Consider the following 115,343-nt stretch of genomic DNA (forward strand, 5'->3'; position numbering starts at 1 on the left):
GCGCCGTAACTTGCAGCGCGCCCCGCCTCGAATACCTCAGAATTTCTCCGCTACGTAAACTTCCTTCGCCTCTCAGCTCCGTCCGTCCCGGCTAGCGCTCCGTGTCTGCATCTCTGCGTCTCCGGTAAGGGGCGTTCTAAGGTTTGTTCCAAATACCCGCAACCCCTTTTTTTGCACCTGCAGCACCTTTTTTCGTCTCGGTCAGCTTTTTAAGGTTTTGCGTGGTGATTTTTCAGGCAGGAAGACGCCTGCATGTCATTGCAATAGTGACCGACAGACGCCTCCGGCCACAGATCACGCTATACAGCAGACTAATATATACATCAGACGCGCAGATTCGATGCCAGCGATTCCCCCGACAGGCGGAATCAAAACCGGCTGCCGGACATATCCACCCTGCGCGCCGCGTGGCTTGGCCGCCATAAAGGCATTTCGCCGTTTGCTGCCGCCTCGGAAAGCGCGCCCGCATCCGCTTGGGGCGCGTGGAACCACCTGTCAGATGGCCGACGGGCCCGGGGCCTCTTATCCAACGTCACCCAATACACCCATGGCGATTTCTTAACCGTTTCTATACCAACCTCCCTCAGGGTTCCGGCCAGTCAAAGCAGTCAGGGTATGACGTGACCCAATGCACCATATGGAGTTTCAACCGATTGCGCGTAAGTCATCCAAATCGGGCCTTCGTTGGCCAGCTGCATTCAGCCCGCACATCCTTGGAAACAACAAGATACTTAAATAGAATCATTATACCTGCTATAGTGCTTTCACATAGCGTTTATCTGGTGGTGAGGTGACACTAATGACCACTTTAGCTTCAAGCCGGCGCGATCGAGGTCTGCGGGCCCTTCTGGTCGACGACAATCTGGAATTTCGCACAACCCTGACGCGGCAGCTTGAGAAGATGGGGTGTTGTGTTGACAGCTCATCGGAGGCGGTGGGTTTTCTGTCAAATCTGGTGACGTCAGCGTTGACCTATGACTTTGCTGTGGTTGACCTTCATCTGCCGGACCTCCACGGCGACAAGATCATAAGCTGGCTGCGCGAGAGTGAATTGCGAGAAGTGCAATCCTTGCCCGTGCTTATTGTCACTGGGTTTCCCAATGACCTGTCAGATACATTTTTCATTGATGACGTAAAGATCGCCCTTCTGACCAAGCCCTATCGATATAACCAGCTTGTCGAAGCGGTATCCCGGCTACTTGTGCGCGGCGAAGGGATCAACTGAAGACAATCCGTTGTTCAGTTCATCTGCATGATGCCGACCATGTTCCATGCGGTATCCCCCCTGCCCCCGAAATCCCGCCACTTCACCTATGTGACCCCCCCAAGCTTCAGCACCTCCTGGATCGACTGGACCAAATCTGCCCGGCTCACCGGTTTGCTCAGCTTGATGTCGTCAGGCCGAAGGCCGTTTCCGTGAACCATCGCTTCATCGGCATATCCGGACATGAAAATAACCGGAAGGTCTCTCCGAATATCCCGCAGGGCTTTTGCCAGATGCGTTCCCATCAGCTCTCCCGGCATGACGATATCCGTGAGCAAGAGACTGAAATCAGGATCAGTCTGGAAAATCTTTAGCGCTTCATCCCCGTTTGCAGCCAAGGTGACCGAACTGCCCAGCCGTTCGAGGATCATTGCGATGACCTTTGCCACTTGGATATCATCTTCGGCGAGCAGGATCTTAACCCCGGTCAGGGCATCTTTTGTTTCGGGTTGGGCCTTTAGCAGATTGGGCGCGGGTTCATGCTTTGAGGCCCTGAAGTAGATCTTGAAGGTCGTGCCGATATCCTGCTCTGAGTAGACATGAACGGTGCCGCCCGATTGCTTGATAAACCCACGGATCATCGCCAGCCCCAGGCCCGTTCCCCGGCCTGTCGCTTTGGTCGTGAAAAACGGCTCGAAAATGCGGTCCAGAATATCTCTTGGAATGCCATGCCCCGTATCGCTTACGGACAGAACCACATAATCCCCGTGCAACAGGGTTTCATTGGGGGCCTCAATGATGTCGGCGTCTATCGTTTTGTTGGCGGTTTCTATCGTCAGATCCCCACCTTGGGGCATCGCATCCCGCGCGTTCAGAATAAGGTTCAGGATAAGGCTTTCGGTAGAACTGTGGTCGACCATGATCTCCCACAGGTCGGGGGAAAGCTTTGTCCGGATCGAGATGTTTTGCGGAAGGGTGCGATTGATCCAGCTTTGAACACCAAGGATATTCTCGTTCAGGTCAAGCGCCGCCGGCTCTAGCCGGGCTTGTTGCGCAAAGTTCAACATCTTTTTGGTCAGGTCTGACCCGCGCAGGGTCGCTGTAATTGCCGTATCGACAAAATCGGTATGAAGCGGATCATGCAATTCGTCCCTCAACAGCTCCAAATTCCCCAAAACGACGGCCAGAAGGTTGTTGAAATCATGCGCAATGCCGCCTGTCAGCTGGCCCACGGCGTCCATCCGCTGGCTTTGAATAAGCGCCTCTTGGGCCGCGTGCTTTTCGGTGACGTCAATCAAGACGCCTTCCAGCTCGTATTCTCCGTCCGCGTTCAAAATGGGGCGACCGCGCTCGAACAGCCAGACCGGTTCAGTAGCACCCTCACGGAAAACGGGGTATTCGAACTCGTAGGGGCTCCCGTTCTTGATGGCTTGGGCGACCTTTTCCTTCACGTTCTCCATGTCGGCATCACGCAACACATTTTGATATTCCAGTCGCGCGGCTGCGGGGCCTTCATCGCCCGGCGATTTAAACCCAAAGAGTTCGTCAAACCCCGCACTTTTGTAGATCGGCGTCCAGTTTTCGTCGTTTTTCACACGATAAAGAGCGCCTGGAATGTTATCCATGAGGTTGGCAAGCTGTTCGCGGCTTCGCTTGAGCTCATTCTTTCGGGTTTCGGTATCCGTCATATCGATCAAGACACCGGTGGTCGCCACGAAACGCCCATCATCACTGAATACAGGCTCGGCCAGTTCGTGTAGAACTCGGATCGACCCGTCATCGCGCACGATACGGGTTACCGTCTCGTACCCCGTCGCCATTTGGTGGGCACGTTCAACCACCTTCCGGTAATGCTCTCGGTCATCGGGGTGGACCCAACTCAGGTCTTTTTCATAAGGCGGCACCCCTGGGTCTCGGACCGTATCCTCCGGCAGGTTAAAGGCGACGGTCCGCTCGATCAGTTCTTCGGGTGTGATGCCGTAAATATCGGCCAATTCGGGAGAACAATAGGTAATCCGCCCTTTGACTTCGTCCCAGACCCACGACCCCACTTTGGCAAGCCTCGCGGCGTTACTGTGGATCTTCAGGATGGATTGCAGTTCGTTCTCGCGTTGCAGCTTTTCCGTGATGTTCTTTGCAACGCCCCAATATCCCGAAAATTTATCATTCTCGTCAAAAATAGGACGGCCCGAAAGCTCGCTGTAGATGATTTCACCGCCGCCCAGCTTCATGGAGATAATGATGCTGTCCAGTTTCTGCCGTTTGTCGAAATTCGACTTCAGATCGTCCCACGTCGTATCGACTGGCGTGATCCAGTCGAGTTCCCAGATGGGTCTGTTCCAAACCTCTTGGTAATCGCGCCCGATATCCAGATCATGCCCCAAGACCTCAATGACGTCATGGTTTACATCGGTTTGCCACTGCCAGTCAGACACAAGGTTTCTGTAGAACTGGAGCCGCTTCGTCTGGCGGCTCGTCTCTGCTTCCGCCTTGATCCGCTCGCGGTTTTCGAAAGCCAGAGCAATCAGGCTCGCGATCGAACCGGCAAAATTCTGCTCTTCTTTTGTCCAGCTTCGTTTCGGACCCACATGTTCAATGCACAAAACACCGATCATCCGGTTGATATCGTTGATAGGACAATCAAGCATCGACGTGATGCCATACTTCGGAATATAGGACTGCGCGAGTTCCGAACATCTCGGGTCGTTCATGGCATCGTCAAAGCTAAGCTGGATATTGCCTTTGATGGACTGAAGATATTTGTCGGCCTGCCCCGCGCCCAAAACAAATTTCGACTGCGCCACACCATCTGACGCGCTCCATTGCACGACCGCCTTCAGTTCAGTCTCTGTCGCGTTGAGTTCCCAAATGCCAACTCTTTCGACACCCAGTGCTTCAGTGATTGTATTGCAGAAGAATTCGAGCGCTTCGTCAAACTTGAGGTAGGAAAACCGGCGTTCAGCGATCAACTTCCGTAACAGCTCATCATAACGTGCGTTATAGGGTTCCAAAAGATAGTCCAATCATACGGAGTTTCTGGCGACGTGTACGGTTTGGCCCGGTCGATAGCTTTGAACTATCTTTGATCCATCATAACAGATCAAGATAAGTCACACCAATACTTCTGTTAACCCTTTGTGATTACAGGGGATGCTTACTTTTTCAACATGCACAATACTGATGTTTTTTTGTTGCAGATGACCGCCGGGCACGCCGTATCGAAGTTGTAATTCATGCAGGCAAAGCGAACACCGTATCTGGCGTGCTTTGATCCGCCGTCTTAAAACAAGAGGCCCCATAGAATTGGGACAAGCAAAGCTGTGGCCACCGCATTCAAGCCCATTGCGAGACCGGAAAATGCCCCGGCTGTTTCATTGACCTGCAACGCCCGAGCCGTTCCAATACCGTGGCTTGCGGTGCCGATGGCCAGACCGCGCGCGCTCCAATCCGTTACGCCGATCAGGTTCAACAGGATCGGTCCAAACATCGCCCCCAAGATACCCGACACAATGACCAGCACAGCCGTCAACGACGGCACGCCGCCCAATTCTTGTGAAATGGCCATTGCGACGGGGGCTGTGGCCGATTTTGGGGCGATGGACGCCAGCAATATTTCTGACCCGCCCAACAGCCATGCCGTTCCGACAGCCGTCACAATTGCAACGACCGACCCCGTCAAAAGGCTGATGCCGATTGCCAGCACCGACCCGCTGACCCGGCCCCACTGGCGATACAGCGGGATGGCCAAAGACACCGTCGCCGGACCCAGCAGGAAATGGACGAACTGCGCGCCCTGAAAATATGTGCCGTAATCGGTCTTGGTGAAATACAGGACCGAAACCACCAGAATAACCGCGACCAGAACCGGGTTCAGCAGCGGGTTCCGCCCGCCCTTTTCAAACAGCCAGTTTGCCGCCTGAAACGCAACCAAGGTCAGCGTCAGGTGAAAAAGCGGCGAGGCGTTCAGATAGACCCATGTTTCCTGAAGGTTACTCATCCGCTTCTGCCTTTTTCAGCCACCGCATCATCAGGGCGGTCACGGTTATCGTCATCGCCGTACTTACCACAAGCGCCGCGCCAAGCGGCAGCAAGGCTTCTCCCAGCAGTTTGAAATGCATCATGACACCCGTCCCTGCTGGTACAAAAAGCAGCGACATTGCACGGAGCAGACCATCTGCCGTTTGCCCCAAACCGGCTGGCAGGTCCCCGCGTATCAAAAGCAGAAGAAACAGAATTAACATGCCAAGGACGGGCCCCGGTATCGAGATAGACAGGGTGCCGACGATCAGTTCTCCGACCAGTTGGCAGACCAATATGATTGTCAGATATCCGATCATTACTTCCTCGGGGGCGCTATGGGATTTGGGCTTTTCCCCGCCACGATAACGTTCAACTGCACAATTACGACAGTTATTTCGAAACCGGCCCCTTCCCCTGAAGGCCAGAGGACCGTTTCCGCCCAAAGCCCCCCCGTTCATGCCCATTTCGCACCGCCCGCAATGAGCGATGGACGAAGCACCCGAAATAGCGGTTAAGCTAAGGGTAGCGCGTCAGATCAAAACCGCTTTTGCCCAAGACCGGCAAAGGCGTAAGACCGCAGCCAAGCCCCTGCCATTCCGGCTCCGGATCGCTGCATATTGGAAGGACATCCCATGGCTAAAGGCAAAAATAGTAAAAAAGAGGTCAAAAAACCAAAGCAGGAAAAGCCCAAAGTTCTCGCAACGGCGAATTCTTTGACAGGCAGGCCTGCGATGGCGATTGGCGGCAAAAAAGTGAAGTAACAGCCGATGGCGCATATTGGAATAACACGCTAATCATGCGCTCTGGTTGAGCCGTCAGTTCAACCGGGGCGTATTCCGACCGGGGCGACAGGCCGCATTCATCACCCCCGCGAAACGCAGTGCAAGCGTCCCATTATTCAGATCAGGAGACTGACATGAGCCAAGAAAACGAAAACGGCCCCAAGGTGCATTACATCTGCCAGACCTACATCGAAAAAAAGACCGGCCGCGACGGGCAGGTCAGCCTGAGCATTGATAAACAAATCAAGTATTCCACGTCTCACGAGGCGCAATTACGCGCGGAACGTGAACACCTCTCTGACAGCTGCGTGGGTGTCGATGCCTATTCGGTGACCGAAGATCCAGATTCCGGTGAGGTCAGCGACCCCAGTTTCATCGTCAGGCTCGGGTCCGTGCCTGAAGTAGAGCCGTCTTAAAACCTGCGACAGATCGGGGCCGTTCGGGCATTGCGCATACCATCTAGCCGCGAAAGTTCAGAGCCCTATTTCTTCTCAAGGAAGTCGTAAGCCTCGAGAATTGTTGCAGTCAGCCCGTCAAAAAAGCCCGGCACCGCGATTTCGATCAGGCTTTCGGACGTCTCCGCGTCTTCCGCGATGATGTCTTCGGCTGGCTTCACACGAAACTGGGCGCTTGGGGTATTCAGCAACTCGCGATAGCTCGCGCCTTTGCCGTGTTTCAGCACGTTGATGGCAAGATAATATTGGTGGATGCTGTCGGCGAGATCGGCCTGCGCTGCCTCTTTGAGCAACGCTTCCAACTTGCGCGAAAACGGGCCGCGGCGAAAATGGTGCTGCATCCGTGCCTCGAAGACGGTAAAAATATCGACGGCCTCCGCCTCAAGCGCAGCCGTCGCAATGCGAAGCTCTTCAAGTTGGGCGTCAGACGGGGTCTGTCCGTCCGCATGCTTGAGAATTTCGGAAACCTGGTCTTCGTACTTCTTTGCATTGGCTTTCGCGACAGCAACCAGTTCAGGTACGCTCTGTGAAGCTTCCATCATTCATTCTCCAAAAGGTGTCACCTTCCTTTAAGCTATGCTGCCAGGAATGATAGTGCCGGGATTGCCAAACTCGGGTCGCAGCCACGGGGGGCGGATATGCAAAGCCGGTTCGCCTATGTCGCCCGCCCCGAAACCTATCCGTAGATAGATCTCAGGGACAGCGCATTGAGGCCGGGTTTCACGCGCAGTCATTGCCCGATCCCGCTAGGCTTTGGGATCAAGCTGGCGTCTTAACGCTTCGGCAAGCGCCGAACCGAGCGCCCCGTCAGTGCTGGCCGCGGGCTTTGGGGCTGCCTTGGGCTGGTTTCTGACCTGGGGTTTCGGCGTTGCGGCGGGGCGCGGCCCCTTCGACGGCTCTGCGCTATTGTCCTTGCGCATCGTCAGGCCGATCCGTTTGCGGGGCACGTCGACTTCGGTCACACGCACGCGCACGACGTCACCCGCTTTGACAACCTCATGCGGGTCTTTGATAAACCGATCGGCAAGCTGGCTCACATGCACCAAACCATCCTGATGCACCCCGATATCGACAAATGCACCAAAGGCCGCGACATTCGTCACCGTCCCTTCCAGCGACATCCCCGGTTTGAGGTCGGTAATACTGTCGATGCCTTCGGCAAAGCTTGCCGTTTTGAACGCAGGACGCGGGTCGCGGCCGGGTTTCTCAAGCTCCTGCAAGATGTCGCGCACGGTGGGCAGCCCGAAATTGTCATCGACGAATTGCTCGGCGCGCAAACCGGCAAGTGCGGTTTTGTCGCCCATGATCTCCCGAACATCGCGCCCGCAGGCCTGCACGATCTTGCGCGCAATACCGTAGGCTTCGGGGTGAACAGAGGACGCATCAAGCGGTTCGGTCCCTTGGGTGATGCGCAGGAAACCCGCGCATTGCTCAAAGGCTTTCGGCCCCAGTCCTGCGACCTTCAACAGGTCTTTGCGGCGGGCAAAAGCCCCGTTCGCGTCACGGTGCGCGACGATGTTTTGCGCCAGTGACGGCCCTAGCCCCGCAATATGCGCCAGCAACGGCCCCGACGCCATGTTCAGATCAACACCGACCGCGTTCACCGCGTCTTCGACAACGGCGGCCAAAGACTGGGCAAGCTGCCGCTGGTCAACGTCGTGCTGATATTGCCCCACGCCAATGGCTTGCGGTTCAATTTTCACCAGTTCGGCAAGCGGGTCCTGCAGCCGCCGGGCGATGGATACGGCCCCGCGGATCGACACATCGACATCCGGGAATTCCTGAGATGCCAGCTCCGAAGCGGAATAGACCGACGCCCCCGCTTCGGACACGATCACCGGGGTTGGACGGGCAACGCCATTGGGCAGACGTTTCAGGATATCCGCGATCAACCGTTCGGATTCACGGCTGGCCGTTCCGTTGCCAACCGCGATCAAGGCGACCTGATGCTTTTTGATCAGATGAAGCAGCGTTTCTTCTGCGCCGCGCAGATCGTTGCGGGGCTGGAACGGATAGATCGTTGCGGTGTCCAGTAACTTGCCCGTCTCGTCCACGACCGCGATCTTGCAACCAGTCCGGATCCCCGGATCAAGGCCCAGCGTCGCACGCGCCCCAGCCGGAGCGGCAAGCAAAAGATCCCGCAGGTTGCGGGCGAATACGTCGATTGCCGTCGCATGGGACCGCCGCCGCAAATCGGTCAGCAGGTCCGTGAACATCGACAGGCTCAGCTTGATCCGCCATGTCCAGACGGCGACATCGCGCAGCCACAGATCGCCCGGCGCGGTGCCCCGTATGCCGATTTCTGCGGCAATGATCCCGATCACCCGCGCAAGCGCATCGTCGTCGGCAGGGCCGATATCAACGGTAACGATGTCTTCTTTCGACGCGCGCAGAATCGCAAGGGCGCGGTGTGACGGGATCGTGGCCCATTTTTCGCTATGGGCAAAATAATCCGAGAACTTGGCCCCCACCTCTTCTTTGCCCTTGATGACACTGGCCGTCACATGGGCTTCTTGTTGCATCACCTGCCGCAGGCGGCCCAACAATGCTGCGTTTTCACCCAGTTCTTCGGTCAGAATATCGCGGGCACCGTTCAATGCGTCTTTTTCGGTTGCCACTGCCTCTGACAGATAGCCCCGCGCCAGTTCAACGGGCTCAGCGGCACGCTGGTCCAGAATGGCGCGCAGCAAGGGTTCCAGCCCGTTTTCGCGGGCAATCATCGCCTTTGTGCGGCGCTTTGGTTTGAACGGCAAATACAGGTCTTCAAGCACGGCTTTGGTGTCGGCATTCGCGATGGCACGGGCCAGCGTATCTGTCAGTTTGCCTTGCTCGGTGATTTCACCAAGGATGCTGGCACGGCGTTTTTCCAGTTCACGCAGATAGCCCAGCCGTTCGGCCAGACGGCGCAGTTGCGTGTCATCCAAACCACCGGTCACTTCTTTGCGGTAACGGGCGACGAATGGAACGGTGTCACCGCCATCCAGCAGGGCGACCGTGGCCGTGACCTGTTCGGGGCGTGCATCAATATCGGTGGCGATTATACGGGCAATGCGATCTGCGACGGCGTTCATGACTGGCTCCCCAAACTATCCGGATCGCCGTGATAGCGCCGGAACCCCTGCGCGCCAAGCCCCGGACTTCAATTGACACACCAACATGCGCAGCATTGGGGGTTTCGCCTGACGGCCCAAGGCCGCCCTGAGCTGGGGTATTCACGGCAGAACATGTCGACCTTGGCGCCGTCAACGCCAGCAACCGCCGTGATTTCTTCTTGCTAACCCTGCCTCAGAAACGCCTCGACCGCATCTTTTCGCGGCATTGGGGCGACGGCACCATAACCCTGAGTGGATAATGCCGCTGCCGCATTGGCGTATCTTGCCGCGTCAAAGGCGGTGTCGCCCGCCACCAGTCGCGCAAGAAATGCCCCGTCAAACGTATCGCCGGCTGCGGTTGCATCAACGGCTTCGACCTCGCGGCCCTTGATGCGCTGGCGGTCCTGATGTGTGGCAACCAGCGTGCCTTCGTGGCCCAAGGTCAGCGCCACAACTTCTGCCCCGAGGCCAAGGTAAAAATCCGCGATGGCATCGGGGGCGGTCAGTCCGGTCAGTTGCGTTGCGTCCTCCAACCCGGGAAGGGCGATCGTGCACCGCGCCATTGCGGCATGTGTGATGGCGCGGGCGCGGTCCAATGGCCAGAGTTTAAGGCGCAGGTTGGTGTCGTAAGACACTTGCCCGCCAGCATCCCTGACCAGGTCGATGGCAGCAAACACCGCGTCCGTCGCGCTATCGGATATGGCCTGACTTATACCCGAAACATGCAGTATGTTTGCCGAACAAAGCGCTTTGCATGGCAGGTCATCCGCTGTCATCCGGCTGGCTGCCGATCCTGCCCGAAAATAGCTGAATTGATGGCCGTCAGCGCCGTGGGTCACAAAGTAGACCCCCGTGGGGGCGTCTGTCACCTGCTTCACGGTGGAGGTGTCTATCCCTTCGGCCTGCCAAAGATCCATGAACGATTGGCCGAAGGGATCAGCGCCGACATGGGTGACATAGCCGACGGCTGCGCCCTGCCGCGCGGCAGCGACTGCGCAATTTGACGTATCGCCGCCATGTCCGGGAAGGTAATTGCCGTCAACCTGCTGGTTGAATTCCAGCATCGGTTCGCCAAGGCAAAGAATGTCAGGTGTCATGTTTTCTCGCATTTTTAAAAGCGGCCGCACCCGCAGGTGCAGCCAGTCAGGAGATTGTTATTGCGTTGTGTAGCTGCGACCGACACCGGGAATTTTCCAGATGCGGAAGTTCGGAATTTCCGGGTCTTTGAAATTCATATCGCCATCCACCCAAAGATGCAGGTGGTTCGACACGACATAAAGCGCCTCGTCCGGCCCCCACGCCAGGGTGTCCGGCCAGTTCATTTCAGGGTTATGGGCAAATCGCGTCACACGACCCGTCGCTTCCTCAAAGCGCATCACACCATCAAGCGAAAGCGCGGTCATATAGATATTGCCGGCATTGTCGGCGGTCATCCCGTCGGTGTTTGAGGGCAGCACGGCCTCAACTTTCACAGCGTTTTCGATATCAGTACCCGTGGCTTGCGCATCGCGCATCACAACCGTCGGAAGGCTGTACAGGTGGTTGCCCGTCAGGTTCGTCCAATACAGCGTTTCCTTGTCGCCCGACAATGCGATGCCGTCCGCGCCGGTCTGCATACCACCGTTCTTGAGCACGCTCCGGTTGTCGATGTTGAAAAAGAAGTTCGGCTCGTTGTTGGTGAACTTGCTTTGGTCAAGAATGCGACGGACGGTGTTGGTGTTTGAATCATAGACGATCAGCCCGCCGTGCAGCGGATTACAGAAAATGCCGCTATCTGCGATATAGGCAAAACCGGTGTCATTATCGACGGCCAGATCGTTCAGGAACGAACATTTCTGATCAGCTTCTTCGTTGGTGAAAACATAACGCTGGAGCTCTTTGTCCGCCTCTATGTCCCACAACACCAGCTTGGCGTCGCCCGCTTCCATGCTGCCCCCGACATGCCCCTGATCAAGGATCCACATAACGTCGTTGCGGTCGATCTCGAAACCCAAGACCGCTTTGAGACCTGCCTTGTTTGCGATGTTGTTCATTTCTTCGGACGGGTATGCCGCCAATTCCCAGTTGTCTCCGGCTTTGACAAGCTTTGACAGCGTGGACGGGATTTCCTTGCCACCCCAACGGGCGGTCGACACATAGATGTTGCCTGCGCTGTCGATCTTGGCACCCTGCATCAGCGCCGTGCCAAAGATGTCGCTTTGTTCCCAAGCGGTGCGTGTCGCCGCGTCGGTGACCGAGTATGGGATCGCGTTCCATTCCGCGACGATTTCGATCTTGTCCTGTGCGGCGGCTGGCAGGCCGAACGCGAAAGTTATCGCGCTGAGGTGAAGCAATTTCTTTATCATTATCTTGACCTTTCTATTGGTAGTTTGCGCCGCTGGCCGATGACCCAGCCAACGACAGATGGTTTTTTTGATTTTCGTTCAGATACGACCGTATTTCGCCAATCCCTCGCGCAGGGATCCGCTGGCAATGATCAGCTTGGCCTGTTCGGCCTCACGCTCGTCTATTTCCTTGGCCATCGCCAAAATCTCGGGCGCATGATCGCGCGGGATGCAAACAATGCCGTCGATATCGCCAACGATGATGTCGCCGGGGCGCACGATGACATCGCCCATGGCCACTTCGACATTCGACGCCAGGGTCTTGATCCGCCCCAATGTGGTGCCCGGTGACACGCAGCGCGAAAACACCGGAAAATCGAAATCGCGCTTGATCTCGACAAGGTCACGCAGGCCGCCATCCAGAACCGCAGCTTCGTGTTTGTTGGCAATGGCACCCGCCGTCATCAACCCGCCCCACAAGGCCACATCGGTGGTGCCGTTGGTCGAGATCACGATGACCGATCCTGCATCCGCCTCGTCAATGGCATCCAATGCATGTTGTGGCGGCAGGAATTCTTCGGTCGGGCCTTCCAACACGGTAACGGCCGGGCCCACGATCTTGGCCTCGTTGATGCGCGGCTTGAAGGCTGCGGGCAGAAATCCGGTGCGGCCCGCGACCTTGTCCACAGCGTCGGCTACCGATGCGGTCGCAACCGTGCGAAAGCCTGCGATAAGTTGTTCTAATGTCATGTGACTGTCCTTTATTGGTTTGTTTGACGGTTGTTGTGCAGATGGCTCACCAACAGTTGACCCAGTTTTCAGGCACGGCCCCGCGCAGCACCCGCTGCACCTCGAGGGCGGCGTTGCGTTGTAGAACCTTGACTGTCCGCTCGGAATACCAGGCGGTGTGATCCGAAATGATTGTGTTCGGTGATGAAAAAAGCGGGTTCGTGGCAGCGATGGGTTCCTGCTCGAAGACGTCGATCCCGGCTCCGAAAATGCGCCCTTCGTGCAAGGCCCGGGCCAGCGCCCCCTCGTCAAGCAGCCCGCCGCGTGCGACATTCACCAGAATTGTCGTCGGTTTCATCAGGGCGATATGCGCGCTGTCGATGATGTGATGTGTCTGCTCTGTCAAAGGCGCATGAAGGCTGATGACATCGGCGCTGCGGCAAATATCTGCCAGGCCGGCCAGTTCCAAACCCGAAGCTTGGGCCGCCGCTTGCGAGAGGAAGGGATCGGTGACCATTACCTTGGCAAATCCCAAAGCGCGGAACTTGCGGGCGGTTTCCAATCCGATGCGCCCGCCGCCAACCAGCCCCAGAATGGCATCGGTCCGGTCAGGAATGATCGCGGCCTGCCCCATGCCCCAAAGCCCGCTGCGCACTTCAAAATCGCGCGTCACCAACCGGCGCTGAACGGCCAGATACAGCGCGACAGCGTGCTCGCTTACTTCGATCTCGGCCCCGTAATCGGGCACATTGGCGACGTAGATGCCGTGTTTTGTTGCATGGGCAAGGTCGATGTTATCGACCCCCACCCCATAACGGACGACGACCCTCAGGTTCGGGCAGGCTTCCATCAGGGGGGCGGTCACGGCGCGTTCGCGGACCATAAGGGCAACCGGGTCAAGCGCCGTGACCTCTTGGACCGCATCAACATCTTCGCCAACAGGAACGAGGTGAACATTGTCATCCGCCAATACGTCTTGTTCCGTCACATAGGCGGCATAGCCCGGTTCAAGAACGGCGATGGTCGATGGTTTCATGATGCGGTCCGTTGTCATCGGTTTATTCCGACCGGTAAGCGGCAACAGCCGCGTCAAGCTTGTCGGGCCACTCTTCGCCGATCTCGCTTACGATGAATGCGCGAACAGCGGGTTGGGCCGCTTCGCGGAACATGGCTTTTTGCTCAGGGCTGACCTGAACGACTTCCATGCCCTTTTCCGACAGGATCGCCGTTGCATTGGCGTCTTGTGCGGCGGTCATCCCACGGTGGATCGTTTTGGCGATCTCGGTGCATTGCAGCAGTGATTTCTGCTCGTCTGCGGTCAGCCCTTGGTAAAAGGAATCTGAAATCAGATAGGCGTGCCAGCTGAAAACATGCCCGTCCAAAGACACATATTTCTGGTTTTGATAAAGCGAGGCATCCACGATATTCGTGACACCGTTTTCCTGACCGTCAACAACACCTTGTTGCAGAGCGCCGGGCAGTTCCGGCCATGGCACGGGTGTCGCCGATGCCCCAAGGCTTTCGACCAGCGCAACCCAAACCGGCGAGGTCATGACCCGCATCTTGAGGCCCTTCATGTCAGCAGGTTCCGCGACGGGGCGCACGTTATTGGTAAAATTGCGCACGCCGTTGTCGGCAACACCCAACATCCGGATACCGGTCTGGGCCAGCATATCCTCGGCCAAGGCCTGCCCGAATTCCCCATCCATCACGGACCAGGCCATTGCCTGATCGTCGAAAAGATAGGGCATCGCGAGAACAGAAAACGGTTTGTAAGCCGCCGAGATCGGGCCGTCATGGATAACCGCCATCTGAACGGTGCCCAGCTCCAGCCCCTCCATAATGTCGGAGCCGCCGCCCAGTTGCGACGCTGGGAACACCTGCACGTCAATGGCAGCTGAAGTCTTCCCCTCAAGGCAGCTTTCAAACGCCAAGCCAGCGGCATGTTTCGGCGCGCTCAGATCAGCGGCTTGGAAATGCGCATATTTCAGGTCCTTTGCCATCGCGCCCCCGGCGGCGGCGATCAACGCGAATGACGCGGTTGTCACAAGAGCATTTGATACGATTGTCATGTGGTTCCTCCCATACATGTCAGTTTGCAAACCCAAAGAAATTGGGCACGAAAGTGCTGATGCCGGGGATGGTAATCACCAGCAGCAGCACAATGAGCTCCGCCAGAAGCAGCGGGATAATGGCGCGGGACAGCGCTTCGATGCGCAGTTGGCCGACCGTGGCTATGACAAACAAAACCGGACCGATCGGCGGCGTGACCATGCCGATGGTCAGGTTCAGCACCAGCATCATGCCGAATTGCAGCGGGTCTATGCCGGCCGAATAGGCAATAGGGCCAAGGATTGGCGTCAGAACGATCAGGGCGGGCAGCGTGTCGATGAACAGGCCGCACACCAGCGCAAATCCGGCCAGAATAAAAAGGATCACCAGCTTGTTGTCGGACATCTGGGTGATCGTCTGTGCCAGCGCCTGCGGGATTTGCAGATATGTCAGCAACCACGCAAAGATCGATGCCATGGCGATAATCAGAAAGACCGAAGACGTCACAATGGCGGCGCGTGCAAATGCGTCGTAAAGCCCGCGCAAGGTGAACGCCCGCAAGACAGCACCCAGAAAAAGCGCATAGGCAGACGCGACGGCACCCGCTTCGGTCGGGGTGAAGATACCGAACAGGATGCCGCCCAGAATGATGCCCGGCATCACAAGGGCAGGCAGCGCCGCAAAACCCGCGCTGCGCAGTTCACTGAAACTGGCCCGTGTGTCGCGACCGCGATAGCCGTTGCGGGTGGATACGATGTGGTTTGCGACCGCCAGCGAGGCCCCCAACAGCAACCCCGGCACAATGCCCGCCAGAAAAAGCCCGGCAACCGTGACGCCCTTGGTCGAAATCGCAAAAATCACAGCGAGAATGGATGGCGGTATGATCGGCCCGATGGTTGCAGTCGCCGCTGACAATGCACCGGCATAGTTTTTCTCGTAACCCGCCTCTCGCATCATGCGCATCACGATGGCAGACGGCCCCGCCGCATCGGCCAGCGCCGACCCGCTGATCCCCGCAAACATGATCGAGACAAGAATATTCACATGGCCAAGGCCGCCGCGCAGATGACCGACCAGCGCATTTGCAAAACGCAGCAAGGCGGTCGTGAGACCACAGGCCGTCATCAGCTCTGAGGTCAGGATAAAGAATGGCACGGCCATCAATGGAAAGCTGTCGATACCGGCAAACATCCGTTGCGCGGCGATCAACGGGTTCAGGCTGCCATCCACATAGATCGCGACAAGACCGGCAAGCCCCATCGTAAAGGCAACGGGCACGCTTAGGATAAGGCAGCCGAAAAACAGCAGGATCAGGGTTTTCGCCATGATTATTGCCCGTCCGTATCGGCCATATGGCCGGCATCGAATTCAAAGTCTTGCGCAACAAAACGCCGGGCAAAAAAGCAAAGCTGGATCAGGAACAAGGCGCAACCGACGGGAATTGCCAGATACGGAATGCCGCGCGAAATGCCGGTCGCCATTGTCTCTTTGTTCCAGCCGAACTGGACGAATTGAATGCCCAGCCAGCAGACCAGGGCCATGAACAAAAACATAACCACGACGACAGCCCAACGCAGGATCAGGGCCAATCGCGGGGGAAGCAAATCAGGAAGGGTGCCGATGGCAACAAGCCGGCCCTCGCGCAACGCAAGGCCTGCACCGCTGAACGCCGCAAGGATCATCAGGTGGCGGGCCGCCTCCTCTACCCAAGCAAAGGAAGATCCAAAGCCGTAGCGCCCGATGACGTTGACGAAAACCATTGCAAAGGTGACCGCCAAAAGCCCGGCAACCAAGGCGCGGTTAATCGCAACGATGTATGATTCTATCTGGCGCAAGAACGCTCCTCCCAAAGCTTTTTCCATCTAGTTTTCGCAAACTGGCATACGGTATGCCAGCTGTAAAGTGCCATATTGTATGCCAGTATTTTTGCAGCTAAAGTTAAGTCAGGGAGAGCAGCATGAAATCATTTGACCGGCCCAAGTCGTTAACCGAACTGGTGACTGAAACCCTGCGCGAGTGGATCATTTCGGGGGAGTTGGACTTAGGCAGCCAATTGTCAGAGGCGCGCGTCGCCAAGGAGCTGGACGTGAGCCGGACCCCCGTCCGCGAGGCCATCAACCGGTTGGAGATGGAGGGAATGCTGGTCGTCGAGCCGCAGCGCGGCACCTATGTATTCAACCTCGAAGCGGATGAATTGGTCAAGCTGTGTGATGCACGTGTGTGCCTTGAGACAAATGCGTTAACCACTGCCATCCACGCAAAGCCCGAGGCGCTACATGCGCGTTTGTCGGACTGTGTGAACCGGATGAAAGCCGCGCGCGACAAGGGCGATGACAGCGCATATCTCGCGCTTGATACGGAATTCCATCAACATTTCTTTGACTGCTCGGACAACCGGTTCCTTGATGAAGCATACCAGACAATCGCGCAAAAAATGGCCGCTGTTCGCAACAGGTTGGGACGCCATCCAGAGCATATGGCCAAGTCCTTTAGGGAGCATGGCGTGTTGGTCCAAGCCGTTGCAGACCGTGACCTTGATACTGCGATCGCGACGCTTCGGTCCCATATCGACCGCAAAGAAGGGTCATACTGGGAAATCGTGACAAAGCCCGCAGCAGAGCAGACATAAGCTGACCATCAGTGGATAGCCGAGCAGACAGCGGAGCCCATCGGTGGTGGTGGCTCCGGACACGGATATTTACGTCTCTACCGCCAAGGGACCGCCCTTTGGCAAGTCATTGCAATTGTTAATTCTAAGCATAATACTGGCCAGGCTTTACAACTCAAAGTGGCGCAGCAGGTTAAGATCGATGGGAACAAAATGTCTTCCTCAGATGAAAACAGACTTGGTATCGTTAAACATCGTGACATCTATGATCTAGTTCAGGGGTTTATAGGTCTGCTTTCGCCCGACGGCACTGTCCTGGATGCGAATAAAAGCGCGCTTGATTTGATCGGTGTGCAGCTTGATGACGTTGTGGGCCTTAAATTTTGGACCACTCCATGGTGGCGCGTCTGTCAAAAATCACGCCTCGCGCTCAAGGATGCCATCCGGCGGGGCGCTTCCGGTCAACCGTCGCACTTCGAAGCGCGGGTTGGTGACAAAAATGGCGAAATTGTCGACATCAACTTTTCACTCACCCCCATCATCAACAAAGCCGGCGTTGTGGTTTCCCTGGTACCTGAAGGGCATGATATTACAGCAAGAAAACAGGCGAAAACTGCGCTTCAGGAAAGCGAAGCCCGTCTGCACCTGGCCTATGACGCTGCCGAAATGGGAACATGGGACTGGGATTTCGCGGAGGACTACCTGCACTGGAGCGACCGGCAATTTGAACTGTTTGGAATGCCAAAAAAAAGCAGGCATTTGCGTCTCGAAGATGCGCTGACAACCGTCCACCCCGACGATCGTGAACGTGTAAAGACCGCAGTTGCGATGTCGGCTGAAAACGACCTGCCGTTTCGCGAAGAGTTCCGCGTGGTTCACAACACCGGAGAGGTTCGCTGGCTTGTCGGTCAGGGGAACATCCTGCACCATAGTGAAAGCGGCAGACCTAAATCATTGATCGGGGTGAACTACGACATCACCGAACGAAAGCGTCTGGAGATAAAGCTCGCCCAATCCAATTCAGAGCTGGAGGCACGCGTTGCCGACCGCAGCCGCGCATTGGAAGAGGAAATGCGCGAGCGTCAAAAGGTTGAAGGGGCGCTTGCCCACTCGCAGCGCTTTGAATTGATCGGGCAACTCGCGGGCGGTGTGGCGCATGACTTTAACAACTTTCTAGCCGTTATCGGTGGCAATCTCGAGCTTGCGGCGATGCGCACGGCAGACAAAAGGATCGTTGAGCTGATCAATGAGGCGATGGAAGCCGTCGAGGCCGGCGCAAGTCTCAACCGGCGTTTGCTGTCCTTTGCGCGAGAGCACGTTCTTGAGCCTGTGGCACTGGCCGTCAATGACCGGATCACAAAGACCAGACCGCTATTGGAACGAACCCTTGGCGCAAATATCGAGTTGGTCACGGAGCTTGAACCAGACCTGTGGCAGACAACGGCCGATTCCGGAGAGTTTGACAGCGCAATTTTGAACCTTGCCCTTTAACGCGCGCGATGCAATGGCGTCTGGGGGCAAGCTGCGCATCTCTACGCGTAATCTGACCCTGAGCGACCAAGATGCAAAGTTCATCCCAGATGCACACACCCACGAGTATATCGAGATTTCGGTTTCCGACACCGGCGTGGGCATGTCAGCAGATGTGAAAGAAAAAGCAATCACGCCCTATTTTACCACCAAAGAAGAGGGCAAAGGCAGCGGCTTGGGGCTCAGCTCGGTGTACGGTTTTGCCGCGCAGTCCAGTGGTTTTGTCAGGATCGACAGCAGCCAGGGGATCGGCACCACAGTTGCGATCTGGCTGCCGCGCGCGTCTTCCCCCGCAACGGCGAGCAAGGTGGAGACGTCGGTAAACAATCTGCCGCTGGGGCAGCGTGAATTGATCCTGTTGGTCGAAGATGACGACCGGCTCCGCAGAATTACGCATAAACGTTTGGTCGAACTGGGCTATGAGGTGATCGAGGCATCGACAGCCACACAAGCAATCGGGCACCTCGAGGGCAACGCCCCCGTGACCTTGGTGTTTAGTGACATCAAGATGCCCGGGGGCATGTCGGGCTATGATTTGGCAAGATGGGTGCTTGAGAACCGCGCCGGTACGGGGGTTTTGCTCACCTCCGGCTACAATGATTTCGCCAAAGAAGGCCTGCAAGATGTCGAACTGCTGGCCAAGCCTTATACCTTGCCAAAACTGGCCGACGCGCTGCGTGACGCAGTGGCGCAGGTCAACGCCCCCTAGCGCGTGGAATAGCCCCAGATCTGCTCGTGAGGCGAAGCAGACCTGGGGCGTCGTTTTGTCAGCCGGGCTGGTAGGCTTCGCGCAGATCCTTTTTCAGGACCTTGCCGATTTCGCTGCGCGGCAGATCGTCCAGCAAAACGATGTTCGACAAGCGCTGCGTTTTCCCCAGCTTGGCGTTGGCGAATTCAAGCACCTGTTGGGCATCCGCAGTGGCCCCCGCACGCAGCACGACAAAACCAAGCGGCGTCTCGCCCCAGGCATCGCTGGGGATGGCGATGACAGCCGCATCGGCGACATCCCCATGCTGGCGCAAGACGGCCTCAAGATCGGCAGCATAGATGTTGAAGCCCCCCGAGATGATCATGTCTTTCTTGCGGTCCATCAGATGCACAAACCCGTCTTCATCAATCCGGCCCATATCGCCAGACCGGATAAAGTGATTGCCGTGCGCGTCGGTCCAAAGCAGTTCTCGGGTTTTCTCCGGCGCGTTATGATAGTTCCGCATCATCGACGCAGACCGGCCGATCAATTCGCCAAAGGACCCTTTGGGCAATTCCTTGCCCTGATCGTCGATCACCCGCATGTCGACGCCTTCGCCCAAGCGCCCGACCGTGTCCCATTTGTCGGGGAATGCTTCGCAATTCAGCGCGGTGGAAATACCGCCTTCGGTCATGCCGTACACTTCGATCAGGTTGCCGGGCCAGCGTTCCATCACCTGTGCGATCAAGGTGCTGGGCAACGGGGCCGAGGTCGAGAATTTGCACCGATAGCTGGTGAGGTCATAGTCGTTGAACGTGGGCTCTGCCATCAGACGCATCAGTTGTACCGGCACCAGAACCGCGTGGGTCGGCTTTAGATCAGCGCTGAGTTTCAGAAACCCTGCGGCGTTGAACTTTGGCATCACGATCAAAGTCGCGCCCAAAGACAGGGTCGGCAGCATCCCGAACAGCGTGGTGTTGGAATAGATCGGCGTCGAGATCACCAGACGGTCGGCCCCGGTCAGGCCGAAGTTGGTAATTCTGTTCAACTGGCGCGACCGAAAGCGGTGGTCGTGAATGATGCCTTTGGGTGTTCCCGTGGTGCCCGACGAATAGATGATGTTGAACAGATCATCGGGATTCACTTGCGCTGGCTTAGCAGGGGCCGCATCCGCCGCCCATGCCATCAACCCGTCCAGATCGACACTCTGTTTCACAGGCAGACCGCGCCCGATATCGGCCTGCGTCGATGACACAAACAGCAGGTCCGCGTTGCTGTCGGCCATCATCAGCGCCAGCGCGTCGGGTGTGGCGGAAAACGGCAGCGGCACGATACAGGCACCGCTGGCCACCACCGCGCAATACAGCACAACATGCTCGACCGAATTTTCAGACAGCGACGCAACCGTATCGCCCTGCCCCACACCCTGGGCCACAAGCTGCCCCGTGACCTGCGCCACCATCGCCCCGAATTCGGCCCAGCTAATGGTCCGGTCCCCGACGATCAAAGCGGGTTTTTCACCGTGTTTTGCCGCATTTTCCTGAAGCGCGGCCCCGAAATTCAGGAGCTTTTCACCATCAACGACGGGTGGATTGAAATGCATCATACGGTCCTCAATTCATCGACATGGGAAGGATAAGCGAGATGGCCGGGATCATCACCAAAAGCGCCAGAACAACGATATCGATTGCCAGAAAACGCCACAGACCTGCGAAAATCTCGCCGATCTCGACCTTTCCTTCCAGCACGCTTGCCAGAACAAAGACGTTCAGCCCGACCGGAGGGGTGATCAACCCGATCTCGAGCAGTTTGACGATCACCACCCCGAACCAGATCAGGTTCATGTCAAAGCTTTCGACCATCGGGATCATCAAAGGCAAGGTCAGAACCATGATCCCTACCGGGTCAAGGAACATCCCCAGCACCAGATAGATCAGGCAAACAAGAGCGATGAACATCCAGGGCCCGATGCTTGAATCCCCCAAAGCCGAGACAAGGCTGTTGGACAATCCGGTCAAGGCGATCAGCGACACAAAGATCTTCGCACAAGCCGCGATAAAGAAGATCGCGCCCGTGGTGGCCATCGTCTCGCGCAGCATCGGTATGATGTCCTTTACCTTGATAAAGCCCCGCACCATCCCAAGAAGCGTGGCAAACAGCAGCGACAGGGCCGCGGCTTCGGTTGCGGTAAAGATGCCACCATAGATACCGCCGATAACGACAGTGAAAAGCAGCACAGCCGGCCATGACCGCAATGCCGCCCGGACTTTCTCTTTCATCGAAAAGACCTGATCGGGCACGGGTGCAATTTCGGGCGAACGACGCACCCAAAGCACAATCACCAAAGCATAGCCAAGCATCGACAAAACGCCCGGCAGGAAGCCCGCCATAAACAATTCGCTGATCGAGCTTTCTGTGAAAATGCCGTAGATGATAAACAAGACCGACGGCGGGATAAGCGACCCCAGCGTGCCGCCCGCCGCCACACATGCAGTGGCAAGACGCGGGTCATAATTGAGCTTCAGCATTTCGGGGGTGCAGATCCGCCCCATGGTGGACGCGCAGGCAATGGACGACCCCGAAATCGCTGAAAATCCGCCGCAGCCTGCGACAGACGCGATCGCGACCCCGCCGGGCAAACGCACCAGCCAGACACGCGCGGCCTCGTAAATCTCGGTGGTGATGCCCGCTTTGTACGCCACGTGACCCAATGCGATGAACAAGGGGATCATCGACAGGTCATAGCTGTGGACCAGATCGAAACTGGACGAAAACGCGAGCGACAAGGTTGTCCACATCGCGCGCTCTGGCATGAATGTGCCGGTGCGCGTTGCGAATACGATAAAGATTGCCACGACGGCGACGCCGCCAATGGCATAGGCAATCGGAATGCGTATTGCCAAAAGGAGAAGCACAATCGCACATGCGATATAGCCGATGGTTGCCGGATCCATAATGGTAATTCCTTAAAGTTCTGCCGGTGCCGGCGTACCCGTCACTGCGGCTTTCAGATCGACCCAAAGCACGTGGATCAATCGCAACCAGAATGCGCCAATCGCCAGCACGAACAGGGCGCGGCTTGGCCATTTCGGAAGCAAAAGCTCTCCGCCGTAATGCGCACCGCTTGCGAAATTCTTGGCCAGTTCGAACCAGCCGGCGGACAGAAGGATTGTCACGATGGTCAGACCGATGACGGTGGCCAGCACGGCAATCCAGCGGTTGACCCCGTCGGGGAAGTGATTGGCGATGAATTCTACGGCGACATGCGCGCGTTTCGCCGTGGCTGCGGCCAGCGGAAACAGGATCGCAGGTACCATCAGCTCGCGGACCATGATGATGCTGTCGGGGATGCCGACCATCAGGAATTCGCGGGCGATGATGTTGGCTGTAATAAGCAAGCAAAGCAGCACCACGGCCACCGCTGCAAGCGTATCGAGCGTAAACTCAAGACGTTTCAACATGATGTTCTCCAGTGGAGTATGGATAAACGCTGCCCTGCCCCCCAAAGGGACAGGGCAATCGTCACGCGACCGTGCAGACGATCATTAACGCTTCCAAGGCAGACCTTCGGTCTCCATGACCAGCGTCCACTTGTCCATCAGCCCGTAAAGTTCGGCCAAAAGCGCCTTACCATCGGTGCCAACTGCTTCGGCGTCAGCGTACCAGTTGTCAAACATCGGCGCACCGGCCACGTCCATCGCATCATAGTCGGCATCCGACAGTTTCACGAAATCAACAGCATCGTCGCCCGTCGAAAGGGTCACAAGCGCCTTTGCATCGGCTTCTTCCAGCTTTTCGCCGTAGAAATCCATCATGTCCGGACCGATCCCCAGGATCGCTTCTTGCTGTTCGGGCGTCAGGCGCTCGAAAGTGTCCTTGTTGATGACCGTACCCAGGCTGGTAATCGTCGAATAGCGCAGTTCGGTCATCGTATCGATTTCTTCGTTCAGCTTCGATGCGACAGCGTAATACGCATAGGTAACCGAGCAATCGACAAGGCCGGTTTCCATGGATTGGTAAACATCATAAATCGGCATGCTCACCATATTGCCACCCAATGCGGCAAGCACGTCACCGGACGAACCGGTATGGGCAATCTTGGCCCCCTTGATATCCTCGATCGACCGGATGCCATCGCCGCGACAGGCCAGAATGGCCGGCGACAAGGAAAACGGCGCAAGATAGACAAGGTTCATCTCGTCAAGGCGCTCTTGAATGCGTTCATTGGTCGTGAACAATTCATAGACGGCCTGCATCATCACCCAAGGGTGACCGGGCTTGTTCAAAAGCAGACCCGCCATTTGCAGTTCGGGGAATTCCGAGGCGACATAGGCCCCGATCAGCACGCCCATGTCGGCAACACCAACCGAAATCGACTGAAGCGCGGCATTCGTCTTGAACAGGGCTCCGCCCCAGTTCTGCTCGACCTTCACTTCGCCATTTGTGCGCTCGGCGATCTGATCTGCGATGTAGTTCACGGCCTCGGCGCGCACGCCGCGGTTCGGGCCAGGTTCGTTTGCGATCAGCGTCGTTTCCGCGTGGGCCGCCATGGCCAAAACCGAAACTGATGCAGCCATTACGGCCCCTAGAATAGATTTCTTCATAGTCTCTCCTCCCTTATGTTGCGGGTATGATGTCACCCGACTTGTATTAAATATTAAATAGCATGGTAACTATTATCTAGCAATCTATTTATTCGGACGCCTCCCAGCAAAGCCCGCTAAATAGTGTCAGTAGGTGCTAAGCGTTTTGTCCAGTCGCTGGCGTGCCGCATCAAATTCACGCTTGAGCCGGGCGACCATTTCCGACGTTGGTACCACATCCGAAACCGCGCCAATGCCCTGACCCGACCCCCAGATCTCTTTCCAGCTTTTGGGTTTTTCGCGATCTTCGGCAAAGTTCATTTTGGACGGGTCGGACTGTTCCAACGCATCCGGATTCATCCCCGCTGCCGCGATTGACGGTTTCAGATAGTTGCCCCAAACGCCGGTAAACAGGTTTGAATAAACGATGTCGTCGGCACCGCTCTCGGCGATCATCCGTTTGTAGCCCTCAGCCGCATTCGCCTCATCCGTGGCGATAAAGGCCGAACCTGCATAGCCGCCGTCCGCCCCCATCGCGAGCGCTGCCAGAATGGAATCACCCCGTGCAATCGCACCGGACAGAAACAAGGGGCCATCGAACCAGCTGCGGATTTCTTGAACCAACGCAAAAGGCGACAGCGCACCGGCATGGCCACCGGCACCGGCAGCCACAGCGACCAGACCGTCGGCCCCTTTTTCGATGGCTTTACGGGCAAAGCGGTTGTTGATCACATCGTGCAACACGACACCACCGGCGGAATGTGCGGCCTCGTTGACCTCGACCCGCGCCCCAAGCGAGGTGATCCAAACCGGCACTTCGTGCTTTACGCAAATCTCGATGTCGCGATCGAGCCTGCTGTTGGACTTATGAACGATCTGGTTCACGGCATAAGGTGCGGCAGGGGAATCCGGGTTCTCCTGGTTGTGGCGGTCCAGCGCCTCTTTGATCTGCGTCAGCCAGGCATCCAGACTGTGCCCGTCTTTTTCGCGCGCATTCAGCGCAGGAAAAGACCCGACAATGCCCGCCTTGCATTGCGCGATGACAAGATCGGGGTTCGAGATGATGAACAAGGGGCTCGCAATCAGCGGCAGCCGCAGGTTTTGTAGAATTGCAGGCAAGGTCATGAGGTTTCTCCCTTAAGTGATTTACGTCACCGCGCCGCCACTAAAGAGCGCGTCGATTTCATCGGCAGCCAATCCCAAATCCGTCAGGATGGCGCGGCTGTCGGCACCGGGGGCGGGCGGCGTTGTGGGCAACGGGGTGTTGGCATCGGTGAAACGCGGCGCAGGCATCGGCTGCACCACCCCTTCCGAGAATATCCCGCGGGCTTGGTTGTGCGGATGGCTGGGGGCTTCGGCGGGGCTAAGCACCGGGGCGAAACACGCATCGGTATCTTGCAACAGGGCAACCCAATGATCGCGGGGCTGGCTTTTGAAAACCTCGGTCAGCCGGGCACGCATCGCAGGCCAGGTGCCCCGATCCGCGCGGTCGCCCATTTCCTGCGCCGTCAGGCCAAGCCGGTCCAGCAACACCGCCCAGAACTGCGGCTCAAGGGCACCGATGGTCACCCATCCGCCATCCGCACATTCATAGACGCCATACCAAGGCACGCCGCCATCCAACGCATTGGACGCACGTTCATCACGCCACAGCCCCATGGCGCGGCGGCTGTAAATCATGCTCATCAGCGCGGCGGTGCCGTCAACAATCGCCGCATCAACAACGTCGCCCGAACCGGTTCTTGCGGCCTTAAGCAGCCCCGTCACCATACCAAAGGCCAGAAACATGCCACCGCCGCCGAAATCACCCAAAAGGTTCAACGGAAAGCTCGGCGCACGGCCGGCTTCGCCAGAGGCCCAAAGCGCACCAGACAGGGCGATGTAATTCAGATCGTGACCAGCAGTTTTGGAGACCGGCCCCTCCTGCCCCCAGCCAGTCATCCGACCATAGACCAGACGCGGATTGCGGGCGCGGCAAACGTCAGGGCCAAGGCCCAAACGTTCCATCACGCCGGGCCGGAACCCTTCGATCAACCCGTCTGCCGTTTCGACCAGACGCAAGGCCAGATCGACAGCACCGGGTGTCTTCATGTTCAGCGCGATGGACTTGCGCCCACGGGCAAGGAAATCCAGCTCGTGCGCGCCTTGCCCCGTCGGGGATCCGGCATTGGGGCGTTCAATCCTGATCACTTCGGCCCCCATGTCAGCAAGCATCATGCCCGCAAAGGGACCGGGACCGATGCCGGCGAATTCAATAATGCGCAGCCCCGCCAGCGGGGGTGCGGATGCCTCTTGCTGCATCTCACGGGTCCTTTCAGGAATATTTAACCAAGCGCGGGAAACCCGCTGCTTGTTTTTATCGCTTGCTCAAGCCGCGCCGCAGATTGTTGCGCATCTTGCGCAGCACCTTGAGGGTCGTCTCAAGCTCGGCTTCCGAGATGCCTTCGTTTGCGATCTCGTCCACCTCAAAAATGGTGCGGGTCATAATCTTGACCAGCGACTTTGCTTGGGGCGTTGCGTAGACACGGTTGGACCTGCGATCTTCGGGGTCTGCACGGCGCTCGACATAGCCGCGCGCCTCGAGCCGGTCGATCAGCTTGGAGGTGGTAACCGTTGCCACCTCGAGCCGTTCGGCCAGTTCAGACTGACGCAAGCCGTTCTCGCGCACCAGATGCACCATAACCCAGCCTTGCGACATGGTCATGTCATGGGGCTTCAACATCGAGTCGAACAAGATCGCACGAAAGCGCGCGATATCCTGATAAATAGGATTGTTATCCTCGCTCAACGAAGTCTGTTTGTGCACTGGTGTCGCAACTTCTTCCAAGCTCAGCATACCCTTCTGTCTATCGGCGTCCAAAGTCCGTACGCCAGTCTAGTGCTTTTGACCGCTCTCGCCAACCAAATCAAATCGGATCCCACGTAAACACATCGCTGGACCGGTCAAGATCGTAAAAATCGGCCTTCATCGCTGGCAAGGCATGATCACGCACTGTCTCTGGTGTCCAGCCCTCTGACCGGTGCACCGACCGGATCGGACGTGGCTGGGACATCAGGAAAATCTCGTTGTTGCGGATGCAAAAGATCTGACCTGTCGTGTCACAGGTCGGGTCGGCCAATGCCACACAAAGCGGTGCGATCTTGGCTGGTGTCATTTCCTTGATGCGCTCGACACGGGCTTTTTCAGCGTCGGTCTTGGCCTGAATGGTGCCAATCAGGCGCGACCATGCAAAGGGCGCGATACAGTTGGACCGCACGTTAAAGCGCGACATGTCCAGCGCCAGTGATTTCGACAGCCCGACGATCCCCATCTTGGCGGCGGAATAATTGGCCTGCCCAAAGTTCCCGATCAAACCGGAGGTCGAGGTAAAGTTGATAAAACATCCCGACGCCTGCATCTTGAACTGCGCAGCCACGGCATGGGCCATGTTAAAGCTGCCCTTGAGGTGAACCGAGATCACCGAATCCCAATCGTCTTCGGTCATCTTGTGAAAGATCACGTCGCGCAGGATGCCTGCGTTGTTGACGATCACATCGATCCCGCCAAACACATCCATCGACTGTTCAACCATGGCTTTTGCATCTTCGGGCTTTGCCACGTTGCCAAAGTTGGTCACCGCTTCGCCGCCTGCCGCGATGATTTCATTCACGACCTCTTGCGCCGGGGTCGCATCCGCGCCCGCACCGTCCGATGCCGCACCCAAATCGTTTACGACAACTTTTGCACCATGGCTGGCCATCATAAGCGCAATATCACGGCCGATGCCACGACCTGCCCCGGTTACGATGACTGACTTACCTTCCAACATACCTGTCTCCTCCAGATGATTTATGGCAGTTATAATTAGCTTGATTATAATATGCAAGCTAATTAGACTTTCCTCATACCGTCAAAGTTTTTGACCCACGACATGAGGGAGGAACCACACGATGTTCAAGCGCACCGTATTCAATGAAGACCACGAGATGTTCCGCGACCAGGTCCGGCGCTTCGTCGCCGAGGAAATCACACCGCACCACGCACAGTGGGAAAAAGATGGCCATGTCAGCCGCGACGCCTGGCGCAAGGCCGGGGAAAACGGTCTTTTGTGCGCGGCGATGCCCGAAGAATATGGCGGTGCCGGTGCCGATTTCCTTTTCTCGATGGTGGTGATGGAAGAACTGGCCGCCGCTGGTGCGATGGGGCCGGGATTTTCCCTGCACTCCGATATCGTGGCCCCCTATATCCTGCATTACGGCAGCCACGCGGTGAAGCACGAATGGCTCCCCAAGATGGCCGCAGGCGAGGCGATCGGTGCCATCGCCATGACCGAACCGGCTGCCGGATCGGATGTGCAAGGCATCAAAACCACCGCGATCCGTGACGGCGATGATTACATCATCAACGGCCAAAAGGTGTTCATTACCAACGGCGGCAATTGCGATATTCTGGTCCTTGCCTGCAAGACCGATCCGACACTTGGCGCAAAAGGCACGTCGCTGCTGCTGGTTCCCGCTGATACGCCGGGCTTTCGCAAGGGCAGCCAACTGTTGGAAAAAATCGGCTGGAAGGCGCAGGACACCGCTGAATTGTTCTTTGACAACGTCCGCGTCCCCGCGACCAATCTGCTGGGTGCCGAAGGACGTGGCTTTTACCAACTGATGGAACAGCTTCCCCAGGAACGTCTGTTGCAATGCGTCCGCGCCACCGCAGCACTTGAGGCCGCGCTGCAATGGACCATCGACCACGTCACCGAACGCAAGGCCTTCGGCAAGACCATCGCCGATTTCCAGAACACGCGGTTCAAACTGGCCGAGATCAAGGCCCAATCGGTCTTGATGCGCGTGTTCACCGATAAATGCCTTGAACTGCATGTGGCGGGGGAACTGGACGCCGTTGATGCCGCGATGGGCAAGATGCTGACCTCGGAAACCCTGTGCCGCTGTCTTGACGACTTGCTGCAAATGTTCGGCGGCTATGGCTATATGTGGGAATATCCGATTGCCCGCGCATGGGCCGATGCCCGCGTTGGCCGCATCGCCGGTGGGACCGGCGAAGTGATGCGCGAGATCATCGGGCGTTCGGTACTTGGAGGGCGGAAATGATCCGTTACCCCGATTTCATACGCAAATACGCGTATCAACGCCCCGACTGGCGCGCCACCCATTTCGAGGGCCGCGATTACAGTTGGGCACAGATGAACCGCCGCGTGCATGCCATTGCCTGGCAGTTGGAAAAGCTGGGCGTCAGGCCGGGTGACCGTGTTGCCTATCTGGGTCTGAACTCGCATTGGATCGTCGAGATGTACGTGGTTCCGTCGATGATCGGCGCGATTTCGGTGCCGATCAATCACCGTCTGTCGGTCGAGGAAATGGTCGGCGTGATCGGCGATGCGAGCCCCGCCATCTTGATCTTCGACCGTCATTTCCGTGAACAAGCCGCTGACCTGTTGGCGCTATGCCCGTCGCTGCACACGCTGATCCTTGCCGACTGGGACCAACCGGCCGACGATCTGCCCGACGGCACGCTGCACTATGACACGCTGATCGACGAAGCCCCCGCAGTCGCCGACGATGCCTTTGATGATCGTGCCAGCCGGTCTGACGACACGATGATCCTGTTCTATACGTCAGGCACCACGGGTCAGCCCAAAGGCGTCATGCTCAGCCATTCGAACTTTCTCGTGAATGCCACCGGATCGGGCCATCTGTATGGCTACCGGCAGGATGATGTTTTGCTGCTGTCGGGGCCGTTGTTCCACCTTGGCACGGGCAGCCGTGTGTTCACGGCGCTGGCTTACGGCACCACGATGGTCGTGCAACCGAAATTCGAAGTCGTCGATACCCTGCGCATGATCGAAGCGCAAAAGATCACCACGATGACCATGGTCCCGACCATGCTGAACATGGTGATGAACCATCCGCGCTTCCCCGAGTTTGATTTTTCGTCGATCCGCGTGCTGACATATGGGGCGTCCCCGATGCCCGTCACCCTGATGGAGCGCGCGATTGCAGCCATTCCGGGCATCACCTTTTGTCAGGGCTATGGGCTGACCGAAACATCGCCAGTCCTGTCGGTTCTTGAACCGGCGGATCATATTCCGGGCAATCCGATGCTGGACAAGCTCAGCACCGTGGGCCGCCCGATTCTCTATTCGGATTTGCGCATTGTGGATGCCGACGACACCCCCGTGCCTGTCGGAATGCCCGGCGAAATTGTGGTGCGCGGGCCGCAGGTGATGAACGGCTATTGGAACCGCCCCGAAGAAACCGCCCATGCCATGCGCGGCGGGTTTTTCCACACGGGCGATGCGGGCGTGATGGACGCAGACGGCTATCTGACCATCGCAGGCCGCACCAAGGAAATGATCATCTCGGGCGGTGAAAACGTCTATCCGATCGAGACTGAAAACGCCCTGAGCAAACACCCCGCAGTCGCGCAGGCCGCCGTTTTCGGTGTGCCGCATGCGAAATGGGGGGAAATGGTCTATGCCGCCGTCGCCCTGCACGATGGCAAGACCGCAACCGAAGCCGAGCTGATCGCCTTTTGTCGCGACCGCATCGCCCATTACAAGGCCCCGCGCGGCATGACCATCTGGCAAGGGCAACTGCCCCTGTCCGCGACCAACAAGTTCGATAAAATGACGATCAAGGCACAGGTTCTGCAAAGCCTGGGGTCCGAAGACACAAAGGAAGCTACGACATGACCGACGCTTTGCAAATCACCCGCGATGGCGGCGTCGTGACGCTGACTATGAACGAACCCGCCTCTCGGAACGCCTTGTCTGACGCAATGCGCGAAGGTCTGTCCAGCGCCGTGCAGGACCTGTCGGTCGATGCCGATCTTCAGGCCGTCATTCTGACCGGAACAGGCGGCGTATTCTGCGCCGGCGGTGACCTGAAAAAGATGCTGGCCAACCACAAGGCCGGGCTGGTGACAGGGGCCGAAGACATCCTGCCCCGGATGAAATATCTGCATCGCTGGATCACGCTGCTGCGCGACTTGCAGGTGCCTGTCATCGTCGCGGTCGATGGCCCTGCCTATGGCGCGGGTCTGGGTCTGGCGCTGACCGGCGACATTATTCTGGCGTCCGAGAGGGCGAGCTTCAATGCGTCCTTCTGCAAGGTCGGGGCGGTGCCGGATGGCAACCTGTTCTATTCGTTGCCGCGGATGATCGGCCTGCAACGGGCGCGTGAATTGTTCTACACGGGCCGCACCGTTCACGCAGAAGAAGCCCAACGTCTGGGCATCTGCATGGAAGTGCTTGCCGCAGATGACCTTTTGCCCCGTGCCCAAGCGATTGCGCGGATGATGTGCGACACCTCGCGCACCGCCTTTGCGATGACCAAGGCGATTTCGGCACGGTCGATGGAACTGGACAGCAACGCGTTGCTTGAGCTTGAAGCACAGGCGCAAGCCATTTGCCTGTCGAGCAGCTATCACAAAGACGCAATCGACCGCTTTACCAAGAAGCAGGCCCCACGCTTTGACTTCCGCTAAGCGGTGCATGTGAGACGCTTTAGGGCCACGGATTTCCCCGTGGCCCTAAAGCAGAAGTTGTTTATCGGTTCGCAAAGGTTCCTGTTCGGGTCAGCCGTTCAGGTCAGAACCCCGTCCCGTTCCAGCGCATCAATCTGCGCTGCATCCAGCCCCAGATAGTCTGCCAAAATCTGACGGTTATCCCGCCCGTATTCCGGTGCCGCGCGCCCTGTCTTGGCGGGCGTCAGACCCAGTTGAAAACGGCAGGCCTCGTGATGGGCCGGCGTGCCATCGGTTCTCGGCAAGGTCTGGAAATGCCCCCAAGCGCCAAGCTGTGCATCGGCTGCCAAATCCGCAGGCGACGCGACAACATGCGCCGCCACACCCCGCCCTTGGAGGCGCAACTCCACCGCCTCGGGGGGTTGACCCCGACACCAATCGGCAAGGATCGTGTCAATCTCCGCCTCGACCGCGCGGCGGCCTTCCAGCGTCTCGAACGCCGGATCAGCCAGCGCCGCCAGCCCGGTTTCGTCACGCAGGGCGATCCATGCGGCGTCTGATGTGGCAGATACGGCAACCCATGCAGTTTCGCCCTCGGGCGCGATGCAGGGGTAGACTTCGTTCGGGACGCAGTGCGGATCGCGGTTGCCATCCGCAACCGGCACCCGTCCGGTCGCGGCATAATCGGCAAAGGCTTCGGCAATGAACTGCATCCCCGCCTCGGCCTGGCTGACATCCAACTGCCTGCCCCTGCCTGTCAGGCGCTTCACTTCCAAGGCCGCCAGCAGCACGGGAAAGGCCAGACGCGGGGCCACGAAATCGGTGTAGGGTCCGTAGGGGCCAATCGGGGCCAATACATCGCGACCGGCAAGCATCTGAAGCCCCGACATTGCGGCACCGATATTGCCGAAACCCGCCAAGGCAGACCAAGGCCCCGACTGCCCCATCAGCGATGTCGACAGCATGACCAAGCCCGGATTGTCCCGGGACAAGGTGGCGTAATCCAACCCCCATTTGTCCATCTGACCGGGGGCAAAGCTTTCGACCAACACGTCGACTTTTCCCGCCAGTCCCTTGACCAACGCCCGCCCTGCATCCTGGGACAGGTCAAGCGTCAGACCCGACTTTCCTGCATTGCAGTTTTCATACAACCCCGACCGGTTCAGATCGCGCACCCCTTCGGGATAAGGGCCGGTCAAACGCGCAACTTCGGGTTTGCGGGCGCTTTCGACACGGATCACCTGCGCGCCGAAATCAGCCAGATTGCGCCCAATCATCGGGCCTGCGACCACCCAGGACAAATCCAGGACGGTGATATTTTCAAGGGGCCGCACGACTTTGGTCACCGTGCGGGCCACGGCAAAGGGTCTGACGGCATCACGATTGGCAAGCCAATCTGCCTCGGCCTCTGCACCGCCCTCGCCCAGACCAGGTGCGGGGCGCAGCGGGGCAAACCCTTCGTCAAAGCCAAGCGCAAGTTTTCCCGGCAAGGACAACGCGCCGACCTGTTGCAAAAAGCCGCGCGCCTTGCCGTGGGGGCTGCTGGCCAGATCCGCGACGGTCATGATGGGGGCCAGCATCAGACGGTGCTGCAACGCCATCTCGACGGCTTCAAGCTTGGTCATGGTGGCAAGGAAATCGGCGACCTCCGTGCGGGCCTGCTCCATTTCCTCGTCCGTGATTTCATCGTTTTCGATCTTGGGAGGAAGCGTGACCCAATCCCACGCGGCGAATTTGGGCGAACAGGCCCCGCGCGCGGCCATCAGCGTAAACAGCGCATTGGTGAACCGCCCCGCCGCCGGACCAAGGGCAAGGTGCATCTCAACGAGCCCGTCCTTGACCGGCCATTTCGACCGCTGCGTTCGTGACCCCGACCCTGACAGGTCAAGCTCGCGCTTCTTCTTTGATTTCACCTCGGCGCGGAAGACGTAATTGGGGTGACCGATCACCGACGCCATCGACAAACTCAGGGTGCATTGCGTGGCCGACGCCTGTGCGCTGGTCACGACCCGCTGGCCCTGCCCGCCGCGCCTGCGCGCCTCAAGGGCGACCATGATCCCGCAAAGCGCATCTGCCGCCGCATGATGATAGGCTTGCGGCAGACTCACGCGGGTCGGGATACCGGCCTGACTTTCGGTTGGCTTAAGCGGCCCGCCCGCAGCCCAAAGCGTGAGATCGCTATCGGCATAGCCCGCTTTCGGCCCGTCCAGACCAAAGGGCGTCACGATGGAATGCACCACACCGGCGTTGGCCTGCAAAAGCGCATCCGTGTCCAAGAATACGTCCCGCCCGGGCACTCCGCTTTCCAGAACCACATCGGCAACAGCCGCAAGCGCCATCAGCCGCGCGGGGTCGCTGTCACGGTCCAACACCAGCGACCGCCGCCCTGCGCCATAGGCGGCCCAGAACAAGGACGCCCCGTCCGTGTCAAATGGGGCCATGGCGCGGGCAGTCGACCCTGTGGCGGGTTCAACCTGAAGCACATCCGCGCCCATGCACGCCAGCATCCGCCCCGTCAAAACGCCGCGCTGGTCGGTCAGATCCAGAACCCGCAGGCCCGCAAGCACCCCTTTATCCATCAATAAACGCCTCCATCCGTGTAGGCATGGGGTTCAGGATAGCACCGCCATCCACAGGGATCACAGTGCCGGTAATATATCCCGCCCTGTCCGAGCATAGAAAATCACACAGATCAGCCACGTCTTGCGTTGCCCCCATGCGGCGCAGCGGAATGGACTGTATCTTGGCCTCCAGCGACGCGGCATCGGGCATCAATCGTTTGACGCCTTCGGTGTCGCCAATCGGCCCCGGCACGATGGAATTCACCCGCACACCATGAGGGCCCCATTCCAGCGCAAGGGTTCGTGTGAGCATGTCCACGCCTGCCTTGGCCGCGCAAACATGGGCCTGCCCGATCATCGCGACACTGGCCTGACCGGCAGACAGGTTGATCACCGCCGCCCCCGGTTTGCGCAGATGAGGCCACGCGGCGTGCATGACGTGATGGGTGCCCAGAACGTCAATCTCCAGCACCGCGCGAAACCCGTTCGACGAAATATCCGCCGCCCTTGCGACAAAGTTTCCGGCAGCACCGGACACCAGAATGTCGATCAGTCCAAAGGCATCAACACATTGGCCAACCGCATCCGATACCGCGTCAGCGCTGCGCACATCAGCCGAACAGCCCTGCGCCTCTGCCCCCAAGCCACGCAACTCGGCAACCGCCGCGTCGACCTTGGCCGGATCGCGCGAAAAGACAAAGACCTTGGCCCCTGCCCGCGCGAAATGCCTCGCGATGCCCAGATTGATGCCACTGGTGCCGCCCGATACGCAAACCGTCTTTCCGGCAAAGCTCACCACTGGTCCTCCGTCGTCAGAACCGCCGTTGACGCCGCCGAGAACATCCCCCCGACCCCGTGTACCAAAGACAACTTTGCGTCTTTGACCTGCGCTGGCGACACGCCGCGCATCTGCCGCACGCTTTCTTGCAAGGCGAACATCCCGTACATGCCAGAGTGCATATAAGACAACCCGCCGCCATTGGTGTTCAACGGCAATGCGCCACCCGGGCGGGTATGACCCTCGGCGATGAAAGCCCCGCCTTCGCCCGGTTTGACAAAGCCAAGATCCTCAAGCCCGTAGATCGGGAGATGCGCAAAGGCGTCATAGATCATCAGGTGATCGACATCCGAATGGGTGATGCCCGCACTCTCGAACGCCATCTTGCCAGAGACGCGGAAGGCCTTGGAGGACGAAAAGCTTTCCATCTGCGAGATCATCGGCCCTTCGGCGCTTTCGCCGCCCATGCCGCGTAGGTAAACCGGTTTGGTCGGGAAATCCTTGGCCCGTTCCGCGCTGGTCAGGATCAACGCGCCGCCGCCATCGCTGACCAGACAACACATCAGTTTGCGGAACGGATATGCGATCATTTTAGAGTTCAGAACATCATCGACCGTAAGCGGGTCATGTGCCGTTGCGCGCGGGTGAAGTGCGGCCCATTCGCGTTGCACCACGGCGACCATGGCGATCTGTTCCACGGTCAGGCCATCGTCTTTCATCTTGCGCATCACCGGAAGCGTGAAGCGTGATGGCGGGAACAGCGGGCCGTAGATCGATTCAAATTCCTGCTGCTGCATCGACGGGAACAGCGGGCGATGGCTGCGATTGTTAGACCGCCCGCTTTCGCCGTGGGTGATCAGAACCGTCTTGCACAGCCCCGTTTCAATCGCCGCCGCCGCATGGCGCACCAGCGTGATAAAGGAACAGCCCCCCACCGATGTGCCATCATACCACGTGGGCGTGATGCCAAGGTATTGAATGATCTCGGCCACGTCATGACCAGCGGTCGCAACGCCGTCGATATCCGCAAGGGTCAAACCACAATCGGCCAGGGCATTCAGCGCAGCATCGGCATGCAGGCCGGTCTGGCTAAGTTCGGGGACCTTGCCCATGCGCGTGGTTTCGGCGGCACCGACGATGGCTATGGATGCACGGGTCATGCGACACCTCCTGCGGGCTTGAACTGGGGAATGGCAACATCGCCGCGCTGCTCGAAGGTGACCTCAAGCGGCATATCAAGAACCAGCGCCTCGGGGTCGGCGGGGCAGTCCAGAACATTCGCGACCATTTTCACGCCTTCGTCCAGCATGACGACAGCGACGGTAAAGGGGGGCTCGTAGCCGGGGGCAGGCAGGTGGTTGATGATATAGGAATACAGCCGGCCCTTGCCGCTGGCCTGCTTGATTTCAACATCGCGATTGCCGCAAACCGGGCAAAACGGGCGCGGCGGAAAATACGCCTTGTCACAGGACGGGCAGCTGTTCAGCAACAGCCTGCCCTCTTTTGCACCGTTCCAGTAGAATTCCGTTTCTGGATAAATGGTCGGCAGGGGCCGGTCAGCCATCATCTCTCTCCTTGATTTCAAACGATTTTCGGATCAGCCAAGCCGCGCCAGGCCGTTATTCAGAACAACGATATCCCGCTCCACCACACGGGCGCGGAAACTGACGGCATTGCCGTCGCGCCACATCTCGGTGCGGATGGTTTCGCCGGGATAAACGGGGGACGAGAACCGCAATTGCAGATGCGTTAGCGCTGCAAAATCACCGTCCGCCAAGGCTTCGGTGATCGACCATGATGCAACGCCAAGCGTACAAAGCCCGTGCAGGATCGGGCGGTCGAACCCGGCTTGCCGTGCAATTTCAGGGTCCGCGTGCAGCGGGTTCATGTCCCCCGACAAGCGGTACACCAGCGCTGCATTTTCGGGCGTCCGGAAATCAAAGGTGGCATCCGGCGCGGTTTCGGGCATGGGATGGACCGGACGAACGGTATCGTCTGACCCGCCAAACCCGCCATCGCCCCGCGCAAAGGAGGTGCTGACGATCCTTGCGATCTTGGCACCTGTGGCCTTGTCGCTGACGATACGTTCGGAATAGATCAGCGCACCCTTGCCCGCCCCTTTGTCCACAATTCCGGTGATCCGCGTTTCCCCCAGCAGCACACCGGACGCAGGCAGCGGCGCGTATAATGTCAGGCTTTGCTCTCCGTGAAGGATTTTCTGCCACGTCAGGCCGGTGCTGGGGTCCATCGCCCAGAAACCGGGGTAGGCCAAGACGTTGACCATGGCAGGCAAAGCGCCGAACCCCGGCGCGTTTTCATAGGTCGCACGCAGATGCGACGCGGACAGCGGATCGGTTCCAAGGCCCAGACCCAGCGCATAAAGGATCGTATCCTTTTGCGTATAGGCATGTTCGGTAACAGGGAACGTGCGCCCCATAAGAGCGTCATAGTCAATCATTACAAGTCCTCCTCTTGCATTGTGATTTTATGTAGCTTGATAATGATTTGCAAGCTAATTAATTCACGCAAAAGGATTGCTTGGCACTGGCTTCGGTTACACCACCCCCCGGTGGCCTAGCCTAGCGGCATTGCTCAGACATCAATAACCGGCGTCTTTCCATTTGGTCGGAGTCACGTAAACGATGCTGTCATCAACGCTGACCATCACTTCGCTGTCCTGAATATTGACCTGCAACTTCATCGACCGGCTTGCCAGTTTAGCCAGATCACCTGTGTCTTTCTCTGAGAAGTTCATCACCTGAAGATTGTCAAAACGGGTGGTGCTGTTTTTGATCTTGTCCCACCACGTCTCGGCCGTCCTGCCGCCATAGCTATAGACAATCACCTTGCCGGATTTGCCGCTGGATTGACGCACGACCTTTTCGCTCGGAAGCCCTAGCGCCACCCACAGCTCCAGCTCGTCACTCAGGCTTTTCTGCCAGATATCGGGCTCGTCATCCGTGGAAAGACCCTTGGTCATCTCCAGATGCTCGTGCGCATTCAGCGCAAAAGCCAGAAGCCGCACCATCAGCCGTTCGTCAGTTTCAGACGGATGTTTGGCCACCGTCAGTTTGTGGGTCTCGTAATAGTGACGATCCATATCGGAAACGGAAAGTTCGACTTTATAAATGGTGGCTTTTTGCGCCATGACAGGTCCTGGAGTTGGGAAGATAGGGTTGCCTAGTGTGTCTGGCCCCCTTGTGAAAGCAGATAAGGAAAGCCCGTCGCATTAAAGCGGCCCTGAAGGCGATGGCTGCACCTGCTGGCTCGGACATCCATGAAAACCCGCGGATGTGATTCCACGCTACCTAGGGGTCTGAACGATCCAACAGTTGCGCATCCCATACCCCCGACAGGACGGCATCGCGCACGTGGTCGATCAAGAGTTGCCGGATGGCTTCGGATGCAAAGGTCGGCGGCCGGGAGGCCAGACGACACAGGTATAGGGTTCGTGACAATTCTGGCGCGATGATCGGACGGGCGCGCACGGTGCCGCGTTCAAGCTGGTCGTGCATGAAAAGCCGCGTACCGATGACGCACCCAAGGCCCGCCTCGATCGACCCTGCGATGGCCTGAACGGAATTCATCTGAAGGATCGCCTTTGCCTCGATCTTTTTCAACAATGCCACATCATCCATGATCGCGCGGGCGGAAACACCCTGCCGTAGCAGGATGATCGGCAGGTCCAGCAGTTCGGCAAAGGTGATCGGATCATCGGTATCCCCGATGATATCAGTGCGCCCCACGCAGAACATCTTTTCCTCAAGCACCGGTTCTGACTCAAAGGTCGGATCGGCAGGCGGGTTATAGATCAGCGCAAGATCAACGTCAGAGGCCAGAAGATGCGGAAGCGCCGCGCCGGACAGGCTCTCGGTCAGGGCCAGTTGAACATTGGGGAAATCGCGCACGACCTGCGTGATGAAAGCCACCCCGATCGCCTTGACTGCGGAAAAGGACATGCCCACCGATACCGGCCCCGAAATCTTGTTTACCGCATCGGTCAGATCAGTCTCGGCTGCGGCCATGGCGCGCAAGATCGAGCGGGCGTGCCCGTAAAGCCGGTGCCCGGCGGCCGTTGGCTCCATACCTCTTGGCTTGCGCCGAAAGAGCGGCTTTCCGAATCGCGCCTCCATCTGGGCAAGATGATGACTAAGGGCTGATGCCGCGATCCGCAGATGGGTCGAGGCGCGCGCCAATGACCCGTGTTCGTAAATCGCGTTGAAATATTGAAGCTGGCGCGTATCGAGCATTCTGTTTTCCAGAAGGGTTTATTCGAAACATTATAATATTCCGTTCACACGACTTTGGCTATGATTGTTTCAGGAGGAATTTTCATGACCACAGACATTAGGCCACTTGCCGGACTACGCGTTGTCGAAATGACGCATATGATCATGGGGCCGTCTTGCGGCATGTTTCTGGGGATGCTTGGTGCCGAAGTCATCAAGGTCGAACCGCCCGAAGGTGATAAGACCCGCGCGTTGACTGGCATGGGGCGCGGCTTCTATCCCACCTTCAACCGTGGCAAAAAGAGCATCACGCTCGACCTGAAATCGGAGGCCGGAAAAGATGCGCTGCACCGGCTTCTTGAAGGCGCGGATGTCTTTGTCGAGAATTTCCGCGATCAATCCCTCGCCAAGATGGGGTTCGCCCCTGACGTATTGCAGGCCCGCTATCCCAGTCTGATCGTTTCATCCCTCAAGGGGTTCCTCAAGGGCCCCTACGAGAACCGGACCGCGATGGACGAGGTCGTGCAGATGATGACGGGCATGGCCTATATGACCGGCCCAACCGGACGTCCCTTGCGGATCGGATCATCAGCGAATGACATCATGGGGGGCCTTTTTGGTGCCTTCGCGGTTCTGGTTGCGCTTTTGCAACGCGAAAAAGATGGCAAGGGTCACGTGCTGCGCACCGGACTTTTTGAAAACTGCCTTTTTCTTGTGGCCCAGCATATGGTGCAATTCGACATCGAAGGCCGCGAGGCCCCGCCGATGCCCGAACGGGAGTTTTCTTGGCCGGTCTACGACATCTTTGACACCTCGGATGGAAAGCAGATGTTCATCGGTGCCGTCACCGAAGGCCAGTGGGTAACCCTGTGCAATATTCTGGGGCTGCAGGTGTTGCTCGATGATCCCGATTTGCAAACCCGCATGAAGCAGATCGACGCCCGCGACCGCACCATACCGGTGGTCGCTGCGGCTGTGCGCAGCCGGTCCTTTGCCGATCTCCTCGAAGCCTTCGAAGACGCTGGCATCCCCTTCTCGCCGATCCATCGTCCGGCCGAGATGTACGACGATCCGCATGTGACACGCCCCGGCGGGCTTTTCACGTCCTCCCTGCCCGAAGGCGGGACTTACCGTGCGCCCGTCATGCCCTTCGAGATCGACGATCAACCGATGGTGGGTGAAAACCTCGACATCGCCGCAATCGGCGCGGATACCCACGCCGTTCTTTCGGCTGCCGGGCTCAGCGAGGCTGAAATCGCAGCGGCCTGCGGTGTGGAGGCGGCAGCGTGAGCCGGGCGAGCACCATTTACCCCGCCGACCGCGTGACCCTGCGTGAAGTCGGTCTGCGCGACGGGCTTCAGATTGCCAAGTCGCTGCCCTCGACCGAGGCCAAGATCGCCTGGCTTGAAGCAGAATGCACCGCAGGTGTGGGTCATTACGAGGTCGGGTCATTCCTGCCCGCCAGCCGTTTCCCCCAATTCGCCGATATCGACGCGGTGATTGCTGCGAGTGAACGGCTCGACGTCCACTCGGCGGGGCTGACCCTGAACGAACGCGGGGCCGAGGCCGCAGTGCAAAGCGCGATCCGCGAGATGGTCTGCGTTGTTTCCGCGACCGAAGAACACAGCCAGGCCAACATGCGCCGCTCGCGCGATGCCGCGGTGGATCTGGTGCGCAACGTCGTCGCGATGCGCGACCACCACGCCCCCGACAAGCTGGTGAACGCCGGGATCGCAATGGCGCTTGGCTGTTCGATCTCTGGAAATGTCGACCCCGAAGAGGTTGTCCGTCTGGCCGCTGACTGTCTTGAGGCAGGTGCCGATATCGTCGGGGTCGCGGATACGGTCGGCTATGCCGGACCAAAGGCTGTTGGCGCGCTTTGTGCGCGGATGGAGAAGCTGTGCGGCGGGCAGCCTTTCATCATCCATCTTCACGACACGCGGGGCATGGGCGTGGCCAATGCGGCGGCGGCGCTGGAAAGCGGCGCGCGGGTGATCGACGCCTCGCTTGGCGGATTGGGCGGATGCCCGTTTGCGCCCGGTGCCACCGGCAACGTCGTGTTCGAAGATATCGTATATTTGTCCGAGTCGATGGGTTTCGCCACCGGAATCGATCTGGACAGACTGAAAGACGCCCGGCGCATCGCGGAGGAGGCGATGCCGGGTGAAATGTTCCACGGGGCCCTGCACCGCGCAGGTCCGCCAAAGAACGCAAATTGGCAGGCCAAATCCTTGGTCTGAGTTTTAACTGGGAGGAGAAACAACAATGAAATATATCACATCAGCAGCCATCGGGGCTGCAATCTTTGCGGTTTCCGCGCCGGCATCACAGGCCGCTACGGAAATGCGCTGCAGCCACCAGCTGCCCCCTGCGCACCACATCGCCAAGGTTGTCGATCGTTGGGCCGCCGAGGTCGAAAGCCTGTCCGAAGGCGAGATCGACGTGCAGATTTTCGGTGCGGACAGCCTTGTTGGCGCGCGTGAAAACATCGTCGCAACCGCCAAGGGCGACATCGAATGCGCATTCTCGCTGAACTTCCAGTGGGGCAAAACGCTGCCGATCATGAACGTCACCGTCGCGCCCTATGCTTTTGGTGACATCGAAATCTGGAAGAAATGGCCAACTTCGGAGGCCGCGACCTTCCTTGAAGGCAAGCTGCTGGAGAAAGGCGTCAAGAACGTCGTCTGGTTGTTCCAGACCAACACCTCTGTCTTCACCACAAACGGTGCGCCGCTGGTCAAGCCGGAAGACTTTACCGGCCTGAAGATGCGCGGTGTGACACCGCCCTTTGATGCCGCCCTGTCCGCGCTTGGCTCGACACCTACGGCAATGCCCGGGTCCGAAGTGTATCAGGCACTGGCAACCGGCGTCATCGACGGAGCGATCACTGACGTCGCTGCCGCCGTATCGCGGAAATACTACGAAGTGCAGGATGCCTTTACCGTCGTGCCTGTCTTGTCGGCCTATTTGCACGGTTACCTGAACCCAGATTTCTACGACGGGCTCTCGGATAAATCCAAGTCCGCCCTCACGCAGGCAGGCATGAAAGCGTCGGAATGGGCCATCGAAGCCTCGACCCAAGCCGCCGCAGAAGGTCCGGGCCAGCTCGAGGCGAAAGGCGTGAAAGTGCATATCGCCACACCGGAAGAGAACGCGGCACTTGAAGCGGTCATGCGGCCTGCTTTCGACAAATCGTTCGGCGAAGGCGATGCTGACAGCCAGACGCTTCTCGATCTGATTGCCAAGATGTGAGCCGGTCGGATCATGATTGACCACAAAAAGGTGGGAGCAGCCAATGCTCCCACCTTCCCAGACCGCATCATCACCTGGCTTGTCCGCTTTTGCGGCATGCTCAGCACGGCGCTGATCCTTGTGATCCTTGCCCAGATCGTAATTGCCGTAATCCGGCGCTACCTGTTCGACAGTCCGCTGCAATGGAGCGACGAAATGATTGGCTATCTGCTGGTGACGCTTATCATGCTCGGCTCGGCCGAGGCGTTGCGGCGCGGGGATCATATCGCGATCGACCTTGTGTCGGCCCAGTTGCGCCCCGGTCTGGCCCGCATGCAAAGGGTCTTGGCAAACCTGTCGGTCATGGCATTTGCCACCATCGTCGGCGTGTCGATATGGGACAGCATCGCTTTCGCCCATAGCTTCGGGTCGTATTCTGTCGGCTATATCGAAATCGCGACGTGGATTCCGCAGGTGCCGGTCGTCCTTGGGATGGCCCTGCTATTCCTGACCGCAGCGCTTGGCCTTTACCGCTCTTTACGGGGGCTGCCTCAATGACCCTTTTCTTTGTCTTTGCAGGGCTGATCCTGCTTCTGCTCACGGGCATTCCGATCTTTGCCGCCCTTGGCCTGTCCGCAAGCGCCATCATGATGATCGTCGAAGGGGATATCGACGGATTGGGCGATGCGGTTTTTACCCAGCTCGACAAACCGGTCCTCAGCACCATCCCGCTTTTCGTCTTCATGGCGCAGGTGATGATCCGCGCCAAGGTGATCGACGACCTCTATACATTCGCCCACACCGTTATCGGTCACGTGAAGGGCGGCCTTGGCGTCGCCACGGTGCTGGCCTGCACCATATTCGCGGCGATCTCCGGTTCCTCCGTGGCAACGGCGCTTTCCATCGGCTCCAGCGCGATCCCGCAGATGAAGCGCTTTGGCTATGCCGAACGGGATGCCTTGGGCGTCGTGGCAGCAGGCGGCACCTTGGGTATTCTGATCCCGCCGTCCGGGCCGATGATCCTCTATGCGATCGTGTCGGAGGCGTCGATTGGTGCGTTGTTTCTGGCCGGGATCATCCCGGGGCTGATGCTGGCGCTGATGTTTTCGGCCTATTGCATGATCCAGGCCCGTGGACGTGACGGGATCAACACCCCCGACTGGGCCGGCTGGCCTGCCGCGGTCTCGGCCTTTCGCCGTTCGGTCTGGGCTTTGCTTGCGCCGCCGGTGGTGATGGGCGGTATCTACTTTGGCATCTTCACCGCATCCGAGGCCGCCGCCGCCGGTTCCCTTTATGCGCTGCTGGTCGCGGTGCTGGTCTATCGCAACTTCGGGTTCCGTGACTTGTGGGCCTGTGCCTATTCGACAATGCGCACGTCGATGATGGTCTTTATGATCATCGCGGGTGCCGCAATGTTCGGCCATGCGATCACGCTGGTCCGTCTGCCCGTCGGCGTGACCGAGGCCGTGGCAAGCTTTGGACTTGGTCCGATCGGTTTCATTCTGGTGGTGATGGTCCTGATCTTTGTGCTTGGCATGTTCCTTGAATCCATCGCGATCATCCTGATTACGACACCGATCCTGTTGCCGACGATGATTGCCCTTGGCATTGATCCGATCTGGTATGGCATCTTGCTGATGATCAACCTCGAACTGGCGATGATCACCCCTCCGGTGGGCATGAACCTTTTTGTGATCAAGGGCATTTCGAACGCGCCGCTCGCGACGATTGTGCGGGGTGCGGCCCCGTTCGTGGTCATCATGATCGCTGGCCTTGCACTGCTTATCGCGGTACCGGAGCTGGCCACATGGCTGCCAACGGCGGCCGGATTTGGCCGCTAGCAAAACAGGCCCCCGTCCCGTCCATCTTGGCGTTTCGGGGGCCCGTTGAAAATTGCCAATGGTGTCGTAAACAGTACCAGGCCCCATGGCACCGCGACGGGTCACTTGCCCGCTATTATCCCGTTTCGCCCCTCAAAGCGGTAGGATCACAACGGGGATGGCTCTGATCGTCAGCCACACACCTGACGTCCCAATACCTGTTGGCACTTCCGCCGGACCGGGTCTAATGTCCGTTCATGCGGGACATCAATTTCAAAGCAACCGAATATTTCGAAGCCGTGGCCCGGTTGGGGACCGTGACAAAGGCAGCCCATGAACTGGGCGTGTCGCCCTCTGCCGTAAGCCAGCAATTGACCTCGCTTGAGGCACAGTTCGGGGTCAAACTGTTCCGGCGTGAAAAACGGCGGCTGATCCTGACACTGGACGGCGACCGCTTGTTCCAGACAACGACGCAAGCATTCAGAGCGATCAGAAACGCAAGCAGTGCCATCGGTCGCCAGCGCGATATGCGCAGTCTCACAATCAGGGTCAGCCCGAGCTTTGGCGTCCGGTGGCTTGGGCCCCGCATCGCGGCATTCGCAGAACAAAACCCGGACTGGAACATTCGTGTCGATGCAACGCCAGACTACAGCGCCTTTGAAACCGAAGCCGTTGATCTTGACCTGCGCTATGGTCTGGGCAACTGGTCGGGGCTGACCGTTGAACCGGTCGTGAACGACCTATCCTTGCCGATGTGCAACCCCGACTATTTGGCCCGCCTTAAAAGCCTCAGCGACGATCCGATCGAGCAGCTCAAAAACGCCCGCCTGATCGACAGCGTCAAGACGTTGTATCGCTGGGACATCTGGCTTGCCGCCAATCAGGTTGAACTGCCCGATCTCGCCTACCCGTTCCGCTTTGACCGTTCATCCATGTCGATAGAGATGGCCAAACAGGGCGGCGGCATTGCACTGGACAGCGCGATCTTGTGCCGCGCAGAGCTGGAGCGCGGCGAATTGGTGCCGTTCTCGCCTTTGTTTCCGGTGATGGACTTTGCAGCCTACTGGATCGTCTGCCCGCCCCGCCATCTGAACCGCCGGATCGTAAAACGGTTTGCGCAATGGGTGGTCAACGAGGCCCGCGAACACGAAGAGCGCACGCGCGAATTGCTGACCACCGCAGGCTGTCATTTCCAGCCCGGCGCAGATCTGGAAATGAACGAAGTCGCACCCTGGGCACTGTGACGGAGCGTCAGTAGATGGTCAGCGCGGGGATGAACGAGATCGCCATCAAGACCATGAGCGCCACCAGATAGAACGGCAGCAACGCCTTGACGGTTTCCCCGATCCCGACCCGCGCAATGGCGGCGGATATGAACAAGGTCGTACCCACCGGTGGCGTGTAAAGCCCGATCGACAGGTTGACGACCATCATCAGACCCAGCTGGACCGGATCAAGGCCGATGGAATTGCCGATGGTCACAAAAAGCGGCCCCAGCAGCAGCACGGCGGCTGGAAGGTCAAGAAACGCCCCGACAATCAGCATCACCACATTCAACGCGAGGATAATCATCCACGGGTTCTGGATGGTCGCCGCGACCCATTCCGCCAGTTCTTGTGGCACACGCTCAGCCGTCAGCACCCACTGGATCGTCGAGGACGCCATGATGATAATCATCACAGCGCCGGTCATCATCGCGGTATCCACGCTGGCGTCCCAGATGCCCTTGAACGTCAGGTCGCGATAGACGAGGCCCGATATCAGCAGCGCATAGGCGACGGCCAGAACCGAAACCTCGGTCGGGGTGGCGATGCCGAAGCGCAGGGTGCCGATGATGAACACGGGCATCAGCATGGCCGGAAACGCGATCATAAGCTGACCACGGAATTCCTTGAACCCGCCCGGCAAAGGCGAGCGCGGCAGCTTTTTTCGATGTGCGACCAGCCAGACGGTGGCGAACATCCCGACCCCCAACATCAGGCCCGGCAGAATACCCGCGACGAACAGGTCCACGATTGAGACGTTCGAGACAAGACCGTACAGGATCAGCGGGATCGACGGTGGGATCAGCACCGAAACCGTCGAAGAGGCCGAATTTATCGCAGCGGCAAAACCACCCGGATAGCCTTCCTTTTGCTGGACCGGGATCAACGCATTGCCCAGTGCCGACGCATCCGCCACGGCGGAACCGGACACGCCGCCGAACATCACCGACCCAAGGATCGACACCTGCCCCATACCGCCGCGCATGTTGCCCACCAGCAGTCGCGCGACGTTGATAAGATAGACGCCGAACTTGCCCGACATCATCAGGTTGCCCGCCAGAATAAAGAACGGGATCGCCAGCATCGGAAAGCTTTGCGTCGGGGTATAGAGCCGCTGCGCGATCACCGCCAAGGGTTTGCCATCAAACCACAGCGCGGCAGCGACGCCACCAATCATGGCATGGGCCACGGGTACGGACAGGGCCAGCAGGGCAAAGAAAATCCAGATCATCGGAGCGGCCATGGTGTATCCTCAGCTTAGGCTTGAATGTTCAGGGTCGCTCTTTTCCGGAGCGATATACGCGACGCGCACCACACCGAGGGCGGCAATCACCGCCATGCTGGCGAAGGCGTAGACAAGGCTTGAATAGCCCCAAATCTGTTTGATCCCGAGCGTCGACAAGGTCTGGAATTTGGACGCTTTCAGGATCGGCTGGCTTGATGTCAGAACGTTGACCGAGATCACCACGATTATGACATTGACGGTGATCAACAGGGCGCGCTGCCATGTGGGGTTCAACACATCGGGCAGCAAAAGTATCGCAATGTTGCGGGCCCGCGCGGAGGCAATGACGATGCCGCCTGCCACCAGCCATGGCAATGTCATTGCGTGAATTTCATAGGCCCAGGCAATGCCCGCCCCCGTCGCATAGCGCAGGATGACATTGACCAGAAGCGTGACGAAGGTCAGCGAAAGCATCGCGAAGGCGATGATCTTCCCGCTCCACTCCAACGCCGAAATCACCCCCGTTGCGGCTGTCAGGAAGGGGCGCGAACGCCCCTTCTTGCTTTCCACATCGGGCTGCATCCGAGCTCCCGACGACATCAGAGACCCGCCGCAGTCCGGAGCGCGGCAACGAGCTGGGGGTATTTTTCGGCGTATTTATCATAAACCGATGCCGTTGCTGCCTGATACGCGGCCTTGTCTGCCTCGGCAAAGATAGCGCCTTCGGCTTCCATCACAGGGCGCAGATCCTCATCGCTGGACAGGACCAGATCACGCTGGATCTTGCCGGCTTCGGCCGTGGCTTCAAGCGCACAGTTCTGCGTGGCTTCGTCCAGACCGGACCACCAGCCCAGACCTGCCACCACGGGGGTGGATTCGTACTTGTGACCGGTCAAGGTGACGTAGGGTGTGATCTCGTGCAGCTTGGCGGAATAGATGTTCACCAGCGGGTTTTCCTGCCCGTCAAAGACACCCGACTGAAGCGCTGTCGGCAGTTCGGACCATGCCAGCGGTGCAGGCGATGCGCCAAGCGCTTCGAAAATATCAACAGTCATCTGGTCTGGTGGGGTGCGGATTTTCATCCCCGACAGGTCAGCCGGTGCTGCGACGTTTTTCGAGGTATGCGTGACGTTGCGAATGCCGTTGTCCCAGAAGCCAAGGATCTTGAGGCCGGCATTTTGGGCGCGCGCGTCAATCATGTCACCGACTTCGCCATCCAGAATGCCCCAAGCGGTCGGCAGATCCTTGAACAGGAAAGGCAGACCCAGCAGGCCGATTTCCGGCACGATCTGGCTCATTGCGCCCTGGCTGTTGGCGGAAATCTGGATGACGCCTGCCGTGGCAGAGGTCAGCATTTCCACGTCGTTGCCCATGGTCGCGGATGGCGCATGGTTCACTGTGTGCGCGCCGCCCGAACAGGTGGCGAAGAGTTCGGCCCATTTTTCGGCGGCGACATAGCGCGGGTTGCCGGGGTTGGCACCGTGCGCGAAAATCACTTCATCCGCATGCGCAGAACCTACAAAGGCAGTAGTTGCGGCCAGAATGGCCAAGACGTTGATCTTCATGATGGTTTCCTCCCTTTTTGAAGATAGTCGGTAAGCCCCTTTATGCGTAGGGGTTTTGGTAATTCAGTGAATGAGCGAGCCCCCGTTCACGTCCACTTCGGTGCCGGTGCAATAGGCCGACAGGTCCGAGGCAAGGAACAAGGCGCAGCCAGCAACGTCGGAAGCTTCGCCCGCGCGCCCCATCGGAATACCATCAAGCACCGTCTTTTGCATTTCCGGTGTCAGTTTTCCAGCCGTGATATCCGTGGCGATAAAGCCGGGGCAAATCGCGTTCGACCGCACGTTGTCGGGGGCCAGTTCGCGGGCCATCGCCTTGGTCAGGCCCAGAACACCGGCCTTGGCAGCCGAATAATGCGGCCCGCCAAAGATGCCGCCACCGCGCTGCGCCGACACCGACGACAGGTTGACGATCGACCCGGCTTTCTGCGCGCGCATGGCCGGAATGACGGCCTGGCTCATGTAAAGTGTGCCGCGCAGGCTCACGTCGGTCACGGCATCGTAATTGTCCGGCCCGATCTCCATCAGCTTGAGCGGCTGGGTGATCCCTGCGTTATTCACCAGAATGTCGATGCGCCCGAACTGCTCAAGCGTCGCCTTGGCGGCTGCATCGCAGGCGGCTTTGTCAACGACATTGCCCGCCAACCCGATGTGGCCTGCGCCGGGCAGGTCCTTGGCGGCGGCACTGGCCTGATCCGCATCAAGGTCCATGATGACAATCGTGGCACCATGTTCGGCAAACAGCTTGGCTGTCGCCTTGCCCAGACCACGCGGGCTTGCCGCCCCAGTAACGATCGCGATTTTTCCGTCAAGAAGGCCCATAGCCTCTTCTCCTCCCGTTAAAATATTCGGCTCAAAGCCAGCTCTTGATCCGCTCGGCGACCTTGTCGACCGAAAGACCGTACATGTCGTGCAACGTCGGCAGTGCACCGGCTTCCAGAAATTCATCCGGCAGCCCGATCATGCGGAACTGCGGCGCGATCCCTGCGGTCAGCAAGGTGGTGGCGACCGCTTCGCCCAGCCCACCGTTGACCGTGTGGTTTTCTGCCGTAACAACCAGCCTGCCCTGCTTTGCGGCCTCGGCGCGGATGGTCTCAATGTCCAGCGGCTTGATCGTGGGCACGTGCAACACGCCGACATCGACATTGTCATCCGCCAGTTTCACGGCGGCATCCAGCGCCCGCATCGTCATAATCCCCGTGGAAATCACCAGCACATCGCGGCCCTCGCGGATCATCTGCGCCTTGCCCAGTTCGAATTTGTAATCCGGTTTGTGCTTGCGCAGCACCGATGGCACCTTGCCGCGCAACAGGCGCGCATAGACAGGGCCATCATGGGCCACCATCGCCGGAACCATGCCCGCGACATCGGCGGCATCGCACGGGTCAATCAGCACCATGTTCGGCAGACCCCGGAAAATCGCGAGGTCTTCGGTAGCCTGATGGCTTGGCCCATAGCCCGTCGTCAGGCCCGGCAGCGCGCAGGCAATCTTGACCGGCAGGTTTTCTTCGGCAATCGCCATCGCGATGAAATCATAGGCCCGGCGCGAGGCAAACACGGCGTAGGTTGTCGCGAATGGAATGAACCCTTCACGCGCCAGCCCCGACGCGGCAGAGAACAGCAACTGTTCAGCCATGCCCATCTGGTAGAACCGCTCCGGCATCTCGTTGGCAAAGATATGAAGGTCGGTGTATTTCGACAGATCGGCAGACAGGCCGACGATCCGCTTGTCCTTTTTGGCAAGTTCGACCAGCGCGTGACCGAAAGGCGCGTTGACGGTGTCATAGCCTTCGGCTGCCAGCGACGCGATCATCGCCGAGGTTGCGACCTTGGTTTGCGCCACGCGGCGCGGCTCGTATTTGCGGGCCATCGAAGCAAGGGTCATTGTGGCTTTCCTTCTTCCAGCTTGGCGAGCGCTTTTGACCATTCATCGGCTTCGACGCGAACAAAGTGGGTGATCTCGCGGGCCTCGAGGAAATCGACGCCCTTGCACATGGTCGTGTTACAAATGATGACGCGCGGTCTGGCGTCAGTCAGGTCGCGCGCTGCGTCAAAGGCGGCAACCAAGGCGTCCAGGTCATTGCCGTCCACTTCTTGGGCGAACCAGCCGAAGGCTTCCCATTTCGGCGCTTCGGCACCAACTGCCAGCGCATCACGCGTCGGGCCGTCGGCTTGCTGGTTGTTGAAGTCGACGATGCAGATCAGGTTATCCAGCTTCCACTGAACCGCAGACATCACCGCTTCCCAGGTGGAGCCTTCGCCCAACTCGCCATCGGACATCAGGTTATAGACGAAGGCCGGATTTTTCTTGCGTTTCAGCCCCATCGCCATGCCGACAGCGATGCCCAGACCGTGGCCCAGCGATCCGCCGGTGATTTCCATGCCGGGGGTATAGGACGCCATGCCAGACATCGGCATCCGGGAATCGTCCATGCCGTAGGTCTCAAGCTCTTCTTCCGGCAGGATGCCCGCCTCCATCAACACGGCATAAAGCGCGATGGCATAGTGGCCGATCGACAGCAAAAAGCGGTCGCGCCCTTCCCATTCGGGGTCTTCGGGCTGAAAATCCATGGCGTGAAAATAGGACGTGGCAAGCACATCCGCGACGCCAAGCGCCTGCCCGATGTACCCCTGCCCCTGAACCTCGCCCATCAGAAGCGCTTTGCGGCGGATGTTCCACGCACGCATCTCCAAGGACATGTTCGAGAAAGCGCCAGGTGGCGTTTCGGCTGTCATTTGCTCCTCCCGAGTTGACGACTTGGCACAACGCTATCAAGCGAGAGTGGCGGCGTATTGTATGAAAACTGAAAGACCTTGTTAGTAATTCTTAACAACTTTCCCTGCGGTCATCGGCTACTACTCGGGCGATTCCGCAGGGGCGCGACCGCGTCCGGAACGGAAAACTGAGGGAGGAACTTTATGTCACAGATGATCTTTGCCGACAGCCTGTCGCGCCTTGGAACAGAATCAGCCTTTACGGTATTGGCGCGGGCACAAGCGCTGGCAGCGCAGGGCCGCGACATCATTAACCTTGGCATCGGCCAGCCGGATTTCCAGACCCCCGACCACATCGTCGAGGCCGGAATAAAGGCGCTGCGAGATGGCCATCACGGCTATACGCCCGCAAACGGTATCCCCGCGCTGCGCGAAGCGGTCGCCGCCGATCTGCACAAACGGCACAATGTCGAGGTGAACCCCGACAACGTGGTCGTCGTGCCGGGCGGCAAGCCCACGATGTTCTTTGCCGTGCTGATGTTCGGCCAGCCCGGCGTCGAGATCATGTACCCCAACCCCGGTTTCCCGATTTACGAAAGCGTGATCCGCTATTCCGGTGCCACGCCGGTGCCGATCGCACTTGAGGAAAGCAACGGCTTTGCCTTTTCAGCCGAGGCCGTTCTGGCCCAGATCACGCCGCGCACACGGCTGATCATCATCAACAGCCCCGCAAACCCGACCGGCGGCGTGACACCGCGCGCCGAGATCGACAAATTCGTCGCCGGGCTGGCCGATCACCCCCATGTCGCCGTGCTGTCCGACGAAATCTACAGCCAGATGTTGTACGAGGGCCGCGAGCATGTTTCGCTGCTGCAATATCCCGAAATCCGCGACCGCCTGATCGTGCTGGATGGCTGGTCCAAGACCTATGCCATGACGGGCTGGCGTCTGGGTTTCGCGGTTTGGCCGGACGACGCCGTCGGCCCCGCGACCAAGCTGGCGATCAACGACCATTCCTGCGTGAATGCCGCCACCCAATACGCGGGCATCGCGGCGCTGACCGGTCCTCAGGATGCGGTTGCCGACATGATGGTGGCCTTTGACGCGCGCCGCAGGCTGATTGTCGAAGAATTGAACAGCCTGCCCGGTGTGCGCTGCTCCGACCCCGGCGGCGCGTTCTATGCGTTTCCCAACATCGAAGGCACCGGCATGACCGCCCGCGAGGCGCAGGACCGGTTCCTGGATGTGGCAGGTGTCGCGACCGTCGCAGGAACGTCCTTTGGCAGCTACGGCGAAGGCTATCTGCGGTTCTCCTACGCCAATTCGACCGAAAATATCAGCGAGGCGATCCGTCGCATCCGCGAGATTTTATAAGGGGGCCCGCGCGATGACCGATATTCAGTCGATGGCCAACGCCATCCGTTTCACTGCCCTTGATTCCATCCTGAACGCAGGCGAAGGCCATCAGGGCGTGCCGTTGGGCATGGCCGAAATCGCCGCAACGCTTTATGCCCGCCACCTCAAGGTCGATCCGAAAGACCCGCTTTGGCCCGATCGCGACCGGGTGGTGCTGTCGAACGGGCACGGGTCGATGCTGCTATATTCCCTGCTGCATCTGGCAGGCTACGCGCATGTCTCCACCGACGCGCTCAAGTCTTTCCGCAAGCTGGGATCGGTCTGCGCGGGGCATCCCGAAATCGAGCAGGAGGCAGGCATCGAGCTGACGACCGGGCTGCTGGGTCAGGGGATCGCCTGCTCTGTCGGGATGGCCGTGGCCGAAGCACGTCTGGCCGCGCAATTCGGGGCCGGGCTTGTGGATCACCGCACCTGGGCCTTTGTCGGCGATGGCTGCCTTCAGGAAGGCGTCGGTCACGAAGCGATATCACTGGCCGGTCACCTGCAACTGGGCAAGTTGACGTTCCTTTGGGATGACAACCACATCACCGATGACGGCACGACAGACCTGTCGATCAGCGAGGACGTACCGGCACGGTTCCGCGCCGCCAACTGGCATGTGCAAGACGTCGACGGCCACGACATCGAAGCAATCTCAGCCGCGATAGATGCCGCCAAGGCCGATCCGCGACCGTCCCTGATCGCCTGTCGCACCGTGATTGCCCGCGGCATTCCGCGCCTGCAAGGCCAGCGCGGCGGGCACAGCGCACCCTTGACCCCGGCGGATTCCGACGAGGCGCGGGCCTTGCTGAACTGGGACCATGCACCGTTTGATCTGCCCGAAAACGTCCGCCAAGATTGGGCCGCCTGTATGGAACGCGGCACGCAGGCACATGCTGCGTGGCAATCCCGGATCGACGGCCATGCATCGGCGGCGGTCTTTCACCAGTGGACCAGCGGCACCTTGCCAAACGACTGGGCTGCCACGATGCAAGGGATCACCGCAGATCAGGCGTCGGTGCGTACCCCGCGCCCGACGATCCAGTCGTCTGGTGAAATCTGCGATGCACTGGTCCAGACACTGCCTGACACCCTTGTCCTGTGCGCCGATCTTGAGGCACCGACCAATCACAAACGCAGCCGGACGGCCTTTGACGCATCCGACCGTTCAGGCAGCTATGTCCATTGCGGCGTGCGCGAACATCTGATGGGGTCCATGTGTGACGGGATCGCCGCCCACCGTGGCTTGCGGCCCGTGAATGTCACCTACCTTGCCTTTGCCGATTACGAGCGTCCCGCGATGCGCATGGCGGCGGTCATGGGGCTTCCCGCGCTATTCGTGTTCAGCCACGACAGCATCGGCGTGGGCAGCAACGGACCGACCCACCAGCCGGTCGAAATCCTCGCCAGTTTCCGCGCCATGCCGAACATGAAAGTGTTCCGCCCCGCCGACGCCGTCGAAACAGCCGAAGCTTGGGCGCTCGCGATGGAAGCGACCGACGGCCCAAGCCTGTTCGCATTGTCGAGGCAGCCTGCGGATCAGGTGCGCGACACCTGCCCCGACAACCTGACCGCACGCGGGGCATATGTCCTGCACGAAGCGGATGGCGCGCGCGACATCACCTTGATGGCAAGCGGCACCGAAGTCGGCCTTGCCGTGGCGGCACGGCAGGCGCTTGCGGAGATGGGCATTCAAGCCGCCGTGGTGTCCATGCCCTGTTGGGAACTTTTCGATGCGCAGGATGCAGAGTATAGGGCCAGCGTCATTGGAACCGCCCCGCGCATCGGCATCGAAGCCGCGATGAAATTCGGCTGGGAACGCTGGCTGCAAGAAGGCGACCACTTCATTGGCATGAACGGGTTCGGGGCATCGGATCAGTCCGCCAAACTGTACGAGCATTTTGGCATTACGGTCGATGCAATCGTCCAATCGGCCCGCAGCATGACGCAGAAACCAGCTTTGACCTGAAAAGCACAGTCCTTCCCGCCGTGAAAAAAAGTTGTGTATCAGAGCGGCTTGGGCTGTTTGCGCGGTCTCGACCAATGGCTTTGCCATGTACCCTTTGGGCTGGCCGAGAGGTTGGGATGAAGGGCCCGGACCCTGATTGTATAAAGACCGGGGTTTCGCCGTTCATCGAAATCACCGTCAATCGCAGGATATTCCCCTTGATCAACAGTCTACCACTTGGCGTCGCATTAAAAATAATTTAAGGGCGAGCTTCCGGTCGCAGCCTACCCGGATAACAAAACAAGGGTTATAAAATGAAGACTATCGTCATCTGCTCCGGCGGGCTCGATTCTGTTTCACTTGCGCATATGGTCGCGCAGGAACAACAACTGACCCGCCTTGTGTCATTCGATTACGGCCAGCGCCACCGCAAGGAGCTGGACTATGCAGCCCTATGTGCGCAGCGATTGGATGTCCCTCACGATATTATCGACCTGCGCGGCATTGGTGCGGCCCTGACGGGTTCTGCGCTCACCGATGATATCGACGTCCCCGACGGGCATTACGCCGAGGAAAGCATGCGCATCACCGTCGTGCCGAACCGCAATGCAATCATGCTGGCCGTGGCCTTTGGTGTGGCCGCAGCAAACGACGACCAGGCCGTTGCCACAGCTGTGCATGGCGGGGATCATTTCATCTACCCCGACTGCCGCCCCGCCTTTACCAAAGCGTTCGAAACCATGCAAAAAGCCGCATTGGATGGCTATGCCGATGTTTCGCTATACACGCCTTTCGTGGATCGCACGAAGGCCGATATCGTCATCGCAGGCGCGCGCCACAACACGCCCTTTGCGGAAACCTGGTCCTGCTACAAAGGCGGCGAAACCCATTGCGGGCGGTGCGGCACCTGCGTTGAGCGCCGCGAAGCGTTTCATCTGGCCAATATCGCCGATCCCACCACATATGCAGACCCCGATTTCTGGGTCGCGGCAATCGCGAAAAAGGACCGTGGCTGATGTACCGGATTACAAAAGAATTCCACTTTTCAGCCTCGCACCAACTGTCGCACCTGCCCGACGATCACCAATGCGCGCGGCTGCACGGCCACAACTATGTCGTCGTCGTTGAATTGGCGTCTGCGACATTGAACGCCGACGGGTTTGTGCGCGACTATGGGGAGCTGAAACCGCTCAAGACCTATATCGATGACACGTTCGACCACCGCCATCTTAATGATGTCATGAGCGAGGCCTCGACCGGGGAAAACATGGCGCGGCATTTTTATGAATGGTGCGCGGCACGGTGGCCCGAAACCAGCGCAGTCAAGGTCAGCGAGACTCCCAAGACATGGGCAGAATACCGACCATGAGCCAGTTGCGCATCGCTGAGATATTCGGCCCCACGATCCAGGGCGAAGGGGCGCTGATCGGAGAACCCACGGTTTTTGTGCGCACAGGGGGATGCGATTACCGCTGTGCATGGTGCGACAGCCTGCATGCGGTCGACACGGCCTTTCGTCACACATGGGCTGCGATGCCCACGGATGCGGTCTGGGCCGAAGTGTTGCGCCTGTCCAAAGGGCACCCGCTGACCGTGTCCTTGTCCGGCGGCAACCCCGCGATCCAGGATTTCACGCAACTCATCGCGCTTGGCCACGCGCAAGGCTACCGCTTTGCCTGCGAAACCCAAGGGTCGATTGCAAAACCTTGGTTTGGCGACCTCGACACGCTGGTGCTAAGCCCGAAACCGCCATCAAGCGGCGAAACCGTTGATTGGGCCGCCTTTGATGCCTGCCTGCTTGCGGCCAAGGGGGCGGGTAACATCGTGATGAAGATCGTGATCTTCGACGATGCCGATTATGCCTGGGCACGGGCGGCGGCTGATAAATACCCTGATGTGCCGCTCTACCTTCAACCCGGCAATCTTGAGGTCGATCCAGATGTCGCGGTCGACCCGCAGCTTTTGGCAGATAAACTGCTGTGGCTGGTCGATAAAACCATCAATGACAGCTGGTTTGCACCGCGGGTCTTGCCGCAATTGCACGTCCTGCTTTGGGGAAACAAGCGCGGGGTCTGACCCGTTCAAGGAGACGATTATGGAAACGATTTACAGCGACTTGAAACAACTGGGTGGCCAGACCGATTTGCCGTCCTCCCCCCAAGACGCGGTGCTTGAGCGCGTGTCGAACCCGCAGGCCGACGTCGCCTATTGCGTGCGTTTCACCGCCCCTGAATTCACATCGCTTTGCCCGATGACAGGTCAGCCTGATTTCGCACATCTGGTGATTGATTATGTGCCGGGCGAATTTCTGGTCGAATCCAAATCGCTCAAGCTGTTCCTTGGGTCATTCCGCAATCACGGCGCATTTCACGAGGATTGCACCGTCTCGATTGCGCGGCGTCTGGTCGATTTTCTGAACCCGCAATGGCTGCGGATCGGCGGCTACTGGTATCCGCGCGGGGGTATCCCGATTGATGTTTTCTGGCAGACAGGGGCCATGCCGGAAGGTGTGTGGATTCCCGATCAGGGCGTGCCACCCTACCGCGGCAGAGGATAACGGCCAAGGACGTGAAGCCCCCTTTACGCTGCTTGCACCCTGCGCGGATGCGGCTTTTGATATCGAAAGCACCGTAAAAAACAGCGCGCGCCACACGGGGCGCGCGCTGCAATCTTAGTCTTTGATCGACCCTTCGGCATCGCCGCGCTGCATGCCCGATTTGACCTTGCGGGCAAAGAACAGCGGCAGGATGAAACCGATAATCGCCACGACCCAAAGGCCGATGGCCAGCGGGCTGTCGATCAGGGTCCACCAGTTGCCATTGTCGATGGTGATGGCGCGGCGCAGGTTGTTCTCCATTGCGTTGCCAAGCAGCGTGCCAAGAATGATCGGCACCAGCGGCACATCAAACTTGCGCAACACCCAGCCCAACAGGCCAAACCCGATCATCACCAAAAGGTCGAAGGATGATCCCGAGATCCCGTAGATCCCCACAAAGGAAACCATCGCGACGATAGGCATCAACACACGCGGCGGCACCAGCAGCAGACGGGTAAAGATTCCGACCATCGGGATGTTCAGCGCCAGAAGCATGAAGTTCGCGATGAACAGCGCGGCAATCAGCCCCCAAACCACATCGGGATTGTTGGCAAACAACAAAGGCCCCGGTGTGATGTTGAGCGACAAAAGCACCGCAAGCAGCACAGCCGTTGTGCCCGATCCCGGCACACCAAGCGCCAGCATCGGCACCAGCGCACCGCCTGCGGCTGCGTTATTGCCAGCCTCAGGCGCGGCAACACCGCGCGGGTCGCCGGTGCCGAAAGTGCCATCTTTGTCGACCATCCGTTTTTCCAGCGAATAGGACAGGAACGACCCCAGCGAAGCCCCCGCACCAGGCAGAACACCCGCAATAAAGCCCACGAACGAGGAGCGCAGCATGGTAGGTGTGCAGGCCTTGAGCATCGACAGTGGCGGGGTCAGACGACCGATAACGATTGTCTTGCCTTTGGCACTTGCCTCGCCGTGGCGGTTTTCCAGAAAGATAAACACCTCTGACAGGGCAAAAAGACCGACAATAGCCACCAGAAAATCAAGCCCGTCATAAAGATGGACCTCGCCAAAGGTAAAGCGCGGCACGCCGGTTTGTGTGTCCACGCCGATCATGGCAAACCCCAGCCCCAAAGCCGCGGCAAAGGCTGATTTCGCTTGGTTGGTCGAAGATACACCACCCAGAGTCATAAAGGCCAAGGCGAAGAGCGCGAAATATTCCGCAGGACCGAAAAGCAAAGCGATTTTGACCAGCTGCGGGGCCAGCAGGATCAGCCCCCATGTTGCAAAAAATGCGCCAACGAAGGACGAGATACCCGAAAGTGACAGTGCTTCGCCCGCCATGCCTTTTTTCGCCATCGGATAACCGTCAAGGCAGGTCATCATCGCTGGTTCATCACCCGGAATGTTAAGCAGGATCGACGAAATCCGCCCGCCATACATCGCGCCGTAATAGACGGATGTGAGCAAGATCAGCGAAGGTGTCGCCGCCAGACCCAAGGTAAAGGCCAGCGGAATGAGGATTGCCACGCCGTTTGAAGGGCCAAGACCGGGCAGCGCGCCCATGATTGTCCCTAGAAAACAGCCCAGCAGGGCAAGGCCGATGTTCTGCCAGGTCAGCGCGATGGCAAAGCCATCCGCGAGGCTTGATAACGTTTCCATAATGTCGACCCCCTAAAAGCCAAGCGGGCCGCGGGCAAGCGACAGCCCCAGCACCAGATGAAACACCACATAGATCCCGACGGAAGTCCCGACGCCTGTCAGGCAGGCCCCCAGAATGGTCGAGCCAAGACGCCATGACAGGTAAGCGGCGGCAAATGCGGTGGCGATGACAAAGCCTGCGACAGGCAACAACTGTGCATAAAGGATCATCACCACCGCAGCGGCGAGAATCTCTATCAGTTGTCCCAGCGGGGGCCAGATGGGTTCGGGGTCGGGGCGCAGCGCAATCACGGCGCTTGAAAGCCCTAGAATAGCGGCAATGATATAGGGGAAGGCCTTGGGGCCAACAGCGTCTGACAGAAAGCTCTCTTGGATCAGGCTGGCCGCGATGGCAAAACCGATGGCAAGAAGCACGCCGAACACGCCGAAAATTCGATCACTCATGGCGATCTCCTTTTTTGGGGGCGGAAATTGGGGGCAAGGACGGGGCGCAGATAGACCGCGCCCCGCAGGGTAACTTTGATTACTGGATAATACCGATCTCGCGAGAGATGCTTTCGATCTGCGCTACGGAATTTGCAACAAACTCCTGGAAGGCAGCGCCTTGCAGATCAAGCGGGGCCATGCCGTTGGTGGCCATCACTTCTTTCCATTCGTCGCTGGCGTAAAGTGCGCCGATCTTTTCGACCCAGCCTTCATAGGCCTCGTCCGACATCCCGCCCGGTGCATAGAACCCGCGCCAGTTTGCGCCGATCGCATCAACGCCTTGTTCACGCGCTGTCGGGAAATCGGCAAATTCACCGTCCAGACGCTCGGGCGCGAGCACGGCGATCACGCGGATGTCGCCGCTTTCCACGAAACCTTTTGCTTCGGAAACATCACCGGTAAACGCCTGTACGGAGCCCGCCAAAAGCTGGGTCACAGCCTCGCCGCCGCCATCAAAGGCGATGTATTTCACCGAACGCACATCTTCGATGCCATAGGCATTGGCCGCGATCAGAACCTTGAGGTGATCCCAGCCACCAACCGCAGAACCGCCCGCAATCGAGATCGACGTGGGGTCGTTCTTCATCGCGTCAAGCAGACCTGTGAGGTCGGCGATCTCGCTGTTTGCGGCGACCGCGATCACGCCGTAATCGGCACCGATAGAGGCCAGCCAGCGCACTTCGTTCATGTTGTTGCCGGGATAGGCACCCTGCGCCAGACGGGTCGATGTCGCCGCCGAAGCGGCCACGATCAGGTCATTGTCATCATTGCGCTTGTTAACGACTTCGGCAAAAGCCACGCCGCCACCGCCACCAGCAAGGTTCACGACCTGCATGGTTTTTTCGATCAAACCCTGGTCCTGCATGGATTTACCAACCTGACGGCAGGTGAAATCCCAACCGCCGCCGGGGTTGGCCGGCGCGATGCATTCGGGGTTTTCGGGGCTGAAGCCTTCGGCAGTTGCCGTCAGGGCGGATGCGCTGAACAGCAGGGCAACCAGAGTAAGGCGGGTTGATTTGAACATTTGTGTTTCCTCCACAGTATTTGTTGCGCGCACGCGGGCGCGGTCACATGTCGCGCCGCCAATCCATCTGCGATTTACAGAATCCTCCCGGCGGGCTAAGCAAAGGAGGTACCCAACAAACCTGTCACGAACCTGTCACTTGGCGGCAATCGACAATTCAGATGCTTGATCGGAGGCAAACCAGCTGTGCGAATTCTGATCGTCGAAGATGCCACAGATATGGCAGAAGCCATTGTCACACGCCTGGCGCGTTCGGGTATGGCCTGTGATCTGGCCGGAAACATCGCCGAGGCCGACGCGCATCTGGCTGTCCAGCGCTATGATGCGTTGGTGCTGGATATCAATCTGCCGGACGGGCTGGGCACGGATCTGCTGTGCACCCTGCGCAACCGTGGCGACCGGACGCCGGTGCTGATGCTTACCGCACGCTTTTCAGTCGATGACCGGGTCAGCGCCCTTGATCTGGGGGCCGACGACTATCTTGTGAAACCCTTTGACCACCGCGAGCTTGAGGCGCGGTTGCGCGCCCTTTTGCGCCGCGAGACCGATCAGAAAAGCGATGTGCAAAAGGTCGCAGATCTGTCATTTTACCCCGCCACGCTCAGCGCCGAGCATTCCGGCAACCGCCTTGAACTGACGCGCCGCGAGGCCGCCCTTTTGGGGGTTCTCCTGCGGCACGTGCGGCAAACCATCAGCAAGGAACGCCTTTACGAGGGTATCTATTCTTTTGATGAGGTCGATGTCGGGCTGAACGCGATCGAGCTTTATATCGGGCGGTTGCGCCGCAAGATTGCAGGCTCGGGTGCCGTGATCGAAACGCAGCGCGGCATGGGGTACCGGATTATTGAAAGTGACTGAAAGCGGGGCACGTGTGGCGGTGCCGTTTCGCACATCGCTGATGTCGCGGGTCATGCTGGGGGTCTTGGCCCTGCTGGCGGCGGGCGGGGTGATCGTGGCCATCGCCGCGCTGGCCTATGGCAAACAGGCGGCACGGCAATCCTATGACCGTTTGCTGGTCGGTGCCGCCCAAGACATCGCGGAATCCACCAAAATCGTGAACGGCGCACCCGTGGTGGATTTACCGGTATCAGCGTTTTCGCTGCTGTCGCTGGCCTTGGACGACCGGATTTCCTATGCGGTGCGCGAAGCGGACGGAACATTGCTGACCGGCTATGACACGGCACCGATAGCCAGCAAAAGCGGTGATCAGGTTCTGTTCGATGCCATGCTGCACAGTGATGCCGCGCGGTTTGCCACTGTCGCGCGCCGCTTCGCCGAGCGCGACTACTCCGGCACTGTGTATTTCACCGTGGGTCACACGCTTAGGGCGCGCAACGCAATGGCGATAGAATTGACAAGAACCGCGCTTATGGGCGTGGGGATCGCGGGGGTGATCCTGATGATCTGTGCGTTTTTCGTGATCCGTTCAACCATGCGCCCGTTGGAGCATATGGCCTCCGAACTGCTTAAGCGCGACCCGTACGACCTCACGCCCATGCCGATCAAGGGCCCCGCCGAGGTGACGGTCGCGATTGCAGCGATGAACCAGTTCATGCGCCGCCTTGACCGCCAGGTTGGCGCGATGCGCAACCTGATCTCGGATGCCGCCCACCAGCTGCGCACCCCCGTCGCGGCAATTCGCGCCCATGCGGAATTGGTGGCAGACCACGGTGCCTTGGCAGAGCAGCAACAGGGGCTGGAACGGCTGCTGAAACGCACGCGGTCCCTGGGCAGTCTGCTTGATCAGATGCTGTCGCGGGCAATGGTGATCCACCGCACCGATAACTCCCCACCCGAACCTGTCGATCTGCGCGATATTGCCCTGCATGTGGTCGAGCTGGAGGATCACATGGTCCTGTCGCCCCATGCGATTGTCGAACTGTGTATCGACGGGGATGAAGTGATGGTCTTTGCCGATGAAATCTCGCTGCGCGAAGCCGTAAAGAACATGCTGACCAATGCGCTGAAACACGGCACATCCCCGATCCGCGTCGGGGTGACGGGCAAGGGCAAAACTGCTGAAATCTGGGTTGCCGATGCGGGGCCTGGCCCATCGCCTGAAATGTTGGCGCAGATCGGTGCGCGGTTTGAACGTTTCGCGGCCTCAAAGGGCACCAGCGCGGGCTTGGGCCTTTCAATCGTGAGCGCGGTCGCCGAAGCCTTTCACGGCAGCATGCATATCGGGCAACATGAGGGCGGGTTCAGGGTGACGATGGCCTTTCCAGCGATGGGAGGCAAGGATGCGCAATAGTTTGCTTTGGGCCGCCTTGCAGGTCGTGCTGCTTTTGCCGACCGCCCTTGCCTCGCAAGAGGAAATAGAGCGCATAACCGCGCCGGGCTCGCAGGTGGACATCACGCTTGTTCTGCGTTCCACCACCGATCTGGACGTCTTGCGCCCCATCATCGAAGCGTTTGTCCTGCAAAACCCCGATATTGCGGTGACTTACGAGCAATGGGGGTCGAACGCGCTGTTCGAGAACAGTCTGGCGGCCTGCGCAGGCAAAGTGCCCTCGGCCAGTGCGGTGTTTTCGTCGGGCGTGCATCAGATGATTGATCTGGTGAACCGGGCCTGCGCCAGCGCGTACCGTTCTGAACAAACCACCGCCCTGCCCGCCGCGCGGCGTTGGCGGGACGAGCTTTGGGGGATCACCAAAGAGCCCGCGGTCATGATCTATAACACCGATCTGGTTCCCGCCAAGGACGTGCCAAAATCACGGTTTGCACTGCTGGACCTGATGCGCCGTCCGACGTCGATGTACCGCGGGAAAATCGCCACCTATAACATCGAGGCTTCGGGCCTTGGCTATCTTTTCGCCTTTATGGACAGCCTCGAAGCATCGACCTTCGGCGCACTTCTGGAGGGGTTTGCACGTACTGACGCAGTTGCGACCTGCTGCTCGTGGGAAATTATCAATCGGGTTTCCAGGGGCGATTACCTGATCGCCTATAACGTTTTGGGGTCCTACGTAGACAGTGCGACCTTTGACAATATCGGCGTCATCCACCCGCAGGATTACACGTTGTTTCTATCTCGGGCCTACATGATCCCGAAGGACGGGCCGGAAAAGCAAGCCGCGGCGCGGTTGCTCGATTTCATGCTGTCGACGCGCGGGCAAAACCTTTTGAAGGCGCGCAACCTGTTTTATGCGGAAACCGACGGTGCCACGCTGCCCGAAAGCGCCGAGCGCGGCATTTCGATCGAGCCGACCTTGTTGGTCGCGGGCGACAAACATCGCCGCAAACAATTCATCGACCTGTGGCGTTCGGCCTTTGCCAAGCGTGACAAAGCGCGCTGAGCAAGAGTTAAGCCTGCGGTTTTGAAGCCGTGCTTTGGGTCTCGCCGTTTGGCCAGAAAGACGACAGTGGATGTGGCGATTTTCGGGATCAGGTTTGACCGTCCAGAGTAACGCAATGCACCATGCCACCCAAGGCCAGCCTGCGCCCGACAGGGGGGATGGCGTGCACTTTCAGAATGCGCAAAAAGGGTCCGTTCGAGGCGGAGTCAGAAACGACGCCCCGCGCGCGGCTTGCCCCTGCGCCCGATGCTGTTGATTTAAGTCAAGTTATCATTTCCCCGGAAAAGATAAGCTCCCCATATGGGAGTGTTTTCATGAAATGGCCGATCATACGCAAAGACGATGCAACGCGCGCCGCCGCGAACCTGACCCAAACGGTACGCGCAGAGTTCGGCTGGGACGACGCGCGCAAGCTGTTGGACGGGCTGCCGGGCGGCGGGTTGAACATTGCGCACGAGGCGGTTGACCGCCATGTCGCTGCCGGTCATGGCGATCAGATCGCGATCCGCTGGCTCGGCAAGGACGGCGACCGGCGCGACATCACCTATGCAGCGCTGGCCGCAGATGCGGCACGTTTCGCAAACGTGCTGGCCGAGCATGGTTTGCAGCCCGGTGCCCGTGTCTTTGCCCTGATGGGGCGGGTGCCCGAGCTTTATGCAGCGGCCCTTGGCACGTTGAAAGCAGGGATGACATTCACCCCGCTGTTTGCCGCATTCGGCCCCGAACCGATCAGGTCACGGATGGAGATCGGCGAGGGCAATGTTCTGGTCACCACGGATGCGCTCTATCGCAAGAAAGTCGCCCCTTGGCGCGACGATCTGGGTTCGTTGAAACTGGTGCTGACCCTGGGCAATGGCGCTGTGGCCGACACCTGTGTGGCCTTGCGCCCCGCGATGGCGCGTGCCGCCGACAGTTTTGACACCGTTAGAACCACGGCGGAGGATATGGCGCTGATCCACTTCACCTCTGGCACAACGGGCAAGCCCAAAGGCGCGGTTCATGTGCATGGCGCGGTTGTGGCCCATGCAGCGACGGGGCGCTTTGCGCTCGACCTCAAGCCGGGTGATATCTACTGGTGCACCGCCGATCCCGGCTGGGTCACGGGCACGTCCTATGGCATCATCGCGCCCTTGGTGAACCGGGTGACGATGATCGTCAACGAGGCCGAATTCGATCTGGAACGCTGGTACGCCATCTTGCAGGACGAAGGCGTGCAGGTATGGTACACCGCGCCCACCGCGATCCGCATGTTGATGCGGGCGGGCAAGGACGCCGCAAAGAACTATGATTTCAGCAAGTTAAGATTTATCGCCAGCGTTGGTGAACCGTTGAACCCCGAAGGGGTGGTCTGGGGCCAAGACGTGTTCGGCACGCCGTTCCATGACAATTGGTGGCAGACCGAAACCGGTGGCATCATGATCGCCAATACCGCCGACATGGACATCTATCCCGGCTCGATGGGCAAACCCCTGCCCGGCATCGAGGCCGGGATTGTCAGTGTTCAAGATGGTACCGTGCGAGAATGCAAACCGGGCGAAATTGGCGAATTGGCGCTGCGCCCCGGCTGGCCGTCGATGATGCGCGCCTATCTCAACGAACAGGCGCGCTTTGACAAATGCTTTGTCGGGGGGTGGTATCTGTCGGGTGACCTCGCCCTGCAGGACAAGGACGGGTATTTCTGGTTTGTCGGCCGCGCCGATGACCTGATCAAATCGTCGGGCCATCTGATCGGCCCGTTCGAGGTCGAAAGCGCGCTGATCGAGCATGAAGCAATCGCCGAGGCCGCCATCATCGGCATCCCCGACGACACCGCCGGCGAGGTCGTGAAAGCCTATGTCGCGCTGAACCCCGGTTTCGAGCCGTCCGAGACGCTTGAGCGGGAAATCCGGGGCTTTGCGCGCAAACGGCTTGGCGCTGCCGTGGCACCCCGCGAAATCGTCTTTCGCAAAGAGCTTCCCAAGACCCGATCGGGCAAGATCATGCGCCGTCTTCTCAAGGCCCGCGAACTTGGCCTGCCGGAAGGCGACATTTCCACATTGGAGGCGGATGAAAAATGAAAAGCGCGACAAAACCACATCTTAGTCGGGACCATGTCCAAGACCTGCTGCGCGGCATGATCCGTATCCGCCGCTTTGAGGAAAAATGCGCCGAGCTGTACACCCATGAGAAAATTCGCGGCTTTCTGCATCTTTATGATGGCGAGGAAGCGGTGGCGATGGGGGTGATCCCGGTGCTGGGGGCCAGTGACCGTATCGTTGCCACCTATCGCGAGCACGGGCATGCCTTGGCACGCGGCATCGCTATGGGGCCGATCCTGGCCGAGATGTACGGCAAGGCGAACGGCTGTTCGGGCGGGCGTGGCGGGTCGATGCATCTGTTCGACGCGGCTGACAACTTCTATGGCGGGAATGCAATCGTCGGCGGCGGCATGCCGCTGGCTGCCGGTCTTGGTCTGGCGGACCGGATGATGGGCGAAAAGAACGTCACCGCCTGTTTCTTTGGCGAAGGTGCTGTGGCCGAGGGCGAGTTTCACGAGGCGATGAACCTGTCGGAGCTTTGGGATTTGCCGGTGCTTTGGGTCTGCGAGAACAACGGCTATGCGATGGGATCGGCCTTGGCGCGCACGCAAGCGCAGACCGACATTCACGCCAAGGCCGCTGCCTATGGCATTGAGAGCGAAGCGGTCGATGGCATGGATGTCGTCGCCGTCGAGGCTGCGGCCCGCCGCGCGGTGGCAAGGATACGCGAAACCGGTCGCCCGTTTCTGCTGGAGGCGCGCACCTACCGCTTTCGCCCGCATTCCATGTTCGACGCGCAGCTGTATCGCGACAAGGCCGAGGTAGCGGAGTGGCGGGAAAAGGGGCCGATCGTCCGGTTCCAGAACTGGTTGCTTGAAAACAACCTGATCCACGAGGCGGATATCGCGGAAATGACCGCCGCGATTGACGCCGAGATTGCCGAGGCGATGGCATTCGCGGAGGCCGGCGCGTGGGAGCCGGTCGAGACCCTGACCAAACATGTCATGGCCGAGACCCAGCCGACACCGCCCGCCACACCGGCCCCTGCGGGCGACATGGTCGAGACGACCTACCGCGAGGCTATCAAACAGGCGATCCGTCAGGCGATGACTGACGATGATCGCGTATTCCTGATGGGCGAGGATGTTGGTGCCTATGGGGGCTGCTACGCTGTGTCCAAAGGGTTAATGGCCGAATTCGGCGCGGATCGCATTCGCGACACGCCGCTGTCTGAATCAGGATTTACCGGCGCGGGCATCGGTGCGGCGGCGGCGGGCATGCGACCGATCATTGAACTGATGACCGTGAATTTCTCGATGCTGGCGCTGGATCAGATCCTGAACACCGCCGCCACGATCCGGCACATGTCGGGGGGCCAGTTCGGCTGCCCCATCGTGATCCGCATGGCGACCGGCGCGGGCAAACAACTGGCCGCACAGCACTCCCATTCGCTGGAAGGCTGGTATGCGCATATTCCGGGGCTGAAGGTGCTGGCACCCGCAACGCTGGAAGATGCACGCGGCATGCTGCTGACAGCCCTCGCTGATCCAGACCCCGTTCTGATCTTTGAAAACGTCATGCTGTACAACAGGACGGGCCATATTCCTGTGACGGCCGGTGCTGTCGATATTGACAAGGCCGCGATCCGCAGGCCCGGCAAGGATGTATCGTTGATTACCTATGGCGGGTCGCTTTTCAAGACGCTTGAGGTCGCAGACCAACTGGCCAAAGAAGGCATCGACGCAGAGGTGATAGACCTGCGCAGCTTGCGCCCGCTTGACGAGGAAACCATCCTTGCCTCGGTCGCGCGCACCCGCCGCGCAGTGGTGGTGGATGAAGGGTGGCGCACAGGCTCGCTTGCCGCCGAGGTATCGGCCCGGATCACCGAAGGGGCCTTTTGGCGGTTAGATGCTCCGGTGGGGCGCGTGTGTTCGGCCGAAGTGCCAATTCCCTATGCCGCACATCTGGAACAAGCCGCGATACCGCAGGTTGCCGGTATCGTTGCCGCCGCGCGTGCGGCGATGGGCAAAGAGTGATCCGATGAGCATTTTTACCATGCCCTCGCTTGGTGCCGACATGGAAGCGGGCACCTTGGTCGAATGGATGATCAAAGCTGGCGATACCGTCCATCGGGGCGATGTGGTCGCGGTGGTCGAAACCCAGAAAGGCGCAATCGAAATCGAGTGTTTCGAGGAGGGGATTGTAGAAACGCTTGATGCAGAAATCGGTGCTACGCTGGATGTCGGTGCCCCCTTGGCAACGTTGCGCACGCCTGCAAAAGGCAGTGCAAGCGCGGCACGGCCCGCCGCTGACCCCAAGAAACACGCAAAGCGGGAAGCTGAAACTCCAGCCCCGCCAACCGAAGCGCCGCCGCCGACCTCTGCTCCGATGGGTGCGACGCCCTCCGAGGTGACCACTGGCGAAATCCCGGCCGCTTCTCCCGCCGCGCGGGTCCGTGCTGCCGAGCGCGGGATCGACCTTGGGGCGCTTGTCGGCACCGGACCCAATCGTGCCATTGTTTTGGCCGATGTAGAGGCCGCAGAACCTGCTGCGGTCAAGGCAGCCCCCGTTAGCAGCAGCGCCAAGCCGGGGCTCGATATGGCCGCGATGCGCACGGCCATTGCCAACGCCATGGCACGATCAAAACGCGAAATCCCGCATTATTACCTGACCCAGACCATCGACCTGCAAGCCGCCAGTGACTGGCTTACCGCCACCAATGCAACGCGCCCGCCCGATGCCCGTCTTTTGATGGGGGCGCTTTTCGTCAAGGCCGTGTCTATTGCCGCCGCGCAAGTGCCGCAGATGAACGGCCATTACGACGCCGACGGCTTTCACCCCGCCAAAGCCGTTCACGCTGGCGTGGCGGTGGCGCTGCGCCAGGGCGGGCTTGTGGCACCTGCCTTGCATGATGCCGAAACCCTGCCGCTTGATGATCTGATGACCCGGATGCGGGATCTGGTCGCGCGGGTGCGCAGCGGGCGGCTTCGGTCTTCGGAAATGACCGATGGCACCATCACCATCTCGGCTATGGGCGATACCGGTGCCGATGCGATGGCCGCTGTCATCTATCCGCCGCAAGTCGCCATTGTCGGCTTTGGCGCACCGGTGGCCCGGCCATGGATTGTGGGCGACGCCATCGCGCCGCGCATGACTGTTACCGTGACGCTGTCTGCCGACCACCGTGTCAGCGACGGACGTCGCGGTGCCAAATTTCTGGCCGCCATCAACACGGCACTGCAAACCCCGGAGACCCTATGACCGACGCTGACATTCGCAAAGCAATCCTTGAGGAACTGACCCAGATCGCGCCGGACATCGCCCCAAGCGACGTTGGCGACGGGGATCACCTGCAAGACGATCTGGAACTCGACTCGATGGATTTTCTAAATTTGGTTTCGGCGCTTCATAAACGGCTTGGCGTTGATATTCCTGAAACCGACTATCCGAAAATCGCCACTCTGGCGCTTGCGGTCGCCTATCTGAAAACGCGGATCGGCTGACGCCTTTTCATGCGGGAAGCGATCCAACCCGAAGGCCGGGAATTGATGAAACACCTCGCTTTGCAGCATTTTGTTGGATGAAGCATCGGTCAGCGGACAAACGGGCCTGATGCGGCGATACCGCAGTTCGAGAATTATCAAGCATGCTTTCGCAACCCGCTAAACTTGGATGCCTACGTCGGCACTCACCTTCTTCGACGAAGATTAACCGACCTAATGTCCTCCTAGAGTGAAGAATACCGGGAAACGATCACCTTCTTCGGTGAGCAGAAAGACCAAACCATCTTTCCGCAGGAAAGTGTCGCAGCGGTGCCTTTCACTTTGGGAGAAGTCGATACAGACCCTACCATCTTCCCTGATATGAAATGCGCCGAAACGAGTGATCGATTTTGTCTCGTCAGTAAAGCTGTAGGACCCATTTTCGCTGTAGTTTGACCGTCCGAGGCCCGGAAACGTTAGCGGTCCTGCTGATGTGAGTTCCTTTACATCATTATAGCCCAATACTTGCCCGTGCTTTTCCGGGAAAATGTCTTGGGCTGCACTGTTTGTCGCCAATAGCCCCAGATTCATCGTCAACAGAAAGCCGAACAACAAGGACATAAATCTTCTTAACTTAAGCAATGTGTAACTCCTTCGGTTGGATGGTAAATGCAAACTGCGGGTCGTGTGGAACGCCCATCCCTTGCTTCACAAATAGCTAGTTTTTCAGGTCAGCCATTCAAACGTCTTTATGTCTAGGCCAAACGGATGCTGGTCGGTCACGGGTCCTGAACGGAGAGTGCTGGTCTAGGCGCGCAGATGCAGAGAGCCTGCACCCTGCCGTTCATGATGACCGAGAAATGTTCCAACCGAATATGCGTCAAGACTGCATTGGCAACACCTTTACATCCTTTCAAGCTCGGACTTCAGCAGGCTTTCGATTTTCTCGATCGGATGATTTGTCAGGGTCTTTGGTATTTCGGCGATCACCTTCTTCACGGCATTTGGGTTGATTTCCACCCGTAGATCACCAAGCGCCTTCGGCGGTGCCACGATCACGATCTCGTCAAAAGCGCCATCATGCGCGGCACGGTCAAGAATTTCTGCGATCTCTTTTACATAGTTGTCTTCGGACAACTGGTGCCAGTCGGTATCCTGCAATGCAGCGCGGCGCATTCCGGGAACAGAGTTTGCGCGACCAGCGCGGTCACTGCCTTGAGCAATGCTGGGCGGATTTTCCGTCTCCTGATGCCAGACCACGCGCAAATCATAGTTTTTCGTATCACCGTCGTTGCGTAGAAAAAGGGCTTTTTGGCCATCCGCAACCAATACCCAACTCCCCGTTTTCAAAAGAACCATCTTCAACTCCAATTAATGACCTCTTTTTCAACCGTAAGAGACCTGGCTGCCCTGGGGCTTGAGCTAAATCAACACGGACGAAATAATCAGTTGCCTGCATCCAAATGTTGATTGAAGACGAGCTTCTCTTGGATCTTAAAATGTCTGGATTGTTACCTGAAAAACTGGTTTCGATAACGCGTCACGAACGAGTGCCTATTTTCTCCACCTCGGAGTATCTATGCGTTGTGTTCAACAATGGGTGGTCACTCACGACACAAGCGAGGCATCGAAGCTCACCATCCAAGCCTCAGCAGTCCCTTCGCGCGACAGCGGTTCATATATATCACGCCCAAGGCCAAAGAGAGGCCATTCGAAATGGTTTGATATGGCTCAATAAGATGGGCTACCCTCATGGCATGGTTTGCCGACGGGTTTCGAGCACCTGCTGAAGATCAACGCCTTTGGGGACATCAAGCATGTGTTTTTCTGCGACCGCCAGCTTCACAACAGCGGCTTTATTACTACCAGTGGCCGCATATACCATCAGCACGGCCTTGAAGACGGACCGGCGGTATCTGGGGTTCGCAATTTTCCCTCTCTTTTTTGGTATCCAACAAATTTTGGAAGGCAGTCTTTGGATCGAGATCGGGCAATCGGATTCTGCGCACTCACATATATATGCCTTGGGGTTCTTGTTTTTTGCCTACCTCGTCTGGCCGTTCTTGGTCCCTTTTGCAGCCTTTCTTATTGAACCGCGCAGAAATCGAAAAACGGCTTTTTTGGCGCTGAGTGCCTTGGGGCTGCTTCTGGGGATATCTCTTTTCGTGCCTTTGCTGTTCAACCCAGAGTGGGTGCCGCTTAGGGTCGTAAAGTACTCTATTGACTACAACTCGAGACTGATCTGGGAAGGCATCGCGCCGTACAGCGTCATGCGGATCACCTACGCCAGTATCGTTTGCCTGCCTCTGCTCGCTTCGTCTGAAAAACAAATCCGGTTTTTTGGGGTGATTATTGCCCTTTCCGTCATCGTTGGCTTCGCCTTCGCTGACTATGCATTCACTTCGATCTGGTGTTTCATGGCTGCAATCTCATCGATCTGGATTCTGTTCATGATGAGAACTCTCAGCAGGCGCTAGCAGGGTGTGAGACAATTCTGATCATGGTCTTACTTGATCGCTGCCACCTTGCCCCTTGATCTGTAACGCAAGTCTAATGGCACGGAAGCATATGCCGCGATTGTCTGGTCCGGAGCCCTGTGTGAGTTCTTTTCGCCTGCGCAGCAAATACCCGGTTTCCGCCCTTGATGTCGATCGACACGAACGGCCCTAACCAGACCTTGGTGAATCGCGCCGCGAACGGCAGCTTTGAAACCACAGCCCAAAGTGCAGGGGCAGCGCGACGTATGTGCCCCCGGAATACGTCTAAGACCGACTTTGGATGGAGCTTTGCTCAGACTTCGCCCAAAGACGACAGGTCCAAAGCTATCGTTCGAACTTCGATCAACTACCCCAGGTCAATGCGCATTATTCAAATACGGCCACGGTCGGCCTTTCTGCTTTGAACTGTTCCACGCCTCTGGCGGTCGTGTTGGTCAGGCTGATCTGCTTAAGCGCAGGCAAAGACATCAACGGCAGAACGTCCAGATTTCGTGTGCCGATGAGGTTTACCGTCTCTATCGAGCCAAGGTTTGCCAGCGGCTCAAGAGAAGTGACATCGGTATCGCCCAAGCTGAGCCGCCCGAGTTTGGGCAAGTCTTTTGCGAATGAAACGTCAACGCCGGTTGATTCAGACAAAGAAAGGTTCGTCAGAGATGCAAGGCGTCCCAACTGGGCGTAATCCGCTAGCTGCGCTTTGGAAAGCGTCAACCTGTAAAGCTTTGTCATGGCAGCCAGCGGTGCGACGTCCTGAACCTTTGGTGCCGACAGGTATAGAATGCCCATATCCTGCAGATTTGCCAGTGGTGTCACATCACGAACCAAAGGCACGTCGATCGTAAGCTCCTTCACAGCGGAAAGTCGGCTTAACGCCGAAATGTCGGAAATCGCCGCCCCCGAAATGGCAAGCTCTGTCAGTTTCGTCAGGTCGCTGATCGGAGACAAGTCCGCCGTTTGCAGGCCGTTGAGCCAGAGCCCCGTGAGATCGGGCAGCGCGCGGAGAAACGACAGGTCGCCACTTATCGTTCCGGTCAATGTCAGCAACTGCAATTGGGTATGAGATGCCAATGCAGATGCGTCGCCCACGTCGGAATCAACGATCTCAACCGTGCGCAGATCGGGAAACCGGGCGAGGATGTCCAGTGTATCGGTCTTGACGGACTGGATGCGGATAGACGTGATGTTGCCATAGCCTTCCATCTGTTTAAGCCAAGGAAACTCGCCTGCAAGAACAGTCATGTGGCGGCTGTCCTTCGTGACGCATTGAAGCGAAAAGGCGAGTCCGTCAAATCCACCCTTCGTGCAGTGCGGAATAATATCCGGCCGTTCGGAAATCGCATCATTAATCAGTGAGATCTCTGCGGGGTTCACCTGCAAGGGGGAGTCTGACGCGCGATCCGAGGCTAAGCGATCGATATGATCGGCAAAGGCGTGCCCCTTGTCACTAAGATCAGGCGCGCGCCTAAAATGGCCGGTGGAACGTTCCGTGCTGACGAAAACGACAACAACAATAAGCCCAAGGCCAACGAGCGCAGCCGCAAAGGCGAAAAGTCGTTTAGTCTGGATCATGGCTTCCATCCTGCTCCCTGAAATTCGACTCCATTCAAATAGAAAAATGTGTCGACATTGAGGATTGATCCCGCAAATTTCTACCTCCTGGTTTCCGATGACGGGCGTCGTCCGAAAACGGCATTGCAGCCTTTCCGGCAACACCAGCGATCGCGTCAAATCGTAAAATAAAATCAAAATAATACGTAGAGCCGCGCTTAGAAACCGCCGGAAAACCAGCATCCCATGCGGCAGTTCTGTCTGCAACTCGGTCAAAGACCCGTTTTTCGTCAGGGTCTGCTCACAATCATAGCAGACCTATATGCATGACGCAGCGAATGACCGGTTTCCGCCCTAGTGTACAATCTGAAACTGGTGCTTGGTTGCTTGCCGTCAGGCTTCAGATTGAGGATACTTTAGGAACCCTCAGGCATATGATGGCGGAGTTCCGCAGCGCTATTGAAAAATGCCGGGATCGTTCCGTGTTTACCGCACGGCGTTGAGTACGGCAACGTTGTCCCGCTCGACGAGATCGACGCTGCCTTGCGTGCATGGTCCTCAACGGTCGAGAGACGTGGGAGAAAAAAAATCAAACCCTGCACATTACAAAAGGCGGAGCATCGAACTCCGCCTTTTCCGTTTAATCACATCAGATCTCAATGTGCTTTGAAGCCAGCTTCAGGCTCACATCAAGTTTTGCGCACGCTTTTATGTTTCTTTTGTGAACGCTTCACCTTTTTCCGGCTTCCACTTCAATCTAACAGATTACCCGCATTTACTGTGACCGCAGCTGCCACAGGTCATGCAACCCTCAACCATGCGCAGATCGTATTGTCCGCAGCTGCTGCATGCTTTGCCGCGGGGCGCGTTGAGGCCCACGATTTGGGCGCTCGGGTCTGATTTCAGCCCCTGCCCTTCGCCTGCGATAAAGCCGGTCGAGATCAGGTGTTGTTCGATCACCCCACCAATCGCGGCAAGCATTGACGGGATGTATTTGCCGCCCATCCATGCACCGCCTCTTGGGTCGAACACCGCCTTCAGTTCTTCAACAACAAAGGACACATCCCCGCCACGCCGGAACACTGCCGAGATCATGCGCGTCAATGCGACGGTCCAGGCAAAATGCTCCATGTTTTTCGAGTTAATAAAGACCTCGAACGGGCGGCGATGACCGCCGATAACAACATCGTTGATCGTGATGTAAAGCGCATGCTCGCTGTCGGGCCATTTGATTTTATAGGTCGACCCTTCCAGCTCCTCCGGGCGGTCCAGCGGCTCGGACATGTAAACGACCTCGCCTCCATCCTGCGGCATCGCCTGGGCTGCGGTTTCGCCGGGGGCGCTGTTGGTGCTCTCGGATACCGACAGAACGGATCCGGTCACATCATTGGGGCGATAGGTGGTGCAGCCTTTGCAGCCCTGATCCCATGCGGCCATATACACGTCTTTGAACGCGTCAAAACTGATGTCTTCGGGGCAGTTGATCGTCTTGGAAATGCTGCTGTCCACCCATTTCTGGGCGGCGGCCTGCATCTTGACGTGGTCCAGAGGGGCCAATGTCTGCGCATTCACAAAATAGTCGGGCAATTCTGCATCGCCCTTCAAATCACGCCACATCTGAACAGCGTAATCAACGACTTCCTCTTCGGTACGGCTACCGTCTTTTTGCAACACCTTGCGGGTGTAGGCATAGGCAAACACCGGTTCGATACCGGAACTGACGTTGCCCGCATACAAACTGATGGTTCCCGTAGGCGCGATCGACGTCAGCAACGCGTTGCGAATGCCGTTTTCCTTGATGGCATCGCGCACGTCATCGTCCATCTGCTGCATGGTGCCAGAGGCCAGATAGGCCTCAGCATCGAACAACGGAAACGCACCCTTTTCCTTGGCCAGATCAACCGACGCCAGATATGCGGCCCGCGCAATCGCCTTCAACCAGGCCTCGGTCTGGGCGGCTGCCTCGTCCGATCCATAGCGCAAGCCAACCATCAACAACGCATCGGCCAAACCGGTGACACCCAGACCGATCCGCCGCTTGGCTTTGGCTTCGGCCCGCTGCGCGTCCAGCGGAAATTGCGATACGTCCACGACGTTATCCATCATCCGCACAGCGGTTGCGACCAGCTTGTCCAGGGCATCAACATCCAGATGGGCCGCTTCGCCAAACGGGTCCGCAACCATCCGCGCCATGTTGATCGACCCCAAAAGGCAGGCCCCATAAGGCGGCAAAGGCTGCTCGCCGCACGGGTTGGTTGCCGCGATGGTCTCGCAATAGCTCAGGTTGTTCGCCGCGTTGATCCGGTCAATGAAGATCACACCGGGCTCAGCGAATTCATACGTGGCCTTCATGATCCGGTTCCACAGATCACGCGCCTGAACAGTGCGGTAAACCTTGCCATCAAACACAAGATCCCAGGCTTTGTCAGCCTTGACCGCATCCATGAACGGGTCGGTAATCAAAACCGACATATTGAACATCCGCAAACGGGCAGGGTCTGATTTGGCCGCGATAAAGGCCTCAACATCGGGGTGATCGCAGCGCATCGTGGCCATCATCGCACCACGGCGCGACCCGGCTGACATGATCGTGCGGCACATCGCATCCCACACATCCATAAACGACAGCGGCCCCGAGGCATCGGCAGATACCCCAAGCACATCCGCACCCTTGGGCCTGATTGTCGAGAAATCATACCCGATCCCGCCACCTTGCTGCATGGTCAGCGCGGCCTCTTTCAGCATGTCGAAAATGCCGCCCATGCTGTCAGGTACAGTGCCCATGACGAAACAGTTGAACAACGTCACGCGACGCGCAGTACCCGCCCCCGCTGTAATGCGACCCGCCGGCAGAAACTTGAAATCTTCCAACGCTTCGAAAAACGTGTTCTCCCAAACATTCGGCTGGTTTTCTACCTGCGCCAGATCCCGCGCGATGCGCCGCCATGTATCCTCGACCGTGACGTCCTTGGGCGTGCCACCGGCATCCTTGAACCTGTATTTCATATCCCAGATCTGTTCGGCGATAGGGGTGGCGAATCGTGACATACTCGGTTCCTCGGAGCTTTTTGGGAAGGATTCTACCTTACCTCAAAGAAGCGCCAAAGCACAACAGTTTGAAGGCCGTCTTAGATGCGCTACCTTATGTCGTGGTGAGCCGGAGGGATTCTGTGGATAAGTACGTAAACATCTTGAAATTGTCGGTGGGCACCGAAAATATCGACGACCTCGAAGCATGGCAGCAGACAAAGCGCGCGCAAACGCCAGAAGGCCTGCCCCGCCATGTCACCCGCATGTGGCCGAAACGCGAAGCCGAATTGACGAATGGCGGCTCGGTTTTCTGGGTCATCAAAGGTGTCATTCAATGCCGGCAGAAAATTATCCGGCTGGACGAACATGTCGGAGAAGACGGAATCCGCCGATGTGCGGTGGTGATGGACCCAACGATCGTGCGCGTCCAATCCAGCCTCAAACGCCCCTTCCAGGGCTGGCGCTACCTAAGCCCGGCCGACGCACCCGCCGATTTGCCAAAAGGTCGCGAAGAGGAAGAACCGCTGCCGGTCGAATTAAACCGCGCCCTGGCCGAAATCGGCGTGCTCTAAACCTCATCGCCACCACATGCAGCGCTGTCGGAATTTGAGTTTATTTGGCAAAATGAAAATAGGCGTAGGTCTTCATATTTCATTTTGCCCCCTAAACTCCCGCCGGAGGCAAAATAAATAATATAATCGCGCGTAAGCGCGGCCTTTGGTCTAGGCTAGTTTTTCTAGCAAAGCCGCAAGAGTACGGCGCTCTTTATCATCCATATCCGCCGTGCGGCTGCGCCAAAGTGTCGCTTGCGATTTCAGGATCAAACCGTCCGACAGGATTTTCAGATGGTTGGCCCGCAAGGTTTCGCCGCTTGAGGTAATATCTGCGATCGCCTCGGCCGTTTCGTTTTTCACGGTGCCTTCCGTGGCCCCCTGGCTGTCGACCAGCGCATAGTCCGCGACCCCGGCCCCGCGCAGGAATTCACGCACCAGGCGGTGGTATTTCGTGGCAATGCGCAGACGGAACCCATGTGTGGCGCGAAACGCGGCGGCAGCGGCATCCAGATCATCCAACGTATCCACATCGGACCAGGCCGCGGGAACCGCGACAATCAAATCGGCGTGACCAAAGGCAAGCTCTTCCACGGGCACGACCAGTTGATCCCACAGGGCCAGTTTCTCCTCGATCAGGTCGGTGCCTGTAACCCCAAGGTGGATGCGCCCTGCCGCCAGTTCGCGCGGGATTTCCCCTGCCGACAGCAACATCAGCGATACGCCCTCGATACCGCCAACCGCCGCTGCATATTCACGATCCGAACCGGTGCGCTGCAAGGTTATGCCGCGCGCCGCAAACCATTCGAATGTCTTTTCCATCAACCGGCCTTTGGACGGCACGCCAAGCTTGATCGTCATTGCTTTGCCTCCAGTTCCAGCATCAGCCCCGGGCGCATCACCCCGCCAACAGCCGGTATTTCATCGCCCTGCCCCAGTCGTTTGGTCAGCGCATCATAGCGCCCGCCGCTGGCAACTGCTGGCAGATCGGGCCGCATATCGGCACGGAACCCGAAGACGAACCCGTCATAATATTCCATTGAAGAACGGCCAAAGCTGCCCTCAAAGGCCAGCACATCCGTATCAATGCCACGCGCGGCCAATGCCTCCGCCCGCGCGACCACCAAATTCACTGCTTCTGCGATCGCTGGCAGGTCGACCGCAATATCATGCAGTCGGCTGAGGGCATTTGGCATCATTTCGCGTACATCCAGCAGGGCCGCGATCAGCGACACCTGTTCACCCGACAAAGCCGGCGTCAGGGCATCTTCGCGCAGGGCTTCGATCCGCGCCTCGATTTCTTGTGTGCTGCGCAACCCGATCATCGGGGCTTCGTTCTTTACTGTTCCATCCAGCAAAGCCGCACGCGTCGCCGGCACGGGCGTCTTGCCAGAATACCTGTCCAGCAGGCTGCGGAACCGCCGCGGCCGCCAGATGTGTCGCATCAACGCGTCCTTGCGACGCTGCGTCGTCTCCAGGCCTTTGACGGCGGCCATCAGAATACCGATATCGCCGGTCACTGCTGTCACCGGCAGCCCGCGCAACGCTTCTGAGATCAGCGCGAACACCTCGGCATCGGCTGCTGCCGGATCGGCCCGATCGAATACTTCGTAGCCCACCTGGATAAATTCATTGGCCCGCGCAGGGTCATGTTCCTGACGGCGAAACACTTCGCCCGCATAGGTATAGCGCGCGGGATCTGCCCCATGCGCCATGTGCATCTGCACCACAGGCACGGTATAGTCGGGCCGCAGCATCTGTTCGCCGCGCAGGGCGTCCGATGTCACATAGGCACGCGCCCGGATGTCTTCGCCGTACAGGTCCAGCAGCGTTTCAGCAGGTTGCAGGATCGGGGGTTCCACCACCAATGCCCCCTGCGCCTCGAACATGGCACGCAACATTGCCGCCTTGGCAAGCGTCTCGGATCGGGTCGGCATCAGCGGTTCAGCTCCAGTATTTCGCGCACTTTGGCGACCAGATCGGCGCGTGGCACCTCATATTGGCTGGGGCGGTCTTTCCACTCCTCAAGGGTCGCGTTTTCGGCGATTTTCGCCCCGAGGATCAGATCCTTGATCTGGATCATCCCGCTGTCGAACTCGTCACCGCCCGCAATCACCGCCACAGGGCTGCCCCGGCGATCTGCGTATTTCAGCTGGTTGCCAAAGTTCTTGGGGTTGCCCAGATACACCTCGGCGCGGATACCCGCCTGACGCAGTTCTGCGACCATCGCCTGATAGTCGGCCATGCGCGCCTTATCCATCACTGTCACGACAACGGGGCCGACAGTATCGCTGGTCAACCGCCCCTTTGCATGCAGCGCGGCCAAGAGACGATCCACGCCAATCGACACGCCGGTCGCGGGGACTTCCTGACCGGTAAAGCGCTTGACCAGATCGTCATAACGCCCGCCCCCCGCAACAGAGCCAAAGTTACGCACGCGCCCCTTGTCGTCCTTGATCTCAAAGGTCAGTTCCGCCTCGAACACAGGCCCGGTATAATAGCCAAGCCCGCGCACGACAGAGGGGTCAATACGGATACGGTCGGCAAGATACCCTTGACTTTCAACCAGTTCGTAAATTGTCGCCAGTTCCGCGACGCCTTCCTTTCCTGTGTGAGAGTTTTCAACAATCTCAGCCAAGTAATCGACTACCAACTTGTTTCTCGCATGTGCCGAAGCGATCTGTACTTTCTCTTCTAATTCCCGAGGAAAGTTAAATTCAGAAGGTAACACAAAGCTGCCAGTGCCGTCTTCGCCGCTTTCATTCTGGCGTCCCAAGAGAATTCGCCGATCAACCTCGTCATTGGCACTGACGAAACGCATTATAATATCGGCCTGAGCATCCGTCAGACCGGCACCGTCAGTAAAATCACCACTGTCGTCTTTACGCCCCGCGCCGAGCAATGCGCGCACGCCGTCCAGCCCCAGCCGGTCCAGCTTGTCGATCGCGCGCAAAACGATCCCGCGCTCGGATGCAAACTTGTCGGGGTCTGACGGATCAAGCACGCCTGCCACTTCCATCACCCCGTTCAGCACCTTGCGGTTGTTCACGCGCACGATGTAATCGCCACGCTCGATCCCGACTTCCTCAAGGCAATCCGCCAGCATCGCGCAAATCTCGGCATCGGCCGCAACCGAAGGCGCGCCAACCGTATCCGCGTCACATTGGTAGAACTGCCGGAACCGCCCCGGACCGGGCTTTTCGTTGCGCCACACAGGCCCCATCGCATAACGGCGGTAAGGCGTCGGCAAATCATTGCGATGCTGCGCATAGACCCGCGCCAGCGGCGCAGTCAGGTCATACCGCAACGCCAGCCAGTCACCGGGCTTGTCCGCATCTGCATCTTCCTGCCACGCAAAGACCCCTTCATTGGGGCGGTCCACATCGGGCAAAAACTTGCCCAAGGCCTCGACCGTCTCAACGCCCGAACTCTCCAAAGCATCAAACCCGTAACGATGATAGACCCCGGCGATCTTGCGCAGCATCTCGGCGCGCTGCGTTACTTCGGCACCGAAATAGTCACGAAAGCCTTTTGGCGTTTCGGCCTTGGGGCGGGGGGTCTTCTTTGGCTTGGCCATGGGATCACATCCTGCGGGCTGAACTTTGCGCCTCGCATCTACCCCACCCCCCCGACAAGAGCAAGTAAACCACGCGTCTTTCCCCTTCGCGTAGCCGCCCCTTCTCTGGCTTTCAAATATCCTCGGGGGTCAGGGGGCAGACAGCCCCCTGCCGGTTGCCAAGGGGGGCACCCTCCCCTATCTGCAGATCAACCGAATGGTAAGGATCACATCATGGACAAGATCGAAGAACAAATGGCCCATCTTATCCGCAGCGTCGATGATCTGTCAGATGTCGTTGCCCGTCAGGAATCCGAGATCGCCACGCTGACCCGCCGCGTCCACATGTTGATGCAGCGCGAAGGCGAACGCGAAGCGGCTGGCAACGAAGGTATCGTGATCGGAAATGAACGTCCGCCGCATTACTAATGCTGATCAGTTACTGAGCGGGCTTCAGCGGGGAACTAGAACGGCCCCCCGCAGGGCTAGATTTCCTCGACTTCCAGAACCCCGCTCAGGGACCGGATCGCGCCTTTGATCTTGGGTGTGACCGGATATTCGGCGCATAAATCCACCTCGACCTCACCGGGCAGTGTCGGATCCATCAGACACAGCTGGATCGGCCCCTTGCCAGAAGATTTCCCCGCGGCCCGCGCACCGGCCAGAACCTCTGCGACGGCTTGAATGGCAATCGCCTCGTCCACAAAAATGCGCAGACCCATATTGCCGGCATCAGCCACAACCGCGTCAATCGGCGCGACAGACCGGCCCAGCAGTTTCAACTGGTCGCTTTCCATTGTCGCCTCGACCGTGATGACAACCTTTGATCCGGTCTCCAGATGATCGCGCGCCAGCTCCAGCGTGTCCGAGAACAGCGTGACCTCATAGGCACCGGTCGGATCGGACAGTTGCGCAAAGGCAAAGCGGTTGCCGCGCGCCGATTTGCGTTCCTGCCGCCCGGCCACAATCCCGGCCAGACGCGCGTTCATCGCGCCCTTGATCGACACTTTTTCCGTTAACTCGTCCAACGTCAGGAAGGGCACGCCGCCGTTGCCTGCCTTGCGTTTCATCGGCCCCATGTAATCGTCCAGCGGGTGACCGGACAGATAGAACCCCACGGCCTTGAATTCTTCGGTCAGGCGTTCTGCCGCCTCCCAGTCATCGCAGGGCAGGATGCGCGGTTCGGGCAGATCATCGCCCGCCTCGCCAAAAAGCGACACCTGATTGCTGGCCTTTTGCTCGTGGATGGCGGCGGAATAGCTCACCAACCCGTCCAGCGCGTTCCAGACCCGACGGCGGTTGCTGTCCAACTGGTCAAACGCACCCGACCGGGCCAGCATTTCCAGCGGCCGCTTGCCGACCCGTTTCAGATCAACCCGCCGCGCCAGATCAAACAGCGTGGCAAAGGGGCGGTCCACCCCTTCAACCATGCGGCCCGTCGTGATCAGTTTCATCGCCTCGACGCCCACGTTTTTCAACGCGCCCAGCGCATAGACCAGCGCGCCGTCAACGACCTTGAACGTCGCATCAGAGCGGTTCACGCAGGGCGGCACCCATGGCAGTTCCAGCCGCTTGCGCACTTCCTCGAAATACACCGCCAGCTTGTCGGTCAGGTGGACATCGCAGTTCATCACACCGGCCATGAACTCGACCGGATGGTTCGCCTTGAGCCAGGCGGTCTGATAGCTGACCACGGCATAGGCGGCGGCGTGGGATTTGTTGAAACCGTAGTTGGCGAATTTTTCCAAAAGGTCGAAGACTTCCGACGCTTTTTTCTTGTCCACCCCATTGGCCATGGCACCCTTTTCGAACTTGGGGCGTTCCTTGGCCATTTCTTCGGCAATCTTTTTACCCATCGCACGGCGCAACAGGTCAGCGCCACCAAGGCTATAGCCCGCCATGACCTGCGCGATCTGCATAACCTGTTCTTGGTAAACGATGATGCCTTGGGTTTCCTCAAGGATATGGTCAATCGACGGATGTACGGATTCGCGTTCCTTGATCCCGTTCTTGACCTCGCAATAGGTCGGGATGTTCTCCATCGGGCCGGGGCGGTACAGCGCCACAAGAGCCACGATATCCTCGATACAGGTCGGTTTCATCCGTTTCAGGGCATCCATCATGCCGCTGGATTCCACCTGAAACACCGCCACGGTCTTGGCGCTGGCGTATAGCTTGTAGGAAGCTTCGTCATCCAGCGGGACGGTGGCAATATCGTCGATCAACCCTTCCGGCGGCTCGAACAATTCGGTCCCGTCAGCGGCAATATGCAGATGGCGGCCCGATGCCTTGATCTGGTCCACCGCATTCTGGATGACGGTCAGGGTTTTCAGGCCGAGAAAGTCGAACTTGACCAGACCGGCCTGTTCCACCCATTTCATGTTGAACTGCGTTGCGGGCATGTCGGACCGCGGATCCTGGTACAGCGGCACAAGCTGGTCCAGCGGCCTGTCACCAATCACAACACCCGCCGCGTGGGTTGATGCGTTGCGGAGCAACCCCTCGACCTGCTGACCGTAATCCAGCAACCGGGCGACAACCTCTTCGTTGCGGGCCTCTTCGCGCAGGCGCGGCTCGTCTGCCAATGCCTTTTCGATGCTGACGGGTTTGACCCCTTCGACCGGGATCATCTTGGACAAACGGTCCACCTGACCATAGGGCATTTGCAAAACGCGCCCGATGTCCCGCACCGCCGCCTTGGACAACAGCGCACCAAAGGTGATGATCTGCCCCACCTTGTCGCGCCCGTATTTGCGCTGCACATATTGGATCACCTCTTCGCGGCGATCCATGCAAAAGTCGATGTCAAAGTCGGGCATCGATACGCGTTCGGGGTTCAGGAAGCGTTCAAACAGCAATTGATACCGAAGCGGATCAAGGTCGGTGATGGTCAGCGCATAGGCCACCAGCGACCCCGCACCCGACCCACGGCCCGGCCCGACAGGAATGTCCTGATCCTTGGCCCATTTGATAAAATCCGCAACGATCAGAAAATAGCCGGGAAACCCCATGCCCTCAATGATGCCCAGCTCGAAATCCAGCCGTTTTTCATATTCCTCGACGCTGGTCGCATGGGGGATTACCTTCAAACGGTCTTTCAGACCTTCGTGCGCCTGACGCTTCAGTTCTTCAATCTCGTTATCGGCAAATTTCGGCAGGATCGGATCACGGCGATAGGCCATAAAGGCACAGCGTTTTGCGATCTCGACGGTGTTCTCGATCGCCTCCGGCAAATCGGCAAACAGCGTCACCATTTCCGATTGCGACTTGAAATAATGCTGTGCCGTCAGGCGGCGGCGGTCCTGCTGCTGGTCGACATAGGCCCCGTCCGCAATACAGATCAGCGCGTCATGGGCCTCGTACATCGTGGTTTTCGGGAAATAGACGTCATTGGTTGCCACCAAGGGGATGCCCATCGCATAGGCCATCTCGACAAAGCCGCGCTCGGTCTTCCGCTCGGCTTCGGGCTGGCCGTTCTCGCCCGGATGGCGCTGCAATTCGACATATAACCGGTCGCCGAACATGCCATGCAACCGCTTCATCAACGCCTCGGCGGCGGGCCCCTGCCCGGTTTGCAACAACTGCCCCACAGGGCCGCCTGCCCCACCGGTCAGACAAATGATGCCCGCGCTGAATGTCTCAAGCTGGTCCAGCGTCACCTCGGGCAGCGCACCGCCCTTGTCGATATACAGGCACGAGTTCAACTTCATCAGATGCTCATACCCGACTTCGGACTGCGCCAGAAGCACCACAGGGGCAGGCGCGCGCGGCTTTTCCCCCGGTTGTGCCGCGACATAGGCCAGATCGACCTGACACCCGATGATCGGCTGGACACCCGCCCCCGACATGGCGACAGAAAACTCGAGCGCCGCAAACATATTGTTAGTGTCGGTCAATGCCATCGCAGGCATGCCCGCCGATTTACACAGATCGGGCAACTTTTTCAGCCGCAACGCGCCTTCCAGCAACGAATATTCGGAATGGGTGCGCAGGTGAATGAATCGGGGTGTATTTGCCATCCTCCAAGTCTAAGCGACCAAACCCCCAGCCGCCATACCCGCTGACGCGTCATGCCAATAATTTCGGCACGCGCCGGTCATTCCCCCGCATGAAACAGGAAACCCCTTGCCAAGACCACACGCCCGCGCTTAGCCTCGCTCAGCATTTGCCCGCGCCGCGTTCTACGTCGCATCGAACCCCGCGCATATCATGGGCCCCGGTACCGCGGCGGAACGAACCTATGGACATCACTTTTCTCCTCAACGGGGAAGTCGTGTCGCTGACTGGCATCTCTCCCACCACAACCCTGCTTGACTGGCTGCGCGAAACCAAACACCTGACCGGCACCAAAGAAGGCTGCAACGAAGGCGATTGCGGTGCGTGCAGCGTCATGATCAGCGACGATACAGGTCACCGCGCCCTGAACGGCTGCATCCTGTTTCTACCCCAGATCAACGGTAAATCAGTAACAACCGTCGAAGGCCTCAGCGCACCCGATGGCACACTGCACCCTGTCCAGCAAAACCTGATCGACCACCACGGCAGCCAATGCGGCTTTTGCACCCCCGGCTTTGCGGTCACCATGGCCACCGCCCACCTGAACGGGGCCACCGACCACGACACCCAACTGGCCGGAAACCTGTGCCGCTGCACCGGCTACGCCCCGATCATCCGCGCCGCACAAGCTGCGGAAAACGAACCCGTCCCCCACCACCTCAAAAACCTGCGCATTCCAAATGGACCAAAATCCTCGGGGGGGCCGGCGCAGCCGGACGGGGGCAGACAGCCCCCTCAACATATCCAGCCCACCACCACCGATGATCTGGCACGCTGGTACGCCGCCAACCCCGATGCCACGCTGATCGCCGGGGCCACGGATGTCGGCCTTTGGGTGACCAAGCAGTTCCGCAGCCTCGGCCCAACCGCCTTTCTGAACAGGATCGACGACCTGCGCGGCATTACGGATGCAGGCGATCACTGGCGCATCGGTGCAATGACCACGATCACTGAGCTCGAGGCCCATTTCGCGCCCCATCATCCCAGCCTCGCCACGATGCTACGCCGTTACGGATCAACCCAGGTGCGCAATGCCGCGACCATCGGCGGCAATATCGCGAACGGCTCGCCCATCGGGGACGGGTCGCCAGCGCTGATCGCCATGGGGGCTACATTGCATCTGCGCCACGGCGACAGACGCCGCAGCCTCCCGCTCGAGGATTTCTTTATCGCCTACGGCAAACAAGACCGCGCGCCCGGCGAATTTGTAGAGGCGGTCACCGTCCCCAAGCAACCCGACACCCTGCGCTGCTACAAGCTCAGCAAGCGGTTTGACCAAGACATCTCAGCGGTCTGTGGCTGCATCAACCTCACCCGCGAGGGTCGCACCATCACCGATGCGCGCATCGCTTTTGGCGGCATGGCAGGCACACCCAAACGCGCCGCAAAGACCGAGGCCGCATTGCTAAACCAGCCCTTTACCGAAGCCAGTTTCGCAACCGCCATGACGCTGATTGCAAAAGATTTCCAACCGCTCTCCGACATGCGCGCCTCTGCCAGCTATCGCCTGCAAACCGCGCAAAACATGTTGATGCGGTATTTCCTCGAAGCTCAGGGCATCAGCACTGACATACAGGCGGTGACAGCATGAGCGTCGCAACCCCCCTGCCCCATGATGCAGCAAAACTACATGTCACCGGGGCCGCGCGGTATGTCGATGACATTCCGGTGCCCGCAAATGCGCTCCATATCGCCTTTGGTCTCAGCAAGGTTGCCGCTGGCAAACTGGTCTCGATGGACCTCAGCACGGTGCGTGATGCCGCGGGGGTGGCGGCGGTCCTGACCGCGGGCGATCTGCCTTTTCGCAATGATGTGTCGCCTTCCAACCATGACGAACCTTTGCTGGCGACGGATGCGGTGCATTACGCGGGTCAGCCCTTGTTCATGGTGATTGCCACCAGCCATCTGGCCGCACGCCATGCGGCGCGATTGGGGCAAATCGACATTGAAAAAACCGACCCGATCCTGACGATCGAACAGGCGCTTGCCGCCAACAGCCGGTTCGAGGACGGCCCGCGCATCTATCAAAAAGGCGATGCCGCAACGGCGCTGGACCAAGCGGCCCAAACCCTGACCGGCACGATCAACATCGGCGGGCAGGAACATTTCTACCTCGAAGGTCAGGCCGCCCTTGCCCTGCCCCAGGACAATGGCGACATGGTTGTCCATTCCTCGACCCAGCACCCGACCGAAATCCAGCACAAGGTCGCCGAAGCCCTTGGCGTGCCGATGCATGCCGTCCGGGTAGAGACGCGGCGCATGGGCGGCGGTTTCGGCGGCAAGGAAAGTCAGGGCAACGCGCTGGCGATTGCTTGCGCCGTTGCAGCGTCGAAAACCGGACGGCCCTGCAAGATGCGCTATGACCGCGATGACGATATGATCATCACCGGCAAGCGCCATGATTTCCGGATCGACTATACCGTCGGCTTTGATGCCAGCGGCAAAATAACCGCGTTGGATTTCACCCATTTCACCCGCTGCGGCTGGGGGATGGACTTATCCCTACCCGTGGCAGACCGTGCAATGCTGCACGCCGATAACGCCTATCATCTGGATAACATCCGCATCACCTCGCACCGGTTGCGCACCAACACCCAAAGTGCCACGGCCTTTCGCGGTTTCGGCGGCCCCCAAGGGATCGTCGGCATCGAACGGGTGATGGATCACATTGCCCATCACCTTGGCGCTGATCCGCTGGCGGTGCGCCGCGCGAATTACTATGCCGATGCGCCCAGCGATCAGGTGCAGACCACGCCTTATCACCAGCCTGTCACCGACGGGATCATCAACGCCCTGACCGACCGGTTGGTGGCCACATCAGACTATGCGGCCCGCCGTATTGCCATTGACGCATGGAACGCCAGCCAGCCGGTTCTGAAACGCGGTATCGCACTGACGCCGGTCAAGTTCGGCATTTCATTCACCCTGACCCATCTCAATCAGGCCGGAGCGTTGGTGCATGTCTATAATGATGGCTCGATCCATCTGAACCATGGCGGTACCGAAATGGGTCAGGGGTTGTTCCAAAAGATCGCCCAAGTCGCCGCCAGCCGCTTTGGCGTGGAGGTCAGCGCGGTCAAGATCACTGCAACCGATACCGGCAAAGTGCCCAACACCTCGGCCACGGCGGCGTCTTCGGGGACCGATCTGAACGGCATGGCGGTTCAGGCCGCTTGCGACACGATCCGTGACCGCATCGCGGTGCATCTGGCCGAATTGCACCAAACCACCCCCGATGCCGTCGAATTCGTGGATGGCATGGTCCGGGTTGGCGATGGTGAAATCACCTTTGCCCAAGCTGCCGCCTCTGCCTATGAACACCGCGTTTCATTGTCCTCGACCGGATTTTACAAAACGCCGGACATCAAATGGGACCGCATCACCGGACAAGGCAGCCCGTTCTTTTACTTTGCCTATGGGGCCGCCGTGACCGAGGTGGTGATTGACACTTTGACCGGTGAAAACCGCATCCTGCGGGCGGATATTCTGCATGACGCAGGTGCCTCGCTGAACCCTGCACTGGATATTGGCCAGATCGAAGGCGGCTATGTGCAAGGGGCCGGATGGCTGACCACCGAGGAACTGGTCTGGGATGATCAAGGCACGCTGAAAACACATGCGCCATCGACCTATAAAATTCCCGCGATCTCGGACCGGCCGGATATCTTCAACGTGGCCCTGTGGGATCAACCCAACCCTGCACAAACGGTGTACCGGTCCAAAGCCGTGGGCGAACCGCCCCTGATGCTGGGGATTTCTGCGTTCATGGCACTGTCGGACGCGACCCGCGCCTGCGGTCCGAACTACGCTGATTTGCAAACGCCCGCGACCGCTGAGGCAGTGCTGGCTGCCACCCTCAAGGCCCGCGCATGAGCGACGCCATATATATTGAGATCACCGCCACGCGCGGCTCGACCCCGCGGGATGCGGGCACCGCGATGAAGGTAACGGCACAAGACATCGCCGGCACCATCGGTGGCGGTGCCCTTGAACATCAGGCCATTCAGACCGCGCGCGAAATGCTTGCCAAGGGGCGCGCGGCCCATACGCTGAAAATACCGCTTGGCCCGAACCTCGGGCAATGTTGCGGCGGCGCGGTCACCTTGTCTTTCACCGACCAGCAACGCGAAACCGATCCGCAACCGGTTGCGATGGCTTCCCCCACCACCCACGGCGCGCCGCAACAGCTGTGGCTTTGGGGCGCGGGCCATGTCGGGCGCGCTGTGGTTGCTGCGGCACCTGCCGGTGCCTTTGACCTGACATGGGTCGACAGCGACATCACTCGTTTCCCCGCCTTCGTTGCGGATACCATCACCGTTGTGCCGGCGCGTGACATGCCGCGTCTGGCCCTGCGCGCCCCCCAAGACGCGCATCATCTGATTTTCACCTATTCCCATGACATTGATCTGGCGCTGTGTGACGCGTTGCTGACCCGCAAGGCTGCCAGCGTCGGATTGATCGGGTCAGACACGAAATGGGCCCGCTTTTCCAGACGTTTGGCGGCGATGGGCCATGATCCATCGCAAATCACTTGCCCCATCGGTGACAAAACCCTTGGAAAACGCCCCTCCGACATTGCACAAGGGGTCGTTGCCGCGCTGTTGGGCGGCACCCGATTAGACGCTCAACCAAAGGCCGGATCATGACTGCACCCCTTCTTGCCCTTTCAGGACTGACCAAAGCCTATCCCGGCGTAGTGGCGAATGACGATGTGTCGCTGACAATCGCCCCGGGCGAGGTCCACGCGCTGTTGGGGGAAAACGGGGCGGGCAAATCAACGCTGGTCAAGATGATCTATGGTCTGGTCAAACCTGACAGCGGCACAATGCAGATGCACGGCGCGGCGTTTCACCCCAGCGAACCACGTGCTGCGCGGGCGGCCGGGGTTGGCATGGTCTTCCAGCATTTTTCGCTCTTCGATGCGCTGAGCGTTGCGGAAAACATCGCCTTGGGCATGGAAAACGCCCCCAAGCTGCGCGCGCTGAGCAAGCAAATCCGCGACGTGTCCGAGGCGTATGGCCTGCCGCTGTCGCCCGACCGGATTGTTGGCGACCTTTCGGCCGGGGAACGTCAGCGGGTCGAGATTATTCGCTGCCTTTTGCAAGACCCGAAACTGTTGATCATGGACGAACCGACTTCGGTTCTGACCCCGCAAGAAGTCGAAATCCTGTTCAAGACCCTGCGCAAGCTCAGCGCCGAAGGGACGGCGATCTTGTACATCTCGCACAAGCTCGAAGAGATCCGGAGCCTGTGTGACAGTGCCACCATTCTGCGTTTGGGCAAGGTGGTCGGCCATTGCACGCCCTCGGAAACATCCGCGCGCGATATGGCGGAAATGATGGTGGGCAGCATCCTGAAAACGCCATTGCGCGCAGGCAAGACCCCCGGCGCGGTGCTTTTGGACATTCAGGGGTTGAACGCGAAATCCCCCTCGGCTTTTGGTATGCCTTTGCGGGATATCAGCGTTCAGGTCCGCGCCGGCGAAGTGCTCGGCATCGGCGGCGTTGCAGGCAACGGTCAGGACGAATTGCTGGCGGCGCTGTCCGGCGAACAGCCTTCCGGTGCGGGTATGATCCGGTTCAAGGACCACGATATCAGCCAGCTGGGCCCTATCGCGCGGCGGGCTCTGGGTATTCTCGCGGCCCCCGAAGAACGGCTGGGTCATGCCGCCGCCCCCGATATGACATTGACCGAAAACGCGATGTTGACCGGTGCCGTGCGCGAAAACCTCGAACGGGGCGGGATGCTGGACTGGCCCGCCGCAAGACGGTTTGCCGAGCGTATCATCAAGGAATTTGACGTGCGCACCCCCGGCCCCGGCAACGCCGCGCGCGCGCTGTCTGGCGGGAACCTGCAAAAATTCGTCATCGGCCGCGAGGTGTTACAGCGCCCTGAAGTATTGGTTGTGAACCAGCCCACATGGGGGGTTGATGCCTCGGCCGCGGCGGCGATCCGGCAGGCGTTGCTGGATCTGGCCGAAAACGGGGCCGCCGTTATTGTGATCAGTCAGGATCTGGACGAGTTGATGGAAATCTCGGACCGGTTTTCCGCCCTGAACGAAGGCCGTCTGTCAGAGCCGCGCCCCGCGCAGGGCCTGACGGTGGACGAGATCGGGTTGATGATGGGCGGTGCCCACGGAATGGAGGTCGCGCATGTTTGACATGACAGAAGTGGGGGTTTCACACCCCCACACCCCCGTGAAGTTTATTTGGCAAAATGAAATGCGGGGCACAGCATGGTAAGGCTTGAGAAACGGCCGCAGGCAAGTCAGGCGTTTTCTTGGGCAGCGCCCGTTTTGGCGGTTTTGGCGACCATGGTTTTTGGCGGGCTTTTGTTCGCCGCATTGGGCAAGGACCCGCTGGCGTCGATCGCCACGATTTTCTGGGAGCCGCTGTTTGGTGATTTTGCGTTTTATTATCGCCCGCAATTGTTGATCAAAGGGGCCCCTTTGGTGTTGATCGCCATCGGCTTGTCCCTGGGGTTCAAGGCGGGAATCTGGAATATTGGCGCGGAAGGCCAGTATATCATGGGGGCGATTTTCGGCGCGGGGGTGGGGTTGGCGTTCTATCCGACCGAAAGCGTCTTGATCTTTCCCCTGATGGTGTTGGCGGGTGCGTTGGGCGGCTGGATCTGGGCGATGATCCCGGCGGTTTTGAAGGTCAAATTCGGCACCAACGAGATTTTGGTGTCTTTGATGCTGGTCTATGTGGCGGAACAGTTTCTGGCCTCGATGGCCCTTGGCCTTTTGAAAAACCCCGAAGGGTTCGGGTTTCCCGGCAGCCGGAATTTGCAGCAATACCCATCCGCCCATAATGCGGAGCTGATCACGGGATCGGGCATGCATTGGGGGGTTGTCGCGGCGTTGATTGCGGTGATCTTTGCTTATGTGTTGCTGGCGCGGCACCGGCTGGGCTTTGCCATCCGGGTGACCGGCGAAGCACCAAGGGCCGCAAAGTTTTCAGGCGTAAACCCGGTGCGGCTGGTTTTGTTCTGCATGGGGATGTCCGGGCTGCTTGCGGGCCTTGCAGGTATGTTCGAGGTCGCGGGCCCCGCAGGTCAGATCACCATTGATTTCAACGTGGGCTACGGGTTCACCGCCATCATCGTGGCCTTTCTGGGCCGGTTGCATCCAATTGGCATTTTGCTGGCGGGCGGGTTGATGGCCTTGACCTATATCGGGGGCGACATCGCGCAAAGCCAGCTGGGTCTGCCCGCTGCTGCCATTCAGGTGTTTCAGGGCATGTTGCTGTTCTTCCTGCTCGCCTTTGATCTTTTCACAAATTACCGGCTGCGCTTTGGCCGGGCGGAGGTCGCATAATGGATCTGTCAGCCATCAATCCCGTTCTGTTCGTTGCCGGTTTTCTGGTCGCGGCGACGCCGCTGATTTTTGCCGCATTGGGGGAACTGGTCGTTGAAAAATCAGGTGTCCTTAATCTGGGCGTCGAGGGCATGATGATCATGGGGGCCATTTGCGGCTTTGCCACCGCAGTGGAAACCGGGTCACCCATGCTGGGGTTTGCGGCGGCGGCTGCAGGCGGCGCGCTGCTGAGCCTGTTGTTCGCCTTCCTGACGCAGATCACGCTGGCCAATCAGGTCGCGTCGGGGCTTGCGCTGACGTTGTTCGGCTTGGGGTTTTCAGCGCTGCTGGGGCAAAGCTATGTCGGGATCAAACCGCCCCGTCTGGCCGAAGTGAACTTTGGCCCGCTACACGATATTCCGGTTCTGGGGCCGGTTCTGTTTTCCCATGACATCATGTTGTATCTGGGCATTGCCATGGTCATCGCGGTTTGGGTGATGTTGAAATTCACCCGCGCGGGTCTGATCCTGCGTGCGGTCGGCGAAAGCCATGATGCGGCCCATGCGCTTGGCTATAAGGTGGTGCGGATACGCACGCTGGCCATCATGTTCGGCGGGGCCTGTGCTGGCTTGGGCGGGGCCTATATCAGCCTGATCCGTGTGCCTCAATGGACCGAAGGAATGACCGCCGGCGTGGGCTGGATCGCGCTTGCGCTGGTCGTCTTTGCCAGCTGGAAGCCGTGGCGTCTGCTGCTGGGTGCCTATTTATTTGGCGGAATCACACAGTTGCAGCTAAATCTACAAGGTGCAGGCGTTGCCATTCCTGTAGAGTATCTGGCAATGTCGCCCTACATCATCACCATCCTTGTGCTGGTGGTTCTTTCTGCCGATAAAAGCAGTGCCCCGGCATCGCTTGGCCGCACTTTCCATGCCTCGTCCTAACGGGGTCACACTTCAAAATGCCCGATAAAAGGGCAGAATAACTAGGGGACTATGTAATGAAACTATCAACACTCCTCGCCAGCGCTGCGCTGGCGATCGGTCTTGCGGGCGGCGCTTTTGCCGACGACAAGACCAAAGTCGGCTTTGTCTTCGTGGGCCCCGTGGGCGACGGCGGCTGGACATACGAGCACAACCAAGGCCGTTTGGCCGTTGAAAAGGAATTCGGCGACAAGGTCGAAACCGTGTTCGTTGAAAACGTGGCAGAGGGCCCCGATTCCGAACGCGTGATGACACAGATGGCGCTGGACGGTGCCGACCTGATCTTCACCACTTCCTTTGGTTATATGGACCCGACGATCAACGTTGCGGCCAAGTTCCCGAATGTGAAATTCGAACACGCCACCGGCTACAAGCGTGCCGACAACGTATCGACATATTCCGCGCGCTTCTACGAAGGTCGTGCGATTCAGGGCCACATCGCGGGCAAGATGACCAAGTCGAACATCATCGGCTATATCGGTTCCTTCCCGATCCCCGAAGTTATTCGTGGCATCAACTCTGCCTATATCCACGCCAAAAAGGTTAACCCTGACGTCGAATTCAAGATCGTCTGGGCCTACACATGGTTCGACCCCGCAAAAGAAGCGGACGCAGCCAAGGTGTTGATCGAACAGGGTGCCGATGTTGTATTGCAGCACACAGACTCCACCGCGCCACAGGCCGCAGCCCAGGAAGCGGGTAACGTGATCACCTTTGGTCAGGCATCCGACATGGCGCAATACGCACCCATGCCGCGCGTGTCGTCGATCATCGACAACTGGGCCCCCTACTATATCGCGCGTACCAAAGCCGTGATGGACGGCACATGGACGTCGACAGACACATGGGACGGTATCGGCGCTGGCATGGTTGGCATCGGCGAAATCACAGATGCGGTACCTGCAGATGTGAAAGCCGAAGCACTGGCGTTGAAAGCGTCCATCGCAGACGGGTCTTACCACCCGTTCACCGGCCCGCTGAAAAAGCAGGACGGATCTGACTTTCTGGCCGATGGCGAAACAGCGGATGACGGCACATTGGCTGGCATGAACTTTTACGTTGAAGGCATCACAGGCGATATCCCGAACTAATCGGATATCCTGCGCGATGACGAAAGGCCCTGCTTGCGCGGGGCCTTTTTTTTGGCGTTGTGTGATTGCCGCATTTACATATGCATTTAATTGAATATATTGTCGCTCAGAGGATTTCTGAAAGGAACTCAGATGGGCTATACCGAAAAATTCCAAAACCTGGCGGACCACGCACGCGCGCAGGTTCAAGAAGTCGCACCCCAAGATGTCGCCGCATTGATGGAGCGCGGTGCCGTCGCCTTGGACATCCGCGACCCTGATGAACATGCAAAGGACCATATTCCGGGCTCTCTCAACATCAGTCGCGGCAAACTGGAAATGAATGTCGAAGGGGTTCTGCCTGATCTGGACACGACGATATTGTGCTATTGCAACGCCTATAACCGGGGGGCTTTGTCGGCCGCGACGCTCAAGCAAATGGGCTATGCAAATGCGACGTTCATCGGCGGCGGGCTGAATGCCTGGCGCAAGCTTCAGGATCACGTGTGATGCAAAAGCGAACGTTTTTAGCCGCTGGCGTTGCTGCAATCGCAGCAGCGGTCGGCCTGATCACCTTGGGCGGGCGTGCGACTGCGCAGAATGTAACCCTTGAGGCGCTGTCCGGATCGGCCCTGGCGTCCGACCCCGAAACCGTAGTGGTCGACATTCGACGCCCCGAGGAATGGAAAGAGACCGGCGTCATCGAAGGGGCGCTTTTGATAACATACGCCACACCCGAGAGCTTCCTGCAAGCCGTCGCGCCACATCTGGCTCAAGGTCAGCGTCTGGCGTTGATTTGTCGCTCTGGCAACCGGACCTCGCGCGCGGCCCAACAGATTGCCGGTTTGGTCGACTATCCGGTCGTCGATGTTCAAGGCGGGATGCTGCGGGTTCTGAAAGAAGGCTATACCCCTGTCGGGCCGACCCGCGAAATGGGCTGTCAAACCTGCTAGGCCGGTGTGGGTCGCTGGCCGGATGGGGCGCTTAGTCAATCAACCGGTCTGCGGCCATACCCGCCAGCCACATCGACACCAATGCCACCCAGGCGGTCAGCGCAAAGGTTGATCCGCCCGTCACACCGGCACCGATGGTACAGCCGCCCGCTGTCATCGCGCCAAACCCCATCATCGCGGCCCCTGTCAGATAGCGCTGCATCGACCGCGCACTGTCCCAGCCTTGCCAGATCAACCGCCCGGCCACCAGTGCCGACAAAAACGCCCCGATGGCCACGCCGGGAATAAGGCCGACATCGAATTCCAGCACGGACTCCGCCGACAGAAGATACATCAACGTATCGGCGGATGGCCCCGAAAACGTGAGGCTGCCAACGGGCACCGGATCAAAGCTGATTTGTGACAGCGTGTAGGTCAGGTACCATCCCGCCGCGACCGAAAACCCGACGCCGCAGCCGAACAAAAGGGTGACCAATGACACCCGGTTGCGAAACGCTATGATAAGCGCCAACGCCGCAAAAGCGATGCCGATCGCGATGCCGGTGCCATTGGGAAGGTGCAATTCCCACAGGATATTGGGGTTCGGCCCATGGGTGATCCACGTGCCGGATATGACCTCGCGCAGGGGGGATAACGCGCCATCCAGGCTCATCTGGGCAAAGACGGCAAAGACGAGGCCGGACAGGATCGCACGCAGGTTGCCCGTGGCCCCCAGAACCAGCAGTCGCCCCGGACAGCCGCGCGCAAGGATCATCCCGACGCCAAAGATCATGCCACCGATGATCGCCCCCGACAGCGTCCCCGGCGAGGCAAGCCAACGGCTGGTCCCCAGATCAATGATACCGGTGACGTGCATCACCTGCGTCCACAGCAGCCCGGTTGAAAACGTCAAAAGCCACACCGCCATGCGCGGGCCAAGTGTCGCGCGCGCGACTTCGACTGCGGCGGCGCGCAGGCAGAACCGGCTTTGCTCGGCCGAGAGCCCAAAGATGATGCCGGCGACCAATCCGGCCAAGGCCGCGATTGTCGGTTCGCCCGCAGTTTCCAAGATTGATGCCACATCCATAAACATATCCCGTTTTACGCATGTATCGACGATTGGCGCGTGACAAACATTGATCTGTGTCATGGTCCGCCGCCAAAGGCGCAGAATCCGCAGGGATCTGCGCGCAAGAGCGTATCATTTGACTACCCATTGCGGATCAAAACGCTATCGTCGGGGGCATGATCAAAATTCATCACCTCAACAGGTCCCGCTCTCACCGTATTTTGTGGCTGCTCGAAGAGATCGAGCAACCCTATACAATCGTCCCCTACAAGCGTGATGCAAAGACCAACCTTGCGCCGCTCGAACTGAAACTGGTGCACCCTTTGGGGAAATCCCCGATGTTGGAGATCGACGATGTGTTGGTTGCCGAAAGCGCCGCAATCACCGAAACGCTTTGCGCGCGCTTCGCCCCCCGGATGATCCCCGACCAAGGCACCCCCGCCTATTTGCAGCATCTCGAGATGATGCATTTCGCCGAAGGCTCTGCGATGACACCGATCTTGCTGAACCTTTATGTCAGCCGGTTGGGTGACGCCGGTGCCCCGCTGCACCCGCGGATCAAGGACGAATTGCACAGCCATTTCAGCTATATGAACAGCCTTGTGCGCCCCTCGGGTCATTTTGTTCAGGACAGCCTGTCGGCGGCGGATATCATGCTCAGCTTTCCAGCCGAGATCGCCATGCGCGGCGGCGACGGGGCAGCGCGCTATCCGGCACTGGCCGGATTTGTAGATATGATCCACAACCGCCCGGCCTATCAGCGCGCTACCGAAAAGGGTGCGATGAACGACTAAGATCAACGTTGCGAAGGCGGGCGTGCCGTGGCACGGTTTGAGGATGAAACATACCTTGACCAGCCCCAACGGCACCCCCGCCAGCCGCCTTGCTTTTGGCACCATGCAATTTGGCGGGCGCGCAGATGCCGATGCATCGCGCGCCATGTTCGATGCCTGTATTGATGCAGGGATCACCCATTTCGACACGGCCCATGTCTATACGGGCGGGGCATCCGAAACACTGCTGGGCAGTTTTCTCGGCGCACACCGCGATGACCTGATCATCGCGACCAAGGCTGCCTATGACGGGGGATCGGGCCGCGCCAATCTGCTGAAATCCTGCGAAACGTCGCGCAGCCGGATGAAGCTCGACACGCTTGATGTGCTGTACCTGCACCGGTTTGACCCCGATACAGACATGCACGAGACATTCGAAACCTTTGCCGAAATGAAGGCTGCGGGCCATATCCGTCACATCGGACTGTCAAACTTTGCCGCGTGGCAGGTCGTCAAGGCCGCCGGGATCGCAGCCAAGTTCGATCTGGATATCGCCGTGATCCAGCCGATGTATAATCTGGTCAAACGGCAGGCCGAGGTTGAAATCCTGCCGATGGCCGATGATCTGGGCATTCTTGTCGCGCCCTATTCCCCTCTTGGGGGTGGTTTGCTGACCGGTAAATACGCCAAGGGCGAGGCTGGCCGTTTGACCCAGGATGACCGCTATGCCGCGCGCTATGCGCCCGATGTGATGCATCAGGCCGCCGCAGGGTTGGCCGATCTCGCCGCTGAAATGGGGGTTCACCCTGCGACGCTGGCTGTTGCCTGGGTTGCGGCCCATCCCACGGGGCCATCGCCGATCATCTCGGCCCGGTCGGCGGAACAACTGGCACCATCCCTGGCAGCGATGACCTTTGACATGCCTGCCGATCTTTACGCCAAGATCACAGCCCTTTCACCGACCCCGCCCCCAGCGACAGACCGGATTGAAGAACAGTCATGACAGATATCATCGTAATCGGCGGCGGCATTGCTGGCATTTCTGCGGCGGCACGGTTGTCGGCAGATGCACAGGTCACCCTGATCGAGGCGGAAAAGGCGCTTGGCTATCACGCCTCGGGTCGATCTGCCGCGTTGATTGAACAGAATTACGGTGCCCCGTCGGTGCAGGCACTGAACCGTGCCAGTGTCGGCTATCTGAATGACGCGAATGGCGGGTATCTGACGCAGCGCGGTTTGATGATTATCGCGGACACACACGAGGAAGCGGCCCTTGATGCCGATTTGAAAACAATGGGTCTCAGCCGGATTTCCAAGGAGGAGGCACTGGCCATGGTGCCGGTGCTGGACCCCGAAAAGGTTGCCTCTGCGGGCTATCATGCCGATGCCCATGACATCGACACGGACCGTTTGATGCAGGATTTCGCCAAGACCCTGCGCAGCAACGGCGGCACCATCAGAACGGGTCATCCTGTGACCGCCATCAGCCATGGCCCATCGGGCTGGGAGGTTGAAACCGGCGGTGAAAAACTGCACGCGCAAAAGATCGTCAATGCAGCCGGTGCATGGGCCGACCAGATTGCGGTGATGGCAGGTGTCCCGCCGCTTGGGATTGTGCCGCACCGGCGGTCGATGGCGCGGATTGCGGCCCCCGGCGGGCATGATCCCGCGCGCTGGCCGATGTTCTTTGGCGTCAATGAAACATGGTACGCGAAACCTGACGCGGGCGCGCTGATCATTTCACCGGCTGACGAAGACCCGGTCGAACCCCATGACGCATGGGCCGATGATATGGTGCTGGCCGAAGGGTTGGAGCGCTATCAGAACATGGTCGCCATCCCGCTGACCAAGCCGATTTCAACATGGGCCGGTTTGCGCAGCTTTGCCCCCGACCGGACCCTCGTGTTGGGGCCTGATCCCGATCATGCCGATTTCATCTGGTGCGCAGGCCAGGGCGGGTACGGGTTCCAAACCAGCCCTGCGGCCTCGCAACTGGTGGCCGATTTGACCTTCGGACGCACCTCGCCGCTGTCTCGTGAAACTGTCGCTGCATTGCGGCCAGACAGGCTGCGCCCATGACCGTAAAACACCCCCCGGCGCAGGCCTCGCCCTGCCCCGCCAACCGCTTTGGCACCCTGGCCAGAAAGCCCTGACAATGTCGCCGCTCCGCATCCTTGCCGTGCTAACCGCCCTTGCTCTTGCCGCGTGTGGGACACCGCAAGTGTCGGTCCCCCTTGGCACTGTTACATCGGCGAATTTCAGTGATCGTAAACCCCATGAGTGGACAGGCCGCACCCCGCAAAGCTATGCCGTGCATGGCATTGACGTCGCCCGTTTCCAAAGCCCGCTGAACTGGGGCGAGGCGCGCAGAAACGGCGTCAACTTTGCCTTTATCAAAGCGACCGAAGGCGGCGATTTGCTGGACCCGATGTTTGCCAATCACTGGCAGGGCGCAGGTCGCGCAGGCGTGGCGCGCGGGGCCTATCATTTCTATTATTTCTGCACCACGCCGCAGGTTCAGGCCCGCTGGTTCATCCAAAACGTCCCCAAGACCCCCGGCATGTTGCCCCCCGTGCTGGACATGGAATGGAACCCGTTTTCGCCAACCTGCACCCTGCGCCCGCCCGCTGAAACCGTGCGCCGCCACACACAAACCTTCCTGCGCATCCTAAAGGCGCATTACGGCCAGCAACCCGTCATTTACACCACGCCCGATTTTTACGAGAAAAACCAGATGGGCCGCCTGCGCGGTGTCGAATTCTGGCTGCGCTCGACCGCCGCCCATCCGTCCGAGAAATACCCGAGCGAGCGTTGGACGTTCTGGCAATACACCAGCACCGGCCGCGTCCCCGGTGCCTTGGGTGATCTGGATATCAACGTCTATTCAGGCAGCGCTGCAAGTTGGGACAGCTGGCTGGCCCGACGGCAGGTGCGTTAACCGCGGTAAAACGCGAAAGGCCAGCCGCGTATCAAACACGGCTGGCCTTTGATTTTGCAACAGACACCAGCAAAGCTGGTGCCCGAAATAGACGCTCAGCCGTCCATCCGGATCGTTGCGTTTTTCGGATCATAGGGGCTGTCTTCAACCACCTCAGCATCCCAAAGCTGGTCAAACATCTTGACCTTCAGCTTGGTCCCGACGGACGCTTGTTCCGGTTTGACATAGCCCATGCCGATGGATTTCCCGAAAGCCACCGAATACCCGCCCGAGGTCAGACGCCCAACACGTGTGTCGCCATGATACAGTACCTCGCGGCCCCACGGATCAGCATCATCCGGCCCGTCGATCAACACGGTCACGCATTGCGCGCGAATGCCATGTTCCTGCATCGCATCCTTGCCATAGAAGTCTTTGGACAAGTCGACAAAGCGCGGCAGATCCGCTTCAAGCGGGGTCGCATCACGGCCCAATTCGGTGCCAAATGCGCGATAGGATTTCTCCTGACGCAGCCAGTTTTGCGCCCGTGCGCCAACCAGCTTCATCCCGTGCTTTTCGCCCGCCTTTTCCAGCAGATCAAACAGGTGGTTCTGCATCTCGATCGGGTGGTGCAGTTCCCAGCCCAGTTCACCAGTATAGGCGACGCGGATGGCGCGCACCGGCACCATGCCCAATTCGATATTGCGCATGGTCAGCCACGGGAACCGCTTGTTGGACAGCACGGTTTCGGGGTCGGCGTCCTTGACGATCTCTTTCAACACATCGCGCGATTTCGGCCCCGCGATGGCGAAAACGCCCCATTGCGTGGTCACGTCATGGCATTCGATATAGCCGAATTCAGGTGCCTTATCCTCGATCGCCTTGCGCAGGTAGTCGCTGTCATAGGCTGTCCAGGCACCGGCCGAAACAAGGTAATATTCATGCTCGGCCAAACGCACGATGGTATATTCCGTGCGGGTCGTGCCGTGGCCGGTCAGCGCATAGGTCAGGTTGATCCGGCCCACCGAGGGCAGCTTGTTACAGGTGAACCAGTTGAGGAATTCCGTGGCACCCGGCCCTTTGACCAGATGCTTGGTGAAGGCCGTTGCATCAATCAGGCCCACGCCCTCGCGGATCGCCTTGGCTTCCTCAACCGCATATTGCCACCAGCCCCCGCGCCGGAAAGACCGCGCGTCGTGATCGTTGAACCCCATGGGCGCGTAATAGTTGGGGCGTTCCCAGCCGTTCACATGACCAAACTGCGCCCCCCGTGCGGCCTGACGGTCATAGGCAGGCGATGTGCGCAGCGGGCGGCACGCAGGGCGCTCTTCGTCAGGGTGGTGCAGGATATAAACATGCTCATACGCTTCCTCGTTCTTGCGCGCGGCATATTCCGTGGTCATCCAGTCGCCATAGCGTTTGGGGTCCAGCGACGCCATGTCGATGTCGGCCTCGCCGTTCACCATCAATTGCGCCAGATAATAGCCGGTACCGCCCGCCGCCGTGATCCCGAACGAGAACCCTTCGGCCAGCCACATATTGCGCAGGCCCGGTGCTGGCCCCACCAGCGGGTTGCCGTCAGGCGTATAGCAAATCGGCCCGTTGAAATCATCCTTCAACCCGCAGCTTTCAGCCGACGGGATACGGTGGTTCATCGCCATATACTGGTCTTCGATCCGGTCCAGATCCAGCTGGAACAGATCGGCACGGAAACTGTCCGGCACGCCATATTCAAACCGCGCCGGCGCGTGTTTCTCATAGACACCCAAGATCCAGCCACCGCGTTCCTCGCGGACATAAGACTGCGCATCAGCGTCGCGAATAACCGGATGTTCGACATTGCCCTCGCCCTTGCGGAATTTCACCAACTCGGGGTCCTGATCCATGACAATAAACTGATGCTCGACCGGAATGGCCGGCATCTTGATGCCCAGCATCTTGGCGGTGCGCTGCGCGTGGTTGCCCGATGCGGTCACCACATGCTCTGCGGTAATCACGACCTGCTCGTCCGACGGCACAAGGTTGCCGCCGCGCTCGACCATCTTGGTCACCGTCACTTCCCACGCCTCACCGTTCCAGTGAAACGCATCCGCCTGCCATTTACGTTCAATCACAACGCCGCGCTGGCGCGCACCCTTGGCCATCGCCATGGTCACATCGGCAGGGTTAATATAGCCATCCGTCTGGTGATAGATCGCCCCTTTTAAATCCTCGGTGCGGATCAACGGCCATTTCGCCTTGATCTGATCAGGGGTCAGCCACTCATAGGGCACCCCACAGGTCTCGGCTGTGGCGGCATAAAGCATATATTCATCCATACGCTCGTCGGTCTGCGCCATGCGCAAATTGCCCACAACCGCAAAGCCCGCATTCAGCCCGGTCTCTTCTTCAAGCGTTTTGTAAAACTTGATCGAATAATCATGAATATGCGTCGTGGCATAGGACATGTTGAAATAGGGCAACAGGCCCGCCGCATGCCACGTCGACCCGCTGGTCAGCTCGTCGCGCTCCAGCAACATGACATCGTCCCAGCCTGCGCGGGCCAGATGATACGCGATCGAAGTTCCGACGGCACCGCCGCCGACAACCAATGCTTTGACGTGTGTTTTCATGAATCCAATGCTCCGCCGGACTAAGGGTTGCGCCGATATTTAACAGCCCCAGCATAAAACGCACAGCCCAGCCGACCCATGACAGCTCAAATGCGACGCGGCCCGAAAAACCAACCCCGCAAACCCTTTCCAAATGGGATTAAATCCCCGCCGGAGGCATCAAACGCCCCTGCGGGACGCAGGGGCAAACATCATGTCGCGCGTGAGCGCGTCCTTTGGATCACGCGGGAAGAATCTTGCCGGGGTTCATGATATTGTCGGGGTCCAACGCGCGTTTGATCATTCCCATGACCGCCGCCGCATCGCCAAGCTCTTTCACCAGATAGGGCCGTTTGCCCTGCCCGATCCCGTGCTCACCGGTACAAGTGCCATCCATGGAAATGGCCAAACCGTTCAACCAGCTCACATATTCCTCCGCCCGCGCGACCTCGTCCGCGTTGTCCATGTCCAGCAACAAGGACGCATGGAAATTGCCATCCCCCGCATGGCCGACAATCGGCGCGATCAATCCCAATTCGGCGGCCTTGTCATTCGCCGCCCCCACCGCATCGGCCAACCGAGAGATCGGAACACAAACATCGGTCGCCACGGCCTTGCAGCCGGGACGCAGCGCCAGCATCGCCCAATAGGCGTCGTGACGCGCTTGCCACAGCTTGTTGCGTTCCTCCATCGTGGTGGTCGCCTGATAATCCGATCCACCGTTTTCCTCGGCCAGCATGCTGAAAGTTTCGGCCTGCTCGACCACACCCGCATCCGATCCGTGGAATTCCAGCAGCAGCATCGGCGTTTCGGGCAGCGACAGTTTGGAATAGCTATTGACCGCTTTGACAACCATCGCATCCAGCAGCTCGATCCGCGCGACGGGCAGCCCGTATTGGATGACGTTCATCACCGTCTCGCAGGCGGCCTCGACCGTGGGGAACGAACAGCGCGCCGAACTGATGGCCTCGGGGATGCCCTGCAATTTCAAGGTGATTTCCGTGATGATCCCAAGCGTGCCTTCGGACCCGACCATCAGCCGTGTCAGATCATAGCCGGCTGACGATTTGCGCGCGCGTTGTGCTGTGCGGATAACCGACCCATCGGCCATAACGGCTTCGACCGCGATCACGTTATCCTTCATCGTGCCATAGCGCACGGCATTGGTGCCCGATGCCCGCGTCGCCGTCATCCCGCCAAGGGATGCGTTGGCACCCGGATCAATCGGGAAAAACAGCCCCTGATCGCGCAGGTGGGTGTTAAGCGCCTCGCGGGTCACGCCCGGCTGCACACGGCAATCCAGATCACCTGCATTCACTTCCAGCACGCGGTCCATCTGCGACAGGTCAATCGAAATCCCACCGGCGGGCGCGTTCACATGCCCCTCAAGTGACGTTCCGGTGCCAAAGGCAATGACCGGCACCTTATGCGCGGCACATACTTTGACAGCATCGACCACATCCTGAGTAGAGCGGGCAAAGACCACCGCATCGGGGGACTGGTTCTTGATCCAGGTCGTTGTATGGCCATGCTGTTCGCGGATCGCTTGTCCGGTTTGGAATTGCTCTGCGAATTGCTGCTTCAAGATCCCCAAAACGGTGGCGATTCCGGTTTCGTTTCTAGGCAGGTCTGTCGGCTGTACCATATCTGTTCGTCCCTTGGTTATTGACCAAGGGCGATGCCTTCGCGGCGCGGATCTGCACCGCCGCTTAGACCGTCACCGATGGCGATCATGTGCAGGCCCGATGTGAGCGCCCGCGTGGATGTCTTGTAGCCAAGGTTTTCCAAAGCGTCGACCGAAACCGCCATTTCCGTGTCCTCTTCCAGATCATAGGTGCCAAAGCGGTTCACGGCATGGGGCAAGCTTGCGGCTTGCTGCACGTCCAGACCCCAATCGAGATGCGCAATAATCGCGCCTGCGACATACCCGATGATGCGGCTGCCACCGGGGCTGCCAACGGCCAGCACGGGCTTGCCGTCTTTCATCACGATTGTCGGTGCCATGGACGAACGGGGCCGCTTGCCCGGCTCTACCCTGTTGGCGATCGGGATACCGTTTTTATGGCTGCTGAACGAAAAATCAGTCAGCTCGTTGTTCAGCAGAAACCCCCGCACCATCAGGCGGCTGCCGAACCCGTTTTCAATCGTCGTGGTCATGCTGGCCACATTCCCCATGCCATCCACAATCGAGATATGCGAGGTCGAGGGCAGTTCAATCGCCATGTCATCGGCCCGGTTCAAGGCGTGATCGAATGCGGGTTTGCCGGGGGCGACTTCGGGCAGCGCGTCATCACCAGACAGCAGTTTGCCGCGCTCTGCCAGATAGGCCGGGTCCAGCATACCTTGCACCGGCACAGGGACATAATCACTGTCAGCGACATAGCGGCCCCGATCGGCAAAGGCCAAGCGCGAGGCATCGCCGATCAGCCGCAAGACGTTGGGATCGTTGGGGCCAGCGCTTAGGTCATAGCCTTCAAGCAGCCCCAGAATTTGCCCGACAGCCAATGCGCCTGATGACGGCGGGCCCATCCCGCAGACCTCGTGCGCACGGTAGGGGGCGCAAACGGCCGGGCGTTCCTTGACCTGATAGATCGACAGATCGACTTGGGACAACACGCCGGGGTTGCCTGTCGCGCCCTGAACCGTAGCCACAATATCCGCCGCGATATCACCGGTGTAAAAGGCCCCTGCACCGCCTGCCGCCATAGCTGTCAAAGTCTGCGCATAATCGGGGTTTTTCAGCGTATCACCGGCCTGAATGGCGGCACCGTTGGGCAGGAAATACGCCGCCGCTGTAGGGGATGATCCTAGCCGTTCCGCGTCAGCCGCAACAAGACTCGCAAGGCGCGGCGACACTGTAAAACCCGTTTCCGCCATCGCTGCGGCGGGTGCCAGCAGGTCTCCCCAGTCGAGCGCACCCCAACGTTGATGCACGGTCTCTAGCAAGGCGGGCGTGCCGGGGGTGCCGACGGATCGCCCGCCAACAACGGCATCAAAGAATTTGAGCGGCTCGCCTGCGTCGTTCTGGAATAATTGCGGCGTCACGGCCAAAGGCGCTGCTTCGCGCCCGTCCAATGTGGTGATGTCCCCGCTGCCCGCGTCATACCAGACCAGAAACGCACCGCCCCCAAGGCCCGAGCTTTGCGGCTCGACCAGACCCAGCATCGCCTGAACTGCCACCAGCGCATCCGCCGCTGTGCCGCCTTTTGCCAATACATCCGCACCGGCCTGAACGGCATGAGGGTTGGCGGCAGCAACCATCCAGTTTTCCGCCACCACCGGCTTGCCCGCATCCTTGGCGGCAAAGGCAGCGGCCACCCCGGGCGACATCGCATTGAACGCGCCGCTGCTGGCAGCCTCGGGGGCGACGCTATCGGCAGCCTGCTGCGCAAGCGCCCCACTGGCCATAAGAAATGCAAGGGCAGTAAGGGTCATACGCATGGGAAGGCTCCCTCCGTGAGAGAAGATTTACAGCATCGACGGGACAACCTGATCCGGCGGGCGGTGGCCGTCTTCGAATGTCTTGATGTTGATGATGACTTTTTCGCCCATCTCGATCCGGCCTTCCAATGTGGCCGATCCCATATGCGGCAGCAAAACCACGTTATCCATCTCGCGCAGGCGCGGGTTGATGTCGGTCCCGTGCTCGTAAACATCCAGACCGGCACCTTGCAATTCGCCGGCCCGCAGCATCCGCGTCAACGCATTTTCGTCGATCACTTCGCCGCGCGAGGTGTTCACGATCACCGCCTCCGGCTTCATCAATTTCAGACGGCGGGCGTTCATCAGGTGAAAGGTGCTCGGCGTATGCGGGCAGTTGATGCTGAGCACGTCCATACGCGCGACCATCTGGTCCAGGCTTTCCCAATAGGTGGCCCCCAGGGCTTCTTCGACCTCGGGGCGCAAGCGGCGGCGGTTGTGATAATGCACCTGCATCCCAAAGGCAGCCGCACGGCGCGCCACAGCCTGACCGATACGGCCCATGCCAAGAATACCCAAACGGCGGCCGCTGACCCGCCCCCCCAGCAACGCCGTCGGGGCCCAGCCCTTCCAGTCGCCAGATTGCATCTGCGCCATACCTTCGGACATGCGGCGGGTCACGGCCAGAATAAGCGCCATGGTCATGTCGGCCGTATCATCTGTCAGAACGCCGGGCGTGTTGGACACCAGAATCCCGCGCTGGCGGGCTGTCATCACATCAATATGGTCAACCCCTGCGCCATAATTTGCGATCAATTTCAATTGATCACCCGCCTGCCCCAACAGGGCCGCGTCGATTTCATCCGTGACCGTGGGCACCAGAATATCGGCTGTTTTCATGGCCTCGCCCAGTTCGGCGCGTGTCATTGGCGTATCATCTTCACGCAATGTCACCTTGAAAAGTTCCGACAATCGCTTCTCCACGACCTCCGGCAACCGTCGCGTGACTACAACACTTAGCGGTTGCTTTGACATTTTGAGCCTCCCAAATCTGGCTTTGCGCTTTGCTTGATGGCATGGTGTCCCAAGCGGCGACGAGGCACAAGAACTTCGCGGCGTAAAAGAGCAATAAATCAACCACAAAACATCAAGCAGGCTGTCATGACACCGAAGTTCCGCATCGCCCTGATGGGTGCGCTTGTATCGATTCCATTAGCTTTCAGCACGGTTCTTGCAGCAGCAGAGCTTGGCCAGGTGACGAACCTGCCTGTTCCCCGTTTCGTGTCGATGAAGGCCGCCGAGGGCAACGTGCGCCGCGGCCCGTCCCTGACACACAGGATCGACTGGGTCTTCAAACACCGCGATATGCCGTTGCTGATTACGGCTGAACACGGTCACTGGCGCCGCGTCGAAGACCGTGACGGCATGGGCGGCTGGGTACATTATTCGCTGCTGTCGGGGACACGCACCGTGCTGATCGAGCAAGACAAGATGAAATTGCTGGTGCGCCCCGATCCGAATGCACCCGTTGCCGCCGAATTCGAGGTCGGTGCCATTGCGCGGCTTGGTGAATGCAGTCTTGAATGGTGCTTTTTACGCGCCGACGGATACAAAGGCTGGGCACCCAAGGCGCGGTTATGGGGCGTTGGCGCCCAAGAGATCCGCGACTAGGGTAGGGTCGCGGACATACCGTCCGCTGAAATTTGACAGCACAAGGACAGTATTATGCGCGCGATTACCTATTCCACCTTGGGCGAAGCCCGCGATGTCCTAAAGCTGGTCGAGCTTGAGACCCCCACCCCGGCCCAAGGCGAAGTTCTGGTGCGGCTTGCCTTTTCGGGCGTGAACCCCTCTGACGTCAAATCGCGGCGCGGCAGACCCGGGATGACAAAGCCCCCCTTTGATCAGGTTATTCCACACAGCGATGGTGCCGGCGTGATCGAAGCGGTTGGCGAAGGCGTCGATCGCGCGCGGATCGGCCAGCGCGTCTGGATCTGGAACGGCCAGTGGCAACGTCCCTTTGGCACAGCAGCAACCCATATCGCGCTGCCGTCGGCCCAGGCGGTCGATCTGGCCGATGATGTATCGCTTGAGGCCGCCGCGAGCTTTGGCATCCCTGCGCTGACAGCCGGCCACGCGATTTTCAACGGTGAAGATGTGAAAGGCCAGACCATCCTGATTCAGGGCGGGGCTGGCACCGTCGGCTATCTGGCCGTGCAACTGGCCAAATGGGCGGGCGCAAGGGTGATTGCAACTGCGGGCAAAGACGGCGCACGCCGCGCCCGCAAAGCCGGGGCTGATGTGGTGCTGGACTATGCCTCGCCCGACCTGTTGGAACAGGTGCTGGCCGCGAACAACGGCAAGCCGGTCGATACGGTGATCGAGGTGGAGTTCGGCGTGAACATCGGGCTGGATGCAGAAGTGATCAAACCAAACGGTCGCATTGCGGCCTATGGTTCGGCCAAGGAAATGACCCCGACCCTGCCGTTTTTGCCCCTGCTTTTCAAAGCGGTCACGATAGATATTATTCTGGTCTATCTTCTGACAGACTCACAACGCCGCATCGCCATCGACAAGGTCCATCAGGCTTTGGCCGAAGGAGCCTTGGAGTGCCCCGTCGAACAGATATTCCCTCTGTCCGACACAATACGCGCCCACGAGGCTGTCGAAGCCGGAGCCCGGACAGGCGCGATATTGATCGATTGTTCAGCGTAACAGCGCGGCGCAGACCGGAATTTTCAAAAATTCCAGTGTGCGCCGAGCAGTGCCGGACAGGACCGACTTAGGGAGATAAATGATGCGATATCTAGCTTTGGTGCTTTGCCTGATGATCCCCTTGGGGGCCGCGGCCCAGGATACCAGCGGTCAACCGACCGGCACGATTGCCGTCCAAGACAGCGCCAGCGATGACCGCGCCATAGCAAAGCGCATCCGTGACATTCTGGCCGAACTGGACGGGTATGCGAACGTAACTGCGACGGTTTCGGCTGGCATCGTCACTTTGACCGGCACCACGGTCGATGCGCAAAAGGCCAAGCAACTGACTGACCTAGTCGGTCGCATTGAAGGTGTCGTTGCGATCGAAAACGAGGTGACGGAAACTACCGATGTGACCGAACGCCTCGATCCCGTCCTTGACCGCTTCAAAGCCCGCGCCGCGCAGATTGTCGCTTTTTTACCTTTGGCAGCTATCGCATTGGCAGTGTTCGTTAGCATCGTCTTGCTGGGCTTCTTTATCGCAAGGCGGCGGCAGCCATGGGACAGAATCGCGCCCAATGCATTCATCGCCGATATTTATCGGCAGATTATCCGGCTCTTCTTTGTGGTCGCCGCTTTGGTTCTCGCCCTTGATATCGTCGGCGCGACTGCCCTGCTGTCTGGTATTTTGGGCGCAGCCGGGATCGCTGGTCTGGCGATTGGTTTTGCCGTGCGCGACACGGTCGAAAACTTCATCGCGTCCATCATGCTTTCAGTGCGTCAACCGTTTCGCCCCAATGACACCGTCGAGATTGACGGCGACACCGGCAATGTGATCCGCCTGACCAGCCGCGCCACCATCTTGCTTAGCTTTGATGGCAACCACATTCGGATTCCCAATTCGACCGTGTTCAAAAGCCGAATCGTAAATTACACCCGCAACGCCGAGCGCCGCTTTACCTTCGAACTGGGGATGGCCCCCGATACAGACTTCGCTGCCGCCCGCACCCTTGGTCTGGAAACGCTGGTTTCATTGCCCTTCGTCCTCGACACGCCAGAGCCAAGCGTTTGGATCGAAACGATTGGTAACAGCACAATTTCACTGCAGTTTGCCGCTTGGGTGAACCAAACCGATACCAGCATCAATCTCGCCAGAGGCGAGGCAATTCGCCTGGTGATCGCAGCATTTGACCGCGCCGGATTTGCCATGCCGGAACCCACTTACCGATTGATCGACCATGTATCAGGGGCACCGTCAAAGCCCAAAGCCCCACAGACAAGCCCGCCATCAACCACACCCCAAGACGTCGATGCAAATGCCGAGAAAGCGTTAGAGCAGATCGTTGACCAGGAGCGCGCGGGGACAGAAAGCGACCTGCTGACCGAAGATGCCGCAAAGGAATAAATTTCACCCAAGACTCTGCATTTTTTCTGCATTCAGGTCTTGCACCATCGCGAAACCCAGACTAAATAACGCCCAGTGATGGGATGTGGCCTAGCGGTAGGGCACCTGTTTTTGGTACAGTAGATCGTAGGTTCGAATCCTACCATCCCAGCCACTACTCTTCTCAACAGTGTTGTAAGAACCCGTGCCACCCGCTGGCGCTGCTTCTGCCCCAGTTTTCGCCCCAGTTGGCAGCGCAACCTATACGGGTGCATCGGGTGACCCCTCCCAAGGTCTGGGAGAGGTCGTGTGCATAGCCACAGGCCTAGAGCAGAGCCCTCCAGTCTACCCCGTTGGCCCTTCTATCGCGATCATCGTTCAGATTATCCCTCCTGTCCCCAATAGCTAGGTGGCGCGGATTAACGCAGCGGCGATTATGGCAAAGATGGCGGACGACCTGATCTCGATTGGTGGCTACTTGACAAAGCGTAAAAAAACTACGATTAGGCGCGTGCTTCTGGAGATGAATAGGGGACTTCCTTTACTCATCAGTGAACGGGCTGGCTTTTTAGCCAAAGACTCTATGCCTATCACTACGTCAAGCGGTCACTAAAAAACAAAATTTCCGCCTTCTTATTTGAAGCGCTATTTCGTCTTTCTTTGACCATTCGACACCAAAAATCAAACTTTTCGCCCTGAAACAAAAGGGCGGATTCTGTCTTGAATAGAGGTAACGAAAATGAACGACCAACCAGCACCTCGCAGACTGCTAGGAAATGCAGTACCTGCGTCCAGCCCAGCGCTGAAGCCATCTCGCAAGGGGGGACCAGTCGCTATCGCCCCGAAAAGCGAAAACAACTATGACGAAGAAGATAAGGTGAAGCTCGCTCGCTACATAGCCCAGCGCTTCGTTCGTCGGGATAATAAATTTTACCAGATTGCAAATTCTGGTGTCGCTATTTCGGCTGCCGATGTGAAGCGCGTTAGCTTGCACCAAGTCAAGGTGGCCTTTCCAGAAGTCGAAATCACTGACGAGCTTTGGTCAGCAGTTTGCCAACATGCCATCAACGATACTCATACGGATCAAGACGAAACCGTTTCGGTATGGAATGGGACGCAGGCTTGCTTGCCCGGAGGAACCTCCAGCTTGGTCTGGCATGACGGCATGGCCTCACTGAACTCTTGGAAGAAACCATCCTATCGCGACCTTGAGACGGATATTGCGGATTGCACCCTATTTGACGAGTTACTGGCGCGGATTTTCAAGGAGGAAGTTGACCGCGCGGTATTCAAAGATTGGGTGGCGTGGAACCTGCAGCATGAGGACGACAAGCCCACTTGGGCGGTTCTGCTTTACTCCCAGTCGAAGGGCACGGGGAAAAGCACTCTCGGGCGGCTGCTCAGTCTTCTCTTCGGTGATGCTAACTCCATGCCCTTGAACGGAGTATCCAAGCTAACGGGGCGCTTCAACAAGACAGTCCTGACCCGTAAGTTCATCACCTGTGAGGAGGTGAAGCTGGCACAAGGAACCGACGCCGGGAACAAGGTGAAAGCCCTGATCTCCGAGAAGGAAATCGCTGTTGAAGGTAAGGGCACCAATACCGAAAACTTGCAGAATATCTGTGTGTTCCTGATGACCACCAATCACCATCCTCACTGGATTGAGCCGGATGATCGCCGGTTCTACGTGATCGATGTCAATCACAGTGGCCATGCGTCGGGTCCAGATCATGAGGAGTTTCAGGCGTTCATGATGATTTTCTACGATTACATGAAGTCTCCTGAAAATATCGCTAAGTTGCGAAATGCTCTGATGGCGCATCGACAGGCCAACACCTTCAACCCTCATGCGCTGAATGTCGCAGCGGTCGACACGCCGATCATGAAGAGTCTAACCCAAGCATCGGGCCAAGTCGTCCAGCAGGCTCTTGAGGAGTTGATAGCAGCAAGCGGAAAGTTCGCTTTGCCTCAGGCTGACTTGATCAAACTGTTCTCCGAAAAGCTGAAGGTCAACCCGAACCGGATCGCTCATATGATGAACGAGTTAGGTTGGCGCTCTCATAAGGCAAAGTGGGGTGGCGTCGACTTTGCGAGGGTGGTGTGGGTGCATCCAGACTACCAAGTGGCACAGGGTCGGGTGACGGGGCCAGACGGCTACGACGAACCGCTCAGCCCGGTCGAAGACGAGGTTGAAATCATATGATTGCGCCCCATCACATTAGGGTTCGGGATCGTTCGCAGGTTTGGTATGAGCTTCTTTTGAACGAACATCAGGAAGCTGCCGTAGCAAAGGTAGATGAGTTGCTGGCTGATACCGAAGAGGACGAAAACGGTTGCATGGTTACTGACACAGAGCAGCCTCGAAAGGTGCGGTTTCTAGGCGGTCAGGATCGTGCTTATCGGTTTGTTTTTTGCATTCTGAACCGGCTTGCCACCAATCGAGATCAGGTCGTCCGCCATCTTTGCCATAATCGCCGCTGCGTTAATCCGCGCCACCTAGCTATTGGGGACAGGAGGGATAATCTGAACGATGATCGCGATAGAAGGGCCAACGGGGTAGACTGGAGGGCTCTGCTCTAGGCCTGTGGCTATGCACACGACCTCTCCCAGACCTTGGGAGGGGTCACCCGATGCACCCGTATAGGTTGCGCTGCCAACTGGGGCGAAAACTGGGGCAGAAGCAGCGCCAGCGGGTGGCACGGGTTCTTACAACACTGTTGAGAAGAGTAGTGGCTGGGATGGTAGGAAACCTTGCCTCCCCCTGATCTCTATCAACTTTCTCCGCTACCAACCGAAACTGGGGCAGCTTCTGGGGCGACTGGGTGCGACGGGTGCGGCTGTAGTGGTGCAGACGACGGTGCCCAGCGCTTAGCTTTCAGCGCTCCCTCTGCTTCAAAGCTGTGGGCTCCCGATGACATTAGCTCACCACTGCTAACTGCCCGTATTCATCAGGTCACCGTCCGACTACACTGCCACCTGCATCGGTCTGCCACGGCTGCTGACGTCTCGGGAGGGGGCTGGCTCCGGAGGGGGATGGTGGTGGGGCTGCTTTACAAACAAAATGGGCGGATTCCAGACTTTCGCTGTGCGTGCGAAATTTAGCTTGTGGCCATGCGAAAGCCGACCTTGGGGTTAGCATGTGATTCCCAGGGGAATCGCTTTTGGAACTGAGGTTGTGAGCGGACGGTGTTGCGTCTGAAGTGTTGTTGGATTCTGGTCTGTATCGTCAGTCCATGGAGCCCATACCAGCATGCAGATTTTCCTGTCCGCCTTCGAAAATGTCCCCGAGGGCAGCATGCTGTTACTCACTGCCAGCCCGTCCTTCTTGACCGAGGCAGCAGCTCAGCTGGCGCAGGCTTATGCGGCAGTCCTGCCAACCCCAAAGCGGTCATACTTCACGCTGCCCTTTGGCTCACTTTTGCTCTGCCCTTGACAGACGTTAGGAAAACCCGACAGGTTGCTCTGGGTGTGGAAGGGTAAAAGGATAGTTGATTGGGTCCCGTTTGGTATGCATTCCTGCTTCGCTTGATCGGGCGCCGCTGGCAACAACGCGCCGATAAACGTCGTCCGGATTCGCTTCGCCGTGATGTGTCCGTGCGGCTGAACGCACCGGAGCGGACAACGTTTATCCACCAACTCGGTGCAATCGCGCGCGCGGCCGAGGGGCTGTTGGCATCTGCTCGACAGGAGAATGCGACATCCGGCGGGTCGACCGAAGCGGGGCCCGCCATGCTCGCTGCGCAGCGATCATCGGAGGTTGCCGTGTTTCAGGCAATAACCGCACTGCGACAGGACTGGCTTGAACCCCGAAGCTACAGTGAATGGACAGACCGTCAGATGCGCAGCGCCCAATTGCTCATTTCCTATGGCCTGGAGGCCAACGAAAAGCGCGCCGCATCCTATCTCGCGACGGTGGAGGATGTGACGTTCTTCCGCCGCTGGCGGAACGTCATTCAGGCTGCCGTGAAGTCGGCCAAGCGTGCTGCGGATCGCGCAACCTTTGAAGCGGGATACGATGCCCGCACGGCGAAACTTCGGGCGGTCTGGGACAAGGCCCGAAATGACCGGGCTCGCAAATGGAGCGGTGTCGCTGCGGAACTGCGTGTTCCGGTGCCCGAAACGCCATTCCGGACACTCTTGGAGCGCGCCGCTCCCGACCCCTGGCTTTGGCACACCATTGCCACCGATCAGCATGAATTGACCGCCGACAGGGCTGCGGCCATCTTTTGGCTATTGGACCGGCCCGAATGCGACCGGGCAACCGTGGCCGAGTTCATCGCCGGCTTTCTCATGAGCGAGAATTATCTTCGCGCGGCGCAGAACGCCGCCAAAGGCACCGACGTGTGGCAGTTTTCCGCTTTCGCGGATCTTATGGCGGGATGGAACCGCAGTTCGTCTTCCATTCTACGCATCAGTCGCGGGGATGTCGGCATGTACAATGAAGATGGTCCGTTTCTGACCCAGATGACAGACGACCGTATCCTTCTTGAATTTGCGGCAGTGCATCAGAAAACGGGAATGCCTTTTCCCGAGGTGCCGCAGGGACTGTCGAGGTCTCTTGAAGTCGCTCCACCGGAAACAACTCTCTCCAAGACTGGGCCAATAACCTATAATTCCGGGCGGAATTGCCTCGTCAATGTATGAGCCAAGGTGACTCTGTCCGAGAACGCAGGAGCTGCGAATGTTTGGTGATCCAGGTCGAAGCAGCGTTCGATCCGAGCCCCAGCCTGACCGGTGGTGCGTCAAATTCGCTGCCGGGTTGCCACGAATGACGAAGCCGCGGATGTAGGTTTGAGCCTGGTGCGGCGGTCGCAGCCAATAGGGTGAACGAAGGCTTTGTCCCGCAGACAGTGAAATCGCCTTTCATATATTTTCAGCGGCGCCGCGAATGGCGGCTATGCGGGCTGCGGCCCCAGCATCCTGAGGGTAGGACCAATGTCGTCTTTGGGCCGTCCTTTTTGAACGGCCCATTTAGGTTAAATTTCAATAGCTTCCGCGATTGCTAAGGCGTCTTCAAGTTCAACGCCAAGATATCGCACTGTACTGTCCATCTTTGTGTGACCCAGCAGAAGCTGAACGGCACGCAGGTTGCCCGTCTTCTTATAGATCTGGGTGACCTTTGTGCGTCGCATTGAATGAGTGCCGTAAGCGGTGACCTCCAGCCCAATCGACGACACCCAATCCCGCACAATCCGAGCATATTGGCGCGTTGAGATGTGCAGGCGTTCGTGAAAACGCCCGGGCCAAAGGAATTCGGACCCGACCATCAACGGATCTTCCATCCACTTCGCCACCGAGGCGCGGGTGCCTTCGGAAATCTCGAACCGGACCGGTTTTTGGGTTTTGCTTTGCAGAACAGATGCGCGCGCTTTGATCTGCCCTGACGCCATAACATCCACGACTTTCATTCGGACGAGGTCGCAGCCGCGCAACTTGCTGTCGATGGCCATATTGAACAAAGCCAAATCACGATGGTTCTCGGCCAATTCGAGCCGAACGCGGATGGCCCAGACATGTTTGGGCTTGAGAGGGAGTTTTTGACCGACAATGCGACCTTTGTTCCAAGCGGGACGAAGGGCGCGAATGGCCGGTAAGTTTGGTGTTTGCATGGTGTATCCTCCGATCCACCATACCCTCCCACAGCGACAACCAGACGTTGACAGCGCTATGTATCACAAGATGTGCAAAAGCAGCTAATGGCAGGAATGAGCCCGACCCGGCCGTTATGTTTTTGTGCTGCGCGCGCTCGCAGCGAGACAATTGCGGCATGAGCGAAAAACTTCATGCTGTCGCACAGCAGAACAACCGGCCATTCGTGCAGGTGGCAGCATGGATCAAGCGGCGAACTTACAGGTCGCGGGACAAAGCGGACCTTCGCTACGATGACGCGAATGTCGACGTAGCGTCCGCATCGTTACCCTTTCAAATGGCCTGACATTTTTTTGGCCCTGCCCTGAAAAAAAACGCTGAAGCTAATAATTCTTAAGCCCCAAGTGAGTTCCATAGCTATCATTCTAGGAACTCAAGTGTCATAAAACACGAGATCACATGGGTGAATACACTTTATCAAGTACCTAATAGAATAAGGTTGATACGGATATGGCCATCCTTTTAGTTTCAGTTTTGCTAGCGCTCGCACCCTTAGCAGTATCGCGCGCAACCCAAAAAGGCGTCAGCAGCCTTTCAAGTCTTCTTATGTATGTCGTAAG

At 58.7% G+C, this 115,343-nt stretch carries 101 protein-coding genes and 1 tRNA gene; 51 read left to right on the forward strand and 51 right to left on the reverse strand.

The window, feature by feature from the left end; genetic code table 11:
- Positions 1-799: 799 nt before the first annotated feature.
- Complete coding sequence (locus ACSQ13_RS12705) at positions 800-1,225, forward strand: response regulator (protein WP_176248314.1); 426 nt, start codon at positions 800-802, stop codon at positions 1,223-1,225.
- A gap of 86 nt (positions 1,226-1,311) precedes the next feature.
- Here the strand turns inward: ACSQ13_RS12705 and ACSQ13_RS12710 are convergent, their stop codons facing one another.
- The 3 genes from ACSQ13_RS12710 to ACSQ13_RS12720 form a co-directional block, all read right to left on the reverse strand.
- On the reverse strand, positions 1,312-4,173 hold the full coding sequence (locus ACSQ13_RS12710) for an ATP-binding protein (RefSeq protein ID WP_435988108.1): 2,862 nt from the start codon (positions 4,171-4,173) through the stop codon (positions 1,312-1,314).
- 311 nt (positions 4,174-4,484) lie between these two features.
- Positions 4,485-5,201 (reverse strand): LrgB family protein, encoded by a 717-nt coding sequence (locus ACSQ13_RS12715; RefSeq protein ID WP_176248312.1) that lies wholly within the window; start codon positions 5,199-5,201, stop codon positions 4,485-4,487.
- Positions 5,194-5,688: a CidA/LrgA family protein gene (locus ACSQ13_RS12720; protein WP_435988109.1), complete on the reverse strand. Its 495-nt coding sequence runs from the start codon at positions 5,686-5,688 to the stop codon at positions 5,194-5,196. The genes ACSQ13_RS12715 and ACSQ13_RS12720 overlap by 8 nt, the downstream gene beginning before the upstream one ends.
- 168 nt (positions 5,689-5,856) lie before the next feature.
- On the opposite strand from ACSQ13_RS12720, the gene ACSQ13_RS12725 reads away from it, so the two are divergent.
- On the forward strand, positions 5,857-5,985 hold the full coding sequence (locus tag ACSQ13_RS12725; protein ID WP_255200061.1) for a hypothetical protein: 129 nt from the start codon (positions 5,857-5,859) through the stop codon (positions 5,983-5,985).
- Between the two features lie 155 nt (positions 5,986-6,140).
- Complete coding sequence (locus ACSQ13_RS12730; RefSeq protein WP_176248310.1) at positions 6,141-6,422, forward strand: hypothetical protein; 282 nt, start codon at positions 6,141-6,143, stop codon at positions 6,420-6,422.
- A gap of 65 nt (positions 6,423-6,487) precedes the next feature.
- Here ACSQ13_RS12730 and ACSQ13_RS12735 read toward each other — a convergent pair whose 3' ends face one another.
- From ACSQ13_RS12735 to ACSQ13_RS12775, 9 genes are all read right to left on the reverse strand, one after another.
- On the reverse strand, positions 6,488-7,003 hold the full coding sequence (locus tag ACSQ13_RS12735; protein ID WP_295511300.1) for a hypothetical protein: 516 nt from the start codon (positions 7,001-7,003) through the stop codon (positions 6,488-6,490).
- A 204-nt stretch (positions 7,004-7,207) separates the two neighbouring features.
- A complete protein-coding gene (locus tag ACSQ13_RS12740; RefSeq protein ID WP_176248309.1) occupies positions 7,208-9,532 on the reverse strand; it encodes a Tex family protein in 2,325 nt (774 codons plus the stop codon).
- A gap of 203 nt (positions 9,533-9,735) precedes the next feature.
- Positions 9,736-10,650 carry a sugar kinase gene (locus ACSQ13_RS12745; protein WP_295511298.1) on the reverse strand — a complete coding sequence of 305 codons (915 nt, stop codon included), beginning with the start codon at positions 10,648-10,650 and terminating at the stop codon, positions 9,736-9,738.
- Positions 10,651-10,707: 57 nt separating this feature from the next.
- Positions 10,708-11,898 (reverse strand): L-dopachrome tautomerase-related protein, encoded by a 1,191-nt coding sequence (locus ACSQ13_RS12750; RefSeq protein WP_295511296.1) that lies wholly within the window; start codon positions 11,896-11,898, stop codon positions 10,708-10,710.
- Between the two features lie 78 nt (positions 11,899-11,976).
- Complete coding sequence (locus ACSQ13_RS12755; RefSeq protein ID WP_176248306.1) at positions 11,977-12,627, reverse strand: RraA family protein; 651 nt, start codon at positions 12,625-12,627, stop codon at positions 11,977-11,979.
- 46 nt (positions 12,628-12,673) lie between these two features.
- Positions 12,674-13,660 (reverse strand): C-terminal binding protein, encoded by a 987-nt coding sequence (locus ACSQ13_RS12760; RefSeq protein WP_217902962.1) that lies wholly within the window; start codon positions 13,658-13,660, stop codon positions 12,674-12,676.
- Positions 13,661-13,664: 4 nt separating this feature from the next.
- A complete protein-coding gene (gene dctP, locus ACSQ13_RS12765) occupies positions 13,665-14,678 on the reverse strand; it encodes a TRAP transporter substrate-binding protein DctP (protein ID WP_176248305.1) in 1,014 nt (337 codons plus the stop codon).
- A 19-nt stretch (positions 14,679-14,697) separates the two neighbouring features.
- Positions 14,698-15,984: a TRAP transporter large permease gene (locus tag ACSQ13_RS12770; RefSeq protein ID WP_176248304.1), complete on the reverse strand. Its 1,287-nt coding sequence runs from the start codon at positions 15,982-15,984 to the stop codon at positions 14,698-14,700.
- Between the two features lie 2 nt (positions 15,985-15,986).
- A complete protein-coding gene (locus ACSQ13_RS12775) occupies positions 15,987-16,493 on the reverse strand; it encodes a TRAP transporter small permease (RefSeq protein ID WP_176248303.1) in 507 nt (168 codons plus the stop codon).
- Between the two features lie 122 nt (positions 16,494-16,615).
- Between ACSQ13_RS12775 and ACSQ13_RS12780 the strand changes: the two genes are divergently transcribed.
- The 3 genes from ACSQ13_RS12780 to ACSQ13_RS12790 all read left to right on the forward strand — a co-directional run bounded on the left by ACSQ13_RS12780 (position 16,616) and on the right by ACSQ13_RS12790 (position 19,505).
- Positions 16,616-17,287 (forward strand): GntR family transcriptional regulator, encoded by a 672-nt coding sequence (locus ACSQ13_RS12780; protein WP_295511291.1) that lies wholly within the window; start codon positions 16,616-16,618, stop codon positions 17,285-17,287.
- Positions 17,288-17,446: 159 nt separating this feature from the next.
- Complete coding sequence (locus ACSQ13_RS12785) at positions 17,447-18,757, forward strand: PAS domain-containing protein (protein WP_295511289.1); 1,311 nt, start codon at positions 17,447-17,449, stop codon at positions 18,755-18,757.
- Positions 18,747-19,505, forward strand: a complete 759-nt coding sequence (locus ACSQ13_RS12790; protein ID WP_295511287.1) for an ATP-binding protein — start codon at positions 18,747-18,749, stop codon at positions 19,503-19,505. The genes ACSQ13_RS12785 and ACSQ13_RS12790 overlap by 11 nt, the downstream gene beginning before the upstream one ends.
- A 58-nt stretch (positions 19,506-19,563) precedes the next feature.
- Here the strand turns inward: ACSQ13_RS12790 and ACSQ13_RS12795 are convergent, their stop codons facing one another.
- The 8 genes from ACSQ13_RS12795 to ACSQ13_RS12830 all read right to left on the reverse strand — a co-directional run bounded on the left by ACSQ13_RS12795 (position 19,564) and on the right by ACSQ13_RS12830 (position 27,876).
- On the reverse strand, positions 19,564-21,090 hold the full coding sequence (locus ACSQ13_RS12795) for a class I adenylate-forming enzyme family protein (RefSeq protein ID WP_295511285.1): 1,527 nt from the start codon (positions 21,088-21,090) through the stop codon (positions 19,564-19,566).
- 7 nt (positions 21,091-21,097) lie between these two features.
- Entirely contained in the window at positions 21,098-22,438 is a 1,341-nt protein-coding gene (locus ACSQ13_RS12800; protein ID WP_176248299.1) for a TRAP transporter large permease, read from the reverse strand.
- A 12-nt stretch (positions 22,439-22,450) separates the two neighbouring features.
- Positions 22,451-22,945, reverse strand: coding sequence for a TRAP transporter small permease (locus ACSQ13_RS12805; RefSeq protein ID WP_176248298.1), 495 nt, complete (start codon positions 22,943-22,945; stop codon positions 22,451-22,453).
- An 84-nt stretch (positions 22,946-23,029) separates the two neighbouring features.
- Positions 23,030-24,061, reverse strand: a complete 1,032-nt coding sequence (locus ACSQ13_RS12810) for a C4-dicarboxylate TRAP transporter substrate-binding protein (RefSeq protein WP_176248297.1) — start codon at positions 24,059-24,061, stop codon at positions 23,030-23,032.
- A 153-nt stretch (positions 24,062-24,214) separates the two neighbouring features.
- On the reverse strand, positions 24,215-25,192 hold the full coding sequence (locus ACSQ13_RS12815) for an NAD(P)H-dependent flavin oxidoreductase (protein WP_295511281.1): 978 nt from the start codon (positions 25,190-25,192) through the stop codon (positions 24,215-24,217).
- Positions 25,193-25,213: 21 nt separating this feature from the next.
- Positions 25,214-26,368, reverse strand: a complete 1,155-nt coding sequence (locus ACSQ13_RS12820; protein ID WP_295511280.1) for a CaiB/BaiF CoA transferase family protein — start codon at positions 26,366-26,368, stop codon at positions 25,214-25,216.
- Between the two features lie 55 nt (positions 26,369-26,423).
- Positions 26,424-26,855 carry a MarR family winged helix-turn-helix transcriptional regulator gene (locus tag ACSQ13_RS12825; RefSeq protein ID WP_435988110.1) on the reverse strand — a complete coding sequence of 144 codons (432 nt, stop codon included), beginning with the start codon at positions 26,853-26,855 and terminating at the stop codon, positions 26,424-26,426.
- A 118-nt stretch (positions 26,856-26,973) separates the two neighbouring features.
- Positions 26,974-27,876 (reverse strand): SDR family NAD(P)-dependent oxidoreductase, encoded by a 903-nt coding sequence (locus tag ACSQ13_RS12830; protein WP_176248293.1) that lies wholly within the window; start codon positions 27,874-27,876, stop codon positions 26,974-26,976.
- Between the two features lie 121 nt (positions 27,877-27,997).
- Between ACSQ13_RS12830 and ACSQ13_RS12835 the strand changes: the two genes are divergently transcribed.
- The 3 genes from ACSQ13_RS12835 to ACSQ13_RS12845 are packed head-to-tail and all read left to right on the forward strand — an operon-like array spanning position 27,998 to position 31,547.
- Entirely contained in the window at positions 27,998-29,152 is a 1,155-nt protein-coding gene (locus ACSQ13_RS12835; protein ID WP_295511277.1) for an acyl-CoA dehydrogenase family protein, read from the forward strand.
- Complete coding sequence (locus ACSQ13_RS12840) at positions 29,149-30,753, forward strand: long-chain-fatty-acid--CoA ligase (protein WP_295511275.1); 1,605 nt, start codon at positions 29,149-29,151, stop codon at positions 30,751-30,753. The genes ACSQ13_RS12835 and ACSQ13_RS12840 overlap by 4 nt, the downstream gene beginning before the upstream one ends.
- Positions 30,750-31,547, forward strand: a complete 798-nt coding sequence (locus ACSQ13_RS12845) for an enoyl-CoA hydratase/isomerase family protein (protein WP_176248290.1) — start codon at positions 30,750-30,752, stop codon at positions 31,545-31,547. Before ACSQ13_RS12840 ends, ACSQ13_RS12845 begins: the two co-directional genes overlap by 4 nt.
- A 98-nt stretch (positions 31,548-31,645) precedes the next feature.
- On the opposite strand, the gene ACSQ13_RS12850 is transcribed toward ACSQ13_RS12845, so the two are convergent.
- The 7 genes from ACSQ13_RS12850 to ACSQ13_RS12880 all read right to left on the reverse strand — a co-directional run bounded on the left by ACSQ13_RS12850 (position 31,646) and on the right by ACSQ13_RS12880 (position 39,115).
- Positions 31,646-34,105: a CaiB/BaiF CoA-transferase family protein gene (locus tag ACSQ13_RS12850; protein ID WP_295511272.1), complete on the reverse strand. Its 2,460-nt coding sequence runs from the start codon at positions 34,103-34,105 to the stop codon at positions 31,646-31,648.
- On the reverse strand, positions 34,098-34,883 hold the full coding sequence (locus tag ACSQ13_RS12855; protein WP_176248289.1) for an SDR family oxidoreductase: 786 nt from the start codon (positions 34,881-34,883) through the stop codon (positions 34,098-34,100). The genes ACSQ13_RS12850 and ACSQ13_RS12855 overlap by 8 nt, the downstream gene beginning before the upstream one ends.
- Positions 34,880-36,025, reverse strand: a complete 1,146-nt coding sequence (locus ACSQ13_RS12860) for a thiolase C-terminal domain-containing protein (RefSeq protein WP_176248288.1) — start codon at positions 36,023-36,025, stop codon at positions 34,880-34,882. Before ACSQ13_RS12860 ends, ACSQ13_RS12855 begins: the two co-directional genes overlap by 4 nt.
- Complete coding sequence (locus tag ACSQ13_RS12865) at positions 36,022-36,429, reverse strand: Zn-ribbon domain-containing OB-fold protein (RefSeq protein ID WP_295511269.1); 408 nt, start codon at positions 36,427-36,429, stop codon at positions 36,022-36,024. Before ACSQ13_RS12865 ends, ACSQ13_RS12860 begins: the two co-directional genes overlap by 4 nt.
- A 33-nt stretch (positions 36,430-36,462) precedes the next feature.
- Positions 36,463-37,323 carry a MaoC family dehydratase gene (locus ACSQ13_RS12870; RefSeq protein ID WP_176248286.1) on the reverse strand — a complete coding sequence of 287 codons (861 nt, stop codon included), beginning with the start codon at positions 37,321-37,323 and terminating at the stop codon, positions 36,463-36,465.
- Positions 37,324-37,464: 141 nt separating this feature from the next.
- Complete coding sequence (locus tag ACSQ13_RS12875) at positions 37,465-38,013, reverse strand: YaeQ family protein (RefSeq protein ID WP_176248285.1); 549 nt, start codon at positions 38,011-38,013, stop codon at positions 37,465-37,467.
- Between the two features lie 160 nt (positions 38,014-38,173).
- Complete coding sequence (locus tag ACSQ13_RS12880; protein ID WP_176248284.1) at positions 38,174-39,115, reverse strand: LysR family transcriptional regulator; 942 nt, start codon at positions 39,113-39,115, stop codon at positions 38,174-38,176.
- Positions 39,116-39,199: 84 nt separating this feature from the next.
- On the opposite strand from ACSQ13_RS12880, the gene ACSQ13_RS12885 reads away from it, so the two are divergent.
- From ACSQ13_RS12885 to ACSQ13_RS12910, 6 genes are all read left to right on the forward strand, one after another.
- Positions 39,200-40,384: a CaiB/BaiF CoA transferase family protein gene (locus tag ACSQ13_RS12885; RefSeq protein WP_295511264.1), complete on the forward strand. Its 1,185-nt coding sequence runs from the start codon at positions 39,200-39,202 to the stop codon at positions 40,382-40,384.
- A complete protein-coding gene (locus ACSQ13_RS12890) occupies positions 40,381-41,334 on the forward strand; it encodes a hydroxymethylglutaryl-CoA lyase (protein ID WP_295511262.1) in 954 nt (317 codons plus the stop codon). The genes ACSQ13_RS12885 and ACSQ13_RS12890 overlap by 4 nt, the downstream gene beginning before the upstream one ends.
- Before the next feature lie 25 nt (positions 41,335-41,359).
- A complete protein-coding gene (gene dctP / locus ACSQ13_RS12895; protein WP_176248281.1) occupies positions 41,360-42,346 on the forward strand; it encodes a TRAP transporter substrate-binding protein DctP in 987 nt (328 codons plus the stop codon).
- Positions 42,347-42,358: 12 nt separating this feature from the next.
- Positions 42,359-42,883 (forward strand): TRAP transporter small permease, encoded by a 525-nt coding sequence (locus ACSQ13_RS12900; protein WP_295511259.1) that lies wholly within the window; start codon positions 42,359-42,361, stop codon positions 42,881-42,883.
- Positions 42,880-44,166, forward strand: a complete 1,287-nt coding sequence (locus ACSQ13_RS12905; RefSeq protein ID WP_176248279.1) for a TRAP transporter large permease — start codon at positions 42,880-42,882, stop codon at positions 44,164-44,166. The genes ACSQ13_RS12900 and ACSQ13_RS12905 overlap by 4 nt, the downstream gene beginning before the upstream one ends.
- A 236-nt stretch (positions 44,167-44,402) precedes the next feature.
- Complete coding sequence (locus ACSQ13_RS12910) at positions 44,403-45,389, forward strand: LysR substrate-binding domain-containing protein (protein WP_176248278.1); 987 nt, start codon at positions 44,403-44,405, stop codon at positions 45,387-45,389.
- A gap of 7 nt (positions 45,390-45,396) precedes the next feature.
- Here ACSQ13_RS12910 and ACSQ13_RS12915 read toward each other — a convergent pair whose 3' ends face one another.
- The 6 genes from ACSQ13_RS12915 to ACSQ13_RS12940 form a co-directional block, all read right to left on the reverse strand.
- Positions 45,397-46,653 (reverse strand): TRAP transporter large permease, encoded by a 1,257-nt coding sequence (locus tag ACSQ13_RS12915; RefSeq protein ID WP_176248277.1) that lies wholly within the window; start codon positions 46,651-46,653, stop codon positions 45,397-45,399.
- A 9-nt stretch (positions 46,654-46,662) separates the two neighbouring features.
- A complete protein-coding gene (locus ACSQ13_RS12920; protein ID WP_295511256.1) occupies positions 46,663-47,217 on the reverse strand; it encodes a TRAP transporter small permease in 555 nt (184 codons plus the stop codon).
- A gap of 17 nt (positions 47,218-47,234) precedes the next feature.
- A complete protein-coding gene (locus ACSQ13_RS12925) occupies positions 47,235-48,200 on the reverse strand; it encodes a TRAP transporter substrate-binding protein (protein ID WP_295511253.1) in 966 nt (321 codons plus the stop codon).
- 63 nt (positions 48,201-48,263) lie between these two features.
- Positions 48,264-49,019, reverse strand: coding sequence for an SDR family NAD(P)-dependent oxidoreductase (locus tag ACSQ13_RS12930; RefSeq protein WP_295511251.1), 756 nt, complete (start codon positions 49,017-49,019; stop codon positions 48,264-48,266).
- 31 nt (positions 49,020-49,050) lie between these two features.
- Positions 49,051-50,082 carry a transketolase family protein gene (locus ACSQ13_RS12935; RefSeq protein ID WP_295511249.1) on the reverse strand — a complete coding sequence of 344 codons (1,032 nt, stop codon included), beginning with the start codon at positions 50,080-50,082 and terminating at the stop codon, positions 49,051-49,053.
- Positions 50,079-50,933 (reverse strand): transketolase, encoded by an 855-nt coding sequence (locus ACSQ13_RS12940; RefSeq protein WP_295511246.1) that lies wholly within the window; start codon positions 50,931-50,933, stop codon positions 50,079-50,081. Before ACSQ13_RS12940 ends, ACSQ13_RS12935 begins: the two co-directional genes overlap by 4 nt.
- Positions 50,934-51,116: 183 nt before the next feature.
- On the opposite strand from ACSQ13_RS12940, the gene ACSQ13_RS12945 reads away from it, so the two are divergent.
- The 6 genes from ACSQ13_RS12945 to queF all read left to right on the forward strand — a co-directional run bounded on the left by ACSQ13_RS12945 (position 51,117) and on the right by queF (position 56,812).
- On the forward strand, positions 51,117-52,286 hold the full coding sequence (locus ACSQ13_RS12945; RefSeq protein ID WP_176248271.1) for a pyridoxal phosphate-dependent aminotransferase: 1,170 nt from the start codon (positions 51,117-51,119) through the stop codon (positions 52,284-52,286).
- Positions 52,287-52,299: 13 nt separating this feature from the next.
- Positions 52,300-54,276, forward strand: coding sequence for a transketolase (tkt, locus tag ACSQ13_RS12950; RefSeq protein WP_295511244.1), 1,977 nt, complete (start codon positions 52,300-52,302; stop codon positions 54,274-54,276).
- A 293-nt stretch (positions 54,277-54,569) separates the two neighbouring features.
- Positions 54,570-55,271: a 7-cyano-7-deazaguanine synthase QueC gene (gene queC / locus ACSQ13_RS12955; protein WP_176248269.1), complete on the forward strand. Its 702-nt coding sequence runs from the start codon at positions 54,570-54,572 to the stop codon at positions 55,269-55,271.
- Positions 55,271-55,624 (forward strand): 6-carboxytetrahydropterin synthase QueD, encoded by a 354-nt coding sequence (gene queD, locus ACSQ13_RS12960; RefSeq protein WP_295511241.1) that lies wholly within the window; start codon positions 55,271-55,273, stop codon positions 55,622-55,624. The genes queC and queD overlap by 1 nt, the downstream gene beginning before the upstream one ends.
- Positions 55,621-56,331 carry a 7-carboxy-7-deazaguanine synthase QueE gene (gene queE, locus ACSQ13_RS12965; protein ID WP_295511239.1) on the forward strand — a complete coding sequence of 237 codons (711 nt, stop codon included), beginning with the start codon at positions 55,621-55,623 and terminating at the stop codon, positions 56,329-56,331. Before queD ends, queE begins: the two co-directional genes overlap by 4 nt.
- A 16-nt stretch (positions 56,332-56,347) precedes the next feature.
- On the forward strand, positions 56,348-56,812 hold the full coding sequence (gene queF / locus ACSQ13_RS12970; protein WP_176248338.1) for a preQ(1) synthase: 465 nt from the start codon (positions 56,348-56,350) through the stop codon (positions 56,810-56,812).
- A gap of 114 nt (positions 56,813-56,926) precedes the next feature.
- Here the strand turns inward: queF and ACSQ13_RS12975 are convergent, their stop codons facing one another.
- The 3 genes from ACSQ13_RS12975 to ACSQ13_RS12985 all read right to left on the reverse strand — a co-directional run bounded on the left by ACSQ13_RS12975 (position 56,927) and on the right by ACSQ13_RS12985 (position 59,972).
- Positions 56,927-58,462: a tripartite tricarboxylate transporter permease gene (locus tag ACSQ13_RS12975; protein WP_176248266.1), complete on the reverse strand. Its 1,536-nt coding sequence runs from the start codon at positions 58,460-58,462 to the stop codon at positions 56,927-56,929.
- A gap of 12 nt (positions 58,463-58,474) precedes the next feature.
- On the reverse strand, positions 58,475-58,906 hold the full coding sequence (locus ACSQ13_RS12980) for a tripartite tricarboxylate transporter TctB family protein (protein ID WP_176248265.1): 432 nt from the start codon (positions 58,904-58,906) through the stop codon (positions 58,475-58,477).
- A gap of 79 nt (positions 58,907-58,985) precedes the next feature.
- A complete protein-coding gene (locus tag ACSQ13_RS12985; protein WP_295511236.1) occupies positions 58,986-59,972 on the reverse strand; it encodes a Bug family tripartite tricarboxylate transporter substrate binding protein in 987 nt (328 codons plus the stop codon).
- Between the two features lie 186 nt (positions 59,973-60,158).
- Between ACSQ13_RS12985 and ACSQ13_RS12990 the strand changes: the two genes are divergently transcribed.
- The 7 genes from ACSQ13_RS12990 (at position 60,159) to ACSQ13_RS13020 (ending at position 68,789) form a co-directional block, all read left to right on the forward strand.
- Complete coding sequence (locus ACSQ13_RS12990; protein ID WP_176248263.1) at positions 60,159-60,830, forward strand: response regulator; 672 nt, start codon at positions 60,159-60,161, stop codon at positions 60,828-60,830.
- Positions 60,823-62,223 carry a sensor histidine kinase gene (locus tag ACSQ13_RS12995; protein WP_367268358.1) on the forward strand — a complete coding sequence of 467 codons (1,401 nt, stop codon included), beginning with the start codon at positions 60,823-60,825 and terminating at the stop codon, positions 62,221-62,223. Before ACSQ13_RS12990 ends, ACSQ13_RS12995 begins: the two co-directional genes overlap by 8 nt.
- Positions 62,213-63,268, forward strand: a complete 1,056-nt coding sequence (locus ACSQ13_RS13000; protein WP_176248262.1) for an ABC transporter substrate-binding protein — start codon at positions 62,213-62,215, stop codon at positions 63,266-63,268. Before ACSQ13_RS12995 ends, ACSQ13_RS13000 begins: the two co-directional genes overlap by 11 nt.
- A 314-nt stretch (positions 63,269-63,582) precedes the next feature.
- On the forward strand, positions 63,583-65,325 hold the full coding sequence (acsA, locus tag ACSQ13_RS13005; RefSeq protein ID WP_295511232.1) for an acetate--CoA ligase: 1,743 nt from the start codon (positions 63,583-63,585) through the stop codon (positions 65,323-65,325).
- On the forward strand, positions 65,322-67,322 hold the full coding sequence (pdhA, locus tag ACSQ13_RS13010; protein ID WP_295511229.1) for a pyruvate dehydrogenase (acetyl-transferring) E1 component subunit alpha: 2,001 nt from the start codon (positions 65,322-65,324) through the stop codon (positions 67,320-67,322). Before acsA ends, pdhA begins: the two co-directional genes overlap by 4 nt.
- 4 nt (positions 67,323-67,326) lie before the next feature.
- A complete protein-coding gene (locus ACSQ13_RS13015) occupies positions 67,327-68,547 on the forward strand; it encodes a dihydrolipoamide acetyltransferase family protein (protein WP_295511226.1) in 1,221 nt (406 codons plus the stop codon).
- Positions 68,544-68,789 carry an acyl carrier protein gene (locus tag ACSQ13_RS13020; protein WP_176248258.1) on the forward strand — a complete coding sequence of 82 codons (246 nt, stop codon included), beginning with the start codon at positions 68,544-68,546 and terminating at the stop codon, positions 68,787-68,789. The genes ACSQ13_RS13015 and ACSQ13_RS13020 overlap by 4 nt, the downstream gene beginning before the upstream one ends.
- Before the next feature lie 213 nt (positions 68,790-69,002).
- On the opposite strand, the gene ACSQ13_RS13025 is transcribed toward ACSQ13_RS13020, so the two are convergent.
- The gene (locus tag ACSQ13_RS13025) at positions 69,003-69,410 is read right to left on the reverse strand and encodes a hypothetical protein (protein ID WP_176248257.1); all 408 of its coding nucleotides are present in this window, start codon (positions 69,408-69,410) and stop codon (positions 69,003-69,005) included.
- 261 nt (positions 69,411-69,671) lie between these two features.
- Complete coding sequence (locus ACSQ13_RS13030) at positions 69,672-70,139, reverse strand: host attachment protein (RefSeq protein WP_435988111.1); 468 nt, start codon at positions 70,137-70,139, stop codon at positions 69,672-69,674.
- 446 nt (positions 70,140-70,585) lie between these two features.
- On the opposite strand from ACSQ13_RS13030, the gene ACSQ13_RS13035 reads away from it, so the two are divergent.
- Complete coding sequence (locus ACSQ13_RS13035) at positions 70,586-71,245, forward strand: DUF6629 family protein (protein ID WP_176248255.1); 660 nt, start codon at positions 70,586-70,588, stop codon at positions 71,243-71,245.
- Between the two features lie 387 nt (positions 71,246-71,632).
- Here the strand turns inward: ACSQ13_RS13035 and ACSQ13_RS13040 are convergent, their stop codons facing one another.
- Positions 71,633-73,087 (reverse strand): leucine-rich repeat domain-containing protein, encoded by a 1,455-nt coding sequence (locus ACSQ13_RS13040; protein ID WP_295511219.1) that lies wholly within the window; start codon positions 73,085-73,087, stop codon positions 71,633-71,635.
- 489 nt (positions 73,088-73,576) lie between these two features.
- The gene (locus tag ACSQ13_RS13045) at positions 73,577-75,859 is read right to left on the reverse strand and encodes an adenosylcobalamin-dependent ribonucleoside-diphosphate reductase (protein WP_295511215.1); all 2,283 of its coding nucleotides are present in this window, start codon (positions 75,857-75,859) and stop codon (positions 73,577-73,579) included.
- A 122-nt stretch (positions 75,860-75,981) separates the two neighbouring features.
- On the opposite strand from ACSQ13_RS13045, the gene ACSQ13_RS13050 reads away from it, so the two are divergent.
- Complete coding sequence (locus tag ACSQ13_RS13050; protein WP_295511311.1) at positions 75,982-76,413, forward strand: DUF1489 family protein; 432 nt, start codon at positions 75,982-75,984, stop codon at positions 76,411-76,413.
- Between the two features lie 150 nt (positions 76,414-76,563).
- On the opposite strand, the gene hisG is transcribed toward ACSQ13_RS13050, so the two are convergent.
- The 3 genes from hisG to hisS are packed head-to-tail and all read right to left on the reverse strand — an operon-like array spanning position 76,564 to position 79,969.
- Positions 76,564-77,253 (reverse strand): ATP phosphoribosyltransferase, encoded by a 690-nt coding sequence (hisG, locus tag ACSQ13_RS13055; protein WP_176248251.1) that lies wholly within the window; start codon positions 77,251-77,253, stop codon positions 76,564-76,566.
- Positions 77,250-78,329, reverse strand: a complete 1,080-nt coding sequence (locus ACSQ13_RS13060) for an ATP phosphoribosyltransferase regulatory subunit (RefSeq protein ID WP_295511211.1) — start codon at positions 78,327-78,329, stop codon at positions 77,250-77,252. Before ACSQ13_RS13060 ends, hisG begins: the two co-directional genes overlap by 4 nt.
- A complete protein-coding gene (gene hisS, locus ACSQ13_RS13065; protein WP_295511209.1) occupies positions 78,329-79,969 on the reverse strand; it encodes a histidine--tRNA ligase in 1,641 nt (546 codons plus the stop codon). The genes ACSQ13_RS13060 and hisS overlap by 1 nt, the downstream gene beginning before the upstream one ends.
- A 213-nt stretch (positions 79,970-80,182) precedes the next feature.
- On the opposite strand from hisS, the gene ACSQ13_RS13070 reads away from it, so the two are divergent.
- On the forward strand, positions 80,183-80,377 hold the full coding sequence (locus tag ACSQ13_RS13070) for a SlyX family protein (RefSeq protein ID WP_176248248.1): 195 nt from the start codon (positions 80,183-80,185) through the stop codon (positions 80,375-80,377).
- 56 nt (positions 80,378-80,433) lie between these two features.
- On the opposite strand, the gene dnaE is transcribed toward ACSQ13_RS13070, so the two are convergent.
- A complete protein-coding gene (gene dnaE, locus ACSQ13_RS13075) occupies positions 80,434-83,967 on the reverse strand; it encodes a DNA polymerase III subunit alpha (RefSeq protein WP_176248247.1) in 3,534 nt (1,177 codons plus the stop codon).
- Positions 83,968-84,188: 221 nt separating this feature from the next.
- Here dnaE and xdhA point away from each other — a divergent pair, with 221 nt between their 5' ends.
- The 9 genes from xdhA (at position 84,189) to ACSQ13_RS13120 (ending at position 94,304) form a co-directional block, all read left to right on the forward strand.
- Positions 84,189-85,595: a xanthine dehydrogenase small subunit gene (gene xdhA / locus ACSQ13_RS13080; RefSeq protein WP_295511204.1), complete on the forward strand. Its 1,407-nt coding sequence runs from the start codon at positions 84,189-84,191 to the stop codon at positions 85,593-85,595.
- Positions 85,592-87,877, forward strand: a complete 2,286-nt coding sequence (gene xdhB / locus ACSQ13_RS13085) for a xanthine dehydrogenase molybdopterin binding subunit (RefSeq protein ID WP_295511202.1) — start codon at positions 85,592-85,594, stop codon at positions 87,875-87,877. Before xdhA ends, xdhB begins: the two co-directional genes overlap by 4 nt.
- Complete coding sequence (gene xdhC, locus ACSQ13_RS13090; RefSeq protein WP_295511200.1) at positions 87,874-88,650, forward strand: xanthine dehydrogenase accessory protein XdhC; 777 nt, start codon at positions 87,874-87,876, stop codon at positions 88,648-88,650. Before xdhB ends, xdhC begins: the two co-directional genes overlap by 4 nt.
- Positions 88,647-90,164: an ABC transporter ATP-binding protein gene (locus tag ACSQ13_RS13095; protein WP_176248243.1), complete on the forward strand. Its 1,518-nt coding sequence runs from the start codon at positions 88,647-88,649 to the stop codon at positions 90,162-90,164. Before xdhC ends, ACSQ13_RS13095 begins: the two co-directional genes overlap by 4 nt.
- Positions 90,165-90,239: 75 nt before the next feature.
- Entirely contained in the window at positions 90,240-91,322 is a 1,083-nt protein-coding gene (locus ACSQ13_RS13100; protein ID WP_176248242.1) for an ABC transporter permease, read from the forward strand.
- Positions 91,322-92,242 (forward strand): ABC transporter permease, encoded by a 921-nt coding sequence (locus ACSQ13_RS13105; RefSeq protein ID WP_176248241.1) that lies wholly within the window; start codon positions 91,322-91,324, stop codon positions 92,240-92,242. Before ACSQ13_RS13100 ends, ACSQ13_RS13105 begins: the two co-directional genes overlap by 1 nt.
- Positions 92,243-92,298: 56 nt before the next feature.
- Positions 92,299-93,372: a BMP family ABC transporter substrate-binding protein gene (locus ACSQ13_RS13110; RefSeq protein WP_176248240.1), complete on the forward strand. Its 1,074-nt coding sequence runs from the start codon at positions 92,299-92,301 to the stop codon at positions 93,370-93,372.
- A 132-nt stretch (positions 93,373-93,504) separates the two neighbouring features.
- Positions 93,505-93,861 carry a rhodanese-like domain-containing protein gene (locus ACSQ13_RS13115; RefSeq protein ID WP_176248239.1) on the forward strand — a complete coding sequence of 119 codons (357 nt, stop codon included), beginning with the start codon at positions 93,505-93,507 and terminating at the stop codon, positions 93,859-93,861.
- A complete protein-coding gene (locus ACSQ13_RS13120; RefSeq protein ID WP_295511194.1) occupies positions 93,861-94,304 on the forward strand; it encodes a rhodanese-like domain-containing protein in 444 nt (147 codons plus the stop codon). The genes ACSQ13_RS13115 and ACSQ13_RS13120 overlap by 1 nt, the downstream gene beginning before the upstream one ends.
- Before the next feature lie 31 nt (positions 94,305-94,335).
- Here the strand turns inward: ACSQ13_RS13120 and ACSQ13_RS13125 are convergent, their stop codons facing one another.
- Positions 94,336-95,433 carry a YeeE/YedE family protein gene (locus ACSQ13_RS13125; protein ID WP_367268357.1) on the reverse strand — a complete coding sequence of 366 codons (1,098 nt, stop codon included), beginning with the start codon at positions 95,431-95,433 and terminating at the stop codon, positions 94,336-94,338.
- Positions 95,434-95,528: 95 nt separating this feature from the next.
- Between ACSQ13_RS13125 and ACSQ13_RS13130 the strand changes: the two genes are divergently transcribed.
- The 4 genes from ACSQ13_RS13130 to ACSQ13_RS13145 all read left to right on the forward strand — a co-directional run bounded on the left by ACSQ13_RS13130 (position 95,529) and on the right by ACSQ13_RS13145 (position 99,063).
- A complete protein-coding gene (locus ACSQ13_RS13130) occupies positions 95,529-96,146 on the forward strand; it encodes a glutathione S-transferase family protein (RefSeq protein ID WP_176248237.1) in 618 nt (205 codons plus the stop codon).
- 43 nt (positions 96,147-96,189) lie between these two features.
- Positions 96,190-97,128 (forward strand): aldo/keto reductase, encoded by a 939-nt coding sequence (locus ACSQ13_RS13135; RefSeq protein WP_295511189.1) that lies wholly within the window; start codon positions 96,190-96,192, stop codon positions 97,126-97,128.
- Positions 97,125-98,204, forward strand: a complete 1,080-nt coding sequence (locus ACSQ13_RS13140; protein WP_295511186.1) for an NAD(P)/FAD-dependent oxidoreductase — start codon at positions 97,125-97,127, stop codon at positions 98,202-98,204. The genes ACSQ13_RS13135 and ACSQ13_RS13140 overlap by 4 nt, the downstream gene beginning before the upstream one ends.
- Positions 98,205-98,280: 76 nt before the next feature.
- Complete coding sequence (locus tag ACSQ13_RS13145) at positions 98,281-99,063, forward strand: glycoside hydrolase family 25 protein (protein WP_176248334.1); 783 nt, start codon at positions 98,281-98,283, stop codon at positions 99,061-99,063.
- Between the two features lie 95 nt (positions 99,064-99,158).
- On the opposite strand, the gene ACSQ13_RS13150 is transcribed toward ACSQ13_RS13145, so the two are convergent.
- The 4 genes from ACSQ13_RS13150 to ACSQ13_RS13165 form a co-directional block, all read right to left on the reverse strand.
- On the reverse strand, positions 99,159-101,654 hold the full coding sequence (locus tag ACSQ13_RS13150; RefSeq protein ID WP_295511182.1) for a GcvT family protein: 2,496 nt from the start codon (positions 101,652-101,654) through the stop codon (positions 99,159-99,161).
- Between the two features lie 220 nt (positions 101,655-101,874).
- Positions 101,875-103,278: an FAD-binding oxidoreductase gene (locus ACSQ13_RS13155; protein WP_295511180.1), complete on the reverse strand. Its 1,404-nt coding sequence runs from the start codon at positions 103,276-103,278 to the stop codon at positions 101,875-101,877.
- A 17-nt stretch (positions 103,279-103,295) separates the two neighbouring features.
- Positions 103,296-105,074, reverse strand: coding sequence for a gamma-glutamyltransferase (gene ggt / locus ACSQ13_RS13160; protein WP_295511178.1), 1,779 nt, complete (start codon positions 105,072-105,074; stop codon positions 103,296-103,298).
- A 27-nt stretch (positions 105,075-105,101) separates the two neighbouring features.
- Complete coding sequence (locus tag ACSQ13_RS13165; RefSeq protein ID WP_176248231.1) at positions 105,102-106,088, reverse strand: 2-hydroxyacid dehydrogenase; 987 nt, start codon at positions 106,086-106,088, stop codon at positions 105,102-105,104.
- A 126-nt stretch (positions 106,089-106,214) separates the two neighbouring features.
- Here ACSQ13_RS13165 and ACSQ13_RS13170 point away from each other — a divergent pair, with 126 nt between their 5' ends.
- From ACSQ13_RS13170 to ACSQ13_RS13185, 4 genes are all read left to right on the forward strand, one after another.
- A complete protein-coding gene (locus ACSQ13_RS13170; protein WP_176248230.1) occupies positions 106,215-106,724 on the forward strand; it encodes an SH3 domain-containing protein in 510 nt (169 codons plus the stop codon).
- Positions 106,725-106,778: 54 nt separating this feature from the next.
- Positions 106,779-107,768, forward strand: coding sequence for an NADPH:quinone reductase (locus tag ACSQ13_RS13175; protein WP_295511175.1), 990 nt, complete (start codon positions 106,779-106,781; stop codon positions 107,766-107,768).
- Positions 107,769-107,847: 79 nt separating this feature from the next.
- Positions 107,848-109,155, forward strand: a complete 1,308-nt coding sequence (locus tag ACSQ13_RS13180; RefSeq protein WP_367268355.1) for a mechanosensitive ion channel domain-containing protein — start codon at positions 107,848-107,850, stop codon at positions 109,153-109,155.
- A 79-nt stretch (positions 109,156-109,234) separates the two neighbouring features.
- Positions 109,235-109,309, forward strand: a tRNA-Gln gene (locus tag ACSQ13_RS13185).
- Between the two features lie 150 nt (positions 109,310-109,459).
- On the opposite strand, the gene ACSQ13_RS13190 is transcribed toward ACSQ13_RS13185, so the two are convergent.
- Positions 109,460-109,663 carry a hypothetical protein gene (locus ACSQ13_RS13190; protein WP_435988251.1) on the reverse strand — a complete coding sequence of 68 codons (204 nt, stop codon included), beginning with the start codon at positions 109,661-109,663 and terminating at the stop codon, positions 109,460-109,462.
- 210 nt (positions 109,664-109,873) lie between these two features.
- Here ACSQ13_RS13190 and ACSQ13_RS13195 point away from each other — a divergent pair, with 210 nt between their 5' ends.
- The 3 genes from ACSQ13_RS13195 to ACSQ13_RS13205 all read left to right on the forward strand — a co-directional run bounded on the left by ACSQ13_RS13195 (position 109,874) and on the right by ACSQ13_RS13205 (position 113,778).
- Positions 109,874-111,337 carry a primase-helicase family protein gene (locus tag ACSQ13_RS13195; protein ID WP_435988112.1) on the forward strand — a complete coding sequence of 488 codons (1,464 nt, stop codon included), beginning with the start codon at positions 109,874-109,876 and terminating at the stop codon, positions 111,335-111,337.
- 134 nt (positions 111,338-111,471) lie between these two features.
- A complete protein-coding gene (locus ACSQ13_RS13200; RefSeq protein ID WP_435988252.1) occupies positions 111,472-111,714 on the forward strand; it encodes a hypothetical protein in 243 nt (80 codons plus the stop codon).
- Positions 111,715-112,626: 912 nt separating this feature from the next.
- The gene (locus ACSQ13_RS13205) at positions 112,627-113,778 is read left to right on the forward strand and encodes a hypothetical protein (RefSeq protein ID WP_295511072.1); all 1,152 of its coding nucleotides are present in this window, start codon (positions 112,627-112,629) and stop codon (positions 113,776-113,778) included.
- Between the two features lie 332 nt (positions 113,779-114,110).
- Here the strand turns inward: ACSQ13_RS13205 and ACSQ13_RS13210 are convergent, their stop codons facing one another.
- A complete protein-coding gene (locus ACSQ13_RS13210; protein WP_295511069.1) occupies positions 114,111-114,743 on the reverse strand; it encodes a tyrosine-type recombinase/integrase in 633 nt (210 codons plus the stop codon).
- Positions 114,744-115,343: the final 600 nt, after the last annotated feature.

The sequence above is a fragment of the Sulfitobacter sp. SH22 genome, from assembly GCF_965641905.1.
Lineage (GTDB): Bacteria > Pseudomonadota > Alphaproteobacteria > Rhodobacterales > Rhodobacteraceae > Sulfitobacter.

Bases quoted from the DNA above. Each gene is read 5' to 3' on its own strand.
- ACSQ13_RS12920 (WP_295511256.1), bottom strand. From the start codon at position 47,217: ATGCAGCCCGATGTGGAAAGCAAGAAGGGGCGTTCGCGCCCCTTCCTG.
- ACSQ13_RS13115 (WP_176248239.1), top strand. From the start codon at position 93,505: ATGGGCTATACCGAAAAATTCCAAAACCTGGCGGACCACGCACGCGCG.
- ACSQ13_RS13125 (WP_367268357.1), bottom strand. From the start codon at position 95,433: ATGACACAGATCAATGTTTGTCACGCGCCAATCGTCGATACATGCGTA.
- ACSQ13_RS12975 (WP_176248266.1), bottom strand. From the start codon at position 58,462: ATGGAAACGTTATCAAGCCTCGCGGATGGCTTTGCCATCGCGCTGACC.
- ACSQ13_RS13140 (WP_295511186.1), top strand. From the start codon at position 97,125: ATGACAGATATCATCGTAATCGGCGGCGGCATTGCTGGCATTTCTGCG.
- xdhC (WP_295511200.1), top strand. From the start codon at position 87,874: ATGAGCGACGCCATATATATTGAGATCACCGCCACGCGCGGCTCGACC.
- ACSQ13_RS13060 (WP_295511211.1), bottom strand. From the start codon at position 78,329: ATGCCGACCCGATCCGAGACGCTTGCCAAGGCGGCAATGTTGCGTGCC.
- ACSQ13_RS12885 (WP_295511264.1), top strand. From the start codon at position 39,200: ATGACCACAGACATTAGGCCACTTGCCGGACTACGCGTTGTCGAAATG.
- ACSQ13_RS13145 (WP_176248334.1), top strand. From the start codon at position 98,281: ATGTCGCCGCTCCGCATCCTTGCCGTGCTAACCGCCCTTGCTCTTGCC.
- ACSQ13_RS12745 (WP_295511298.1), bottom strand. From the start codon at position 10,650: ATGACACCTGACATTCTTTGCCTTGGCGAACCGATGCTGGAATTCAAC.
- ACSQ13_RS12880 (WP_176248284.1), bottom strand. From the start codon at position 39,115: ATGCTCGATACGCGCCAGCTTCAATATTTCAACGCGATTTACGAACAC.
- ACSQ13_RS12860 (WP_176248288.1), bottom strand. From the start codon at position 36,025: ATGACCCGTGCATCCATAGCCATCGTCGGTGCCGCCGAAACCACGCGC.
- ACSQ13_RS13035 (WP_176248255.1), top strand. From the start codon at position 70,586: ATGTGTTTTTCTGCGACCGCCAGCTTCACAACAGCGGCTTTATTACTA.
- ACSQ13_RS12910 (WP_176248278.1), top strand. From the start codon at position 44,403: ATGCGGGACATCAATTTCAAAGCAACCGAATATTTCGAAGCCGTGGCC.
- ACSQ13_RS12900 (WP_295511259.1), top strand. From the start codon at position 42,359: ATGATTGACCACAAAAAGGTGGGAGCAGCCAATGCTCCCACCTTCCCA.
- ACSQ13_RS12800 (WP_176248299.1), bottom strand. From the start codon at position 22,438: ATGGATCCGGCAACCATCGGCTATATCGCATGTGCGATTGTGCTTCTC.
- ACSQ13_RS13015 (WP_295511226.1), top strand. From the start codon at position 67,327: ATGAGCATTTTTACCATGCCCTCGCTTGGTGCCGACATGGAAGCGGGC.
- ACSQ13_RS12720 (WP_435988109.1), bottom strand. From the start codon at position 5,688: ATGGGCATGAACGGGGGGGCTTTGGGCGGAAACGGTCCTCTGGCCTTC.
- ACSQ13_RS13170 (WP_176248230.1), top strand. From the start codon at position 106,215: ATGACACCGAAGTTCCGCATCGCCCTGATGGGTGCGCTTGTATCGATT.
- ggt (WP_295511178.1), bottom strand. From the start codon at position 105,074: ATGCGTATGACCCTTACTGCCCTTGCATTTCTTATGGCCAGTGGGGCG.
- ACSQ13_RS13150 (WP_295511182.1), bottom strand. From the start codon at position 101,654: ATGAAAACACACGTCAAAGCATTGGTTGTCGGCGGCGGTGCCGTCGGA.
- hisS (WP_295511209.1), bottom strand. From the start codon at position 79,969: ATGGCCAAGCCAAAGAAGACCCCCCGCCCCAAGGCCGAAACGCCAAAA.
- ACSQ13_RS12815 (WP_295511281.1), bottom strand. From the start codon at position 25,192: ATGACCTTGCCTGCAATTCTACAAAACCTGCGGCTGCCGCTGATTGCG.
- ACSQ13_RS12925 (WP_295511253.1), bottom strand. From the start codon at position 48,200: ATGAAGATCAACGTCTTGGCCATTCTGGCCGCAACTACTGCCTTTGTA.
- ACSQ13_RS12810 (WP_176248297.1), bottom strand. From the start codon at position 24,061: ATGGCTGCATCAGTTTCGGTTTTGGCCATGGCGGCCCACGCGGAAACG.
- queE (WP_295511239.1), top strand. From the start codon at position 55,621: ATGAGCCAGTTGCGCATCGCTGAGATATTCGGCCCCACGATCCAGGGC.
- ACSQ13_RS13070 (WP_176248248.1), top strand. From the start codon at position 80,183: ATGGACAAGATCGAAGAACAAATGGCCCATCTTATCCGCAGCGTCGAT.
- queC (WP_176248269.1), top strand. From the start codon at position 54,570: ATGAAGACTATCGTCATCTGCTCCGGCGGGCTCGATTCTGTTTCACTT.
- ACSQ13_RS13130 (WP_176248237.1), top strand. From the start codon at position 95,529: ATGATCAAAATTCATCACCTCAACAGGTCCCGCTCTCACCGTATTTTG.
- ACSQ13_RS12795 (WP_295511285.1), bottom strand. From the start codon at position 21,090: ATGATGCATTTCAATCCACCCGTCGTTGATGGTGAAAAGCTCCTGAAT.
- ACSQ13_RS12770 (WP_176248304.1), bottom strand. From the start codon at position 15,984: ATGGCGAAAACCCTGATCCTGCTGTTTTTCGGCTGCCTTATCCTAAGC.
- ACSQ13_RS12915 (WP_176248277.1), bottom strand. From the start codon at position 46,653: ATGGCCGCTCCGATGATCTGGATTTTCTTTGCCCTGCTGGCCCTGTCC.
- ACSQ13_RS12740 (WP_176248309.1), bottom strand. From the start codon at position 9,532: ATGAACGCCGTCGCAGATCGCATTGCCCGTATAATCGCCACCGATATT.
- ACSQ13_RS12715 (WP_176248312.1), bottom strand. From the start codon at position 5,201: ATGAGTAACCTTCAGGAAACATGGGTCTATCTGAACGCCTCGCCGCTT.
- ACSQ13_RS13110 (WP_176248240.1), top strand. From the start codon at position 92,299: ATGAAACTATCAACACTCCTCGCCAGCGCTGCGCTGGCGATCGGTCTT.
- ACSQ13_RS12725 (WP_255200061.1), top strand. From the start codon at position 5,857: ATGGCTAAAGGCAAAAATAGTAAAAAAGAGGTCAAAAAACCAAAGCAG.
- ACSQ13_RS12755 (WP_176248306.1), bottom strand. From the start codon at position 12,627: ATGACATTAGAACAACTTATCGCAGGCTTTCGCACGGTTGCGACCGCA.
- ACSQ13_RS12935 (WP_295511249.1), bottom strand. From the start codon at position 50,082: ATGACCCTTGCTTCGATGGCCCGCAAATACGAGCCGCGCCGCGTGGCG.
- ACSQ13_RS12780 (WP_295511291.1), top strand. From the start codon at position 16,616: ATGAAATCATTTGACCGGCCCAAGTCGTTAACCGAACTGGTGACTGAA.
- ACSQ13_RS12875 (WP_176248285.1), bottom strand. From the start codon at position 38,013: ATGGCGCAAAAAGCCACCATTTATAAAGTCGAACTTTCCGTTTCCGAT.
- ACSQ13_RS13105 (WP_176248241.1), top strand. From the start codon at position 91,322: ATGGATCTGTCAGCCATCAATCCCGTTCTGTTCGTTGCCGGTTTTCTG.
- pdhA (WP_295511229.1), top strand. From the start codon at position 65,322: ATGAAAAGCGCGACAAAACCACATCTTAGTCGGGACCATGTCCAAGAC.
- ACSQ13_RS12940 (WP_295511246.1), bottom strand. From the start codon at position 50,933: ATGACAGCCGAAACGCCACCTGGCGCTTTCTCGAACATGTCCTTGGAG.
- xdhB (WP_295511202.1), top strand. From the start codon at position 85,592: ATGAGCGTCGCAACCCCCCTGCCCCATGATGCAGCAAAACTACATGTC.
- ACSQ13_RS13210 (WP_295511069.1), bottom strand. From the start codon at position 114,743: ATGCAAACACCAAACTTACCGGCCATTCGCGCCCTTCGTCCCGCTTGG.
- ACSQ13_RS12750 (WP_295511296.1), bottom strand. From the start codon at position 11,898: ATGATAAAGAAATTGCTTCACCTCAGCGCGATAACTTTCGCGTTCGGC.
- ACSQ13_RS12945 (WP_176248271.1), top strand. From the start codon at position 51,117: ATGTCACAGATGATCTTTGCCGACAGCCTGTCGCGCCTTGGAACAGAA.
- ACSQ13_RS13100 (WP_176248242.1), top strand. From the start codon at position 90,240: ATGGTAAGGCTTGAGAAACGGCCGCAGGCAAGTCAGGCGTTTTCTTGG.
- ACSQ13_RS13045 (WP_295511215.1), bottom strand. From the start codon at position 75,859: ATGTCACGATTCGCCACCCCTATCGCCGAACAGATCTGGGATATGAAA.
- ACSQ13_RS13165 (WP_176248231.1), bottom strand. From the start codon at position 106,088: ATGTCAAAGCAACCGCTAAGTGTTGTAGTCACGCGACGGTTGCCGGAG.
- ACSQ13_RS12730 (WP_176248310.1), top strand. From the start codon at position 6,141: ATGAGCCAAGAAAACGAAAACGGCCCCAAGGTGCATTACATCTGCCAG.
- ACSQ13_RS12820 (WP_295511280.1), bottom strand. From the start codon at position 26,368: ATGCAGCAAGAGGCATCCGCACCCCCGCTGGCGGGGCTGCGCATTATT.
- hisG (WP_176248251.1), bottom strand. From the start codon at position 77,253: ATGACGATCAAGCTTGGCGTGCCGTCCAAAGGCCGGTTGATGGAAAAG.
- ACSQ13_RS13135 (WP_295511189.1), top strand. From the start codon at position 96,190: ATGAAACATACCTTGACCAGCCCCAACGGCACCCCCGCCAGCCGCCTT.
- acsA (WP_295511232.1), top strand. From the start codon at position 63,583: ATGAAATGGCCGATCATACGCAAAGACGATGCAACGCGCGCCGCCGCG.
- ACSQ13_RS12930 (WP_295511251.1), bottom strand. From the start codon at position 49,019: ATGGGCCTTCTTGACGGAAAAATCGCGATCGTTACTGGGGCGGCAAGC.
- ACSQ13_RS13095 (WP_176248243.1), top strand. From the start codon at position 88,647: ATGACTGCACCCCTTCTTGCCCTTTCAGGACTGACCAAAGCCTATCCC.
- ACSQ13_RS12840 (WP_295511275.1), top strand. From the start codon at position 29,149: ATGATCCGTTACCCCGATTTCATACGCAAATACGCGTATCAACGCCCC.
- ACSQ13_RS13200 (WP_435988252.1), top strand. From the start codon at position 111,472: ATGGTTACTGACACAGAGCAGCCTCGAAAGGTGCGGTTTCTAGGCGGT.
- ACSQ13_RS13175 (WP_295511175.1), top strand. From the start codon at position 106,779: ATGCGCGCGATTACCTATTCCACCTTGGGCGAAGCCCGCGATGTCCTA.
- ACSQ13_RS12985 (WP_295511236.1), bottom strand. From the start codon at position 59,972: ATGTTCAAATCAACCCGCCTTACTCTGGTTGCCCTGCTGTTCAGCGCA.
- ACSQ13_RS13120 (WP_295511194.1), top strand. From the start codon at position 93,861: ATGCAAAAGCGAACGTTTTTAGCCGCTGGCGTTGCTGCAATCGCAGCA.
- xdhA (WP_295511204.1), top strand. From the start codon at position 84,189: ATGGACATCACTTTTCTCCTCAACGGGGAAGTCGTGTCGCTGACTGGC.
- dctP (WP_176248305.1), bottom strand. From the start codon at position 14,678: ATGACAATCGTATCAAATGCTCTTGTGACAACCGCGTCATTCGCGTTG.
- ACSQ13_RS13155 (WP_295511180.1), bottom strand. From the start codon at position 103,278: ATGGTACAGCCGACAGACCTGCCTAGAAACGAAACCGGAATCGCCACC.
- ACSQ13_RS12735 (WP_295511300.1), bottom strand. From the start codon at position 7,003: ATGATGGAAGCTTCACAGAGCGTACCTGAACTGGTTGCTGTCGCGAAA.
- ACSQ13_RS12705 (WP_176248314.1), top strand. From the start codon at position 800: ATGACCACTTTAGCTTCAAGCCGGCGCGATCGAGGTCTGCGGGCCCTT.
- dnaE (WP_176248247.1), bottom strand. From the start codon at position 83,967: ATGGCAAATACACCCCGATTCATTCACCTGCGCACCCATTCCGAATAT.
- ACSQ13_RS13000 (WP_176248262.1), top strand. From the start codon at position 62,213: ATGCGCAATAGTTTGCTTTGGGCCGCCTTGCAGGTCGTGCTGCTTTTG.
- ACSQ13_RS13195 (WP_435988112.1), top strand. From the start codon at position 109,874: ATGAACGACCAACCAGCACCTCGCAGACTGCTAGGAAATGCAGTACCT.
- ACSQ13_RS12845 (WP_176248290.1), top strand. From the start codon at position 30,750: ATGACCGACGCTTTGCAAATCACCCGCGATGGCGGCGTCGTGACGCTG.
- ACSQ13_RS12850 (WP_295511272.1), bottom strand. From the start codon at position 34,105: ATGGATAAAGGGGTGCTTGCGGGCCTGCGGGTTCTGGATCTGACCGAC.
- ACSQ13_RS12805 (WP_176248298.1), bottom strand. From the start codon at position 22,945: ATGTTGAAACGTCTTGAGTTTACGCTCGATACGCTTGCAGCGGTGGCC.
- ACSQ13_RS12980 (WP_176248265.1), bottom strand. From the start codon at position 58,906: ATGAGTGATCGAATTTTCGGCGTGTTCGGCGTGCTTCTTGCCATCGGT.
- queD (WP_295511241.1), top strand. From the start codon at position 55,271: ATGTACCGGATTACAAAAGAATTCCACTTTTCAGCCTCGCACCAACTG.
- ACSQ13_RS12905 (WP_176248279.1), top strand. From the start codon at position 42,880: ATGACCCTTTTCTTTGTCTTTGCAGGGCTGATCCTGCTTCTGCTCACG.
- ACSQ13_RS12835 (WP_295511277.1), top strand. From the start codon at position 27,998: ATGTTCAAGCGCACCGTATTCAATGAAGACCACGAGATGTTCCGCGAC.
- tkt (WP_295511244.1), top strand. From the start codon at position 52,300: ATGACCGATATTCAGTCGATGGCCAACGCCATCCGTTTCACTGCCCTT.
- ACSQ13_RS13020 (WP_176248258.1), top strand. From the start codon at position 68,544: ATGACCGACGCTGACATTCGCAAAGCAATCCTTGAGGAACTGACCCAG.
- ACSQ13_RS12870 (WP_176248286.1), bottom strand. From the start codon at position 37,323: ATGATTGACTATGACGCTCTTATGGGGCGCACGTTCCCTGTTACCGAA.
- ACSQ13_RS12865 (WP_295511269.1), bottom strand. From the start codon at position 36,429: ATGGCTGACCGGCCCCTGCCGACCATTTATCCAGAAACGGAATTCTAC.
- ACSQ13_RS12830 (WP_176248293.1), bottom strand. From the start codon at position 27,876: ATGTTGGAAGGTAAGTCAGTCATCGTAACCGGGGCAGGTCGTGGCATC.
- dctP (WP_176248281.1), top strand. From the start codon at position 41,360: ATGAAATATATCACATCAGCAGCCATCGGGGCTGCAATCTTTGCGGTT.
- ACSQ13_RS12760 (WP_217902962.1), bottom strand. From the start codon at position 13,660: ATGACAACGGACCGCATCATGAAACCATCGACCATCGCCGTTCTTGAA.
- ACSQ13_RS13180 (WP_367268355.1), top strand. From the start codon at position 107,848: ATGATGCGATATCTAGCTTTGGTGCTTTGCCTGATGATCCCCTTGGGG.